The organism is Actinomadura sp. J1-007, from assembly GCF_009793335.1.
GTDB classification, from domain to species: Bacteria; Actinomycetota; Actinomycetes; order Streptosporangiales; family Streptosporangiaceae; genus Spirillospora; species Spirillospora yumaensis.
In genome coordinates this window covers 1251339-1362608 of the sequence record NZ_WING01000002.1, presented here as the reverse complement: position 1 = coordinate 1362608, position 111270 = coordinate 1251339, and the positions used below count along the sequence as shown (strand labels likewise).

General features: G+C 74.8%; 118 protein-coding genes and 3 pseudogenes (1 of these 121 cut by a window edge). 76 read left to right on the top strand and 45 right to left on the bottom strand.

Annotated features, from left to right (window positions below; all coding sequences use genetic code 11):
• The 3 genes in view from GEV43_RS40205 to GEV43_RS52400 are tightly spaced (each overlapping or abutting the next) and all read left to right on the top strand, a layout consistent with a single transcriptional unit that may run on beyond the window.
• Positions 1-618: the 3' portion of an ABC transporter substrate-binding protein gene (locus GEV43_RS40205; protein ID WP_206681598.1), read on the top strand. It extends 450 nt beyond the left edge of the window; only the last 618 of its 1068 coding nucleotides appear in the window; its start codon lies beyond the left edge, outside the window; its stop codon occupies positions 616-618.
• Complete coding sequence (locus GEV43_RS40200) at positions 615-1634, top strand: LLM class flavin-dependent oxidoreductase (RefSeq protein WP_160825839.1); 1020 nt, start codon at positions 615-617, stop codon at positions 1632-1634. The genes GEV43_RS40205 and GEV43_RS40200 overlap by 4 nt, the downstream gene beginning before the upstream one ends.
• The gene (locus tag GEV43_RS52400; RefSeq protein ID WP_241684217.1) at positions 1624-3732 is read left to right on the top strand and encodes an LLM class flavin-dependent oxidoreductase; all 2109 of its coding nucleotides are present in this window, start codon (positions 1624-1626) and stop codon (positions 3730-3732) included. Before GEV43_RS40200 ends, GEV43_RS52400 begins: the two co-directional genes overlap by 11 nt.
• A gap of 12 nt (positions 3733-3744) precedes the next feature.
• On the opposite strand, the gene GEV43_RS40185 is transcribed toward GEV43_RS52400, so the two are convergent.
• Together GEV43_RS40185 and paaZ are read right to left on the bottom strand one after the other, a co-directional pair.
• Positions 3745-5865, bottom strand: a complete 2121-nt coding sequence (locus GEV43_RS40185; protein WP_309240202.1) for a thiamine pyrophosphate-dependent enzyme — start codon at positions 5863-5865, stop codon at positions 3745-3747.
• A gap of 10 nt (positions 5866-5875) precedes the next feature.
• Positions 5876-7912 carry a phenylacetic acid degradation bifunctional protein PaaZ gene (paaZ, locus tag GEV43_RS40180; protein WP_160825838.1) on the bottom strand — a complete coding sequence of 679 codons (2037 nt, stop codon included), beginning with the start codon at positions 7910-7912 and terminating at the stop codon, positions 5876-5878.
• A 192-nt stretch (positions 7913-8104) separates the two neighbouring features.
• Between paaZ and GEV43_RS40175 the strand changes: the two genes are divergently transcribed.
• The 4 genes from GEV43_RS40175 to GEV43_RS40160 all read left to right on the top strand — a co-directional run bounded on the left by GEV43_RS40175 (position 8105) and on the right by GEV43_RS40160 (position 12306).
• On the top strand, positions 8105-9676 hold the full coding sequence (locus tag GEV43_RS40175) for an AMP-binding protein (protein WP_160825837.1): 1572 nt from the start codon (positions 8105-8107) through the stop codon (positions 9674-9676).
• A gap of 72 nt (positions 9677-9748) precedes the next feature.
• Positions 9749-10771 carry an L-glyceraldehyde 3-phosphate reductase gene (mgrA, locus tag GEV43_RS40170; RefSeq protein WP_160825836.1) on the top strand — a complete coding sequence of 341 codons (1023 nt, stop codon included), beginning with the start codon at positions 9749-9751 and terminating at the stop codon, positions 10769-10771.
• A gap of 86 nt (positions 10772-10857) precedes the next feature.
• Entirely contained in the window at positions 10858-11394 is a 537-nt protein-coding gene (locus GEV43_RS40165) for a DUF2243 domain-containing protein (protein WP_160825835.1), read from the top strand.
• A gap of 3 nt (positions 11395-11397) precedes the next feature.
• Positions 11398-12306, top strand: a complete 909-nt coding sequence (locus GEV43_RS40160; RefSeq protein ID WP_309240201.1) for a cytochrome c oxidase assembly protein — start codon at positions 11398-11400, stop codon at positions 12304-12306.
• On the opposite strand, the gene GEV43_RS40155 is transcribed toward GEV43_RS40160, so the two are convergent.
• Both GEV43_RS40155 and GEV43_RS40150 read right to left on the bottom strand, forming a co-directional pair.
• Positions 12300-13133 carry a glycosyltransferase family 2 protein gene (locus GEV43_RS40155; RefSeq protein WP_160825834.1) on the bottom strand — a complete coding sequence of 278 codons (834 nt, stop codon included), beginning with the start codon at positions 13131-13133 and terminating at the stop codon, positions 12300-12302. The genes GEV43_RS40160 and GEV43_RS40155 overlap by 7 nt on opposite strands.
• 13 nt (positions 13134-13146) lie before the next feature.
• Entirely contained in the window at positions 13147-14034 is an 888-nt protein-coding gene (locus GEV43_RS40150) for a glycosyltransferase family 2 protein (protein WP_241684216.1), read from the bottom strand.
• Between the two features lie 273 nt (positions 14035-14307).
• Here GEV43_RS40150 and GEV43_RS55565 point away from each other — a divergent pair.
• The 11 genes and pseudogenes from GEV43_RS55565 to GEV43_RS40105 all read left to right on the top strand — a co-directional run.
• Positions 14308-15927, top strand: a pseudogene (locus GEV43_RS55565) (carbamoyltransferase); the annotation flags it as partial.
• On the top strand, positions 15916-17529 hold the full coding sequence (locus GEV43_RS55560; RefSeq protein ID WP_309240250.1) for an HAD-IIIA family hydrolase: 1614 nt from the start codon (positions 15916-15918) through the stop codon (positions 17527-17529). The pseudogene GEV43_RS55565 and the gene GEV43_RS55560, both read left to right, overlap by 12 nt.
• Complete coding sequence (locus GEV43_RS40140; RefSeq protein ID WP_375539132.1) at positions 17526-18680, top strand: glycosyltransferase family 9 protein; 1155 nt, start codon at positions 17526-17528, stop codon at positions 18678-18680. The genes GEV43_RS55560 and GEV43_RS40140 overlap by 4 nt, the downstream gene beginning before the upstream one ends.
• On the top strand, positions 18677-19672 hold the full coding sequence (locus tag GEV43_RS40135; protein ID WP_309240199.1) for a glycosyltransferase: 996 nt from the start codon (positions 18677-18679) through the stop codon (positions 19670-19672). Before GEV43_RS40140 ends, GEV43_RS40135 begins: the two co-directional genes overlap by 4 nt.
• Positions 19669-20937: a glycosyltransferase gene (locus GEV43_RS40130; RefSeq protein WP_160825831.1), complete on the top strand. Its 1269-nt coding sequence runs from the start codon at positions 19669-19671 to the stop codon at positions 20935-20937. The genes GEV43_RS40135 and GEV43_RS40130 overlap by 4 nt, the downstream gene beginning before the upstream one ends.
• Before the next feature lie 51 nt (positions 20938-20988).
• A complete protein-coding gene (locus tag GEV43_RS40125; RefSeq protein ID WP_160825830.1) occupies positions 20989-21648 on the top strand; it encodes an SIS domain-containing protein in 660 nt (219 codons plus the stop codon).
• Entirely contained in the window at positions 21645-22319 is a 675-nt protein-coding gene (locus tag GEV43_RS55555; RefSeq protein ID WP_254715901.1) for a PfkB family carbohydrate kinase, read from the top strand. Before GEV43_RS40125 ends, GEV43_RS55555 begins: the two co-directional genes overlap by 4 nt.
• Entirely contained in the window at positions 22316-23044 is a 729-nt protein-coding gene (gene rfaE2, locus GEV43_RS55550) for a D-glycero-beta-D-manno-heptose 1-phosphate adenylyltransferase (RefSeq protein WP_309240198.1), read from the top strand. Before GEV43_RS55555 ends, rfaE2 begins: the two co-directional genes overlap by 4 nt.
• A 109-nt stretch (positions 23045-23153) precedes the next feature.
• Entirely contained in the window at positions 23154-23717 is a 564-nt protein-coding gene (locus GEV43_RS40115; protein WP_309240197.1) for an SDR family oxidoreductase, read from the top strand.
• 85 nt (positions 23718-23802) lie between these two features.
• Positions 23803-24936, top strand: a complete 1134-nt coding sequence (locus GEV43_RS40110; protein WP_309240196.1) for a glycosyltransferase family 9 protein — start codon at positions 23803-23805, stop codon at positions 24934-24936.
• Positions 24827-25717 (top strand): NAD-dependent epimerase/dehydratase family protein, encoded by an 891-nt coding sequence (locus GEV43_RS40105; RefSeq protein WP_241684414.1) that lies wholly within the window; start codon positions 24827-24829, stop codon positions 25715-25717. Before GEV43_RS40110 ends, GEV43_RS40105 begins: the two co-directional genes overlap by 110 nt.
• Before the next feature lie 94 nt (positions 25718-25811).
• Here the strand turns inward: GEV43_RS40105 and GEV43_RS40100 are convergent, their stop codons facing one another.
• Both GEV43_RS40100 and GEV43_RS40095 read right to left on the bottom strand, forming a co-directional pair.
• Positions 25812-26222, bottom strand: a complete 411-nt coding sequence (locus GEV43_RS40100; RefSeq protein ID WP_160825828.1) for a DUF2267 domain-containing protein — start codon at positions 26220-26222, stop codon at positions 25812-25814.
• Positions 26223-26286: 64 nt separating this feature from the next.
• Entirely contained in the window at positions 26287-27129 is an 843-nt protein-coding gene (locus tag GEV43_RS40095) for a polysaccharide pyruvyl transferase family protein (RefSeq protein ID WP_309240249.1), read from the bottom strand.
• A 124-nt stretch (positions 27130-27253) separates the two neighbouring features.
• Here GEV43_RS40095 and GEV43_RS40090 point away from each other — a divergent pair, with 124 nt between their 5' ends.
• Positions 27254-27538 (top strand): hypothetical protein, encoded by a 285-nt coding sequence (locus GEV43_RS40090; protein ID WP_160825827.1) that lies wholly within the window; start codon positions 27254-27256, stop codon positions 27536-27538.
• Between the two features lie 52 nt (positions 27539-27590).
• Here the strand turns inward: GEV43_RS40090 and GEV43_RS40085 are convergent, their stop codons facing one another.
• From GEV43_RS40085 to GEV43_RS40060, 7 genes and pseudogenes are all read right to left on the bottom strand, one after another.
• Complete coding sequence (locus GEV43_RS40085; protein ID WP_160825826.1) at positions 27591-28475, bottom strand: serine protease; 885 nt, start codon at positions 28473-28475, stop codon at positions 27591-27593.
• A gap of 172 nt (positions 28476-28647) precedes the next feature.
• Positions 28648-30164, bottom strand: a pseudogene (gene glpK, locus GEV43_RS40080) (glycerol kinase GlpK).
• 44 nt (positions 30165-30208) lie between these two features.
• Positions 30209-31033: an MIP/aquaporin family protein gene (locus tag GEV43_RS40075; protein ID WP_160825825.1), complete on the bottom strand. Its 825-nt coding sequence runs from the start codon at positions 31031-31033 to the stop codon at positions 30209-30211.
• 350 nt (positions 31034-31383) lie between these two features.
• Positions 31384-31947 (bottom strand): TetR/AcrR family transcriptional regulator, encoded by a 564-nt coding sequence (locus tag GEV43_RS40070; protein WP_160825824.1) that lies wholly within the window; start codon positions 31945-31947, stop codon positions 31384-31386.
• 53 nt (positions 31948-32000) lie between these two features.
• Positions 32001-32621 (bottom strand): amidase family protein, encoded by a 621-nt coding sequence (locus tag GEV43_RS53455; RefSeq protein ID WP_309240195.1) that lies wholly within the window; start codon positions 32619-32621, stop codon positions 32001-32003.
• Between the two features lie 125 nt (positions 32622-32746).
• Positions 32747-33382, bottom strand: a pseudogene (locus tag GEV43_RS53450) (amidase family protein); the annotation flags it as partial.
• Positions 33383-33388: 6 nt separating this feature from the next.
• Positions 33389-33604, bottom strand: coding sequence for a hypothetical protein (locus GEV43_RS40060; RefSeq protein WP_160825823.1), 216 nt, complete (start codon positions 33602-33604; stop codon positions 33389-33391).
• Between the two features lie 461 nt (positions 33605-34065).
• Between GEV43_RS40060 and GEV43_RS40055 the strand changes: the two genes are divergently transcribed.
• Positions 34066-34839: an MBL fold metallo-hydrolase gene (locus GEV43_RS40055; protein ID WP_309240194.1), complete on the top strand. Its 774-nt coding sequence runs from the start codon at positions 34066-34068 to the stop codon at positions 34837-34839.
• 87 nt (positions 34840-34926) lie between these two features.
• Here GEV43_RS40055 and GEV43_RS55545 read toward each other — a convergent pair whose 3' ends face one another.
• Both GEV43_RS55545 and GEV43_RS40045 read right to left on the bottom strand, forming a co-directional pair.
• Positions 34927-36690 carry a thiamine pyrophosphate-binding protein gene (locus tag GEV43_RS55545; RefSeq protein ID WP_309240193.1) on the bottom strand — a complete coding sequence of 588 codons (1764 nt, stop codon included), beginning with the start codon at positions 36688-36690 and terminating at the stop codon, positions 34927-34929.
• Positions 36687-37319, bottom strand: coding sequence for a cyclase family protein (locus tag GEV43_RS40045; RefSeq protein ID WP_309240192.1), 633 nt, complete (start codon positions 37317-37319; stop codon positions 36687-36689). Before GEV43_RS40045 ends, GEV43_RS55545 begins: the two co-directional genes overlap by 4 nt.
• Positions 37320-37559: 240 nt before the next feature.
• Between GEV43_RS40045 and GEV43_RS40040 the strand changes: the two genes are divergently transcribed.
• Positions 37560-38570 (top strand): tyrosine-type recombinase/integrase, encoded by a 1011-nt coding sequence (locus GEV43_RS40040; protein WP_160825822.1) that lies wholly within the window; start codon positions 37560-37562, stop codon positions 38568-38570.
• 86 nt (positions 38571-38656) lie between these two features.
• On the opposite strand, the gene GEV43_RS40035 is transcribed toward GEV43_RS40040, so the two are convergent.
• Both GEV43_RS40035 and GEV43_RS40030 read right to left on the bottom strand, forming a co-directional pair.
• Entirely contained in the window at positions 38657-39022 is a 366-nt protein-coding gene (locus GEV43_RS40035) for a hypothetical protein (RefSeq protein WP_160825821.1), read from the bottom strand.
• Between the two features lie 219 nt (positions 39023-39241).
• Entirely contained in the window at positions 39242-39769 is a 528-nt protein-coding gene (locus GEV43_RS40030; RefSeq protein WP_160825820.1) for a hypothetical protein, read from the bottom strand.
• 143 nt (positions 39770-39912) lie between these two features.
• On the opposite strand from GEV43_RS40030, the gene GEV43_RS40025 reads away from it, so the two are divergent.
• The 16 genes from GEV43_RS40025 (at position 39913) to GEV43_RS39945 (ending at position 49223) form a co-directional block, all read left to right on the top strand.
• Positions 39913-40158: a helix-turn-helix domain-containing protein gene (locus GEV43_RS40025; RefSeq protein ID WP_160825819.1), complete on the top strand. Its 246-nt coding sequence runs from the start codon at positions 39913-39915 to the stop codon at positions 40156-40158.
• The gene (locus tag GEV43_RS40020) at positions 40155-40433 is read left to right on the top strand and encodes a hypothetical protein (RefSeq protein ID WP_160825818.1); all 279 of its coding nucleotides are present in this window, start codon (positions 40155-40157) and stop codon (positions 40431-40433) included. The genes GEV43_RS40025 and GEV43_RS40020 overlap by 4 nt, the downstream gene beginning before the upstream one ends.
• Positions 40434-40506: 73 nt before the next feature.
• Positions 40507-41109 (top strand): hypothetical protein, encoded by a 603-nt coding sequence (locus GEV43_RS40015; RefSeq protein ID WP_160825817.1) that lies wholly within the window; start codon positions 40507-40509, stop codon positions 41107-41109.
• A gap of 77 nt (positions 41110-41186) precedes the next feature.
• Positions 41187-41819, top strand: coding sequence for a hypothetical protein (locus GEV43_RS40010; protein WP_160825816.1), 633 nt, complete (start codon positions 41187-41189; stop codon positions 41817-41819).
• 56 nt (positions 41820-41875) lie between these two features.
• Positions 41876-42217 (top strand): hypothetical protein, encoded by a 342-nt coding sequence (locus tag GEV43_RS40005; protein ID WP_160825815.1) that lies wholly within the window; start codon positions 41876-41878, stop codon positions 42215-42217.
• Positions 42208-42627, top strand: a complete 420-nt coding sequence (locus GEV43_RS40000; RefSeq protein ID WP_160825814.1) for a hypothetical protein — start codon at positions 42208-42210, stop codon at positions 42625-42627. The genes GEV43_RS40005 and GEV43_RS40000 overlap by 10 nt, the downstream gene beginning before the upstream one ends.
• A gap of 435 nt (positions 42628-43062) precedes the next feature.
• Positions 43063-43599, top strand: a complete 537-nt coding sequence (locus tag GEV43_RS39995) for a hypothetical protein (protein ID WP_160825813.1) — start codon at positions 43063-43065, stop codon at positions 43597-43599.
• Positions 43596-44039 carry a hypothetical protein gene (locus GEV43_RS39990; RefSeq protein ID WP_160825812.1) on the top strand — a complete coding sequence of 148 codons (444 nt, stop codon included), beginning with the start codon at positions 43596-43598 and terminating at the stop codon, positions 44037-44039. Before GEV43_RS39995 ends, GEV43_RS39990 begins: the two co-directional genes overlap by 4 nt.
• Positions 44040-44041: 2 nt before the next feature.
• Complete coding sequence (locus tag GEV43_RS39985; RefSeq protein WP_160825811.1) at positions 44042-44254, top strand: hypothetical protein; 213 nt, start codon at positions 44042-44044, stop codon at positions 44252-44254.
• Positions 44255-44567: 313 nt separating this feature from the next.
• A complete protein-coding gene (locus GEV43_RS39975) occupies positions 44568-45716 on the top strand; it encodes a hypothetical protein (RefSeq protein ID WP_160825809.1) in 1149 nt (382 codons plus the stop codon).
• Positions 45717-45741: 25 nt separating this feature from the next.
• Positions 45742-46269 (top strand): hypothetical protein, encoded by a 528-nt coding sequence (locus tag GEV43_RS39970; protein ID WP_160825808.1) that lies wholly within the window; start codon positions 45742-45744, stop codon positions 46267-46269.
• Positions 46266-46508, top strand: a complete 243-nt coding sequence (locus tag GEV43_RS39965) for a hypothetical protein (protein ID WP_160825807.1) — start codon at positions 46266-46268, stop codon at positions 46506-46508. The genes GEV43_RS39970 and GEV43_RS39965 overlap by 4 nt, the downstream gene beginning before the upstream one ends.
• A gap of 61 nt (positions 46509-46569) precedes the next feature.
• Entirely contained in the window at positions 46570-46926 is a 357-nt protein-coding gene (locus GEV43_RS54275; protein ID WP_160825806.1) for a hypothetical protein, read from the top strand.
• A gap of 43 nt (positions 46927-46969) precedes the next feature.
• A complete protein-coding gene (locus tag GEV43_RS39955) occupies positions 46970-47320 on the top strand; it encodes a hypothetical protein (RefSeq protein WP_160825805.1) in 351 nt (116 codons plus the stop codon).
• A gap of 65 nt (positions 47321-47385) precedes the next feature.
• Entirely contained in the window at positions 47386-48279 is an 894-nt protein-coding gene (locus GEV43_RS39950; RefSeq protein ID WP_160825804.1) for a hypothetical protein, read from the top strand.
• Positions 48280-48464: 185 nt separating this feature from the next.
• Entirely contained in the window at positions 48465-49223 is a 759-nt protein-coding gene (locus tag GEV43_RS39945) for a methyltransferase domain-containing protein (protein ID WP_164717271.1), read from the top strand.
• Between the two features lie 72 nt (positions 49224-49295).
• On the opposite strand, the gene GEV43_RS39940 is transcribed toward GEV43_RS39945, so the two are convergent.
• Entirely contained in the window at positions 49296-49826 is a 531-nt protein-coding gene (locus GEV43_RS39940) for a hypothetical protein (protein ID WP_160825803.1), read from the bottom strand.
• Between the two features lie 121 nt (positions 49827-49947).
• Between GEV43_RS39940 and GEV43_RS39935 the strand changes: the two genes are divergently transcribed.
• From GEV43_RS39935 to GEV43_RS39920, 4 genes are all read left to right on the top strand, one after another.
• The gene (locus tag GEV43_RS39935; protein ID WP_206681597.1) at positions 49948-50247 is read left to right on the top strand and encodes an HNH endonuclease; all 300 of its coding nucleotides are present in this window, start codon (positions 49948-49950) and stop codon (positions 50245-50247) included.
• 42 nt (positions 50248-50289) lie between these two features.
• Positions 50290-50826 (top strand): hypothetical protein, encoded by a 537-nt coding sequence (locus tag GEV43_RS39930; RefSeq protein WP_160825802.1) that lies wholly within the window; start codon positions 50290-50292, stop codon positions 50824-50826.
• Positions 50826-51074: a hypothetical protein gene (locus tag GEV43_RS39925; protein ID WP_160825801.1), complete on the top strand. Its 249-nt coding sequence runs from the start codon at positions 50826-50828 to the stop codon at positions 51072-51074. Before GEV43_RS39930 ends, GEV43_RS39925 begins: the two co-directional genes overlap by 1 nt.
• 405 nt (positions 51075-51479) lie before the next feature.
• Positions 51480-52103, top strand: a complete 624-nt coding sequence (locus tag GEV43_RS39920; RefSeq protein WP_175251005.1) for a bifunctional DNA primase/polymerase — start codon at positions 51480-51482, stop codon at positions 52101-52103.
• Here the strand turns inward: GEV43_RS39920 and GEV43_RS39915 are convergent.
• Positions 52068-52610, bottom strand: a complete 543-nt coding sequence (locus tag GEV43_RS39915; RefSeq protein WP_160825799.1) for a hypothetical protein — start codon at positions 52608-52610, stop codon at positions 52068-52070. The genes GEV43_RS39920 and GEV43_RS39915 overlap by 36 nt on opposite strands.
• 91 nt (positions 52611-52701) lie before the next feature.
• Here GEV43_RS39915 and GEV43_RS39910 point away from each other — a divergent pair, with 91 nt between their 5' ends.
• The 28 genes from GEV43_RS39910 to GEV43_RS39775 all read left to right on the top strand — a co-directional run bounded on the left by GEV43_RS39910 (position 52702) and on the right by GEV43_RS39775 (position 76843).
• Positions 52702-53307 (top strand): hypothetical protein, encoded by a 606-nt coding sequence (locus GEV43_RS39910; RefSeq protein WP_160825798.1) that lies wholly within the window; start codon positions 52702-52704, stop codon positions 53305-53307.
• A gap of 12 nt (positions 53308-53319) precedes the next feature.
• On the top strand, positions 53320-54975 hold the full coding sequence (locus GEV43_RS39905) for a terminase (RefSeq protein WP_160825797.1): 1656 nt from the start codon (positions 53320-53322) through the stop codon (positions 54973-54975).
• An 11-nt stretch (positions 54976-54986) separates the two neighbouring features.
• Positions 54987-56438 (top strand): phage portal protein, encoded by a 1452-nt coding sequence (locus GEV43_RS39900; RefSeq protein WP_160825796.1) that lies wholly within the window; start codon positions 54987-54989, stop codon positions 56436-56438.
• Entirely contained in the window at positions 56422-57252 is an 831-nt protein-coding gene (locus GEV43_RS39895) for a hypothetical protein (RefSeq protein ID WP_206681596.1), read from the top strand. The genes GEV43_RS39900 and GEV43_RS39895 overlap by 17 nt, the downstream gene beginning before the upstream one ends.
• Positions 57253-57332: 80 nt before the next feature.
• On the top strand, positions 57333-58508 hold the full coding sequence (locus tag GEV43_RS48625) for a head decoration protein (protein WP_206681595.1): 1176 nt from the start codon (positions 57333-57335) through the stop codon (positions 58506-58508).
• Between the two features lie 10 nt (positions 58509-58518).
• On the top strand, positions 58519-59541 hold the full coding sequence (locus GEV43_RS39885; RefSeq protein ID WP_160825795.1) for a major capsid protein: 1023 nt from the start codon (positions 58519-58521) through the stop codon (positions 59539-59541).
• A gap of 12 nt (positions 59542-59553) precedes the next feature.
• Positions 59554-59823 carry a hypothetical protein gene (locus GEV43_RS39880; protein ID WP_160825794.1) on the top strand — a complete coding sequence of 90 codons (270 nt, stop codon included), beginning with the start codon at positions 59554-59556 and terminating at the stop codon, positions 59821-59823.
• Positions 59820-59960, top strand: coding sequence for a hypothetical protein (locus GEV43_RS39875; RefSeq protein WP_160825793.1), 141 nt, complete (start codon positions 59820-59822; stop codon positions 59958-59960). Before GEV43_RS39880 ends, GEV43_RS39875 begins: the two co-directional genes overlap by 4 nt.
• A gap of 1 nt (position 59961) precedes the next feature.
• Positions 59962-60408 carry a hypothetical protein gene (locus GEV43_RS39870; RefSeq protein ID WP_160825792.1) on the top strand — a complete coding sequence of 149 codons (447 nt, stop codon included), beginning with the start codon at positions 59962-59964 and terminating at the stop codon, positions 60406-60408.
• A 3-nt stretch (positions 60409-60411) separates the two neighbouring features.
• Positions 60412-60744 carry a hypothetical protein gene (locus GEV43_RS39865; protein ID WP_160825791.1) on the top strand — a complete coding sequence of 111 codons (333 nt, stop codon included), beginning with the start codon at positions 60412-60414 and terminating at the stop codon, positions 60742-60744.
• Positions 60745-60746: 2 nt separating this feature from the next.
• On the top strand, positions 60747-61049 hold the full coding sequence (locus GEV43_RS39860) for an HK97 gp10 family phage protein (RefSeq protein WP_160825790.1): 303 nt from the start codon (positions 60747-60749) through the stop codon (positions 61047-61049).
• Between the two features lie 2 nt (positions 61050-61051).
• Positions 61052-61447: a hypothetical protein gene (locus GEV43_RS39855; protein WP_160825789.1), complete on the top strand. Its 396-nt coding sequence runs from the start codon at positions 61052-61054 to the stop codon at positions 61445-61447.
• A 117-nt stretch (positions 61448-61564) separates the two neighbouring features.
• The gene (locus tag GEV43_RS39850; RefSeq protein ID WP_160825788.1) at positions 61565-62215 is read left to right on the top strand and encodes a hypothetical protein; all 651 of its coding nucleotides are present in this window, start codon (positions 61565-61567) and stop codon (positions 62213-62215) included.
• 2 nt (positions 62216-62217) lie between these two features.
• Positions 62218-62547, top strand: a complete 330-nt coding sequence (locus GEV43_RS39845) for a hypothetical protein (RefSeq protein WP_160825787.1) — start codon at positions 62218-62220, stop codon at positions 62545-62547.
• Between the two features lie 92 nt (positions 62548-62639).
• Positions 62640-62963: a hypothetical protein gene (locus GEV43_RS39840; protein WP_160825786.1), complete on the top strand. Its 324-nt coding sequence runs from the start codon at positions 62640-62642 to the stop codon at positions 62961-62963.
• Positions 62964-62992: 29 nt separating this feature from the next.
• Positions 62993-63352 carry a hypothetical protein gene (locus GEV43_RS39835; protein WP_160825785.1) on the top strand — a complete coding sequence of 120 codons (360 nt, stop codon included), beginning with the start codon at positions 62993-62995 and terminating at the stop codon, positions 63350-63352.
• Positions 63262-63780: a hypothetical protein gene (locus GEV43_RS39830; protein WP_160825784.1), complete on the top strand. Its 519-nt coding sequence runs from the start codon at positions 63262-63264 to the stop codon at positions 63778-63780. The genes GEV43_RS39835 and GEV43_RS39830 overlap by 91 nt, the downstream gene beginning before the upstream one ends.
• A gap of 48 nt (positions 63781-63828) precedes the next feature.
• Complete coding sequence (locus GEV43_RS39825) at positions 63829-67722, top strand: hypothetical protein (protein ID WP_160825783.1); 3894 nt, start codon at positions 63829-63831, stop codon at positions 67720-67722.
• Positions 67722-68657 carry a phage tail protein gene (locus GEV43_RS39820; protein WP_160825782.1) on the top strand — a complete coding sequence of 312 codons (936 nt, stop codon included), beginning with the start codon at positions 67722-67724 and terminating at the stop codon, positions 68655-68657. Before GEV43_RS39825 ends, GEV43_RS39820 begins: the two co-directional genes overlap by 1 nt.
• A 19-nt stretch (positions 68658-68676) precedes the next feature.
• Positions 68677-69855: a siphovirus ReqiPepy6 Gp37-like family protein gene (locus tag GEV43_RS39815; RefSeq protein ID WP_160825781.1), complete on the top strand. Its 1179-nt coding sequence runs from the start codon at positions 68677-68679 to the stop codon at positions 69853-69855.
• A 14-nt stretch (positions 69856-69869) separates the two neighbouring features.
• Positions 69870-70799: a hypothetical protein gene (locus GEV43_RS39810; protein ID WP_160825780.1), complete on the top strand. Its 930-nt coding sequence runs from the start codon at positions 69870-69872 to the stop codon at positions 70797-70799.
• A 13-nt stretch (positions 70800-70812) separates the two neighbouring features.
• The gene (locus GEV43_RS39805) at positions 70813-71574 is read left to right on the top strand and encodes a hypothetical protein (RefSeq protein ID WP_206681594.1); all 762 of its coding nucleotides are present in this window, start codon (positions 70813-70815) and stop codon (positions 71572-71574) included.
• Positions 71575-71581: 7 nt separating this feature from the next.
• Positions 71582-74191, top strand: coding sequence for an alkaline phosphatase D family protein (locus tag GEV43_RS39800; RefSeq protein WP_160825779.1), 2610 nt, complete (start codon positions 71582-71584; stop codon positions 74189-74191).
• Between the two features lie 15 nt (positions 74192-74206).
• Positions 74207-74494, top strand: coding sequence for a hypothetical protein (locus GEV43_RS39795; protein WP_160825778.1), 288 nt, complete (start codon positions 74207-74209; stop codon positions 74492-74494).
• Entirely contained in the window at positions 74491-75117 is a 627-nt protein-coding gene (locus GEV43_RS39790) for a collagen-like protein (RefSeq protein WP_160825777.1), read from the top strand. The genes GEV43_RS39795 and GEV43_RS39790 overlap by 4 nt, the downstream gene beginning before the upstream one ends.
• A complete protein-coding gene (locus GEV43_RS39785; RefSeq protein ID WP_160825776.1) occupies positions 75114-75833 on the top strand; it encodes a peptidoglycan-binding domain-containing protein in 720 nt (239 codons plus the stop codon). The genes GEV43_RS39790 and GEV43_RS39785 overlap by 4 nt, the downstream gene beginning before the upstream one ends.
• A complete protein-coding gene (locus GEV43_RS39780; RefSeq protein WP_160825775.1) occupies positions 75833-76015 on the top strand; it encodes a hypothetical protein in 183 nt (60 codons plus the stop codon). Before GEV43_RS39785 ends, GEV43_RS39780 begins: the two co-directional genes overlap by 1 nt.
• Before the next feature lie 75 nt (positions 76016-76090).
• A complete protein-coding gene (locus tag GEV43_RS39775) occupies positions 76091-76843 on the top strand; it encodes a site-specific DNA-methyltransferase (protein WP_160825774.1) in 753 nt (250 codons plus the stop codon).
• Here the strand turns inward: GEV43_RS39775 and GEV43_RS39770 are convergent.
• Complete coding sequence (locus GEV43_RS39770; protein WP_160825773.1) at positions 76765-77202, bottom strand: hypothetical protein; 438 nt, start codon at positions 77200-77202, stop codon at positions 76765-76767. The genes GEV43_RS39775 and GEV43_RS39770 overlap by 79 nt on opposite strands.
• A 99-nt stretch (positions 77203-77301) precedes the next feature.
• Between GEV43_RS39770 and GEV43_RS48620 the strand changes: the two genes are divergently transcribed.
• Complete coding sequence (locus GEV43_RS48620; RefSeq protein WP_206681593.1) at positions 77302-77691, top strand: hypothetical protein; 390 nt, start codon at positions 77302-77304, stop codon at positions 77689-77691.
• 124 nt (positions 77692-77815) lie between these two features.
• On the opposite strand, the gene GEV43_RS39760 is transcribed toward GEV43_RS48620, so the two are convergent.
• The 3 genes from GEV43_RS39760 to GEV43_RS39750 form a co-directional block, all read right to left on the bottom strand.
• Positions 77816-78202, bottom strand: a complete 387-nt coding sequence (locus GEV43_RS39760) for a hypothetical protein (protein WP_160825772.1) — start codon at positions 78200-78202, stop codon at positions 77816-77818.
• 216 nt (positions 78203-78418) lie between these two features.
• A complete protein-coding gene (locus GEV43_RS39755; RefSeq protein ID WP_160825771.1) occupies positions 78419-78712 on the bottom strand; it encodes a hypothetical protein in 294 nt (97 codons plus the stop codon).
• A 412-nt stretch (positions 78713-79124) separates the two neighbouring features.
• Entirely contained in the window at positions 79125-79619 is a 495-nt protein-coding gene (locus GEV43_RS39750) for a hypothetical protein (RefSeq protein ID WP_160825770.1), read from the bottom strand.
• Between the two features lie 280 nt (positions 79620-79899).
• Between GEV43_RS39750 and GEV43_RS39745 the strand changes: the two genes are divergently transcribed.
• Complete coding sequence (locus GEV43_RS39745; RefSeq protein ID WP_160825769.1) at positions 79900-81033, top strand: hypothetical protein; 1134 nt, start codon at positions 79900-79902, stop codon at positions 81031-81033.
• Positions 81034-81052: 19 nt separating this feature from the next.
• Complete coding sequence (locus GEV43_RS39740) at positions 81053-81952, top strand: phosphotransferase family protein (protein WP_160825768.1); 900 nt, start codon at positions 81053-81055, stop codon at positions 81950-81952.
• 173 nt (positions 81953-82125) lie between these two features.
• On the opposite strand, the gene GEV43_RS39735 is transcribed toward GEV43_RS39740, so the two are convergent.
• The 11 genes from GEV43_RS39735 to GEV43_RS39690 all read right to left on the bottom strand — a co-directional run bounded on the left by GEV43_RS39735 (position 82126) and on the right by GEV43_RS39690 (position 89730).
• Complete coding sequence (locus GEV43_RS39735; RefSeq protein WP_160825767.1) at positions 82126-82350, bottom strand: hypothetical protein; 225 nt, start codon at positions 82348-82350, stop codon at positions 82126-82128.
• Positions 82351-82585: 235 nt separating this feature from the next.
• Positions 82586-83395: a ParA family protein gene (locus GEV43_RS39730; protein ID WP_160825766.1), complete on the bottom strand. Its 810-nt coding sequence runs from the start codon at positions 83393-83395 to the stop codon at positions 82586-82588.
• Positions 83396-83464: 69 nt separating this feature from the next.
• Entirely contained in the window at positions 83465-83731 is a 267-nt protein-coding gene (locus GEV43_RS39725; protein ID WP_160825765.1) for a hypothetical protein, read from the bottom strand.
• Positions 83731-85050 (bottom strand): hypothetical protein, encoded by a 1320-nt coding sequence (locus GEV43_RS39720; protein WP_160825764.1) that lies wholly within the window; start codon positions 85048-85050, stop codon positions 83731-83733. Before GEV43_RS39720 ends, GEV43_RS39725 begins: the two co-directional genes overlap by 1 nt.
• 5 nt (positions 85051-85055) lie before the next feature.
• A complete protein-coding gene (locus tag GEV43_RS47085; RefSeq protein WP_164717254.1) occupies positions 85056-85445 on the bottom strand; it encodes a hypothetical protein in 390 nt (129 codons plus the stop codon).
• A 157-nt stretch (positions 85446-85602) separates the two neighbouring features.
• Entirely contained in the window at positions 85603-85785 is a 183-nt protein-coding gene (locus GEV43_RS39715) for a hypothetical protein (RefSeq protein ID WP_160825763.1), read from the bottom strand.
• Entirely contained in the window at positions 85782-86378 is a 597-nt protein-coding gene (locus GEV43_RS39710) for a hypothetical protein (RefSeq protein ID WP_160825762.1), read from the bottom strand. Before GEV43_RS39710 ends, GEV43_RS39715 begins: the two co-directional genes overlap by 4 nt.
• Positions 86379-86503: 125 nt before the next feature.
• Positions 86504-86716 (bottom strand): hypothetical protein, encoded by a 213-nt coding sequence (locus GEV43_RS39705; protein WP_206681592.1) that lies wholly within the window; start codon positions 86714-86716, stop codon positions 86504-86506.
• Between the two features lie 89 nt (positions 86717-86805).
• The gene (locus tag GEV43_RS39700; RefSeq protein ID WP_309240190.1) at positions 86806-87351 is read right to left on the bottom strand and encodes a MarR family transcriptional regulator; all 546 of its coding nucleotides are present in this window, start codon (positions 87349-87351) and stop codon (positions 86806-86808) included.
• Positions 87352-87416: 65 nt separating this feature from the next.
• Positions 87417-89171 carry an FUSC family protein gene (locus GEV43_RS39695; RefSeq protein ID WP_309240189.1) on the bottom strand — a complete coding sequence of 585 codons (1755 nt, stop codon included), beginning with the start codon at positions 89169-89171 and terminating at the stop codon, positions 87417-87419.
• A gap of 82 nt (positions 89172-89253) precedes the next feature.
• Positions 89254-89730, bottom strand: coding sequence for a nuclear transport factor 2 family protein (locus GEV43_RS39690; RefSeq protein WP_160825761.1), 477 nt, complete (start codon positions 89728-89730; stop codon positions 89254-89256).
• A 53-nt stretch (positions 89731-89783) separates the two neighbouring features.
• On the opposite strand from GEV43_RS39690, the gene GEV43_RS39685 reads away from it, so the two are divergent.
• Together GEV43_RS39685 and GEV43_RS39680 are read left to right on the top strand one after the other, a co-directional pair.
• The gene (locus tag GEV43_RS39685) at positions 89784-90260 is read left to right on the top strand and encodes a MerR family transcriptional regulator (protein WP_160825760.1); all 477 of its coding nucleotides are present in this window, start codon (positions 89784-89786) and stop codon (positions 90258-90260) included.
• A gap of 48 nt (positions 90261-90308) precedes the next feature.
• Positions 90309-91154: a siderophore-interacting protein gene (locus GEV43_RS39680; RefSeq protein ID WP_160825759.1), complete on the top strand. Its 846-nt coding sequence runs from the start codon at positions 90309-90311 to the stop codon at positions 91152-91154.
• A gap of 65 nt (positions 91155-91219) precedes the next feature.
• Here GEV43_RS39680 and GEV43_RS39675 read toward each other — a convergent pair whose 3' ends face one another.
• Both GEV43_RS39675 and lysX read right to left on the bottom strand, forming a co-directional pair.
• Positions 91220-92407, bottom strand: a complete 1188-nt coding sequence (locus GEV43_RS39675) for an AarF/ABC1/UbiB kinase family protein (RefSeq protein WP_309240188.1) — start codon at positions 92405-92407, stop codon at positions 91220-91222.
• A gap of 268 nt (positions 92408-92675) precedes the next feature.
• Complete coding sequence (gene lysX / locus GEV43_RS39670; protein WP_309240187.1) at positions 92676-95945, bottom strand: bifunctional lysylphosphatidylglycerol synthetase/lysine--tRNA ligase LysX; 3270 nt, start codon at positions 95943-95945, stop codon at positions 92676-92678.
• A gap of 91 nt (positions 95946-96036) precedes the next feature.
• Between lysX and GEV43_RS39665 the strand changes: the two genes are divergently transcribed.
• Both GEV43_RS39665 and cphA read left to right on the top strand, forming a co-directional pair.
• Positions 96037-96879 carry a cyanophycinase gene (locus tag GEV43_RS39665; RefSeq protein ID WP_160825758.1) on the top strand — a complete coding sequence of 281 codons (843 nt, stop codon included), beginning with the start codon at positions 96037-96039 and terminating at the stop codon, positions 96877-96879.
• Positions 96880-96884: 5 nt separating this feature from the next.
• On the top strand, positions 96885-99482 hold the full coding sequence (gene cphA / locus GEV43_RS39660) for a cyanophycin synthetase (RefSeq protein ID WP_160825757.1): 2598 nt from the start codon (positions 96885-96887) through the stop codon (positions 99480-99482).
• Between the two features lie 89 nt (positions 99483-99571).
• On the opposite strand, the gene GEV43_RS39655 is transcribed toward cphA, so the two are convergent.
• The 9 genes from GEV43_RS39655 to corA all read right to left on the bottom strand — a co-directional run bounded on the left by GEV43_RS39655 (position 99572) and on the right by corA (position 111171).
• On the bottom strand, positions 99572-102679 hold the full coding sequence (locus GEV43_RS39655) for an MMPL family transporter (protein WP_160825756.1): 3108 nt from the start codon (positions 102677-102679) through the stop codon (positions 99572-99574).
• A gap of 244 nt (positions 102680-102923) precedes the next feature.
• Positions 102924-104081 carry a 4-hydroxybenzoate 3-monooxygenase gene (locus tag GEV43_RS39650; RefSeq protein ID WP_160825755.1) on the bottom strand — a complete coding sequence of 386 codons (1158 nt, stop codon included), beginning with the start codon at positions 104079-104081 and terminating at the stop codon, positions 102924-102926.
• 68 nt (positions 104082-104149) lie between these two features.
• Positions 104150-104941 carry an IclR family transcriptional regulator gene (locus GEV43_RS39645; protein WP_160825754.1) on the bottom strand — a complete coding sequence of 264 codons (792 nt, stop codon included), beginning with the start codon at positions 104939-104941 and terminating at the stop codon, positions 104150-104152.
• Between the two features lie 36 nt (positions 104942-104977).
• On the bottom strand, positions 104978-106162 hold the full coding sequence (gene pcaD, locus GEV43_RS39640) for a 3-oxoadipate enol-lactonase (RefSeq protein ID WP_160825753.1): 1185 nt from the start codon (positions 106160-106162) through the stop codon (positions 104978-104980).
• 13 nt (positions 106163-106175) lie between these two features.
• Positions 106176-107408 (bottom strand): 3-carboxy-cis,cis-muconate cycloisomerase, encoded by a 1233-nt coding sequence (pcaB, locus tag GEV43_RS39635; RefSeq protein WP_241684214.1) that lies wholly within the window; start codon positions 107406-107408, stop codon positions 106176-106178.
• Complete coding sequence (gene pcaG / locus GEV43_RS39630; protein WP_160826126.1) at positions 107395-107964, bottom strand: protocatechuate 3,4-dioxygenase subunit alpha; 570 nt, start codon at positions 107962-107964, stop codon at positions 107395-107397. The genes pcaB and pcaG overlap by 14 nt, the downstream gene beginning before the upstream one ends.
• Positions 107965-107966: 2 nt before the next feature.
• The gene (gene pcaH / locus GEV43_RS39625) at positions 107967-108731 is read right to left on the bottom strand and encodes a protocatechuate 3,4-dioxygenase subunit beta (protein WP_175251004.1); all 765 of its coding nucleotides are present in this window, start codon (positions 108729-108731) and stop codon (positions 107967-107969) included.
• 94 nt (positions 108732-108825) lie between these two features.
• Positions 108826-109866, bottom strand: a complete 1041-nt coding sequence (locus GEV43_RS39620) for a sigma-70 family RNA polymerase sigma factor (RefSeq protein ID WP_160825751.1) — start codon at positions 109864-109866, stop codon at positions 108826-108828.
• Between the two features lie 156 nt (positions 109867-110022).
• Positions 110023-111171 (bottom strand): magnesium/cobalt transporter CorA, encoded by a 1149-nt coding sequence (gene corA, locus GEV43_RS39615; protein ID WP_160825750.1) that lies wholly within the window; start codon positions 111169-111171, stop codon positions 110023-110025.
• Positions 111172-111270 lie beyond the last annotated feature (99 nt).

Sequence of the window (111270 nt, the reverse complement as noted above, 5' to 3'; positions counted from 1 at the left end):
GCGCTCGCGCAGGGCGGCCTGACGCTGGACGACGTGACGTTCGCCGAGGTGCCCGCCGACCCGTCCCCCTCGGTCGGACGGGACGCGCGCGGACGCGCGGTCGCCTGGCCCGGCCTGGACGCGCTCGCGCGCGGCGAGGTGGACGCGGCGTACGCCAAGGGCGCGCGGGCCGCCGAGCAGGCGCGGGAGCTGGGCCTGTCCGTGGCCGTCGACCTGGACGCCCACCCCGACCGCCGGACCCGCGTCAACAACGGCACGCCGCGGCCGATCACCGTGCACGCGCGGCTGCTGGAGGAGCGCCCCGACCTGGTCGTGACGTTCCTCGCGGAGACGCTGCGGGCCGCCGACTGGGCGGCGGGCCATCCGGAGCGGGTGCGGGAGATCCTCGCGGGCGAGACCCGGTCGGGCGCGGAGGGGGTCGCGACCGCCTACCGCGACGGCTTCCACCGCTCGCTCCACCCGGACCTGTCGGACGAACGGCTCGGCCTGCTGCGCGCGCAGAAGGACTTCCTGCTGGTCCACGGGTTCCTCGACGCCGACGTGGACGTGGACGCCTGGGCCGCGCCCGAGCCGCTGCGGCTCGCCCGCCTGCGCGTGGAGGAGGGGGTGGCGGCGTGAGCGCCGAGTTCATCGCGACCGTCCCCACCCGCGGGGACGGGCAGCGCGGCGACTGGGAGCCGTCCGGGCCCGCGCGCGTTCCCGCCCACACCGACCCGCGGCCGGGGGCGTACGGGCCGTTCGACCATCTGGAGCAGATCGGCCGGGCCGCCGAGGTCACCGGGTGGGACGGCGTCCTCGTGCCGTTCGACCCGGCGGGCGAGGAGTCACTCGTCGTGACGGCCGGGCTGCTGCGGCGCAACCGGTGGCTGCGCGGCGTCGCGGGATTCCACCCCGGGGTCGCGACGCCGGTGTACGCGGCGAAGGTGTCGGCCTCGCTCCAGCGGTTCTCGGGCGGACGGCTCGACTGGCTGCTCTCGGTCGATCTCGACCCGGCCACCGCGCGGGCGCAGGGCGACTTCACCGAGGGCCCCGAACGGTACGCCCGCGCCGAGGAGTTCCTCACGATCGCCAAGGGCGTGTGGCGCGAGGAGGACTACACCTACGAGGGCCGCCACTTCCAGGTCCTCGCGGGCGGCTTCCAGGCGCCGCTGGCCGAGCAGCCGTTCCCCCGCGTGTTCCTGTCGGGGACGTCGGCGGAGGCGCTCGACCTGTCGGCGCTGCACGCCGACGTGCACCTGTTCGACGCCTACGACGACCTGGACACGCTGATCCCCGCGCTCGGCGAGCGCGCGGCGTCCCGGGGCCGGACCGTGGCGTACGGGCTGCGGCTGCCGGTGCTGGCGCGCGAGGACGACGACGAGGCGCGCACGGCCCTCGGACACCGCGGGACCGTCCCGGCGTCCGCGCTCGTCGGGGCGTACGGGCACGTCGCGGAGGCGCTGCGCGCGCACGAGCGGCGGGGCGTGGCGACGTTCGTGCTGGAGGCGAGCCCGTACGTGGAGGAGGCGTACCGGCTCGGGGAGAACCTGATCCCGCTGTTGCGGCGGGACGGCCGGGAGGACGGCGGGGCGGACCCCTCCGGCCGCCCGGCCGAGAGCGAGAGGGAGAGGGAGGAGGCCGGGCATGCCGGTTGACATCTACTGGCGGATCGGCACGCACGGCGACCAGCGGTCGCTGCGCCGCCGCGCCGTCACGCGCGGGGACTGGTCGCCGGTCGTGCCGGGCAGCGTCGCGCCGGGCGTCCGCGCGGGCCGCCGCGACGGCTACACGCACCTGGACCACATGGCGGACGTGGCGCGGGCGTCGGAGCTGGCGGGGTTCGTCGGCGGGCTGCTGCCGTCGTTCCCGTTCACCGACGACCCGTGGGCCGCCGCCGCGAGCCTCGCCCGCGAGACCGCCACCTACCGGTTCATGATCGCTTACCAGCCGGGGTTCCTGCATCCGGTGCAGGCCGCGCGGATGTCGGCGAGCCTCCAGCGCGCGACCGGCGGCCGGGTCGTCTACAACGTGATCTCCGGCGGCGGCGGGCCCGCGCAGCTCTGGTGGGGCGACCGGGTGGACCACGACGACCGGTACGCCCGCACGTCGGAGTTCCTCGACGTGCTGAAGGGCGTGTGGGGCGGCGGGCCGTTCGACTACGACGGCCGGTTCTACCGGGTGGAGGGCGCGCGTCTGCCCGAGCCGCTCGCCCGGCAGCCGTTCCCGGAGATCTACTTCTCGGGGTCGTCGCCCGCCGCGATCCGGGCGGCCGGGCGGCACGCCGACCACTACCTGTCGTGGCTGGAGCCGTTCGACGCGCTGGCCGCGAAGTTCGAGCAGGTCCGCGAGCACAGCGGGGCGCTCGGCCGGGCGCCGAGGTTCGCGGTGCGGATCGACGTGCTCGCCCGGCCGACCGAGGACGAGGCGTGGGACGAGATCCGCCGCGGCTGGCGGCACGTGGACCCGGCGCTGCTGCGCGGCCCCGAGGCGAGCGGCGACTCGGTCGGCTGGCTGCGCGGGCAGTCGTTCGTGGACTGGCCCGTCACCGGGTTCCGCGAGCTGGAGGCGTCCCCGAACGTGTGGGGCGGCTTCCACCTGCTGCGCGGCGGCCCCGCGTTCGGGCTCGTCGGTTCCTACGCGCAGGTCGCCGAACGGCTCGACGAGCTGATCGGGCTCGGCGTGGACGCGTTCGTCCTCGCCGGGGTCCCGCATCTGGAGGAGGCGTACCGGGTCGGCGAGAACGTCCTGCCCCTCCTGCGCGGACACGGCCCGCGCGTCCCCTCCCCCGTGTCCCCCGCCTCCCCGTCTCCGCACTGGAAGGGTCCGCCTGAGATGACCACGCGCGTCGGTTACTTCCCGCACAACAACTCGCTGTGGGTGCTGCGGCACCGCGGCGTCCTCGAACGGTCCCTGCCCGACGTGGAGTGGGTGGACCTGCGCTCCCTGCCGCCCGGCGACCGGCCGTCCCCGCGCGCGGGGCTGCCGTCGGCGCACGGCGACCACCTCTTCGACGGCGGGTACGACTTCATCGGCACCGGCTCCACCCCGCCCGTCACCGCGCAGGCGAAGGGCCACGACATCGTGTACGTCGCGACGTCCGCGCCCCGGCACGAGAACGGGCGCCTGATCGTCCGCGCCGGGTCCGACATCGCCTCGCCCGCCGACCTCAAGGGCAGGCGGGTCGCGCTCGCGCACGGCTCGTGGCAGACCACGCTGCTGCTGTTCGCGCTGGACGGCGCGGGGCTCGGCTGGGCCGACATCGACCCGGTGGACGCCGGGACGGACGCCGGACGCCTGCTCCTGGACGGCGAGGTGGACGCCTGGGTCGCCTCGTACCCGTCGCTGACGCGCGTCGAGGCGGAGGCCGAGGTCCGCACGCTGGTCGAGACGGACGGGCTGTTCAGCCACCGGTCGCTGTGGTTCACGCGCCGCGGCTTCGCCGAGGAGCGCCGCGAGGAGCTGGCCGCGATCGTCGCCGCCCTCCAGGAGTCGGACGCGTGGGTGCGCGCGAACCCCCGCGAGGCGGCGCGGCTGTTCGCCGCCGACGACGAGGGCGACGTGGACGCGTGGGAGAACGCGCTGCGCCGCCGCCCGTTCGGGCTGCTGCCGGTCGGGGACGGGTTCGTCGCCGAGCAGCAGCGCGCCGCCGACCTGTTCCACGCCTCCGGCCTGATCGATCGGAAGATCACCGTGGCGGACGCCGTCGTGCCCGGCCTCGCCGACCTCGCCGCCTTCTCCGGCGCCGCCGGGTAGCGGGCGCTCGCCTCAGCGGAGCAGCCCGACCGCCGCCTCCTCGATCGCCCGTTCCGACAGCAGGACGTGATCGGCCGCGCCGCCCAGCGGGACGAAGCTGTCCTCGCTGGTCACCCGGGCGGCGCGGCCGGCGAATCCGCCGTCGGCGAGCGCGGTGAGGACGGCCTCGGACACGCCCCCGGTCCTCCTGGTCTCGTCCGCGACGAGGACGGCGCCGGTCGCGTCCGCCTCGCGCAGCAGGTCGCCCGCCGGGAGCGGCGCGAGCCAGCGCAGGTCGAGCACGCGGGCGTCCACGCCGCGGGCGTCCCTGAGCCTGCGGGCCGCGCGCAGGCTCATGCGCAGGCCGTTGGCGAACGACACGAGCGTCAGGTCGCCGCCCGTCCCGTACGTCCGCGCGCGGCCGAGCGGGACGGGCGCGCCGGGCCGCGCCCGCCACGCGCCGTCGCCCTCCTCGTGCAGGTCGCCGGTGTGGTAGAGCGCGATCGGCTCCAGGAACACGCACACGCGTCCGGACGCGGCGCAGGTGCGCAGCATCCCGGCGGCGTCGTCCGGACGGGCGGGCGACGCGATCACCAGGCCGGGGATGTCGCGGAGCGCGGCGACGGCGTTGTCGTTGTGGAAGTGCCCGCCGAAGCCCTTCTGGTAGGCGTAGGCCGCGATCCGCACGACCATCGGGTTGGCGTACCGCCCGTCCGAGAAGAACCGGAGGGTCGCGGCCTCCCCGCGCAACTGGTCGGCGGCGTTGTGGAGGTACGCCAGGTACTGGATCTCCGGGACGGGCAGCATCCCGGACAGGCCGAGGCCGAGCGCGAGGCCGAGGACCGACTGCTCGTCCAGGAGGGTGTCGAACACGCGCGCCGCCCCGGCCCGTTTGAGCAGCCCGCGCGTCACGCCGTACACGCCGCCCTTGCGGGCGACGTCCTCGCCGAACACCAGGACGTCGGGGCGCTCGTCCAGGAGGGCGGCGAGGGTGCGGTTGACCGCCTGCGCGAGCGTGAGCGGCTCTCCCCCGCCGGCCTCCGCATCCGGGTCCGGGTCCGGGGCTGGAGCCGGGTCCGGGGCGGGGGCGGGCGCGGCGATCGGGGCCATGACCTCGCGGGCGGAGCGGAGCCGGGGCGCGTCCGCGACCTCGGCGGCCAGGTCCATCACCTCCGCCCGCTTCGCCTCGTACAGGCCGGCGATCTCGGCGGGCGTCGCGATGCCGTGGTCCACCAGCAGGCGGGCCGTCCCGAGGAGCGGGTCGGCGGCCTCGCCCGCGGCGATCTCGGCGGGCGTGCGGTAGGCCGCCTCCACGTCCGACCCCGCGTGGCCCATCAGCCGTACGGTCCGCAGGTGCAGGAACAGGGGGCGGCGGGCGGCCCGCACCCGTCCGGCGGCGTCGCGCGCGGCCGCGTACGCGTCGGCGAGGTCGAGGCCGTCGGCGGCGAGGTAGGCGAGGCCGGGGCGGGAGCCGTAGGCGGCGCGGACCCAGCCGGGCGGGGTGCGGACGCTGATCCCGATGCCGTTGTCCTCGCAGACCAGCAGGAGCGGCATCGGGAGGCCCTGGTACGCGGTGTGCACGGCCGCGTTGATCGCGCCGGCCGCGGTGGAGTGGTTCGCGGACGCGTCGCCGAACGAGCAGACGGCCACGGCGTCGCGCGGCCAGGGCGAGGGCACGCCCAGCCGGGCCGCGCGTTCGATCGCGAACGCCACGCCGACCGCCCTCGGCAGGTGCGAGGCGATGGTGGAGGTCTGCGGGACGACGTTGAGGGCGCGGCTGCCGAAGACCTTGTGCCGCCCTCCCGAGATCGGGTCCTCGGCCGCCGCGACCAGGCCGAGCAGGACGTCGCGCAGCGCGTCGCGTCCTGGACCCTGCCGGGCCCGTTCCAGGAAGAACGCGCCGGAGCGGTAGTGCAGCAGCGCCGGGTCCGTGGGGCGCAGCGCCGCGGCCACCGCGGCGTTGCCCTCGTGCCCGGCCGAGCCGATCGTGTAGTACCCGTGGCCCCGCTCCCGGAGCCACCGGGCGGCGAGGTCCAGGTGCCGGCTGCCGAGCTGCGCGTCGAACAGCGAGAGCGCGCGCCCCGCGGTCATCGGGAGGGGGCGCGGCTCCCCCGACGGCCGCAGGGCCGCGATCAGGTCCAGGAGGTCGGGCACGGTACGGGCGTCAGGCGCCGGCGCGCTTGGCCACCAGCGTCAGCACGTCGTACTTGGCGACCGACGCGCCGTCCTGGTTGGTGACGTCGGTGTCCCAGCGGACCTCGCCGTACGCGGCGCCGTCGCGCGGCGTGATCTGCTTGGCGGTCAGCGTCACGGTCAGCTCGTCGCCCGGGTGCACGGGGGTGAGGAACCGCAGGTTCTCCAGCCCGTAGTTGGCGAGGACCGGGCCGGGCTCGGGCGAGACGAACAGCCCGGCCGCGAACGACACGACCAGGTAGCCGTGCGCGACGCGCCCGCCGAAGAACGGGTTGGCCTTGGCGGCGTCCTCGTCCATGTGCGCGTAGAACGTGTCGCCGGTGAACGCGGCGAAGTGCTCGATGTCGTCCAGCGTGACGACCCGCGGCCCGCCCACGGCGGTGTCGCCGACGCGCAGGTCCTCCAGGTGCTTGCGGAACGGGTGCTCGGCCGTGACGGTCCGGTCGGTGCCGGGCACCCAGCGGCCCGTCAGCGAGGTCAGCATCGCGGGCCCGGCCTGGAGGGCGGTGCGCTGCATGTGGTGGACGACGCCGCGGATCCCGCCGAGCTCCGCGCCGCCCCCGGCGCGTCCGGGCCCGCCGTGCAGGAGGGCGGGCAGCGGCGACCCGTGGCCGGTGGACTCCCCGGCGTCCTCGCCGTTCAGGACGAGCAGCCGCCCGTGCCAGGGCGCGAGGCCGAGCACGACCTCGCGGGCGAACGCGGCGTCGGCGGTCACGACCGAGGCGGCGAGGCTGCCCCGGCCCCGCGCGGCCAGCTCGACGGCGTGCGTGGCGTCCTCGTACGGCAGCAGCGTGGCGACCGGCCCGAACGCCTCGACCTCGTGCGGCTCGGCGCGGCCCGGGTCGTCGGCGCGCAGCAGCACCGGCGAGATGAACGCGCCGCGCTCGGGGTCGGCGCCGACCGGGTCGATCCGGTCCGGGTCGCCGAACACGACGCGCGCGGCGTCCGTCAGCGCCTTCAGGGAGCGCCGGACCTCCTCGCGCTGGCCGAGGCTCGCGAGCGCGCCCATCCGGACGCGCGGGTCGGACGGGTCGCCGACGGCGACCTCCGCGAGCCGCGCCGCGACCGCGTCGGCGACGTCGCCGGCCAGCGCGGCGGGCACCAGCGCGCGGCGGATGGCCGTGCACTTCTGGCCCGCCTTGACGGTCATCTCGGTGACGAGCTGCTGGACGTACAGGTCGAACTCGGTGGTGCCGGGCGCGGCGTCCGGGCCGAGGACCGAGCAGTTGAGCGAGTCGGCCTCGGCGTTGAACCGCACCGAGTCGCGGACGACGCCCGGGTGCGTGCGCAGCCGCGCCGCCGTGGACGCCGACCCGGTGAACGCCACCAGGTCCTGCTCGGTCAGGTGGTCGAGCAGGTCGCCCGCGTCGCCGCACAGCAGCTGCACCGACCCCTCGGGCAGCAGCCCCGACTCGACGATCAGCTCGACCAGCCGGGCGGTCAGGTAGGCGGTCTGGGACGCGGGCTTGACCAGGCTCGGCACCCCGGCGACGAACGCGGGCGCGAGCTTCTCCAGCGGCCCCCACACCGGGAAGTTGAACGCGTTGATCTGCACCGCCACCCCGCGCAGCGGCGTGCACACGTGCTGGCCGACGAACGTGCCGCCCTTCCCGAGCGGCTCCGCCGCGCCCTCCACGAGCACGGTGTCGTTCGGCAGCTCGCGGCGGCCCTTGCTCGCGTAGCCGAGCAGCACGCCGATGCCGCCGTCCACGTCGAACCGGGAGTCGTTCCGCGTGGCGCCGGTCCGGGCCGACAGCGCGTACAGCTCGTCGCGGTGCTCGCGCAGGTGCGAGGCGAGCGCCTTCAGCAGCGCGGCGCGCTGGTGGAACGTCAGCTCCCGCAGCGCGGGCCCGCCGACCTCCCGCCCGTACCGGAGCGCGGCGGCCCGGTCCACGCCGGCCGCGGAGATCCGCGCGACCTCCTCGCCCGTCACCGCGTCCAGCAGCGGCGCGCCCTCCTCCTCGGGTGAACGCCACGAACCGGACACATAACTGCGCAGCACGACCACAGGGACCTCCTCGTCCTTGTCTCGCCCTCTACTTGCCACCGAATCCGCGCGTTCACGCGTCGCAGACGTGACAGCCGCAGGCGTCTTCCTTTGTGTAAAGCGGTCACCGCCGGGGACGGCCCGCCGCCCGGACGAACGGGGATCAAAGGAACAGTCGTTGTGAACCTGTCCTCCCCTCTCTACGATTCCGGCATGGTCACCCTCACCCGGATCGCGGGCGAACTGAACGGGCTGCGCGCGGCGGTCCGCGCCGGGCTGATCGGCGCGATGCCGCCGAGGGCGCTCGCCGCGGCGGCGCGGGCGCTGCGGGCGTACGGGCCGCTCGGCGCGGCGACGACGCTGCCCGCGCTGCGCTTCCCCGACCGCACCGCCCTGGTGGACGAGCGCGGCGCGCTGACGTTCGCCGAGCTGGAACGGCGCTGCAACGCGCTCGCCAACGCCTGGCGGGCGCGGGGCGTCGGGCCCGGCGACACGGTCGGGATCCTGTGCCGCAACCACCGGGGCCTGCTGGAGGCGATGTCGGCGGCGGCCAAGACCGGCGCGTCGGTCCTGTTCCTCAACACCGACTTCGCCGCGCCGCAGCTCCGGGACGCCGCCGACCGCGAGGGCGTGACCGTGCTCGTCCACGACGAGGAGTTCGCGCCGGTCGCCGGGACGCTGGACCTGCCCCGGCACGTCGCGTGGTCGGATGCCGGGGACTCCGGCCTGGACGCGCTGATCGCCGGGGCCGACCCGGCGCCGCCGCCCGCGCCGTCCCGGCACGGCGCGATGGTGATCCTCACCAGCGGGACGTCCGGCAGGCCGAGGGGCGCGCCGCGCTCCCAGTCGCCGTCGATGGCGCTGCCCGGCGGGATCCTGTCGAAGGTGCCGCTGCGTTCCGGGGACGCGGTGTTCGTCGGGCCGCCGCTGTTCCACGGGCTCGGCCTCACCGCGGCGGTGCTGGCGCTCGGGCTCGGCGCGACCGTCGTGCTGCGCCGCCGCTTCGACGCCGCCGCCGTGCTGGACGCCCTGGCCGAGCACCGGTGCGCCGCGCTGATCGTCGTCCCCGTCATGCTGAACCGGCTGCTCGCCCTCGACCCGCCCGCGCTGCCGCGCCTGCGGATCGTGCTGACCGGCGGCGCGCGGCTGGAGGCCGACCTCAGCCGCCGCGCGATGAAGGCGCTCGGCCCGAAGCTCTACAACTTCTACGGCTCGACCGAGGCGTCCTGCATCACCATCGCCACCCCGGCCGACCTGCTGCGCGCCCCGGGCTGCGCCGGCCGCCCGCCGGCCGGGACGGTCGTGCGGATCCTGGACGACCGCGACCGCCCGGTCCCCGCGGGCGTGACCGGCCGCGTCTTCGTCGACTCGCCCGCCCGCTTCGGCGGCTACAGCGGGGGCGGCGGCAAGGCCGACGTCGGCGGGCTGATGGAGGTCGGCGACGTCGGCCGCCTCGACGCGGCCGGGCGGCTGCTGGTCGACGGCCGCGCCGACGACATGATCGTCTCCGGGGGCGAGAACGTGTACCCGGGCGAGGTCGAGGACCTGCTCGCCGCGCACCCCGCCATCACCGAGGCCGCGGTGGCCGCCGTCCCGGACGCCGAGTTCGGGCAGCGGCTCCGGGCGTTCGTCGTCGCGGACGGCGACCTCGCCGAGGACGCCGTGAAGGCGCACGTCGCGGCCAACCTCGCCCGCTACAAGGTGCCGCGCGACGTGGTGTTCCTCGACGCCCTCCCCCGCAACCCCACCGGCAAGGTCCTCAAGCACGAGCTCCCGGACGGCTGACCTCCGGCGCGGGGTCCGGTACGCCGGGAGCGGGCGCGCGAGGGTGATCGCCCGGCTGGCACAATCGCGTCCATGACCTATGTGGCCGCAGAGAATCGTTACGAAGGCGTCGAGTACCGGCGGTGCGGGCGCAGCGGGCTGAAGCTCCCGGCCGTGTCGCTGGGGCTGTGGCACAACTTCGGGGACGACCGCCCGCTGGAGGTCCAGCGGGCGATCGTGCGCCGGGCGTTCGACCTCGGCGTCACGCACTTCGACCTCGCCAACAACTACGGCCCGCCGTACGGCTCGGCGGAGACCAACTTCGGCCGGCTGATGCGCGAGGACCTCGCGCCGTACCGGGACGAGATCGTCCTGTCCACCAAGGCCGGCTGGGACATGTGGCCCGGCCCGTACGGGAACTGGGGGTCGCGCAAGTACCTGCTCGCGAGCCTCGACCAGTCGCTGGAGCGGATGGGCGTCGACTACGTCGACATCTTCTACAGCCACCGGCCCGACCCGGAGACGCCGCTGGAGGAGACGATGGGGGCGCTCGACCGGGCCGTACGGTCGGGCAAGGCGCTCTACGCGGGCATCTCGTCGTACCCGCCGGAGCGCACGGCGGAGGCGGCGGCGATCCTGCGGGAGATGGGCACGCCGCTGCTGATCCACCAGCCGTCGTACTCGATGCTCAACCGCTGGATCGAGAACGGGCTGCTCGACACGCTGGAGCGCGAAGGGGTCGGCTGCATCGCGTTCTCCCCGCTCGCGCAGGGGATGCTCACCGACAAGTACCTCAACGGCGTCCCGGCGGGATCGCGGGCCAGCAGGGACGCCTCGCTGTCGTCCGACATGCTGACCGAGGACAACCTGCGGCACGTCCGGGCGCTCAACGAGCTGGCCGCGGCGCGCGGCCAGTCGCTCGCGCAGCTCGCCCTGGCGTGGGCCCTGCGGGACCGGCGCGTCACCTCCGTGCTGATCGGCGCGAGCAGCGTCGCGCAGCTGGAGGACAACCTGGCGAGCCTCGACCGCCCGGACTTCACCGACGACGAGCTGGCCGCGATCGACCGGGACGCGGTGGAGGCGGGCATCAACATCTGGGCGTCGGCCGACGCGTGACCCGGCGCGCGGCCTGACGGGGGCCGGGGCCGCCCGCCCCGGCCCCCGCGCGGTTCAACGGCCGGGGCGGGGGCATGGCCCCGATCATGTCCACTCGAACAGCGGGTAGCCCGGCCGCGGCCGGGCGGAGCCGCGGCGGCATCGCCCTGCCCGGGACGGTCCTCGGCCTGGGGATGGGCGGTTTCGTCGACGGCATCATGCTGCACCAGGTGCTCCAGTGGCACCACATGCTGAGCAGCACCGGCTCCGACCGGCTCGGGCTCAAGCGGTACTCCACCAAGACCGTGTCGGGTCTGGAGATGAACACCGTCTGGGACGGGTTCTTCCACGTCTTCACCTGGCTGTGCGTCCTCGCCGGGCTCGCGATGCTCTACGCGCGGCTGAACGAGGTGCACGGGCCGGTCTGGAGGTCGCGGGGGCTGTGGGGCTGGCTGGCCGTCGGCTGGGGCGTGTTCAACCTGGTGGAGGGGATCATCGACCACGAGATCCTGGGCATCCACCACGTCCGTTCGGGACCGAACCACATCTGGTGGGACCTGGGCTTCCTCGCGGTCGGGGCGCTGCTCGTCGCGGGCGGCTGGCTGCTCCAGCGCGGCGGCGAGATCCCGCGCCGGGAGGCGTGACCCGTGGACGCCTCGCACCCCGGGCCGTTCGCGGACGCCTCGCACCCCGGCCCCGGGCCGTTCGCGCACGGTGGCCACGGGTCGCACGGCGAGTTCGGGGCCGAGGCCCTCGGCCCGCTCCTGGTGATCGCGCTCGTCCTGGCCGCGTACCTCGTCGCCGCCGCGCGCCTCGGCCGCGACGGCGGGCGGCCGTGGAGCCGGTGGCGCGCCGGTGCGTTCGCGGCGGGGGCCGTTGCGCTCGCGGCGGCGCTGTCGCCGCCGCTGTCCTCGTGGGCGCACGAGGACTTCCGCGGGCACATGGCCCAGCACCTGCTCATCGGCATGTACGCCCCGCTCGGGCTCGTGCTCGGCGCGCCGGTGACGCTGGTGCTGCGCGCGGCGGGCCCGGCCGCCGGGCGGCGGATCGGGCGGCTGCTCGGCTCCGCGCCCATGCACGCGCTCGCGCACCCGGTGACGGCGCTGCTCCTGAACGCCGGCGGCCTGTACGCCCTCTACGCCACCCCGCTGTACGAGGCGACCGCCGCGCGGCCCTTCGCGCACGAGCTCGTCCACGTGCACTTCCTGCTGTCGGGATGCCTGTTCGCCTGGGCGGTCGCGGGGCCCGATCCCGCGCCGCGCCGCCCGCCGGTCCCGGTCCGGCTGGTGGTCATGGGGGCGGCGATCGCGGCGCACGCGACGCTGGCCCAGCTCATGTACGCGGGGCTGCTGGACGTCCGGGCCCCGGCCGTCCAGGTGATGGGCGGGGCGGAGCTGATGTACTACGGCGGCGACATCGCCGAGATCCTGCTCGCCGTCGCGCTGATCGCGACGTGGCGTCCGCGCCGTGCGGGCGCACGCCGGTCCGCGGCGCCTCGACCCGTGAGAAGGCGGCCCGGCGCGCGGCCGCGGCCGAAGGCGCAGAGGGCTCAGTAGCCGTCCAGCCGGGCCCGCGCCAGCTCGACCGAGCGCGGCACGGGCCGCCGGGCCCGCGCCACCGAGGGCAGCGCCCGCACCGCGTCGCCCAGCCCGGCGCGCCCGTCGGGGGCGCGCGCGGACGCCACCGCCTCGCGGGCGAGGGCGGACAGCGGGCGGCGCAGCCACGCGGTGAGCAGGCGGTTGCGCACCTCGCGCCGCCGCCGCGCGCCCCGGTCGCGGCCGGTCGCGGCGGGATGGTGGTGGACGACCAGTTCCGGGACGTACGCCATGCCCCACCCGGCGGCGGCCAGGTCCAGCGCGAGCAGCTCCTCCTCGCCGCCGAAGTGCAGCACGTCCGAGAAGCCCCCCACGTCGAGGAACGCGTCGCGCCGGACGACGGCCGAGCAGGCGAGGAAGCCGAGGATCGCGCGGCCCGGCAGGCCGTCCGGCCAGCCGAGCGGCGAGCGGGACATCTCCGCCGAGACCGGTTCGAGGCGCTGCTCCTCGCCGACGAGGACGCGGGCGGCGAGCAGGGCGGTGCGCGGGTGGCCGTCCAGGACGGCGGCGGCGTGGTCGAGCGCGCCGGGCTCCCACCAGGAGTCGTCGTCGGCGAACGCGACGTACGGCGTGTCCGCCTCGGCCGCGCCGAGGTTGCGGCCCGCCGCGCCGAGGTTGCGCGGCGCGCGGATGAGGCGGGCCCCCGCCTCGCGGGCGACCTCGGGCGTCGCGTCGCCGGAGGCGTTGTCGACCACGATCACCGGCCCGGTGTGGCGGGCCAGGCTGCGGCGCAGGGCGGAGGCGCGGTCGCGGGTCGCGACCACGGTGGTCACGGCGGAACCGGTCACGGTGGAGTCCCCCTCAGCTCACGTAGCGGCGGGCGCGCGAGCGCCGTTGCGGCGCGTCCAGCGTGCGCAGCCGCGCCTCCACCCCGGGCGGGGCGGGGGCGCGCTCGCGCAGCAGCCAGGGCAGCCCGGCGGCGGCCTCGGCGAGCCCTCCGGCGCTGACCCGGTCGCGCGGCAGCGACCGCAGCAGCCCGGCGGTGCGGCGCAGCGCGGTCCCGGGCGGGCGGCGCAGCCAGGTCGTCCACAGCGTGTTGCGGATGCCGTGGCGGCGCCGCAGGTCCGGGTCGCGCAGCCGGGACGGGCGGTGGTGGACGACGACGTCCTCGGCGTAGCACAGGTGCCAGCCGAGGGTCATCAGGTCGATGCTCAGCAGCTCCTCCTCGCCGCCGAGCCAGAGGCGCGGGGAGAAGCCGCCCGCCTCGCGGAACGCCTCGGCGCGCAGCACCGACGCGCCCGCGAGGAACGAGCCGAGCGCGGGCCCGGGCAGCCAGGACGGGCCGGGCACGGGCGAGTCGCGCAGCTCGGGCACGATCGGGTCCTCCCGTCCGCCCGGCTCGACCAGGATCCGCCCGGTCACGACCGCGAGCCGCGGGCAGGCGTCCAGCAGGTCGCAGGCGCGTCGCAGCGCGCCGGGCTCCCACCAGGTGTCGTCGTCGCAGAACGCCGCGTACGGCGTGCGGACGTGGTCCATCGCGAGGTTGCGGCCGACCGCGCCGAGGTTGGTCCGGGCCCGGACCAGCCGGACCTCGGGATGCTCGCGCGCGACGGCGCGCGCGGTGCCGTCGGTGGAGGCGTTGTCCACCACGATGACCGGCGGGCGGCCCGGCAGGTCGCGCAGCCGGGCGAGCGTCGCCAGCAGGGACCGGCGGCGGTCCCGCGTGATCACGATGACGGTGACGCGCATGCGGGCGGCTCTACCCGCCCAGACCCCCGCCATGCCAGATGATCTGCGCAAATGTCACACAGCGCTAGGGAAGCCTCCTTTCCCCGCTTTAGTGACTTACGTCACAAGAACCTTTGCTCGCCCTTTTTGTTTGCGGCCCTCTCTCCGGGTACGCCCGAAATCACCAATAGGTGTTTTCGCGGGTCACGGGCCCGCACCGGCGATTCCGCCGCCTCGGTGCCTAGGACGCAGGCATCGCCAGACGTCACTCCCGCGCACGATCGGAGTCCCCGCATGCGCGTACTCGGAATAAACGCGATCTTCCACGATCCCGCCGCCGCGCTCGTGGTGGACGGCCGCGTCGTCGCGGCGGCCGAGGAGGAGCGGTTCAGCAGGCGCAAGCACGGCAAGCGCCCGGTGCCGTTCGCCGCCTGGGAGCCGCCGGCCCAGTCGGCGCGCTGGTGCCTGGACCACGCCGGGCTGGAGCCCGGCGACCTCGACGCCGTGGCCTACTCCTACGATCCGGCCCTGGCCGAGCGCGGGATGGACGGGCACGACGCGCACTGGGAGCAGCTGCGCACGCTGTACGCCCAGCGCGCGCCGCACTTCCTCGCGACGGCGCTGCCCGGCCTCGACCCGGGCATCGTCCGGTACGTCCCGCACCACGTCGCGCACGCCGCGTCCGCCGGGCTCGCCGCCCCGGACCCCGGCGAGGGCGACGTGCTCGTGCTGGACGGCCGCGGCGAGGCCCACTCCCACCTGGCCGGGACGTACTCCGGCGGCGCGCTGACCACGCTCGGCGCCCAGCGGCTCCCGCACTCGCTCGGGCTGATGTACGAGGAGCTGACCGAGCACCTCGGGTTCCTGCGGTCGAGCGACGAGTACAAGGTCATGGCGCTCGCCTCGTACGGCGAGCCGAGGTTCCTGCCGGACCTGCGCGAGGCGGTCGCCGCGACGGGCGACGGCGGCTTCGCGGTCGGCCGGCTCGACTGGGGCACGCTCGCCAAGGCCCGCGACCCCGGCGACGACTGGACGCAGGACCACGCCGACCTCGCCGCGAGCACGCAGGCGCGGCTGGAGGAGGTGCTGCTCGACCTGGCGGGCTGGCTGCACGGGCGCACGGGCTCGCGCCGGCTGATGCTGGCGGGCGGCGTCGCGCTCAACTGCGTCGCCAACTCCAGGCTCGCCGTGGACGGCCCGTACGACGAGGTCTGGGCGCAGCCCGCCTCCGGCGACGCGGGCACGGCGCTCGGCGCCGCGCTGCACCTCGCGCACGAGGCCGGCGACGCGATCGAGCCGATGCCCGGCGCGGCGCTCGGCCGCGGCTGGGACGAGGCCGCGCTCGCCGCCCGCCTCGACACCGCGCACGTGCCGTACGAGCGGCCCGACGACCTGGCGGACACCGTCGCCGAGGCCCTCGCCGGCAACCAGGTGGTCGCCTGGTTCCAGGGGCGCAGCGAGTTCGGGCCGAGGGCGCTCGGGCACCGGTCGCTGCTCGCCCACCCCGGCGACCCCGGCAACCTGGAGCGGCTCAACGCGGTGAAGGGCCGCGAGCAGTTCCGCCCGATCGCGCCGATGGTCGCGCTGGAACGGGCCGCGGAGATCTTCGAGGGGCCGCTGCCGAGCCCGTACATGCTGTTCACCCACCGGGTCAAGCCCGAGTGGCGCGACCGGATCCCCGCCGTCGTCCACGTGGACGGGACCGCGCGGGTCCAGACGGTCGCGGCCGACGACGAGCCGCTCGTCGCGGACCTGCTGGAGCGGTTCCGGCGGCGCACCGGCCTGCCGGTGGTCATCAACACCAGCCTGAACACCGCCGGGCGCCCGATGGTGGACGACCCGCGCGACGCGCTGGAGTGCTTCGGCTCCGCGCCGGTCGACCTGCTCGCGATCGGCCCGTACGTGGTGCGCCGCGCGGGGTGTTCGCGTGAGCCCGCGGGACGGCCGCGAGGGCCGCGGGGCGGAGTCTGCCGCCCCGGCCGCGACGGCTTCACGATCGTCGTGCCGACGATCGGCCGCCCGAGCCTGCGCGTCCTGCTGGACGCGCTCGCCGCCGGGACCGGCCCCGCGCCGGAGGAGGTCCTCGTCGTGGACGACCGGCCCGCGCCCGGCGCGCCGCTGCCGCTGCCGGAGTCGGCGGACGGAACGGTCCGCGTCCTGCGGTCGGACGGGCGCGGGCCCGCCGCCGCGCGCAACGCCGGATGGCGGGCGGCGTCCACCGCGTGGGTCGTGTTCCTGGACGACGACGTGGTCCCGGCCCCGGACTGGCGCGAGCGCCTCGCCGCCGACCTGGCCTCCGCGCCGCCCGACGCCGCGGGCTCGCAGGGCCGGCTGACCGTCCCGCTGCCGGACGGCCGCCGCCCGACCGACTGGGAGCGCGGCACGGCCGGGCTCGAACGCTCGTCCTGGATCACCGCCGACATGGCGTACCGCCGCGACGTGCTGTGCGCGACGGGCGGCTTCGACGAGCGGTTCCACCGCGCGTACCGGGAGGACGCCGAGCTGGCGCTGCGGATCATGGCCGAGGGGCACCGGATCCTCGACGGGACCCGCGCGGTGACGCACCCGGTGCGGCCCGCCGGGTTCTGGGCGTCGGTGAAGGCCCAGGCGGGCAACGCCGACGACGTGCTGATGTGGCGGCTGCACGGCCCCGGCTGGCGCGAGCGCGCGGGCGAGGGGCGCGGGCGGCTGCGCGGCCACCTGGTCACGACCGGGTCGGGCCTGGCGTTCCTCGCGGGCGCCGTCCCACTGGCCGCGGGCCGCGGGGCGGTGAAGGGCACGGCCGCGCGCGCCGCGGCCGTCGCCGCCGGAGCCGGGGGCGCCGCGTGGACGCTGCTGACCGCCGGGTTCGCGGCGGCGCGCATCCGGCCCGGCCCGCGCACGCCCGGCGAGGTGGCGCGGATGGCCGTCACCAGCGCCGCGATCCCGCCCGCCGCCGTCTGGCACCGGCTGCGCGGCCTCGCGCTGCACCGCGGCGTGCCGCCGTGGACGCCGCAGCGGGCCGTGCTGTTCGACCGCGACGACACGCTGATCCGCGACGTGCCGTACAACGGCGACCCGGAGCGGGTCGAGCCGATGCCGGGCGCGCGCCGCGCCCTGGACCGGCTGCGCGGGCGGGGCCTGCGCGTCGGGGTCGTCTCGAACCAGTCGGGCGTCGCCAAGGGCCGCATCACCGAGTCGGACGTGGAACGCGTCAACGCGCGCGTGGAGGAGCTGCTCGGGCCGTTCGACGTGTGGGAGATCTGCCCGCACGACAGCGGCGACGGCTGCGCCTGCCGCAAGCCGCGGCCCGGCCTGATCGAACGGGCCGCCGCGCGGCTCGGCGCCGAGCCCGCGGAGTGCGCGGTGATCGGCGACATCGGCGGCGACGTCGAGGCCGCGGCGGCGGCGGGCGCGCGGGGCATCCTCGTGCCGACCGCCCGGACCCGGCTGGAGGAGATCGGCCGCGCCCGGGAGGTCGCGCCCGACCTCGACACGGCCGTGGATCTGCTGCTCGGAGGGAGGAGGCCGTGGTGAGGGTGCTGGTCGTCCGGCTCGACAGCCTCGGCGACGTGCTGCTGTCCGGTCCCGCCGTCCGCGCGGTCGCGGAGGGCGCCGACGAGGTCGTGATGCTCTGCGGGCCGCGCGGGCGCGCGGCGGCGGAGCTGCTGCCCGGCGTGGACCGGATCATCGAGTGGTGCGCGCCGTGGATCGACCCCGAGCCCGAGCCCGTGGACCGCGCGGACGTGGACCTGCTGACGCACTCGCTGCGCGGGTTCGACCGGGCGCTGGTGTTCACCTCGTTCCACCAGTCGCCGCTGCCGACGGCGCTGCTGCTGCGCCTCGCCGGGACGCCGTGGATCGGCGGGATCAGCGAGGACTACCCCGGGTCGCTGCTGGACCTGCGGCACCGGCCCGACGCCGACGTCCCCGAGCCCGAGCGGATGCTCGCGCTCGCCGCCGACGCGGGCTTCCCGGCCCCGGCCGACACGCGCCTGCGCGTCCGCCGGCCGCTGCCGCAGCTCGGCCCGCTCACCGGCGGGCCCGGCCACGTCGTCGTCCATCCGGGCACGTCGGTGCCCGCGCGGGCGTGGCCGCCGGAACGGTTCGCCGAGGCCGTGCGGCTGCTCACCGAGGCCGGACAGCGCGTCGTCGTAACCGGCGGGCCCGACGAGACCGAGCTGACCGCGTACGTCGCGGCGGGCGCCGCGAAAGGCGCGGGAGGCTCGGCGCTCGACCTCGGCGGGCGCACCACCCTGCCGAGGCTCGCGGCCGTGCTCGCCGGCGCGCGCGCCGTCGTCGCCGGGAACACCGGGCCCGCCCACCTGGCGGCGGCGGTGGGCACCCCGGTGGTGTCGCTGTTCGCGCCGACCGTCCCGGCCGCCCGGTGGGCGCCCTACGGGGTGCCGACCGTCCTGCTCGGCGACCAGGAGGCGCCGTGCAAGGACTCGCGGGCGCGGGAGTGCCCGGTCCCGGGCCATCCGTGCCTTGCGTCGGTCGGCGCGTTGCGGGTCGTCGAGGCCGTGGAAGAGATCGCCGACGACGAGAAGATCGCCGAGCTGAAGCGCGCCGCCGACCGCAAGAAGGGCCTGGGCAAGGGCGAGGACCGCCGCGAGGACGCGGGCCGCGACAAGGGCAAGGGCCCGAAGCGCCGCGGCGGGACGCCCCGGGAGGTGGCGAACCTGTGAGGGTCCTGATGTGGCACGTGCACGGCTCCTGGGCGACGTCGTTCGTCCACGGCCCGCAGACCACGCTCGTCCCCGTCACCCCGGACCGCGGCCCGGACGGGCGGGGCCGCCCCGACACGTTCACCTGGCCGGACCGGGCCGTGGAGGTCGCGCCCGAACGGCTCCGCGACGAGCACGTCGACGTGGTCGTCCTCCAGCGCCCGCACGAGCTGGAGCTGGCCGAGAGCTGGCTCGGCCGCCGCCCCGGACGCGACGTCCCCGCCGTGTACGTCGAGCACGACACCCCCCGGCGGACGGCCGCCGACGTCGGCACGCCCGAGGAGGTCGTCCCCGACAGCCGGCACTTCCTGCACGACCGCTCCGACATCCCCGTCGTGCACGTCACGCACTTCAACGACCTGTTCTGGAACTGCGGACGAGCCCCCACCCTCGTGGTCGAGCACGGGATCGTCGACCCCGGCTACCGCTACCAGGGCGACATGCCGCGCGCGGGCGTCGTGATCAACGAGCCGCTGCGGCGCGGCCGGGTCACCGGCGCCGACCTGCTGCCGGGCCTCGCCGCCGCCGTCCCCCTCGACCTGTTCGGGATGGGCGTCGCGCGGGCCGCCGACGGCCTCGGCGTGCCGCACCAGTCGATGTGGGCCTACGACGACCTCCCGCAGGACGCCATGCACGCCGAGCTCGCCCGCCGCCGCGTCTACGTGCACCCCTACCGGTGGACCTCGCTCGGGCTCGCGCTGCTGGAGGCCATGATGCTCGGCCTCCCGGTCGTCGCGCTCGCCACCACCGAGGCGGTGGAGGCCGTGCCGCCCGAGGCCGGGGTGCTCTCGACCCGCGCCGGCACGCTCGCCGACGCGGCCCGGTCCCTGGTGGCCGACCCGCCGCGGGCCCGGCAGATGGGCAAGGAGGCGCGCGCGGCCGCCGCGGACCGCTACGCCCTTCCCCGGTTCCTGCGCGATTGGGACCGCGTTCTCACGGAGGTGACCCGATGAAGATCGCGATGATATCCGAGCACGCCAGCCCGCTCGCGGCGCGCGCGGGACTCGGCGGCGCCGACGGCGGCGGGCAGAACGTGTTCGTCGCCGACCTCGCGGCCGAGCTCGGCCGGCAGGGGCACGACGTCACCGTCCACACCCGCCGCGACGCGCCGGACCTGCCGGAACGGGCGGAGTTCGCGCCGGGCGCGGCCGTCGAGCATGTCCCGGCGGGGCCCGCGCGGGCGGTGCCGAAGGACGAGCTGCTGCCGTGGATCCCGGACTTCGGCGCGCACCTCGCGCGCCGCTGGGGGTCCGCGCCGCCGGACGTCGTCCACGCGCACTTCTGGATGAGCGGGCTCGCCGCGCTCCAGGCCGCGGAGATCGTCGCCAACGCGGGCGCCGGGCGGAACGGCCGCGGCCGGATCCCCGTGGTGCAGACCTACCACGCGCTCGGCACCGTGAAGCGGCGGTTCCAGGGCGACCAGGACACCAGCCCGCCGGGGCGGATCCGGCTGGAGCGGGCGATCGGCCGCGGCGCCGACGCGGTCATCGCGACGTGCACCGACGAGGTCGCCGAGCTGACCGCGATGGGCGTCCCGCCGGACCGCGTCGCGATCGTCCCCTGCGGGGTGGACGTCGAGCGGTTCCGCCCGGACGGCCCCGAGGGCCCGGACGGCGCGCGTCCCGCCGGGGGCCGGGACGGCGCGCCGCACCGGATCGTCGTTCTGTCGCGGATGGTCGAGCGCAAGGGCGTGGACACCGCGATCGAGGCGCTGGCCGGGGTGCCGGGCGCCGAGCTGGTGGCGGCGGGCGGGCCGCCCCGCGACGCGCTGGGCGCCGACCCGGAGATGGCGCGGCTGGCGGCCGTCGCCCGCGCCGCCGGGGTGGCGGACCGGGTCGCGTTCACCGGCCGCGTCGGCCGCGCGGACGCGCCGGGGCTGCTGCGCTCCGCCGACCTGGTCGTCACGCTGCCCTGGTACGAGCCGTTCGGCATGGTGCCGCTGGAGGCCATGGCCTGCGGCGCGCCCGTCGTCGCGACCGGCGTCGGCGGGCACCTCGACACCGTCGTGGACGGGATCACCGGCGCGCACGTCCGGCCCCGCGACCCGCGCGAGGCCGCCGACCGGATCAGGGCGCTGCTCGCCGACCCGGTGCTGCGCGCGGGGATGGGCTCGGCCGGAGCGGCCCGCGCCCGCTCCCGCTACTCGTGGGAGCGGGTCGCCCGCGACACGCTCGCCGTCTACGCGAGCGTCGCCGTCCCGCAGGGGGTGGCCGCGTGAGCGCGCGGAACGGCACGACCGAGCAAGGACGCGAGGACGGGGGGAGAGAGCATGACGGCCACCACGGCTAGAACCGGAACCGCGAGGCCCGGCACGGCCGGCGCCGCCGGCCGGACCGCGGCCGCGGCGGCGGCCGCGCGCGCCGACCGGCTGGAGGCGCTCGCCGACGCCGCGCTGCGCTTCCGCGCCTGGACGCCGACGATCGGCGGCTGGGGGCGGCGGCTCGCGGACGTCCTCGAATCGGGCGGCCGGCTGCTCGCCTGCGGCAACGGCGGCAGCGCCGCCGAGGCGCAGCACCTGACGGCCGAGCTGGTCGGCCGGTTCGAGGACGAGCGCCGCCCGTTCTCGGCGCTGCCGCTGCACGGCGACACCTCGGCGGTCACCGCGATCGGCAACGACTACGGCGCGGCGGACGTGTTCGCACGGCAGGTGCGGGCGCACGGCCGCCCCGGCGACGTGCTGGTGTGCCTGTCGACCAGCGGGCGCAGCGCGAACGTGATCGCGGCGGCCCGGCTGGCGCGGCGGGTCGGCGTCACCGCCTGGGCGATCACCGGGCCGGGCCCGAACCCGCTCAGCGAGGCGTGCGACGACGCGATCACCGTGGACGCCGAGGCGACCTCCACCGTCCAGGAGATCCACCTCGCCGCGGTGCACCTGCTGTGCGGGGCGATCGACGACAGCCTCGCCCCGGCGCCGGGGGTGGCCCGATGACGGCGCCGCTGGTGGTGGTCGGCGACTCGCTGCTGGACATCGACGTCGTCGGCAGCAGCAGCCGGCTCTGCCCGGACGCGCCCGTCCCGGTGGTCGAGCAGGCCGAGGAGCGGGCCCGTCCCGGCGGGGCGGCGCTCGCGGCGCTGCTCGCCGCCGCGGGGGGCCGCGAGGTCGTCCTGGTGACGGCGCTCGCCGACGACGAGCCCGCGCGCCGGCTGCGGGCCATGCTGGAGCCGCACCTGGAGGTCGCCGCGTTCCACCTGCACGGCGGGACGCCCTGCAAGCTGCGCGTGCAGGCGGAGGGGCAGCCGGTCGTCCGCATCGACATCGGGGAGGGCCGCGCCCTGGACGGCCCGCTCGGGCCGCGCGTCACCGAGGCGGTGGCGGCGGCGGCCGCGGTGCTGGTCTCCGACTACGGCCGCGGCGTGACCCGGCACGCGGCCGTCCGGCCGCTGCTCCAGGAGGCCGCGGGCGCCGCGCCGGTCGTGTGGGACCCGCACCCGCGCGGGGAGCTGCCCGTCCCGGGCACGCACCTGCTCACCCCGAACGAGAACGAGCTGACCCGCCTCGCCGACGAGAACGGCTCGGAGATCGCCGGCTGCGGGCTGTCGGCGGCGGGCCACCGGGGCGGTTCCTCGCCGAGGCGTGGGGCCTGGAGGCGGTCGCGGTGACGCTCGGGGAGCGCGGCGCGCTGCTGTGCCACGGGCCCGCCACGCCGTTCCTCGCGCCCGCCGAGCCCGCCTCGCCCGGCGACACCTGCGGCGCGGGCGACAGCTTCGCCGCCCGCGCCACCCAGGTCCTCGCCGAGGGCGGACCGCTGACGTCCGCGGTGGACGAGGGCGTGCGGGAGGCGTCGGACTTCGTCGGCGCGGGCGCCGCGACGGGGGTCGCCGCCCGGTTCGCCGAGTCCAAGCCGCCGAACCCCGGCCCGGCGCGCGGCGAGGACGCGTGGGCCGCCGTCGACCGGACCCGGCGCTCCGGCGGGACGGTCGTCGCGACCGGCGGCTGCTTCGACCTGCTGCACGCGGGCCACGTGAACCTGTTCCACCAGGCGCGGCGGCTGGGCGACTGCCTGGTCGTCTGCGTGAACTCCGACGCCTCGGTACGCCGCCGCAAGGGCCCCGAGCGGCCGGTCACCCCGGCCGCGGACCGGGTCCGGGTGCTGCGCGCCCTCGCCGACGTCGACGCCGCCGTCGTCTTCGACGACGACACCCCGGGCCCGCTGCTGGAACGGCTGCGGCCCGACGTGTGGGTGAAGGGCGCCGACTACGCCGGCACGCCCCTGCCCGAGGCCGAGGTCGTCCGCTCGTACGGCGGGGAGGTCGTGCTGCTGCCGTTCCTCGAAGGCCGCTCGACCACCCGCCTGCTGTCCACCACGAAGGGAATCGGATCATGAACGTGCTCGTCACCGGCGGAGCGTCCGGGCTGGGCGCGGCCATCGCGCGGCGGATCGCGGACGACGGCGGCTCCCCCTCGTCCTCGACCTGCATCCGCCCAAGGAGGACGTGCCGAGCGTCCAGGCCGACCTCGCCGACCGGCAGTGCACCGAACGCGCCGTGCACACCCTCGCGCGCGGCGCGGGCGGCCTCGACGCCGTCGTGACCGCCGCGGGGATCGACTCGTGCGGGCGGCTCGGCGACGTCCCCGCCGAGGACTGGGACCGGGTCGTGCAGGTCAACCTGCTCGGCACCGCCGCGGTCGTGCGCGCCGCGCTGCCGTTCCTGGAGCACGCGCCGAACGGCCGGATCGTCACGTGCGCGTCCACGCTCGGGCTCCGGGCGCTCAGCGACGCCACCGCGTACTGCGCGTCCAAGTTCGGGGTGGTCGGGTTCAGCCGCGCGCTCGCGATCGAGCTGGCCGGGCGGATCGGCGTGACGATGCTCGTGCCCGGCGGCATGGACACCGCGTTCTTCGACGGGCGCGACGAGCAGTACAAGCCCGGCTCGGACGCGCAGCTCAACAAGCCCGAGGACGTCGCGGCGGCCGTCGCGTTCGCGCTCGCGCAGCCTCCGGGCTGCGAGGTGCGCGAGATGGTCGTCTGCCCGTCCCGCGAGCCGTCGTGGCCGTGACCGGACCGGATCCGGAGCCGCGCGGGGGCCGCGAGCCGGAGCCGCGCGGGGACCCGGGCGCGGGCCGGACGCGCCGCGGGCGCTGGTGCTGCGGGCGCTCGGCCTCGGCGACCTGCTCACCGCCGTCCCGGCGCTGCGGGCGCTGCGGCGGGGCCTGCCCGGCCGGCGGATCACGCTGGCCGCGCCGCGCGCCCTCGCGCCGCTCGCGCTGCTGACCGGCGCGGTGGACGACGTGCTGCCCGCGTCCGGCCTGGACCCCCTGCCGCCGTGCGGCCCCCTCGAACTGGCCGTCAACCTGCACGGGCGCGGGCCGCGCAGCCACCGCGTGCTGCGCGCGCTCGGGCCCGGCCGCCTCCTCGCCTTCGCGCACCCGTCCGTCCTCGGCTCCGAAGGCCCGCCGTGGGAGCCGGACGAGCACGAGGTGCAACGCTGGTGCCGGCTCGTCGCCGCGTACGGGTTCGACGCCGACCCCCGCGAACTGGACCTGCCCGCGCCGCCGGTCCCGTCGCCCGCGCCCGGCGCGGTGGTCGTCCATCCGGGCGCCGGCTCGCCCGCCCGCCGCTGGCCCGCCGAACGGTACGCGGCGGTCGCCGCGGGCCTCCGCGAGCGCGGCGAGCACGTCGTGGTGACCGGCGGGCCGGACGAGACCGAGGTGGCGGGGGCCGTCACCGCCGCGGCGGGGCTCGACCCGTCCGACGACCTGTCGGGCCGTACCGGGCCGCTCGAACTCGCCGCGCTCGTCGCCGGCGCCCGCCTGGTGGTCTGCGGAGACACCGGCACGGGGCATCTCGCGACCGCGTACGGCACCCCCTCGGTGCTGCTGTTCGGCCCGGTCGCGCCGGGGCTGTGGGGCCCGCCGCCCGAGCGCCGCGAGCACCGGGTGCTGTGGGCGGGGCGGCACGGCGACCCGCACGGGGCCGCCCCCGACCCCGGGCTGCTGGAGATCTGCGTCGCCCGGGTCGCCGACACGGCGGCGCGGGCGCTGACGGGGGCGGGACGCGGTCCCGCGCCGGAGGACCCACCAGGACCGCAAGGAGGACGACATGAGACATCGGCGCGCCGTGGTGACCGGAGGCGCGGGCTTCCTCGGCTCCCACCTGTGCGAGGCCCTGCTGGAGCGGGGCATCTCGGTCATCTGCCTGGACAACCTGCTGACCGGGACGGCGCGCAACGTCGCGCACCTGACCCGGCGCAGGGACTTCAGGTTCCTGAGGCATGACCTGACCGAGCCGGTGCGGCTGCCGGTCCCGGTCGGCTACGTGTTCCACCTGGCGTCGGCCGCGTCCCCGGCCGACTACCTGCGCTACCCGATCCAGACGCTGGAGGTCGGCAGCCAGGGCACCCGGCACGCGCTGGACCTGGCCGAACGGCACGGCGCCCGGTTCCTGCTGGCCTCCACCTCGGAGGTGTACGGCGACCCGCTCGTCCACCCGCAGCCCGAGTCGTACTGGGGGAACGTCAACCCGGTCGGCCCGCGCAGCGTGTACGACGAGGCCAAGCGGTTCGGGGAGGCGCTGACGTCGGCGTTCCGGCACTCGCGCGGCCTGGACGCCGCCATCGTGCGGATCTTCAACACCTACGGGCCGCGGATGCGCCCCGACGACGGCCGCGCGATCCCGACGTTCCTGCGCCAGGCGCTGCGGGGCGAGCCGCTGACCGTCACCGGCGACGGCGAGCAGACCCGCTCGATCTGCTACGTGGACGACACCGTGCGCGGCATCCTGGACCTCGCGCTGTCGGACCATCCGGGGCCGATGAACATCGGCGGGCCGGACGAGATGACGATGGCCGACCTGGCGCGGCTGGTGATCCGGCTGACCGGGGCGCGGTCGGACCTGCGGTTCATCGACCGCCCGGCCGACGACCCGGCGGTGCGCCGCCCGGACACGTCCCTCGCCGGGGACGTGCTCGGCTGGAAGCCCGAGGTGCCCGCCGAGCAGGGCCTGCGCGCCACCGCGGAATGGTTCGAGCGCGAGCTCGGCCTGGCGCGGACCGCCTGACCCGCCGGGCACGCCGATGGGGGCCCCGGGCGAGGGGCCCCCATCGGCGGGTCCGGCGGCGGGCGCCGGGTACGGGCCGCCCGCCGTCAGGCGGTCAGTCGACGCCTCCCCTGCTGCCCGCCGTGGCGAGCTCGCGGATGTCCTCCGGCAGCGCCTCGCCGACCTTCTTGCCGATGCCGCCGCCGGTGGCCTCGTCGGTCACCTCCAGCACCACGCGCGCGATGAACGCCGCCTCGGCGTCGTCCACGCCCGCGCGGGCGCCGACGCGCTCGACGAAGTCGTGCCTGCCGAACCGCTCTCCGCTGCCCAGGCCCCCGTACACCTCGGTGCGGCGCAGATGCTCCCCGATCTCGTGCGGAAGTTGCGCCGCGAGGTTGTCGGCGAGGCCCTCGGGCACCCGTTCGCCGAGCGTCTCCAGCGTCGCGCGGGAGGCGCGCTCCGCGTCCCCCAGCCCCGAGAGGCGGGCGCGGTTCTGCACCTGGCCGATGAACTCCTCGTACCTCATGACGGCCGCTCCCTTCTCGCTCTGGTCCGTCCGAGTGGGGGACCCTGCCCGATCACCGGGGCCGCTAACGTGCCGCGAGCGATCCGTTACCGACGATCTCCCTCAGCCCCCTGACCAGCTCGGGCAGCGGGAACGCCCGCGCCGCCCACGCCGCGCCCTCCGGCGACAGGCACCACTCCCAGTGCCTGATCAGCTCGGCCGGGTCCAGGTAGGGCGGGGCGTCCGCGGCGCCGGTGGTGATGATCGCGGGCCAGTCCCAGGCGCGCGCCTGCGCGGTGACCTTCGCGCCGCCGCCGACCGGGTCGACGGCGAGCGCGGGCACCCCGTTGCGCAGCGCGAGGACCAGGCCGTGCAGGCGGGTCGTGACCACCAGGTCCAGCCGCCTGATCACCGCCTCCAGCTCCTCGGGGCCGGCGGGGTGCCGCCAGTCGCGCGGGTCGAGCCGGGTGTCGAGCGGCACCCGCGCGCAGCCGCGGGTGCGCAGCCAGGACGTGAGCTGGTCCTCGATCCGGGCGTGCCGGCCCCGCGCCCCGTACTCGCCCTGCCCCGGCGCGAGGACGACGCCGACGACGTCGGGCTCCGGGCCGGTCTGGGCGGGCGCCGCGGACAGGTCGCGGCGCGGCGGCGCGCCCGGCGCGTCGCGCGGCAGGACGGCGTGGAAGCCCGTCACCGCCGGATCGTCCGGGTCGATCACCGACACGCCCACCGCGACCCGCTGGCAGCGGGCGAACCGCCGGTGCAGCGAGACGACCTGGTCGCCGTGCAGCGGCCCGCACGCGAACACCAGATGGGTGTAGCGCTCGGGATCGGCCCGGTCCAGGCTGAGCCCGTCCGGGCGGAACACCGGGCTCCACGCCGTCTCGCAGGCGATCCCCTCCCCCGCGAGCGCCTCGCGGACCGCCTCCATCGCCAGCACGTCCCCGCGGTGGCCTCGCCGTGGACGAAACTCGGCCAGCCCGTCACCAGAACACGCATCGTGCGTACCCCCTCACGCGTTCGTCCCGCCGAACCTGCCCACGTGACGGCCGTCCATGCCGCGAATCCGGGACCGGCGGACCGGGGGTCCGACCGAACGGACCGTCCACCCGGCCGAGTCGCCGCAGGTCGGGCACGCCCTCACCGAGCCGGGCCGCCCCGGACAGCGCCTTGAGGAGGACCGTCCCGCCGCCCCGACGGGTGAACGGGCCGGCCAGGCGAGGCCCGGCGGGGCCTGGCGGGCGGGGGCCGAGCGGTGGGCCGGCGCGGGGTTCGCGCCGGCCCACCGCGACGCCCGGCCCGTTCCTTCGCGGCGGCGCTCGCGGACGCGCCCCGGCTAGCGGGCCCTCACGTACGCCGGAGGGCGCCGGGGGTGCCGTGCCGGGGCGGGGGTCACTTCGCGGCGGGGCGGGGCAGGCGGCAGTGCCGGTCGAGCCGCACGTCGTTGCCGCGGGTCAGGCAGCGGGCGAGCAGGTACGTCTGCTGGCCGTAGTGGATGCCGTGCCGGACGGTGATGTTGCCCTTCCGGTCGACCTCGCACGGGTTGTTGAGCGTGCAGCGCTCGCCGTCGTCGTTGCCGGTGTTGTTGATCCCGACCATGTGCCGGGACCGCACGTCGATGATCGGGGACCCGGACGTGCCGTGGATCGTCTGGCACTCGGGCGCGTACCGGATGGAGTCCTTCCAGGTCCACTCGCCCTCGCGCAGGCGGTAGATCTCGCCGTCGGTCTTGCAGCCGTAGATCGTCTTCCAGTAGCCGGACACGATCCGGATCTCGGTCCCGACCCGCGGCTTGGCCGCCGACAGCCGCAGCGCCGGGATGCCGTACGCCTTGCGGATCTGCCGGTAGGTGCTGTCGAGCTTGTAGACCGTGACGTCGGTGTCGGTCATCGTGGCGTACTCGACGTTGGTGGCCCGCAGCGTGCCGAGCTCCTTCTTGCCCGTCGGGTCGAGCAGCTTGAACGTGCGGGTGGACGGCTGGTCGACGATGACCTGCCCGGCCTTCGGCATGCCGGACTCCAGGCAGTGGCCGTTCGTCATGACGAGGGCGCGGTCGGTGTCGCGGGAGCGCGGGCCGCGCACGAGGGAGCCCGAGCAGTTGCTGAGCGCGACGATGCCGGTGAAGTCCACCTCTTTCGCCTGCTTGGCGGGCGCCGGGGCGGCGGGCGGGGCGGGTGCGGCGGGCGCGGCGGGCGCGGCCTGGGCGGTTCCGGCGGCGGCGAGCGCCGTGCCGCCGGTCACGGCGGCGAGGGCGAGTCCGGCGAGTCGTCGTGTCATGGAGGGTTCCTCTCGCGAGCGGGCCGCCGCGGGGGGTTTGCGGCGGCCTGGACGACGCTGTCCCGGCGGACTCTAGATCATCTCCGGCCATGGCGGAAGATACGGACCACGCCCCCGGAAACCGGCACGGACCGGGCCGTCCCGGCGTCCGGGGCGCGGGCCCTGTGAACGGTCAGTCGACGTCGACCCACCCGAGGGTGCGTTCGACGGCCTTCTTCCAGGCCGCGTAGCCCGTCTCGCGCTGGTCCTGCGACCACTCCGGCGACCAGCGCTTGTCCTCGTTCCAGTTCTGGCGTAGTTCGTCGGTGTCGTTCCAGAAGCCGACGGCGAGGCCGGCGGCGTAGGCGGCGCCGAGGGCGGTGGTCTCGGCGACGACGGGGCGGGAGACGGGGACGCCGAGGATGTCGGCTTGCATCTGCATGCACAGTTCGTTGGCGGTGACGCCGCCGTCGACCTTGAGCACGTCCAGCGAGACGCCCGAGTCCTCGCGCATGGCCTCCACCACATCGCGGCTCTGGTAGCAGATGGATTCCAGCGTCGCCCGCGCCAGATGCGCGTTGGTGTTGTAGCGCGAGAGACCGACGATGGCGCCGCGGGCGTCGGAGCGCCAGTACGGTGCGAACAGCCCGGAGAACGCGGGGACGAAGTAGACGCCGCCGTTGTCTTCTACTTGTGCGGCGAGGGATTCGCTTTGGGCGGCGCCGGAGATGATGCCGAGCTGGTCGCGCAGCCATTGCACGGCCGATCCGGTGACGGCGATCGAGCCTTCCAGGGCGTACACCGGAGCCTGGTCGCCGAAGCGGTAGCAGACGGTGGTCAGCATCCCCGCCTTGGAGCGGACGAGTTCTTCGCCGGTGTTGAGGAGCAGGAAGTTGCCGGTGCCGTAGGTGTTCTTGGCCTCGCCGGGCGCGAAGCACACCTGGCCCACCGTGGCGGCCTGCTGGTCGCCCAGGTCGCCGCTCAACGGCACCTCTCCCCGAGCGGCCCGTCCGCCCGCGTGACGCCGTACGGGTCCGGGGACGACGAGGGGCGGATCGTCGGGAGCATGGCGCGGGGGATGCCGAAGAACGACAGGAGCTGGTCGTCCCAGTCGAGGGTCTCCAGGTCCATCAGCATGGTGCGGGAGGCGTTGGTGGGGTCGGTGACGTGCACGCCCCCGTCGGGGCCGCCGGTGAGGTTCCACAGCACCCACGTGTCGATGTTGCCGAAGACGGCCTCGCCCGCCTCCGCGGCCTCGCGGACGCCGTCGACGTTCTCCAGGATCCACTGCACCTTCCCGCCGGAGAAGTACGTCGCGGGCGGGAGACCGGCCCGGTGCCGGATGGTGTCGCCGCGGCCGTCGCGGTCCAGGGCGGAGGCGATGCGGTCGGTGCGGGTGTCCTGCCACACGATCGCGTTGTAGTACGGGCGGCCGGTGCGGCGGTTCCACACCACGGTGGTCTCGCGCTGGTTGGTGATGCCCAGCGCGGCCAGGTCGGTGTGGGTGAGATTCGCTTTGGTGAGGGTGGACTGGATGACCGCGCGGGTGCGTTCCCAGATCTCGGTGGGATTGTGCTCGACCCATCCGGCCTGGGGCAGGATCTGCTGGTGTTCGAGCTGGTGGCGGGCGATCTCGTTCCCGCCGTGGTCGAACACCATGAAACGGGTGCTGGTCGTGCCCTGGTCGAGCGCTCCGACGAAGTCGGCCATGCCGCTCACTCCTTACGCTGGGGGGTCGGGGACACGTCCGGGAGTCAGGACACGTCGTACTCGGGCTTGCGTCCGGCCGCCTCGGCCTCGCGGTCCACCTCGGGGATGTTACGGCCGATGAGCCCGAGGTAGAGGCCCGCGCCGACCACGCCGCCGACGAGCGGGCCGATGATCGGCACCCAGAAGTACAGGTCGCCGTTCTGGTCGCGCCAGGCCCCTCCGTACCCGGTGATGAACTGCGCGAGGCGCGGGCCGAAGTCGCGCGCCGGGTTGATCGCGTACCCGGCGTCGGTGCCCCACGCCATCCCGATCGCGACGACGAGCAGGCCGATGACGACCGGGGTGAGGTTCGCCAGCGGCGGCGCGTTGCGCAGGTCGGTGAGGGCCAGCACGATGAACAGCAGGATCGCGGTGCCGATGACCTGGTCGCGCAGCGCGCCCCAGGTGCTCACCGGGAGCGTTCCGTTCCCGGGCAGCGTCGAGAACACGCCCTGGGTCTTGATGGTGTGGCCGGGATCGGCCTTCGCGAGCACCTCGGTGTAGTTCCACCGGACGATCAGCGCGGCGGCGAACGCGCCGGCGGTCTGCGCGAGCCAGAACGGCCCGACCTTGCGCCACGGGAAGCCCCTGAACACCGCGAGCGCGAACGTGACGGCGGGGTTGATGTGGCCGCCGCTGATCCGTGCCGAGACGTACACGCCGAGGGCGACGCCGATGCCCCAGGCCCAGGCGATGCTGTCGTGGTCGCCGATGCCGCCCGCCGCGACCTGGGCGACCACCCCCACCCCGAACAGGATGAGGATCATCGTGCCCGCGAACTCCGCGGCCATCTCCCTGACGAGTTCCGGGGGTCTCAGCCGTTCGGCCATCTCTCCTCCTCGGCGCTGTGGCGCGTGCCACATCTGCCGCGAACGTAAGGAGCGGTTACCGGCCGGTCAACCTCAGAACGCCGACAATCTCCGCCCGCGCCCGGCGAAGCGTCGGCACGGCGCGCGCGTCCGGACGGCGCGGGGCCGCGGGCGCCGTCGATGATCCCGGGCATGGATCCGGTGACGGGCGGGCGGCTCACCCCAGCGGCGGGCGGCCGCCGTGATGGCGACGGGCATCGCGTCGGTCGCGCTGCGGCCCGGCCGGGCGGTTCCTGCCGGCGTACGTGTTCGCCGCCCGGCTGCCGCGCCGCCGCACGCGGTGGGAGGAGCCGAGCAGTCCGGGACGGACGTCACCGGCCGTCGTCGAGGACCTCCGCGGTGAGGCGGCGCGCGTAGGCGGCGTCGAGCCCTGTGGGGCGGAAGAGGATGCGGTACATGATGGGCGAGACGACGCGGTCGATGACCATCTCAACCTCGGGCGTCTTCTCCCCGCGGTCGGCGGCGCGGGAGAGGACGGCGTCGATCTGCTCGGCGGCGTAGGCGGAGCACTGTCCGGCGTTGCTGCCGTCCGGGTCGCCGAGCAGGGCGTCGCGGATGTACGCGCGGCCCGCGGGCGAGGCCATCTCGTCGAGGAAGAGCTCGGCCCAGGACGTCAGGTCGTCGGCCAGGGAGCCCCGGTCCTCCGGAGGGGCCTCGGGGCGGAGCCGTTCGACGGCGACGTCCGACAGCAGTTCCTGGAGGTCGCCCCACCGCCGGTAGATCGTGGACGGGGTGACTCCGGCCCGTGCCGCGATGAGCGGGACGGTCAGGGCGTCCCGGCCCGACTCCGCGGTCAGGTCGCGTACCGCCTCGTGCACCGACCTCTGGACCCGGGCACTGCGCCCGCCCGGGCGCACCATCGGTCTACGGCTCATGCCGCCATCTTAAAGCAAAGGGATTGCCTTAGAAGCGGGGCCGGCCGCACGGCTCACGCCACCGGGGCGAGTCCGTGGGCCGGACGGATCAGCTCGTAGGCGTGCCCGACCCGCAGGAGCAGGTCCTCGGCGAGGGGGCGGCCGAGCAGTTGCATGCCGATCGGCATGCCCTCCGCGTCGTGGCCGACCGGGACGGACAGCGCCGGGACACCGGTGATGTTGGCGGGGGCGGACAGCCGGACGTAGGCGTCGGAGACGCTCTCCACCGTGCCGTCGGGCCAGGTGACCGTCTCCTGCCCGGCCGGCACCGCGGCCACCGGGACCGCCGGGGCGGCGATCGCGTCGACCTCGGCGAGCAGGCGCGACCAGGACTCCCGCATCAGGGTCCGGGCCCGCTGGGCGCGCAGGTAGTCCCCGGCGGACATCAGCTCACCGGCTTCGAGCAGCGCGCGGACGTCCGCCCCGTACAGGTCCGGCGCGGCCCGCAGGGTGCGCTCGTGGTACGCGGTGGCCTCGGGGACCATCAGGCCCCACTGGACGGCCTGGACGTAGCGGGCCATCGGGATCTCGACCTCGACGAGGCGCGCGCCGAGGTCCGCGAGCCGGTCGATGGCCGTGCGGACCGCGGCCTCCACGACCGGATCGACGTGTTCGAAGTAGTGGTTGCGGGGCACACCGACGCGCAGCCCGGACAGGTCGGCCGCCGCGCCCGGCCGAGGGCGGCCGGGCCGGGACGCCGGGTCCCGGGGTCGTGCCCGGCCAGGACGGGCAGGACGAGCGAGGCGTCCTCGACCGTGCGCGTGATCGTGCCGACGTGGTCCAGCGACCAGGACAGCGACGTGACGCCGTGGCGCGGGACGAGGCCGTAGGTGGGCTTGAGGCCGACCACCCCGTTGAGCGAGGCGGGCACGCGGACCGAGCCGCCGGTGTCGGTGCCGAGCGCGAACGTGGCGGCGCCCGCGGCGACGGCGACGGCGGAGCCGCCGCTGGAACCGCCGGCGACGCGCCCCCGGTCCCAGGCGTTGCGGGTCTGCGGCGTCGTCAGGCCGTAGGCGAACTCGTGCGTGTGGGTCTTGCCGATGAGGACCGCCCCGGCCGCCGCCAGCCGGGCGGCCACGGCGCTGTTCGAACCGGCGCGGTGGTCGGTGCGCACCTTGGAACTCGCGGTGGTGGCCGTACCGGCGACGTCGATGAGGTCCTTCAGGCCCACCGGGACGCCGTGCAGCGCGCCGCGGACCCGGCCGGCGGCGATCTCGCGTTCGGCGTCGCGGGCCGCCCGGCGCGCCCGGTCCGCCCAGACCGCCGTGTAGGCGCCGAGGCGGGGCTCCACCTGGTCGATGCGGTCGAGGACGGAGTCGACCAGCTCCACGGGGGAGACGCGGCGTTCCCGGATCGCGGCCGAGGCTTCGGCGAGAGTCAGGTCAGACGGACGCATCGGTGTTCACCTTCCGTGTGCTGTCTTCCCCGCGCCGTCCGCCGCGCGGAAGGCGAAGGCGGGCGGGGTGTCGCCGAAGTCCAGTTCCCGGAGGACGGACACGACGGAATGGATGTGGTCGGCGGTGGCCGCCACTCCCGCGTGGCGGACCTCGTCGAGCGGCAGGCCCGCGCGGGCGGCCAGGCGGGCGGCCTCCGGAGGCGTGAGTTCGGCAGCGGACATGGACGTCCCTTCGGGTGTCGGTTGGAGGGACCCGGCCGTGCCGCCGCCGGAGCGCGGCGTGCCGGGCCGGCGCACTTAACGCTAACCGTTTGCGTTTATGGACGGTACGACCTACGGTGAATTAACGCAAACGGATTGCGTTAAGCGAGAGGAGCTTCATGTCCCGCGCCGGGCCCCACGCCGGGTCCCACGCCGCGCGTTCGCACCGCGCCCGGATCGGCGTTCCGGCCGTCCGGGTCCCCTCTCACCGGCCGCGCCCGGGCCCACCGCGCGGCCGGCGCGCACGCATGAGCGGACCGGACACCACGCACACGATCAGCAAAGGAGCGGCACGACATGCGCACCGCCTCGAACACCACCGCCCCCTCCTGGACGGTGGGCGACGTCACCGTCCACCGCGTCGACGAGGTGCTCCTGCCCCCGGCGACCGGCTCCTGGCTGCTGCCCGGCGCCACCCGGACGTGGTGGGACGGGAGGAGTGGCTGCGCCCGGGCTTCGCCGACGCGGACGGCGTCCCGCTCCTGCACAGCCACAGCTTCGCGTTCGAGAAGGACGGCGTGCGGGTCCTCGTCGACACCGCGATCGGCAACGGCAAGACGCGCGCCAACCCGGCCTGGCACGACCTCAGCACCGGCTACCTGGACAACCTGGACGCGGCCGGTTTCCCGCCCGACTCCGTCGACCTCGTCCTCCTCACCCACCTGCACACCGACCACGTCGGGTGGAACACGCGGGAGGTGAACGGGGCATGGGCGCCCACCTTCCGCAACGCCCGCCACGTGACGTCCCGCACCGAGCGGGAGTTCTGGGCCGACTACGACATGGACGAGCCGCGCCGAGGCATGTTCGACGACTCCGTGGTCCCCGTCGAGCGGGCGGGCCTGCTCGACCTCATCGACGTCCCCGCCGAAGGCGCCGAGATCATGCCGGGACTGCGGCTGCTGCCCACGCCCGGCCACACGCCCGGCCACGTCGCCGTCGAGTTGACCAGCGGCGGCGAGACGGCGCTCATCACGGGCGACTGCGTCCACCACCCAGTCCAGCTCGCTCACCCCGCCATCGGCGCCTGCGTCGACATCGACCCCGAGCAGTCCGAGGCCACCCGGCGCCGGCTGTTCGCCTCGCTCGCGGGCACCGGCGCCCTCGTCCTGGGCACGCACTTCCCGCCGCCCACGGCCGGGCGAGTGGTACAGCACGGGAACGGCTACCGCCTGGCCCCCGTCCCTGCCGGCTGATCCTCGTCGAGGGCACCGCGCGCAGGCCGGGCGGGTGTCGGGCCCGGCCGAAGAACCGTCCCGCGCCGTCGCCCTCGGTGCCCGCCGTCAGTGGCCGCGGAACGCCTCCTCCAGCCACCAGGCGGGACGGTCGCGGGAGACCTTGGCGTGTACGACCAGCGGCCGGTCGCGGGGCCCGGCGAGCCACGCCCCGACGGCCGCGAGGTCGTCGGGGGACCGCACCGTGACGGCCTCGCAGCCGTACCCCCGGCCGATCGCGGCGAGGTCGGCGGCGGGGAACCGGACGGCGTCGAGCGGGTGCCCGTCCGGCCCGAAGTGGTGGACCTCCGCGCCGTACGCCTCGTCGTCGTACACCACGACGAGCAGGCCGAGGCCCAGGCGGACGGCGGTCTCCAGCTCGGCCGCGCCCATCAGCGCCCCGCCGTCGCCGAGCGCCGCGACCGTCAGCCGGTCCGGGCGGGCGACGGCGGCGCCGATCGCGGTGGCGAGGCCGAGCCCGACCGACTGGAACGCCTGGGTGAACACCAGCCCGTCCGCGTCGGGCACGTCGAGGAACATGGCGGGGTAGCCCATGAAGTTGCCCGAGTCGACGGCGACGGTCCGTTCGCGCGGGAGCAGGTCGTCGAGCGCGATCGTGAGGGTGCGCGGGTCGATCCGCGTGCCGTCCGCCGCGTCGGGGTGCTCGTCGTAGGGGTGGTCGCGCCAGCGCCGCCGGGCGGCGAGGCGGGCCGCGACCTCCGGCGTCCGCAGGCCCGTGGCCGCGTGGCCCCGGGACGCCAGCTCGGCCTCGACGGCGTGCGCGGTGGACGCCGCGTCGCCGATCAGGCTGAGGTCGACCGGATGGTGCGCGCCGAGCGCGCGGGCGTCCACGTCCACCTGGACGACCGTCGCGTCCTTCGCGACGAGGTTGCCGTGCCGCAGCGTCCACATGTTGAGCGAGCAGCCCCACCCGACGAGCAGGTCCGCGCCGGCGATCAGCTCGGCGGCGGTGGGCGTGGCGAACCCGCCGCTGACGTCCAGGTCGAACGGGTCGCCCGCGAACAGCCCGCGCGCCACGGCGGACGTCGCGAGCAGCGCGCCGCACCGTTCGGCGAGGGCGCGCAGGGGCTCGCGGGCCCCGGCGAGGCGCGCCCCGCGCCCGGCGACGAACACGGGCCGTCGCGCGGCGGCGAGCGCGTCGGCGAACCGGGCGACGGCCGTGGGCGACGGGTCGGGCAGCAGCGGCACCGACATCCGCGCGGGCGCGGGACCGGGCGGCGGAACGGGCGGGGGCCGCAGCGCGCGGTCGCGGGCGGGCACCGCCGCGCCCGCGTGCTCGGCGGCCTGCACGTCCAGCGGCAGGCCGAGCAGCACGGTGCGGCGCTCGGCGACGGCGGTGCGGCAGGCGCGCGCGACGTCGGCGAGGGCCGTCTCCGGGGAGTGGATCCGCTCGGGGACGGCGCCCACGGCGGCGGCGAGCGCGGCCTGGTCGACCCGGAAGTTGGACCGGACCGCGGCGGCGGCGACCTCCCCGGCGAGCACCAGCAGCGGGGTGCGGCTCTTGGCGGCCTCGGTGATCCCGGTGAGGGCGTTGGTGAGCCCCGGCCCCTGGTGCACCGACAGCACGCCGAGGCCGCCGCTCACCCGCGCGTACGCGTCGGCCATCGTCGCCGCGCCGCCCTCGTGCCGGGCCGCGACGAACCGGGCGCCCGCCGCGACGAGCGCGTTGGTGACGTGGAAGTTGCCGCTGCCGACCACCCCGAACACGGTGTCGGCGCCGAGCCGGGCCAGGGCCGTGCCGACGGCCTCCGCGACGTTCACCGCGCTCCCCCGGCCCGCGCCTTCCCCGCCTCCGGCGTCCACCGCGCTCACCGTTCGACCAGGGCGAGGACGCGGGCGGGACTGCCCGAGCCGCCGACGATCGGCAGCGGCGACGCGACGAGGACCGCGCCGCGCGCCGGGAGCCGCTCCAGGTTCTGGAGCTGGGTGAGGCCGTACTTGCCCGCGCCGAGGAAGTAGGAGTGGCACGGGAACGGCGGGTCGAACGAGTGCGCCGCGCCCGCGTCGGTGCCGACCGTCTCGACGCCGAGGCCGAGCAGCGGCGTCTCCTCGGCGAGCCAGCGGGCGCAGCTCGCGGAGATGCCCGGCGTGTGCGGGCCGTCCTCGTCGGCGTTGAGGAACTCCTCCTGACCGCCGGAACGGGCGTCCCAGCCGGTGCGGTAGAGGAGCCAGCCGCCGTCGGGCAGCGGGCCGTGCGCCTTCTCCCACTCCCGCACGTGGTCGATCTCCAGCAGGAAGTCGGGGTCGGCCGCCGCCCGCGCGGACGCGTCCAGCACGACGGCGGGCGCGACGAGGCGGCGCGGCGCGACCTGCGAGACGTCCTCCCCGTCGCGGCCGGTCGCCCAGTGCACCGGCGCGTCGAAGTGCGTGCCGACGTGCTCGCCCGTCGTGATGTCATTCCAGTATCCGCACCGACTCGCGGGCCCATTCACCTGAGCCACGCTCCCTTGACCTGGGGGATCCAGGGAGTCTCATGGAGCCACCCTGGCTACAGCGTTGGCGGTCACGATAACATCCGCCCCGTGACGCGGGAAGCCCTTCGCGGCAATCCCCCGAAACCCCACCGAATCAACGATCTTGAACCGGACTACCGGGCACCCCGCCCCCGCCCCAGTCCCCGGTATCCCGGCCACAACGCTCGGCGGTTCCCGGCCGCCCCGCGCCGTCCCCCGGAGTGACACATGGACGCGATTGACGAGATGGTCGAGACCCTGGAAGGACTGCGGCGCTCCTGGCTGCGGTCGCTGCGGGCGGCCAACGCCTCCTCCCAAACCCTGCGCGCCTACGGCCGTGCGATCACCATGCTGATCGAGTTCCTGAGCTATCCGCCCGAGGACGCCGTGGCCGGCGAGGAGAGCCCGGCCGCGCTGTTGGAGCGGCTGCCGGTCTGGGACGAGGCCGACATCCGCCGCGACCACCTTGAGGCGTTCATCGGGCATCTGCACCGGCACTACAAGCCGAACACCGTCAACGGCAGGTGGTCGGCGCTGCACGTGTTCTTCAACTGGCTGGTGGAGCAGCCCGACATCCCCGTCACCGTCAGCCCGATGACCGGGATGCGCCGGCCGTTCATTCCCGAGGAGCACCCGCCGATCCTGGACGTGGGAGAGATCCGGGCCCTGCTGCGCACCTGCAGCCCACGGGACTACCACGGAGTGCGGGACGAGGCGATCATCCGGCTGATGGCCGACACCGGGCTGCGGATCAACGAGGTGGTCACGCTGATGATCACGGACGTGATCGACGGGCAGCGGGTGCCGGTCATCGACATGGACCTGGAGACGGTGTACGTGATGGGCAAGGGCCGCCGGCCGCGGTCGGTGTCCTTCGGCGCCAAGACGGCCGCCGCGCTCGACCGGTACCTGCGGGCCCGCCGCAAGCACCCGCACCGCACGCGCCCGGAGTTCTTCCTGCGCGAGCCCCGCTACCCGACGCCCGGCGGACTGACCGAGGGCGGCATCACCCGGATGCTGCAGCGCCGCGCCGAGGCCGCCGGGATCAAGCACGTGCATCCGCACATGTTCCGGCACACCTGGGCCGCCGCGCAGAAGCGCAGCGGGCTGGACCGCGGCGCGATGAAGAACCAGGGCGGCTGGCGGTCGGACAAGATGCCCGACCGGTACGGAGCGATCGTGGAGACCGACAGGTCGCTGGAGGCCCACCGCCGCACATCCTTCGGCGACGAGATCTGAACTGGGATGGACAGGCCGGTCGCGTGGCGGGGACTGGGCCACGCGCCCGGCCTGGTCGGCAGAGCGGGATGCCGGGTGGAGCGTTCCTAGCTGTGCGTTCCGCGGGCGTCGCGCAGACGCCGCGCCTGCTGGATCTGGTCCGGGTTGGTGCTGAGCGCCTCGTAGGCGCCGGCGACCGCGCGCAGCTGGTTGCGGTACACGTTCATCACCTCGTCGCCCGCCTCCAGAAGTTCACCGACGTGCTTGGTCAGGTCCTGGAGCGCCTCCCGCTGCAGCTGCTGCTCGCGCATCACCCAGCGGCCGGTCTGCTCGATTCGTGTCTGGCGGGCCTGGATGTCCTGCAGCGTGGTGTCGACCTGCTGCAGCCGGGCCGCCGTCCGGGTGAGCGCGAGCCGTCGCCGGCGGCCGAGCTCGTACGCCGCCGCGATAGCCACCCCGCCCATGATCATCATTGTTCCTTGGTTCACCTGGCATCCCTTCCAGGCGCGGGTAGGCGGGAGCGGCGGATCGTGGTACATGGCGGGGATACGCCGCCTTACCCTCGCTTGATCGATGGTGCGTTCGAGGGGAACGTACCTCGGCGTATGACGAATTGTCACCGAATGGTTACAATATCCGCAAGAACGGGCGAAGGGTAAGAAATTTCCATCCGGGATGATTGTCGTGAACCTTCAAGCCGAACGTTTCGTCCCGTCGCTGCCGGATGGTGGCTCCTCCTCGCCGGAGAGGAGCTCCTGCGGGGGCTTCTGGCCCAGGATGAAGTAGGGCAGCATCTTGAAGAACCGCTCCGCAGTCTTGCGGCGAGTCTCCATCGGGACGGAATCGTCCTCGAAGTAGTCCGCCATCTCACGGACTTTGTCCTGGTCACGCTGTTCGCGCTCACGTTCCCGGGACGCTCGCTCGGCGAGGATCACCGCCAGGACCTCGGCCGCCTCCTCTTTGCCGAGTTCGCGAAGCTGGCCAGGCCTGACACCGACCACCGCCGCCATATGGGCAAGCGCCGCGTCGGAGCCGCTCGTGGCCTGCCGTTGCCCCTTCTTGAGGACGTAGCCCTGCTCGATCTGCACCCACCGGCGATAGCTGACCCGGCCGTCGGTGGCCGCCGCGGCGTCCGCCACGGTCAGGCCGGCCGCCATCCGATGTCGCCGGATGAGCAGCGCTTCTGGCGGTGCCGGCGCTTCGCCTGCATGTTCGTCCATGTGTCGTGTGCGTCCCTTCGACACTCGTAACACTAGGCAATTTCGAGCAATCACGCACGTCAGAACCGCTTTGCCGGTCTTGGTTGCACTTGACTTCCCGTGTTCTGTTGTAATTTCGAGCAATCACTGTCAATCTCGTCGTCATGGCACAGGCAACCCCGACGCGAAGCCACGCGCAAGACCCCCGGCGGCTACGTCGCCAGCGGGTCATCGCGGGGCTGAACCAGAAGCAGGCGGCCGCCCAGGCCGGTATCGCTGCCTCTCACCTCTGCCGCATGGAGCTCGGAAAGGTCGGCGCCTCGGAAGCGACCCTGCACACGCTCGCCCGTCTGTACGGGTGCGATGTCGAGCGGCTCATGCCCGACGAGCAGACGGCGGCCGCGTCGTGACCGAACGGCAGAGCGATCACGCGATCCGGGGCCGTATTGGAGCGATCGAGTCGTGGGCCGGGCTGACGCCGGCCGAGCGGGCTCGGCGGACCGAGGCCGGCCGCAACGGCCTGCTCGCCAAGTTCGCCGAGCAGGCCGACCCCGAGGGGCGGCTGTCGGAGGCGGACCGGATGAAGGCGGCCGAGGCCCTGCGGCGTGCGCACATGCTGCGGATCAGCCGCAAGTCGGTGGCGGCCCGAAAGTCCCGCGCCGAGAACACGACGTCCAGGAAGTGAACCGGCCAGTCCCGCGCGCCGCGCGGTGGACCGGCCGCCATACCCCCAGCTCCCGGATTGGACCGGTGAGGCAATGACCGTACACGAGATGGCCTTCGAGGCGTTCGCGCCGCGTGTGGCCTGGATGGACTCCGCGGCGTTGGTGTTCGACGCCTCCGGGATGAGCGGTGCGCAGCGGATGGGCGAGGCGTGCGCACTGTGCGCCAAGCGCTACCCGGCCCCGCGCGTGATCATCGGCGAGTTCGCCGCCGGGGAGCGGGCGAGGGCGTGCGAGGAGTGCGGCCCGGCGGTGCTGGCGTCGGCGGCCACCGAACTGGCCGTCGGTGTGCTGACCCGTGCCGCGGAGCTCTACGCCCTGACCCAGCCGGATGTGTTCGGGGCGGTGCTGGCGGCGGCGCCGCTGCCGCACGGCCGGCACCGCGAGCCGCTTGGCGACGGGTGCCGGTCGTGCTCGGTGATGACCGCCGCGGCGGTGGCGGTGGCCCGGCATCTGCAGGCGACCGAGCCGCCGGTCGGCGCGGCCAGCCTGCCGCCGGTGATCGAGGACCTGGACGGCGCGCACGCGTGGCTGGTGGCGTGGGCGGCCGAGGCGCCGCCGGTGCCGGTGGTCGCCGAGGTGCTGGCCGGGGCGCGCGCCGAACTGGCCGAGCTGCCGTTGCCGGAGTGGTTGCGGTGACCGGCAGGGCGTGGCCGGCGCTGCCGCCGCGGCGGCCCGATCCGCGGAACCGGGCTCGGGCGCGTGCACTGCAGGCGTTGAAGGTCGAGGAGCCGGACCGGTTCGCGCAGGTGCTGGCGGTCGTCCGGGCCGAGGAGCCGCGACCGCCGGTCTGGGATCGGCAGGTGCGCGCGGCGGGGTACGCGCGCGAGCAGTCGCGTGCCCGGCGGCGGCTGGCCGAGCTGTACCCGGTCCGGTACAGCGAGCTGCTGGCGGCCGAGCTCGCCAAGTTCGGGCTGGCGCCGGTGCCCCCACGCGGGTTGCAGCCGTGCGGCACGACCGCCGCCTACATTCGGCACCGCAAGCGCGGCGAGCAGCCGTGCCCGATGTGCAGGCAGGCGTGGCGGGACTACTGCCGCCAGCCCCATACGCGGGCCTACCAGACGGCGCGGCGCCATGCGCTGGCCGAGATGCCACATGCCTTCCCCGACCGGTTCGCCGAGCTGCTCGCCGAGCAGGTCGCGGCGCGCGGCGTCGAGGCGCTGACCGGCGGGGCGCGCGCCCGCGCCATGGCCGGGGCTAGGGCGACCGCGCGGTTGCTGCTGTCGCGCGAGCGCCCCCGCGACTTCAAGCGGCTGTACGCCCAGGCGTACCCGGCCGCGCTCGCCCGCGCCCAGGAAACGGAGCAGAACGCGAGCACCGGTGCGGGCGCCGCCCGGTCCGCGACGTGATCTGGATGACCGGCGCCGGGCCCGAGGGCTGGGTCCGGCCGGAGGAGGAACCCCCTATGACCGACAACCCGAACACCGACAACCAGCCCGGCCACGAGAGCGCATTCGACCGGGTGCAGTACCTGGCCCGGCAGATCGCCGAGATCCGCAAGGACCTCGCGAACGCCGAGGCGTACACGGCCCGGCGGCGCGCCGAGCTGGCGCACCTGGAGCAGTGGCGCGAGGACGTGATGCGGGCGCAGCTCGTCACCGACCCCGCCGGGCCCGACACCCCGGCCACCGCCGCGGCCGCCTCGGCGAACGGCGGCGGCGAGCAGATGGGCAGCGTGCTGTCGGGCGGCTACACCAGCCCCGTGCCCGACGCCGCCCGGGCCGAGGGCGGTGCGGCATGGCGCTGAACTACTACGACGCGGCGTACGACGACGCGGCCGCGCAGCCGGACGGCTTCCCGCCCGCCGGTCGGCACGTCAGTTCCGGCGCGGCGACCGCGCGTCCGGCGACGTCGCGCACGGGGCGGCACGCCCGGCCCGGCGCGCCGACCGCGCGGTCGGCGACGTCGGGGGCGTGGCGGCACCCCGCGCACGGGAGGCACGTGCGGCGGCTGGTGACGCTGGCCAGGCTGGCGACGGCGGGTCGGGTGCTGGCGGTGTGCGCGCTGATGTGCGCCGCGGTCGCCGCGGCCGCCACCGGGATGAGCAAGGCCGCCGAGCGCGAGTGGCTGAGCCTGGCCACCAGCGCGTGCACGCTGGCCGTGCTCACGGCGGCGGCCGCGGCGATGCTGCTGCGCACGATCCGCCCCGGGCGCTGACCATGATCGCGTTCCTGGCCATGGCTGCCCTAATGGTGTGCGGCGCGCTGGGCACGGTGTCCGCGATGCGGCACGCCGCAAGCCCGCACCGGGAGCCGGGCCGGGAGGAGCGGTGATCTCGACCCCCGCAGGGCACGCTGCCGTGTCGTCCTGCGGCGCCGCCCCCCGACAGGAGTGGGGCGGCACCAGGCCCGGGGCAGCGCCTCACTCCCCCCCGGGCGCTGCCCCGGACCTGGACACCACCACCGATCGTGCTGCCGGCCGGGCTCCGCGGGGTCGCCCGCCCGGCAGCTCCCCAGGGCGTCGTACATCCCAGACCCAGGGATGTGTGCGTGCGGCGCCCGGGTCCTGGGGCCCGCCCCTATCGCCTCCGTCCCGGGGGCGGGCACCAGGACCCCCACCACCCCGCGTTCGTCCTACCTCTGGAGGGCCCCGATGGCCGAGACCCCTCACCCGCCGCCCGCCGGGTTCCACGTACCGCAGTGCCGGATCTGCGGCTGCACCCAGAACATGCCGTGCACGCCCCGCTGCCGCTGGGTGCCCGACCCGGCCCTGCTCGGCGACCTGTGCGACGCGCACCCCGAGGTCCTCGCGCCGCGGCCCCCGCAGCTGCTGGCCCTGCTGGGCGACGTCGCCGCTGAGGCGATCCGCCGCGGCGTGGCCTGGCACCACACCTTCGGCGACCTGACCGCGCTGCCGGACGGCACCGCCTCGGCGGCCTCCTGCCAGGACGCCGCCGAGGCCATCTTGGCCATCGAGGACATGCGCGCCGAGGAGGAAACGGACTGGCACGCGCTGCTCAGCTTCGAGGCGACGCAGGCGATGGCCCAGGACCAGCCGCAGCGGCTGCGCCGCCGCCTGCTCGACCTGGCCGCGACCGCGGTGCTGTGGGCGCAGGCGATCGAGGCGCGCGCGATCGCCGACCTGCCCGCCGCCCCGCCCGGCCACACCCCGCCCGAGCACACGCCATGACCGCCCGCAAACCGCGGCCGCGCTCGGCCGCGCGTGCGCCGGGCGGGCCGCGCGTCGACCAACGGGGCCTGGTGATGTGCCCGTGGGGGTGCGGCGAGGTGGTGCGCCGCACCGTCAACGCCGGCGGCAAGGCGGTGTACGTCGACCTGGACGACCCGGCCCGGATCGGGATCATCGCGGCCTACCTGGACGCGCACGGGGTGTGGCGCTCGCGGCAGCTGCACCGCGGCGAGACCCTCGGCACCCACGAGACGCGGATGCTGATCCACCGCGCGACCTGCTGGCGCCTCGCGCGCGCCGACGGCCGTCCGGCGCGGCCGCCGCTGCGCGCGGTGCCGCCGCCCCGGCCGGCGCCCGGCCCGATCCCCAAGGCGGTCGCCGCGCAGGCGCGCGAGCAGCTGGCGGCGATCCGCCGCCGACGCCGCGGCGGCATCCAGTGAGCGTGCTGGTGCTGCTGTGCTGCGACGCCTCCGAGGCCGCCGGGACGTGCGGCGCCCAGATCATCACCGCGCACACCGACGCCACGGCCGCGCGCGCCTGGGCCCAGCGCGCCGAGGGCTGGACCCGTGACGGCGACGACGACCGCTGCCCACGGCACAGCCGCCCCCACGGCCGCCCCGCCGTACACCCGTTCGATACCGACCCGCACACATGAGCGAACCTGGGAGGCCCGTGATGCCGTGCCCGTCCTGCGGCAGCCCCTACCGCGCGAGCCGCCGGGGCGGCGACCCGCTGTGCCCCGGCTGCTGGGCCACCCTGCCGACCGCGACCCGCACCGCCCTGCGGCGCCGCGACGACCAGGCCCCGGCACGGCGCGAGCAGTTACGCGCCCGGCTGGACGTCGGCACGCCGCTGCGGGAGATCCGCATCGGCTGACCGTGCCGACCGACCACATCGTTCCGACCGACGAGACTGGAGCATCAGGGGTGGACACAAGGGAGACCGACGCTCCGCCGACACCGGCGGGGGTGCCGATCGACAACGCGCCCCGGCCCGCGTGGCTGGCCGAGCACCTGTCCGCGGCGCAGCTGACCCTGGAGGTCGGGCTGCAGTGGGCGACCGCGCTGGAGATGGCGCCCGGGCACAACCAGGCGATCACGGCCGTGGCCACGGCGATCTGGCGCCGCACGGTCGGCAAGAAGATCAAGAAGGCGTGGCCGACGGTGTCGCAGCTGCTGCAGTGGACCGGGATCGGGTCGCGCAACACGGTCATCTCCGCGCTGCGGCGGCTGGTGGGCGACGGGTGGCTGCTGCGCGAGGTGCGCGACAAGGCCAGCCGCCGCCTGGCTCCCGAGCGGCCCGGGCAGGCCGGGGTCGGGTACCGGCTCGCCTGGCCCGTGGCCGACTGCATCGGCGCCCCGCTGGACGGCGGCCCGCTGCGCTGCGGTGCCGCGACGGCCGCCGGGGGGCTGTGCACCAGCCGCGCGGGCAAAGGCACCGTCCACCGCGGCGAGGGGCACTGCTGGCGGCACGGCGGCATACGCGCCCACCAGCCCGCAGCCGAGCACGAGGGACACCAAGGCACGGCCGCGACCACCGGCAACGCCGCCCAGGACCCGGCGCCCCAGGACGACCCGGCCCGCCCGCCGCTGCGCCTGGTGAAGCGCACCGGACCGGCCAAGCCTGTAGATGAAGCTGTGGACAACCCCCCCGTTCAGCTTCCCCTGCTGCAGCCGGTCGGTCCGGGAATGGTTCAACCGTTGACAGCGAATGGTTCAACGGTTGACGCGGGAATGGTTCAACGGTTGACGCCGAATGGTTCACCGGTTGAACCCGAAGTAGTTAGTAAGGAGCTAGCTCAAGGAGATATTCAAGAAACACGGGGATCGGATGTGCTGGGGGCTGAACTGGAAGACGCCCCCCGCCGCACCGCCGACGGACGATTTGAATCTGATTCGGGTGGCGAGGCGGCCCCGAACCCGGCTCCGGTCGAGGCCCGCGCCGAGGGCTTGACGATCGAGCAGGCGCACGCCGTCCTGGACCAGCTGTCCGAGGCGATGCGCGGCTACCACCTGTCCCGCGCAGGCATGGACCTGCGCCGCGCCGGACAGCCCGCCCCGTCCCCCGACCAGATCGTCCTTGCCGCCGCAGCCGCCGCGCTGCGCCGGTCCGCCTGATCACCGCCCACCGTCAAGGAATGCCATGACCGACTCGGTGTGGATCTACTCCACCCGCGACCCCAGCAACCTCGGCCCCGCCTGCCGTCTGGTCTGGGGCTCCCACGAGGTCTACGCCTCCGTCGCCGCCGTCCGGCAAACCGCCGAGGACTTGTTCACCTCCGCCGCCTACGCCGAACTGATCGGCGAGCTGATCCGGATCGGACTGCCCGGCGGCCAGACCGCCCAGATGGTCACGAGCATGATCGGCGCACGAGACACGCCCTACCTCGGCCACAAGGAGACCCTCCAGGTCCTGCCCGCCGGCAGCACCCAGCGCCAGTGCGGCGTCGTGCTGATCTCCAAGGGGTCGATGCGCGGCCAACTCGACCCGGGCGAGGCCCGCGCCATGGGCCGCACCTGGCTCGCAGCCGCCGAAGCCAGCGAAGCCGACACCCTGTTCGACCGCGTGCTGCGCCGCGCCGGAGGGCTCGGCGACACCGAACTGAACGCCCTATTCGACCTGCTGCTCGACATGCGCACCGGCAACCCCGACATCGAGGACCCGATATGACCCACGACGCACCGGAGTTCATCGCCCAAGTCGAGGCCGGCGACCATGACGCAGCGCTCACCGGTTGGGAACGCGACCTGCGCACCGGCCGCCGTGCCCGCGCCGTCCTCGCGCTCGCCCTGGCCCTGGCCGTCGTCGCGGTCGCCGCCTACCTGTGCCGGGCCCCCGCCGCCCGCGACGACGAGGAGGACGGCCCGGTCGCCCGGTACCGGCCCGACCCCCGCCGCGACCCCTGGTAGACCCCGGGGCCTACCAGCCGCTGCCGGACCCGGCAGCACCCACCCACCCATCGGAGACACCATGATCGAGACCAAGACCGAGCCCACCGTCCCCGCCGAGCCCGCCCAGACGCTGGCCGAGCTGACCGACGTCGCGCTGTGCATCCAGACCGGCCCGCGCGCCCTGCACCGCCGCGACACCGCCCTCACCGCCGCCGGGGTGCAGCAGCTCGGCCAGGCCGTGGACGACGTCCGCGCCGTCCCCACCACCCCGCTGGCCGACGTCCGGACGCTGGTCACCATCACCCCCGGCCCGGCCACGCTGGTGACCACGCACACCGTCATCCGCGCCGACGCCTGGCCCGGCCTGCTGACGCTCGTGGCCGCCCTGGAACAGCAGGCGCGGCCGCCGCTGAGCGTCCCGGCCGAGACGGCGTAGGCCGCCGCCGTGAGGTCAGCGGCGCGGCGTACGGTGGACGATCATGACGGGCACCCCGCCACCCCCGCACGCCCCGGACCGTCCGGACGCCGCGCTGCTGACCGACCTGCTGACCGACCTGGACCGCCTGGCGACCAACCTCGCCTCCACCTCCTACGCGACCGCGAGCCAGGCGGCGCTCGGGCACCTGATCGCCCGCAACCCCACCGCGGCGCAGCGGGCGCTGGACGGCCTGCCCGACCGGCTGCTGCCCCAGCACCTGGACGCGGCCGCCGCCCTCACCAACCACCTCGCCCGGCAGGCGCGCCGCCGCGGCCTCACCCTCCCGCCGAGCACGCTGCGCTACCTTCGGGCCACCGGCGCCGACACGACCCACACCGCACGGCCCGCCTGACGCTCTTCGAGCGATTCGCCGCATACCCTGCACAGACAGGCGAAGACAGGACGGCGGGAGGCGCTATGAACGAACCCAGGTGCGCCTGCGGACAACCCGCCCGAGACGCTACTTTCTGTGCATCCTGCGCTTACCGGCTGGACGAGGCGATCGCGCAGATCAGTGTCCACCACGGCCTGGCCTGGGACTTGGAACTCGCCACCACCCGCCAGGCCCGCCTCGGCGACCGCGGCGGCCCCCGCTCGGCGCAGGTGCCGTTGCCCTACGACGAGCGCGCCGGCGACGCCGCCACCACCCTGCACCGCGCCCTCGCCCGCTGGGCCGCCGTCATCGCGCGCGAGACGACCGGCCCCCGCCGCCCCGGCCTGCCCGGCCCGGTCTGCGGCCGCCGCGCACGGTGCGCGCATCCCTCCTGCCGGATGATCCGCGCCAGCCGCCCGCCCGAGCCGCCGCCGGTCACGCTGACGGGCCTGGCGACGTGGCTGCGGCCGCGGGTCGGCTGGCTCCGCCACCACGCCGCCGGGCAGCAGGCGTACGACGAGATCCTCGCCGCCGTCGCCGCCGCGCGCCGCGTGGTCGACCGGCCCGCCGAACGCCTGTACGCCGGGCCCTGCGACGACTGCGGCGAGGACCTTTACGCCCGGCCCGGCGCGGCCGCCGTGCCCTGCCCCGGCTGCCACGCCGTCTACGAGGTGGAGGCGCGCCGCGCGTGGCTGCTGCGCGCCGCCGAGGACGTCCTGGCCTCGGCCACCGACATCTCCCGCGCCATCACCCGCCTCGGCCAGCCCGTCACCCCCGAAGCGATCCGCGGATACGCCCACCGCGGGCTACTGCTGCCCCGCACCCACCGCACCACCGGCGGCCGCACCGTCCCGCTGTACCGCCTCGGCGACGTGGTGGACGTCCTCACCCGCCAGGCCGCGCGGCGCAACACCCGAACTGAGCCCGAGGCCGGTTAACTCAGATGGTGACGAAACCCTGCCTTGATCAGGCCCCGAGGCGCGCGCGAGGCTCAGCGCATGGGGAAGCACGGCAAGCCCGCATCCTGTCCGGTGTGCGGCGGCAGCGGACAGGTACCCGAGCAGAACGACGGTAAGGAAGTCATGGTTCGATGCGGGGTGTGCGGCGGCAGCGGGAAGGCATGATGCGCCAGGTGAATCGGGTGGATCGGCGGCTGTTCATCCCGGACCGGATCTGGCATCAGGCCGAGCCCGGGGAACCGCAGGTGCCGCTCGACCGAGCCGACGATCCGGACCTGTGGGAGAAGATCGTCGCCTCCGACGACCCGGTCACCATCCAGGTCGAGGACGGGCAGCCCGGCAAGTGGGGCCACCCCTGGCCGACGTCGTCCTCCACGGCGCCGTGGCTGATGGACCGGATGCTGGGCGTGCTCGACCTGGAGCCCGGGATGCGGGTGCTGGAGATCGGTGCCGGCACCGGCTGGAACGCCGCCGTCCTCGCCGACGCGGGCGCCGAAGTGGTGTCGGTGGAGATCGACGCGGGGATCGCCGAGCTGGCCCGCGCGAACCTGGCCCGCGCCGGGTTCGCCGACCGGGTGACGGTCGTGACCGGCGACGGCGAGCGCGGAGCACCCGGACACGGCCCGTTCCACCGGATCATCGCCACCGCCGCGGCGCACACGATCCCCTACGCCTGGGTCGAGCAGGCCGCGCAGGGCGCGCTGATCGTCGCGCCCTATACCGGAGAGCACGGCGGCGGCGCCCTGCTCGTGCTGACCGTCGCCGACGGGACCGCGGCCGGTGAGTCGGTGGACCACGAGGCGTGGTTCATGCCGATGCGCGGCCAGCGGCTGCAGCAGGACGAGCTGCGGAAGATCCCCCGAGACGGTCGACGGCTGCGGGTGCGGGTGACGCGCGAGGGCCAGGAGGTCACCACCGCCTGACCCCCGCCTGTGCGTGACAGTGACCAGCCCGAACGCTACTGTGTGCTCAGCTGGAGATCTGCACCCAGCCTCCTAGGACGCGTTGCCCACGACCGTCACGTCCGGCTGGTCGCCACCGTCCGCCCCGAACGTCAGGGTGACGTTCTGCGGCGACTCCACCACGACCCCCGCCGTCAGCTTGCGGGTCCGTCCGGCCAGCAGCGGAGCATCGCCTAGGAACGACGCTCCGCTCACCGAGCCCGGTCCGTCATAGGACGCCAGCGTGCCCTCGGCATCGTTCGGGCCCGCGGTGACCGTGACGGGCCGGTCCAGCTTCACCGTGGCCGACGACCCGTTCGTCGCAGTGACGTCGACCAGGACCCCTTTCCAACTCGCCGGCTTGTCGTACGCCGTCGGGTCGAGCTGGGCCCGCTTGGCCACCCGCAGCCGTGTGACCGTGATCTGCAGTCCGTCGGCGTACCGATGCGGTTGCCCGACCCGCAACGCCGCCGGCGCCGAAGCCGCGGCAGGCGGCGCCGATGTCTCGCCCGCGCCAGCCTCCGGACCGTCGCGGTCGTCGCTGCCTCCACCCCCGCAGCCCGCGGCCAACACCACCAGGGCCACCGAGCCCCAGACCAACCTCAAACGCACATGAACCTCCCAGTTCGGGAGACCATCTGACACCTCCCGGCCCCAGTCCCACCTTGAAACGCCCACCCCGGCCGGACCCGGCCACCCCGAGGCGGTGACGTTCATCGCCTGGGAAGGCTCCACCCGCCGTGACCGGCTGCCCGCCAACTGGTCCACCGAGATCGTGCCGCGCATCCTGGCCCGCGACGGCCGCCGCTGCCTCATCGGCCTGCCGGGCTGCACCGTCCACGCCACCGAGGTCGACCACATCCGCCGCGGCGACGACCACCGCGACACCAACCTGCAAGCCGCCTGCACCTGGTGCCACGGCAAGAAGAGCTCGGCCGAGGGCAACGACGCCCGCACCCGCTACTCCCGGCGCCGCCCACCCGAACGCCACCCCGGCCTCCTGTGACCGGCCGCGACACCGCCCACCCCATCGGAAGGACGCCACACCATGCCCGACCAGCCCACCCTCGCGCTGACCGACCTGGACGTCTCGATCCCGCTGTTCACTCCGATCGGCAACGTCATGACCCACATCGGCACCGTGAACGGCACCCACACCGTCGACAGCATCCAGGTCGGAGACGCCGAGCCCGCCGACGCGTTCGGCAAGGCCGCCGCCGTCCACCGTGAGCGCGCCGCCGAACAGGCCGAGCGCAAGCGCCAGACGCAGCAGCGCCTGATCGACCAGCTGCGCTCGGCGACCCAGGAGCCGGACGAGGAGCACGAGGCCACCGACGAGGCCGCCGCACCACCCGACACGATGGACGACGCCACCGCCGAAATGGTGACCGGCGGCGCGGCCAAGCTGCAGGTGCTGTACCTGCCCGAGCGCGAGGACGCGCAAGGAACGCACTACCCGTTCGCGCTGGTGCTGTCCGGCGTCCCCGCTGCCGAGGTCCAGCACGCCGAGCAGCTGGCCCGGTTCGCCGGCCAGTGCGGCGCGGTCGCGGTGCTGATCACCCCGCTGCGGGTCGAGGTCGACTAATGCGGCCCCGCCGGTTCATCCTGCAGCGCGACCACGACGTCACCGGGATCTCCGGCCTCGGGCACGTGGCCGACGGCGTGCTGTGGCCCGACGGCACCGCCTCGCTGCGGTGGCGCGGCGAGCATCCCTCGCTAGTGTTCTGGGACCGCGGCATGGTCTCGGCCGAGCACGTGCACACCCACTATGGCGCGAGCCGGATCGTGTGGATCGATGAGGACCCGAGCAGTGAGCACGCACGTGATGCCTGAGGGCGAGCGCCTGCAGCACCAGACGGCGATGGCCTGTCCGTGCCGACCGGTCGAGCAGGCCACGATCGGCGACAGCGGAACCAGGTGGGTCATCGTTCACCACGAGCTCACCGGGCCACGTGATCGGTCCGAGCCCGATCCTCGTGAGTGATCGTCCCCGGGTGGGGGGTACCCCCTCCCGGGGGTGATCTCCACCGGGAGAATGCTGGCGCTGACGTCGCGTACGGGTCTGGGAGGCTGGGGCCTGGACGGCGCTGAGCGCGACGCTGCCGGACGGCCACACTCGGGTGAGGGTGGCGGCGCCCCCCGGACGGCACAGGCCGTCTCACCGCCTGACCTCACCCGGCCACGCACGTCTATGCAGGTCAACGGCCCGTAGCCGTAACAGGGCGGTAGACTGTGGGCATGACGGATCGGACCTGCGAGCACTGCGGCGAAGGCCTCGCGCTGCTCGCCCGGGCGGACGCGCGGTACTGCTCGACGCGCTGCCGGATGGCCGCGCACCGCGCGCGCCGGCACCAGGTCCCCGCCGAGCTGCGCACCGCCCGGCGCTGGGTCCGGCGCTCGGCCAGCAAGGTCCCGCTGACCTGCGCGGGCGAGGCGGCGTCGTCCACCGACCCGGGCACCTGGGACAGCTACGACGCCGTCCGCCGATCCACCGCCGGGGCCGGGATCGGCTGCGTGCTGCGCCCCGACGACGACGTGGTGTGCATCGATCTGGACCACGCCCTGGACGCCGACGGCGCACCGCTGCCGTGGGCGGCCGCCATCCTGGCGCGCATACCGCGCACCTGGGTAGAGGTCAGCCCGTCCGGCGACGGGCTGCACATCTGGGGCCGCGCCGACGTCGCGGGCGGCCGCAAGCTGCCACGGCCCGGCGGCGGCGTCGAGGTGTACGGCTCGGGCCGGTACATCACCGTGACCGGCCGCCCGTACGGCCGCGCCGTCGCTCAGTTCGGCGACCTGACCGAGGTGATCGGTTTCCTTCTGCCGTCACCGTCCAGTCGCCTTCCGCTCCAGGGCGTTTAGACGAGCAAGTGCATCATCCGCTGCTCCGAGCGCCGTCGGGGCGTTGCGCTTCTGCCGTCGCATGGCCTCAAGCTCTGGCCCTTCGATCGGCTCTGTGATGCCCGTGCCGCCATACGTGACCATCGGGAGCTGGGACGGAACGGCCGCCAGCGCCGACCAGGCGGCCGCGAGGAACATAAGGTGCCTTCGAAGTTCTCCGTCCGAGACCCGCTGGAAGCAGTCGTCGAGTCGCATCGGCAGGTCCCTCTGCTCAGGTTCGCGGAACCAATCCTGGCGTCGTCCCTGGATGATGATGTCGGTGATCAGACGCTTCGCGGTGTACAGGACCTCGCGAATGTCTTCGTTGGGCCCCATCGCGAGCAGCCGGTGTCTGTGCCTCCACTTGCGCACGCCAGCAAACGTCGTAGCGCCGAACGCCAACCAGCCGGGCACGAACTTCGCGGCGTCCAGCCAGAGAGCAGGATTCTTCGCCATGTCCTGAGTTTTCACACTGATCCCCTTGATCACAGCGGATCGGCGAAACGCGCATCAAGGCGAGTACCACGACCGTGCTGCAGGCCGGACATGCCGACGGGCTTACGGAGCAAGGAGGGTCGCCATGGCGGGGATGGGGCCGGCGCCCAAGCCGGCGGATCAGCGGGCACGACGCAACGCCTCGGTGGCGATGACCCGGCTGCCGGCGGACGGCCGCAGCGGGCGTACGCCGTCGTGGCCGCTGCTGCCGGACGTGGCGACCCGGGTGCGGGCCGAGCTCGCCGCGGCGAAGGCCACCGAGCTGCGCGCCGAACTGGAGGCGCGGCTGGCCGAGGACAAGCCGGTCGGGTCGCTGCGGCGGCGGCTGGAGCAGGCGGTCGAGCAGCGGGAGATCTGCGCGGCGCGGCTGGCCGAGCAGCGCCGGATCGAGGCGGCGGTGTGGCGGCAGCTGTGGAAGACGCCGCAGGCGGTGGCGTGGGAGCGGCTGGGCTGGACGCGGGACGTGGCGCAGTACGTACGGCACAAGGTGCTCGCCGAGCTCGGCGAACTGGACGCCGCCAAGGAGGCCCGGCAGTGGTCGGACCGTCTCGGGTTGAACCCGCTGGCGATGCTGCGGCTGCGGTGGGAGGTCACCGACCCGGCGGCCGAGCAGGCGCCGCGGCGGCGCGGGCGCGGCGCGTCCCGGCACGCCGACCTGCGGGTGGTCGGCGACCCGGCCGCCACGCCGTAGCCGGCGGCCGCGGTGCCGTGGCGCGGTCCGCAGTACCCCGGCGAGCTGCCCACGCTCGGCTGGTACGTGCTGGATTGGATGGAGGAGTACCTGGTCGTCCCGGACGGGCCAGCCGAGGGCGAGCCGCTGGTCCTGACGCGTGAGCAGGCGCAGTTCGTGCTGCAGCTGTACGTGGTCGACCCGCGCTTCACCGGCCCGGCCATCCAGGGCCGGGCGCTGGTCAACGCGCGGCGGGTGCGGCGCGCGATCCTGTCCCGCCCGAAGGGGTGGGGGAAGTCCCCGCTGCTGGCGGCGCTGTGCCTGGTGGAGATGCTCGGCGACGTCGTCCTGGACGGTTGGGATTCCGACGGGGAGCCGGTGGGCCGCCCGTGGTCGTCGCTGGGGTTCAAGGCCAAGACGCAGGTGGTGGCGACCAGCGAGGCCCAGACCAAGTACACCTGGGAGCCGCTGCTGGAGATGGCCGGCGGCGAGGACCTGGTGAACGAGTACGACGTCGTCCCGATGGAGACGTTCGTGGCCGTGCCGCGCGGCCGCGCCGAATACGTCACCTCGTCGGCCACGACGCAGGAGGGGTTCCGTCCCGTCTTCTCAGTCCTGGACCAGACCGAGTCGTGGACGCCGACCGTGCGCGGCCCGACGCTGGCGGCCGCGATCCGCCGGAACCTGGGGAAGGTGAACGGCTGCTCGGTCGAGGCGCCCAACTCCTTCACCCCCGGCGCGAAGTCTGTGGCCGAGTCGTCGTTCAAGGCGGCCAAGGCGCGGACCAGGTCGCGCGACAGCGGGATTCTGCTGGACCACCGGGAGGCGCCGCCCGACACCGATCCGGCCGATCCGGAGTCGCTGCTGGCCGGGCTCGCGTTCGCCTACGGCGACAGCGCGGACCGCGCCGGCGGCTGGGTGAACCTGCGTCGGCTGGTCGCCGAGTACTGGGACCCCGACACCGACCCCCAGGACGCCCGGCAGTACTACCTCAACCAGGTCACCCACAGCGCGGACGCGTGGCTGAGCCAGCCGGAGGTCGCGGCGATCGCCGCGCCCGGCACGGTCGTCGCCGACGGGGAGCGGATCACGCTCGGGTTCGACGGCTCCCGCAAGCGGGACCGCAGCGTCACCGACGCGACGGCGCTGGTCGGGTGCCGCCTGTCGGACGGGCACCTGTTCGAGATCGCGATCTGGGAGCAGCCGCTCGGCCCGGAGGGCGCCACGTGGCAGGTGCCGGTCGTGGAGGTCCTGGCCGCCGTCGACTCCGCATTCGAGCGCTGGGACGTGGTGGGGTTCTTCGCCGACCCGGCCAAGTGGGAGGGGCACGTCACCGACTGGGAGGCCAAGTACGGGCCGCGGCTGCAGGTCAAGTCGATGCGTGATCACCCGATCGAGTGGTGGATGACCGGCGGCCGCTCGGTCAAGATCGTGCGGGCCACGCTGCGGCTGCACACCGCGATCGTGGACCGGGAGATCACGTTCTGCGGGTCGCACCTGCTGACCAAGCACCTGATCCAAGCGCGCCGGCGCGAGTCGGCGCAGGGCATCCAGATCGCCAAGGCGCACCCGACCAGCCCGGACAAGATCGACGGCGTGATCGCGGCGATCCTGGCGACCGAGGCCCGCGCCGAGGCGGTGGCCCGCGGACTGCTGGAAGACGAGTCGCTGGGCGGCTACACCTTCTGAGAGGGGGCAGCGTGGCGCTTGAGGAGCACGAGAGTGTCGGGACCCCCGACTGGTGGCTGCTGCGATTGGGACGGCGGCTGACCGACCGGCAGCCGAACCTGCGGGTGTGGTGGGACTACTACCGCGGCGAGCCGCCCCTGCCGCAGGGCCCCAAGAAGGAGAGCGAGGCGTACCGCGACTTCCAGCGCAAGGCCCGCTCGAACTTCTGCCTGGAGGTCGCCGACAGCAGCGTGAACCGGCTGCGGGTCATCGGGATCGCCGACGGAGAGGGAAGGCCCGACACCGAGGCGTGGCGGTGGTGGCAGGCCAACCGGTTGGACGCGCGCCAGGCGGTGCTGTGGCGTACGGCGCTGGCGCTGTCGGAGGCGTACCTGATGGTGGGCCCGCACCCGCGCGATGAGCGGCGGCCGCTGATCACGCTGGAGCATCCGCGAGAGACGATCGTGGAGCACGACCCGGCGACCGGCGAACGCCTCGCCGCGCTCAAGGCGTGGTACGACGACGTCGCCGGGGTGGCGCGCGCGACGGTGTACCTGCCCGACCAGCTCGTGCGGTACGAGACGAGCTCGCGCGGCCGCGGACCGATGCGCTGGGGACCGAAGATCTGGACGCGGCTGCAGGGACCGGACGGCGGCGGGCCGCACCAACTGGGCTCGGTGCCCGTGGTCCCCTTCGCCTGCAGGCCGTTCCTGGGCGAGGACCCCGTCGCCGAGTTCGACAACGTCATCGACATCCAGGACCGCATCAACCTGGGCGTCTTGAACCGCATGACCATCGAACGCTATTCGGCGTTCCGGCAGCGGTGGATCAGGGGTCACAAGTTCCGCAAGGTCACCGACCCCGAGACCGGGCTGCAGACGGTCGAGCAGCCGTTCAAGCCAGGGCCGGGCGCGGTGTGGGCGTCGGAGTTCGAGAACGCACAGTTCGGAGACTTCCAGCAGTCGCAGATCGATGATCTCCTGCGTGCGCACGAGACCGACATCCGCGACCTGCTGATCATCTCCCGGACCCCCGCCTACACCTACGCGGGGAACCTGGTGAACATCTCGCCCGACACGATCGAGGCGCTGGACGTCAGCCACGTCGCCAAGGTCGAGGAGCACCAGGCCAACTTCGGCGAGGGCCTGGAGGAGACGCTGGGCATGGCCGCGCGCATCGCCGGCGTCGAACGCGACTTCACCGCGGCCGAGGTCCGCTGGCGCAACCCGCGGCTGATCAACCCGGCGGTCGCCGCCGACGCCGCGACCAAGAAGAAGGCGATCGGGTACCCGCTGGCGGTCATCGCCGAGGACATGGGCGAGTCGCCGCAGCGGGTGCAGCGGATCGTGTCCGAGGCCGCCGCCGACCAGCTGGCCGGCGCGCAAGCGCTGCAGATGGCCGCCGACGCCACCGCCCAGGCGCAGACCCCGGCGCGACCGCCGGTCGGCGCGACCGGCGACGGGGGCGATGATGGGGGCGCGTGAGCAGCGCGCCATCATCGGCGCCTACGCCCAGACCACCGGGCAGATGCGCGCCAGCCTGCTGGCGGTGCTGCTGACCTTGTGGCGCGGGCTGGGCTCGTGGCGCGACGGCGACCAGGCCGGGTTCCTGCGGGCCGCGGTGCCCCAAGCGCTCGGGGCGCAGCGGCAGATGGCCAGCCTGACCGACGCCTACCTGGCGGCGCTGCTGGCCGACATGCGCGGCGGGCCGCCCCGCCCGACGGGGGCACCCGCCCCGACCGGGGCGCAGCTGCGCGGCGTGGACCCCGAGGTGCTGTACGCGCGCCCGTTCCGCACGCTGTACGCCGGGCTCGGCGACGACAAGCCGTTCGAGCAGGCGATGGCCGACGCCGAGCGGCGGCTGCTGCACGTCGCGGCGACCGACCTGCAGCTGGCCAAGACCCACACCGCCCGGCAGGTCCTGGACGCCGACCCGCGCGTGACCGGGTACCGGCGGGTGCTGGTGGGCTCGGTGTCGTGCGGGCTGTGCGTGGTGGCCTCCACCCAGCGGTACCGCAAGGAGAACCTGCTGCCGATCCATCCGGGCTGTGACTGCGCGGTCGCCCCGATCGTCGGGGACACCGACCCCGGCCAGGTGATCAACGAGCCGCTGCTGGAAGACGTGCACGACGCGATCGCCACCACGTTCGGCAAGGCCGACCGCGGCGGCCGCGCCCCGGACTACCGGCAGTTCCTCGTCACGCACGAGCACGGCGAGATCGGGCCCGTGCTCGCCCGCACCCGCGACCGCTTCACCGGCCCCGGCGACCTGACCGGCGGCGGCGCAGGCGGCGACTAGACCACCCGCGCCCCTGCGGGTACGCGCCACGGCCGGCGCTCAACGGCCGGACATGCCGACGGGCTACGGAGACACACGAGATGACCATGCAGCTGCCCACCCCTGTCCCCCACACGTCCCTGGTCGAGGGCCTGCCGGTGCACCCGTTCACCGGGCTGCGCGCGCTGGCCGTGCTGCCGTCCGGGCGGCCGGTCTGGCCGGTGCTCGGCGGCGGCGAGGACGACGGCCCCGACAACGGCGGGACCGGCGGCGGCGCCGGTGAGGGAGGCGCGGGCACGGGTTCGGGGACGGGCCCGGACGGCGGCACGGGCAAGGACGGCGGCGACGCCGGCGACAAGACGTTCACCCAGTCCGACGTCGATCGGATCATCCGCGAGCGCCTGGACCGTGAACGGGGCAAGTACGGCGACTACGAGGAGCTCAAGGGCAAGGCCGCCGAGCTCGACACGCTCAAGGAGGCCAACGCCACCGAGCAGGAGAAGGCCGTCAACCAGGCCCGCAAGGACACCGAGGCCGCGGTCCGCGGCCAGCTCGAACCGCGCATCAACCGCATCGAGGCCGCCCTCAAGCACGGGCTGCCCGCCGAACTGGGCGCCAAGGTCCTCTCGGCGGCCAAGCGGCTGGTCGGCGACACCATCGAGCAGCTAGAGGACGACGCCAAGGAGTTCTTCGCCGCCTCGCCCATCACCACCGGCGCCACCGGCACCGGCGGCAACGGGGGCGGGGGCGGGGGCGGGGCAAGAGCCTGGACCAGGGCGTGCGCGGCCGCTCATCGGACAAGCCGACGGTCGCCTCGGGCGCGGACCTGTACGCGGCGCGGCGCGGCAAGAAGACCTGAAGGAAGGCACCACATGGACCTCAGCCTCACCACCACGACCTACGGCCAGGCCGACCACACCTGGCTCGGATCCCAGCACGGGACCGACACCGCCCGGTCCGTCACACTCGACAAGAGCGTGTTCACCGCGGGGACGCACTACCCGAACGGGTTCTTCCCCTCCGGGCTGCCGATCGCGCGGATCACCTCCACCGCGGGCGGCGGCGAGGTCGGCAAGTACGGCCCCTACGACGACGCGGCGACCGACGGCCGCCAGACCCTGGCCGGGTTCCTGCTGGACGCCGTCCGGGCCCCCACCGCCAACACCGACCCGCAGGGCGCGCTGCTGCTGCACGCGATCGTGGTCGAGTCCAAGCTGCCGGTCGCGGTCGACGCCAACGGCAAGGCCGACGTCGCCGGCCGGATCATCTTCGTCTGAGGAGCAGAGCGTGTACCTCAACACCGACTTCATCGCCCCGGCGGAGCTGACCGGGTACGTCCGCCAGGCGCTGGCGGACCTGGAGGCCAACCAGTTCACCCTGTCGCGGTTCCTGCCCAGCGAGGCGATCGACGACCTGGACTACCGGTTCACCCGCGGCGGGGAGGGCCTGACCGAGGCCGCGTCCTTCCGCGCCTACGACGCCGAGTCGCCGATCGGGTCCCGGCCCGGGCTGACGCGCGTGTCCGGCGAGCTGCCGCCGATCTCCCGCAAGGTGCGGCTCGGGGAGTACGACCGGCTCCGGCAGCGCCGCGCCGACCAGCAGGTCCGCGACGCGATCCTGGACGACTCCGAGCGGATGACCCGCTCGGTCGCCGCGCGGGTCGAACTGGCCCGCGGCGAGGCCCTGTACTCGGGCAAGCTGGTCATCAACGAGAACGGCGTCATCGCCACGGTGGACTTCGGGCGCGCCCCGGGCCACACCGTCGCGCCGGCGATCCTGTGGACCGCGGCCAACGCCGTCCCGCTGACCGACCTGATGGCCTGGCGCGACACCTACGTGGCGACCAACGGGTCCGAGCCGGGCGTGATGCTGACCTCCCGGCGGGTCATGGCGCTGCTGATGCGCAACGCCGAGATGCGCAACCTGGTGTTCCCCGGCGGGTCGCAGCAGCCCGACATCGTCACCCAGACCTCGCTCGCCGCGGTGCTGGACGCGTTCGGGCTGCCGCCGATCGAGGTGTACGACGCGCAGGTGCGGGTCGGGGCGACCGCGACGCGGGTGATCCCCGACGACCGGGTGCTGCTGCTGCCCGACCCCGGCAGCGTCGACGGCGACCAGCTCGGCCGGACCCTGTGGGGCACCACCGCCGAATCCCTCGAACCGGACTTCGCGGTGTCCGGAGACGAGCCGGGCATCGTCGCCGGGTCGTACTCCACCAAGGACCCGGTCGCGGTGTGGACCAAGGCCGCCGGGATCGCGCTGCCGGTGCTGGCCAACCCCGACCTGACGTTCTGCGCCGACGTCGCCTGAAAGGAGCCGGACATGCGCAAGCTCATCACGCACGTGCACGTCGCCGACGACGTCGGCCAGGTGCACGTGTTCGGGCCCGGCGACACCGTCCCGACCTGGGCGACCAAGAAGATCACCAACCCGGACGTCTGGGACACCCCGCCCGACACCGAGCGCGCCGACGGCCCCGGCGCGAGCCCGGCCGGCGGCACGCTCGAGGACCCGCGCGGCGGCCAGGGCCCGGACGACAGCGGGGACCCGGGGACAGCGGGGGCCCGGGCGGGGTGGCGGTGCCGCCGATGACCGGGGCCGGGTCGAGCCGCGAGGCGTGGGCGGCGTACGCCGCGGCGCACGGCGTCGCGGTGCCCGACGACGCCAGGCGCGACGCGATCGTGGCCGCGCTGCGCGACGCCGGCGTTCCGGTCACCCCGGAGGCGTGAGGTGGCCGAGCCGTCCCCCCAGCCGTACGCCACCGCGAGCGACTACGCGGTGCGCAACCAGGTGGACCTGTCCGGCGCCGCCGCCGACCAGGTCACCGTGCTGCTGGAGGACGCCTCGGCCCTGATCCGCAGCAAGCTGCCGGCCGGGTACTCCCCCGACCCGGCGATCGCGCGCAGCCTCGCCGTCACGATGGTGCAGCGCAGGCTCACCAACCCGGGCGGCCGCCGGTCGGTGCAGATGGGCGGGTACGGTGCGAGCTTCGACCAGGACGGCGGGCTGTACGTCACCGACGCCGAGGTCGAGGACCTGCTCGCCGGATACACCGGCGACGGCGCCGGCGACGCCTACACCGTCGAGCTGACCGACGACGCCTACCCCGCCTGCCCGACCCCCTACAGCCGGGCCGGCCGGGACTACCGCGCCGACCGGTACGGGCGGTGGTGCTGAGCGATGTTCGGCACCGACACCCTGACCGTGATCCGCCAGCCCGTCGACTACCGCGGCGACCCCGCCGGGCCGCCCACCGAAACCCCGGTCGGCGGCTGCTACGTCCAGCCGCGCGGCGGCGGCAGCGCGCCGCCCAGCACCGAGGACGACGACCACCGGCTCACCGTCACCAGCGGGTTCCTGGTGTTCGCGCCGCCCGGCGCCGACATCCGCGCCAGCGACCGCGTCCGGTGGCGCGGCCAGGAGTACCAGGTGCAGGGCGACCCGGCCAGCTGGGAGCCGCCCGGCGGGCCACCGCATCATCGCGAGGTGATCCTGCAGCGCGTGAAGGGATGAGCATGGCCACTGCCCGGATCAGGTACGTGCCCGACTTCGCCGGCGTGCGCCGGATCATGACCGGCCCGCAGATGGCCGAGCTCATGCGGCGGCGCGCCGAGACCGGCGCGTCGGCGGCCCAGGCCCGCGCGCCGCGCGACTCGGGCGACTACGCCGCCGCGTTCCGCGTCGAGGTGACGCGCCGCGGCGGGCCCAGCCGCGACCGCGCCGAGGCCCGCCTGATCAACACCGCCGCCTACGCCCGCGACGTGGAGCGCCGGCACCACGTGCTGGGCCAGGTCGTGGACGACATCGAGCGGGGCTGAAGGTGCCGACCCCGGTCGAGCGGCCGCCCTACCCCGACGCCGAGGACGTCGCCGCCGCGCTGCTGGACGACCTGACCACCGAACAGGTGGTCATCGTGACGCCCGAGGATCTGCAGGACCGGCTGCCGCTGCAGCGCGTGCTGCGGATCGGCGGCAGCGACGACCAGCTGACCGACACCGCGCGGATCGTGGTGGACACCTACGCCGCCACCTCGGCCGAGGCGCGCACGCTGGCCGAGCAGACGCGGCAGCGGTTCGGCCGCCGCCGCGCCCGCACCAGCGCCGGGATCATGGACCGCGCCACCACGGAGGTGGCCCCGCACGCCGTCCCGCACCCCAACCCGCAGGTGCGGATGCGCACCGCGATCTACCGGCTGCGGCTACGCCGCCGCACCTGACCCCCAGTCCGCATCACCCGCGCCCCTGCCCGGGCCCGGGCGTTGCGGCGTGCCCACCCGCCACCGCCCCGCCCGCGGGGTTTCCATCACGCGAGTCCCGCCCAGGAAGGGGACCTCATGGGAAGCAACTTCCTCACGCTGTCCAAGAAGCAAGAGGACCTGATCCGCAAGACCGTCGACATGAGCGTTTTCGTCGCGCCGATCACCGCGGACGCGATCACCACCCTCACCGACGCCGACAAGCTGCTCAAGGCCCTGCCCGCCGGGTACGAGGACGTCGGCCTGATCAACTCCGACGGGGCGCAGTTCTCCCGCGAGATCGAGAAGTCCGACATCACCTCGGCGGGCCGCGTCACCCCGACCCGCTCGGACATCACCAGCGACACCACCCAGCTGGAGATCGGCTGCCAGGAGACCAAGCTCGTCACCATCGGGCTGCACACCGGCGCCGACGTCGCCGGGATCGTCCCGGACCCGACCACCGGCGAGGTGCAGATCGCCAAGCCCGAACGGCCCAAGCCGAAAAAGTACCGGTGCCTGGCGATCGGGGTGGACGAGAACGAGGCCGGCGAGATCTACGTCGCCCGATTCCTGCCGCGCGCCGAGGTCGAGGAGGTCGGCGACCAGGCGTACCAGAGCGAGGAGGACGAGGCGCTGCTGTGGCCGGTCACCCTCACCGGCCGCTACGACCGCACCGCCGGCTACTCCGAGCTGTGGCTGTTCGGCGGGCCGGGCTGGTTCTCCATGCTGACGGCGATGGGGTTCTGATCATGGCGCGCATTCCCCTGGCGGCGACCCGGCCCGCCCGCGGCGGGGTGACCGCGGTCGCCGAGGTCGACGGCAACACCGTCGACGGGCACGTGGTCACCAACACGGGCCGAACGGTGATCACGGTCCGCAACGCCGACGCCTCCAACCCGCACTCGGTGACGTTCGTGCTGCCGCAGACGATCGACGGGCAGGCCGTCGCCGACCGCGTCGTGTCCATCCCCGCCTCGGCCACCCGCACGTTCGGCGGCTTTGTGACCGAGTGGTACTCCCAGCGGCTGTCGATCGACGTCGACAGCACCCAGCTCAAGCTCCAGGCCCTGGAGCCGTAGCCGGGCCCCTGATCGTCGCGTCGGCCGGCGCTGGGTGGGCGGCCGGCCGACGCGACTCACCCGACGCCCGCCCGCCGCCCTGTGGAGGTGTGATGCCCGTGTCCGCCGTACCGCCCGACCCCGACTCCGGCCCCGGCCCGGCGCCCGCTCCGGAACCCGTCGCGGTCCCGCCGCCGGCGCCCGGCGCCGTGTCCGGCGCGCCGTCCGCGGCCGAGGAGGACCGGGCCCGGTACCCGCTCGCGATGACCAATGGCCGCGCCGAGCGCGACGCCTACAACCGCGCGGACGAGCTGCGGCTGCAGTTCAACGGGTACCGGCCCGCCGCCGCGCCCGAGGTCGAGCGCGGCGCCTTCCTGCCGCCCACCACCACCGCCGCAGCGACCGCGCCGGCCGCGGCCCGCAAGCGCAAGTCCTGACCACCCCGACCACGAGAGGGAGCCCACCCATGGCCGCACCCCGTACCAGCCGCACCGCCGCCCACCGCGACAAGCCGCGCATCACCGGCATGGACATTCTCGCGCTGACGCGCGAGGACGACGCGCCCGAGGAGCCGTACACCTTCCCGTTCAAGGGCCGGGTCCTGACCATCCAGGACCCGATGACCAAGGAATGGCAGAAGTCGGTGCGGATCGACCCGTCCAACGTCGTCGCGCAGCTGCGCAGCCTGATGTCGTCCGACGACTGGGCGCACTTCAAGTCGGTGCCGATGGAGGGTTGGCGGCTGGTCGCGCTGATGCGCCACGTCCAGGAGTACTACCGAGTCACCGAGCAGGACGAGGGAAACGGCGGCGCCTCGCCTACCTGATCGAACGGTACGGCGAGGCGATCGAGGCCGACCTGGCGCTGGGCACGGCCACCACCACCGGAGGGTGGGACCTGGCCGGCCTGGTCCGCCGGCGGCGCTACCGGTTCGTCCTCAACCTGATCGACTCCCTGCCGTCGCACTCGCGGACCATGGCGGCGATCGCCGATGACGACGAGGTCGCCGCCCAGATGGACCTGGACGCGCCGCCGCGGCCGCCGTCGCTGACCGAGTTCGACCCGACCACCCGCGCGGTCGCCGACCTGTACGACCGGGTCGGGGTGCTGATCGCCGCGGTGGTCGCCTCCACCGGCAAGAAGCCGCCGCGGGTGCCGCCGTACCGGCGGCCGCGGCTGGCGATCGACCGGCTGCGTGAACGCACCCGGTGGACCAAGCACAAGGCGCTCACCGCGCGGCTGCTGCGCCGCTGACCCTGCGCTGTCCCGTCCTGCTGATCGACCACGCCCGGGGGGTGAGGCATGGCAGGTGGAGGCGACCAGGCCGGGTCGGCGTACATCCCGGTCCGCCCGGACATGCGCGGGTTCCACACCCAGGTCGCGGCCGAGCTGCGGCGCCTGCTGGGCGATGTGACGCGGTTCGGGCAGCAGGCCGGGCAGCAGTTCGGGCAGGGGTTCGGCCGCGGCACCCGCCGCGGCGACCCGTTCCAGCCGTTCCAGCAGCAGCAGCAACGCCAGCAGCGGCAGCAACGCCAGCAGGGACAGGAGTCCGGCGGCGCGTTCGCACAGTCGTTCGAGCGGACGCTGCGGCAGGCGGCCGCGCAGCTGCCCAACATCCGGGTCGGCGCCAACACCTCCGACGCCGACCGGGCGCTGCAGGAGCTGCGGTCGCGGATGGAGATCCTCTCGCGCGCGCGAGTGGGGATCGACATCTCCGCCGAGGACGCCACCCGCGAGCTGGCCCAGATCCGCGCCGAGCTCGACCGCACCTCCCAGGGCGCCGAAGTCCATGTCCGCGCCGACATCGCCGCGGCGCTGGCCGGCATCGACCGGTTCCAGCAGCAGATCGACCGCCTGGACCACGACGACGTCCACGTCGATGTCGACGTGGACGTCGACCGCGCCAACCGCGGACTGGGGGCGCTGACCGCGGTCAGCGGCCTGGCCCGCAAGGGCCTGGGCGCACTGTCGGGCGCGGTCGGGCTGCTGAAGTTCGCGCCGGTCGCGCTGGGCGCGGTGCAGCTGGTCAACGCGCTGGGCCCGCTGCTGGGGCTCGCGGCCGCGCTGCCGGCGGTGCTGGCCGCCAAGACCGCCGCGCTGGGCACGCTCAAGCTCGCGCTGTACGGGGTGTCGGATGCGTTCTCGGCGGCGCTGACCGGCGACGCCGCCGAGTTCTCCGAGTCGCTGGAGAAGCTGAGCCCGGCGGCGCGGTCGGTCGCGACCGAGCTGCGGACGCTCAAACCGACCCTGCTCGGTGTGCAGCAGGCGGCGCAGCAGGCTCTTTTCGCGCCGCTGCGCGGCGAGCTGACCCGGCTGACCGCCTCCCTGGCCGGGCCGGTCCGCGCCGGGGTGAAGGGCGTAGCGGCCGAGCTCGGTCTGGCCGGCCTGTCGGTGGCGCGGTTCGCCCGCTCGGGTGCCGGGGTGTCGGCGGTCCGGTCGGTCTTCAGCGGCACCGAGACGGCGATCCGCCGGCTGCGCCCGGCGATGCAGCCGGTGCTGGCCGGGCTGGCGGCGTTCGCGGCGCAGGGCGCCGGGTCGCTGGGGTCGATCGCCGGCCTGGTCGCCAAGGTCGCGGCCGGTTTCGGGTCGTGGCTGCAGCGGATGGCCGCCGCCGGGAAGGTCCAGGAATGGATCAGCGGGGCGCTGGCCGTCGCCCAGCAGCTGGGCGGCGTCCTCGCCGACGTCGGCGGCATCGTCGCCAAGGTCTTCCAGGCGATGTCGGCCGCCGGTGGCGGTGCGCTCGGCGTGATCGGCGTCGTGCTGGACGAGGTCAACAAGTTCCTGTCCTCGGCCGAGGGGTCGCAGGCGCTGACCGGGTTCTTCTCCGGGCTCGGCGGGATCACCCAAGCTTTGGCGCCGCTGCTGCCGCTGCTGGGGTCGGTGGTCGCCGAACTGGTCAAGGGACTGCTGCCGATCGCCCGGGCACTGAGCCCGGTCATCAGCGTGCTGGTCGGCGCGATCGGCACCATCGTGCGGGCGCTGGTCCCGATCCTGGTGCCGCTCGGCCAGGTCATCGCCTCGCTGGTGTCGGGGCTGCTGCCCATCCTGCAGCCGATCATCACCCTGATCGCGCAGACCGCGGCGCAGATCGGCCAGGCGCTCGTCGGCGCGCTGACCGCCAGCCTGCCGTCCCTGCAGCAGATCGTCCTGGCCGTCGCGAGCCTGCTGCCCGCACTGATGCCGCTGGTGCCGCTGTGGTCGCAGTGGCTGACCGCGATCCTGCCTCTGCTGCCCGCCCTGGTGCAGCTGGCCGCGCTGCTGATCGGCTACCTCGTCCCGCCGCTGCGGTTCCTGATCACCCTGGCGGTCGGGATCGTCTCGACCTGGATGGGGCTGCTGATCCCGGTCTTCCGGCTGCTGGTCACCGTGATCACCTGGCTGGCCGGGCTGGTCGGCCCGATGCTGTCGGGCCTCGCCGCCGCGTTCCGGTGGCTCGGCCAGGCCGGAGTCTGGCTGTGGCAGAACGCGCTCGCGCCGGCGTTCCGCGGTATCGCGACGGTGGCGCAGTGGCTGTTCACGTTCGTGTCGGTCGTGCTGATCGCGCCGCTGGTCATCGCGTTCCGGCTGATCGCCGCGGTCGCCCGATGGCTGTGGACCGCGGTGATCGGGCCGGTGTTCCGCGCGATCGGTTCGGTCATCTCCAGCGTCTACAACGCCGTGGTCCGCCCGGTGCTGAACGCGTTCGCCGCGATCTTCCGCAACGTGGTCGCACCCACCGTCCGGTGGATCTACAACAACGTGATCCGGCCGGTGTGGACGTCGGTGGGGTCGGTGATCCGCAGCGTCTACGACAACGTCGTCCGGCCGACGTTCGACCGGCTGCGGTCCGCGGTGTCGTCGCTGGCCGGGTACTTCCGCAGCGCGGTCGGCGCGATCGGCAAAGCCTGGGACGGGCTGAAGTCCGCTGCCAAAAAGCCGGTCGCGTTCGTCATCAACTCGGTGTGGAACGGCGGCATCGTCCGCATGTGGAACGCCGTGGCCAAGCTCGTCCCGGGCACCAAGCAGCTCGGTGAGATCAAGGGGTTCGCGCGCGGTGGCGTGGTCGGCCCGGGCCAGTACGGGGTGCTGCCCGGGTACGCGCCCGGCCGCGACACGATGCTCGCCGCCGTCTCCCCCGGCGAGGGCTGGATCCGGCCGGACGCGACCCGCGCCCTGGGCGGCGGGTTCATCCACGGCATCAACGCCGCGGCCGCGCGGGGCGGAACCAGCGCCGCCGCCCGCTACCTGACCTCCGCGGGCGGTCCGCGGTTCGGGCTCGGCGGGATCGTGGGGGACTTCCTCAACAGCGCCAAGGACCTGTTCACCGGCGGGCTGGTGAAGACCGCGACCAAGGCGTTCAACCCGATGCTCGGCCTGGCGCAGCGCACGGTCGGCGGGACGCCGTTCGGGCAGCTGGCGGTCGGCGCGGCCCGCGGCCTGGTCGGCAAGATCCTCGCCTTCTTCAAGCCGCTGGAGGCCAAGATCGGCGGCGACGGCGGCAAGGTCGTCAAGGTCGCCGAGAAGTACGTCGGGCTGTCGGGGAACCCCAACCGGTTCACGCAGCGGATGGGCATGAACGGGCTGCCGTGGTGCGGGATGTTCGTGGACGGGGTGTTCTCCGAGGCGGGCGCCAAGAAGGCGCTGCGCGGTGTCGGCGGGACGGCGCTGGTCGCCAACTACCGGTCCCTGCCCCGGGTGTCGCAGGGCGCCAAGAAGGCCGGCGACCTGGGCCTGTACCGGGGTGATGCCGGGCACATCAACATCTTCACCGGCCGGGGCGCGATCACGATCGGCGGCAACGAGTCCAACTCGGTCCGCAAGCAGTCCGGTTACATCAACTCGGCGTCCAGCATCCGGCGGCCGCGGTTCGGGCTCGGCGGGATCGTGCCCGACATCCTGGCCCAAGACCGCGCCGAGAACCGGGCCGGGACGACGCCGGGCGCGACGCGACTGCTGCGCGGCATCGCCGGGCAGCCCACCCACGACGAGGGCGGGTGGCTGCCGCCCGGGCTGAACCTGGTCGCCAACTACACCCGCCGGCCCGAGGCCGTGCTGCCCCAGCGCGATCTGAACGCGATGGCCGGCGCGGCCCGCATCGGCACCGCCGGCGGCACCACCTACGTCGTGTACCCGCGTGAGCACACCCTGACCGAGGCGGGCCTGGAGCGGATGACCCGGCGCCAGGACGCCCTGGCCCGGATCGGGAGGCCCGTCTAATGCCCATCCTCGCCGCCCCACCCGCCGCCCAGCCCGGCCTGGTCATCGAGGACGTCGGGTATGTCGTGGCGACCTGGTACGCGCCCGACGGGTCGGTGTGGCCGCTGATGAACGAGGACCTCGGCTGGCACACCCTCGCCGACGGGGTGGCCGGGCTGGACGCCGCGGCGATCACCATCACCACCGACAAGCGGATGCGCGGCGGCGTCCGGGTCCGGCACATCCGCCCCGAGCAGCGCGCGATCACCTGGCCGCTGGACGTCTACAGCGCCGAGTCCCACACCCAGTTCGTGGCGCGGTGGCGGGAGCTGATGCTCGCATTCACCCAGACGTCCCGGCTGGGGCCGGGCTGGCTGGAGATCGCGCGGCCGGACGGCACCGCCCGCCAGGCGGCGGCGTACTACCAGGCCGGGTTCGAGGGGCGCCACGGCATGGGCGTGCTGTCGGACCAGGCCGCGATCACGCTGCTGTGCGAGGACCCGTACTGGAGTGACCGCGACCCGGTGGTGATCGACCGCGCCTACGCCACCGGGGTCCCGTTCCTGGTCCCGTTCCCGACGGTGTCCAGCGCGCACGTGCTCGGCGACACCACCATCGTCAACCCCGGTGACGTGGAGGCGTGGCCGACGTGGACGATCACCGGGCCCGCGTCCGGGTTGACCGCGACGCTGCACACCACCGGTGAGGCGTTCACGCTCGATCCGGCGCTGACCGCGCACGGGCCACTGGCGGCGGGCGAGACCGCGACGATCCGCACCAACCCGGCGCAGGTCCGCGGCCCGGCCGACGCGGTGTGGACCGGGGCGCTGGACTGGCCGGGCGCGGTGCTGTGGAGCCTGCCGCCCGGCGAGCATCCGGTGACGTTCGCGGTCGCCGGCGCCGGGCCCGGGTCCGCCGTACGGCTGGAGTTCTTCCCCCGCTACGAGTCGGCCTGACCGGGGCGGTGAGCATCCCATGAGCATCACGTTGCTGGTGACCGACAAGGACCTGAACGTGGTCGGCGACCCGATCGCCGACTGGGACTCGCTCAAGGTCACCCGGACCGACAACGCGCCGGCGTCAGGGCAGCTGTCCCTCGCCGCCCGCCCGGAGGTGATGGCGCAGCTGCAGCCCGGCCACCGCCTGGTCGTGATCCGCGACGGTCAGGTCTGGACGGCCGGCCCCATGGAGATCCCGCAGGAATGGCAGGAGGGCCTCGGCGGCGCCGACGGCGGCCAGGACGAGCCCCCGCCCGGCGGCGTGGAGGTGAACTTCTCCAGCGACCTGGCGGTGATCGCCGGGCACCTGACCTACCCGAACCCGGCGCTGCCGGCGAGCTCGGCGTCCCAGCCCGCCAACTACGTCCGCACCGGCGTGGGCGGCGAGGCGCTGCTGCGGGACCTGGTCAACCTCAACGCCGGACCCGGCGCGCTGGCCGCCCGCCGCGTCCCGCGGCTGGTGCTGGGCGCGCCCGCCGGCGTCGGGACCGCCACCGCGGTGACGACCCGGTTCGAGCCGCTCGGCGACGTGCTGCGCAAGGTCGCGCTCGCCGGCGGCAACCTCGCGTTCGACACCCGCCAGACCAGCGGCCCGGACGGTGACCAGATCCTGTTCGAGGTGCGGGCCCGCCGGGACCTCACCGACACCGCCCGATTCAGTTTCGATCTGAACAATCTGCGCTACGTCCGGTACAAGCTGTCGGCCCCGACCGTGACCAGCGCGATCGTCGCCGGGTCCGGCGAGACCAGCCCGCCGGTCGTGGAGGTCACCGACACCGGCGCCGAGACCACCTGGTGGCGGGTGGAGAAGTACGTCAGCGGCCCGGCCGAGACCGACGCCGACGGCGAGCTGACCGCCGCCGGGCAGCAGGAACTGGCCGGCGGCGCGAGCCCGGTCGAGCTGACCACCCTGACCGTGGACACCGATGATCTGCGCGCGGGCTACGACTTCGGCATCGGCGACCTGGTCACCGTCGCCCTGCCCACGGGGCTGGAGGTCGCCGACTACGTCCGCACCGACACCCTGACCGCCACCCCCGACGACGGCGAATCGGTCGTCAGCGTGGTCGGCACGCCGGACGCGACCACCGACCGCCGCCTGGTGCTGCTGATCCGCGAGCTGTCCGCGCGGCTCGGCCGCCTGGAAACACGATGATGAGGAGGTAGCGCATGGCCGAGCTGTCCTGGCCCGCCGCGGCCTACAACTCCGGCGCCGTCACCGACGCCGAATACCAGCGGCTCCCCTGGGACGCCGACGGCCTGGTCGGCTCCCCCTCCGAGGCCAGCGACGCCGTCTACGCCAACTCCAGCGGCCGCGAGGTCCACGTCCGGGCCGACCGCCACGGCCGGGTCCTCGGCCGCGCCTGGACCTCCGGCGGCACCGAGCTCACCCTGCCGATCGCCGCCAACACCTCCGGCCTGACCCGCGTCGACCTGGTCGTGCTGCGGCTGGACCGCGCCACCTGGCTGGTGCGCGCCGCGGTCCGCCAAGGCACCCCCGGCTCCGGCGCGCCGGCGCTGGTCCGCCAGAGCGGCGACACCGGCGTCTACGAGGTGCCGGTGGCGGAGGTGACCGTGCCCACCGGCGCCGCCGTCATCGCCCCCGGCCAGGTGCGGATGCGGCCGCTGTACCAGGGCGGCGCGATCCGCCCCGTCCGCCAGCTCGGCGACGCCTCCGGGCTGCTCGCCGCCGGCGACATCCTCTACCAGGGCGGCACCTGGTACGGGTGGAACGGGACCGCGGCGACGCCGTTCGTGGACGACACCGGCGACGTGGCGATCTCTCTGAACGCCAAGTGGCGCGAGGACGGGTCCTGCCTGGTGCGCCGGGTCGGCGGCACCGTCGACATCGAGGTCAACGCCATCTTCGGCAACATCCTCAACGAGGTGATCTTCAAGGGCGACATCAGCGGGCTGGTGATCGCCACGATTCCCGTCGGGTTCCGGCCGCCGCGCAACAAGTACTTCGCCGCGATCTTGTCCGGGGCCCGGTACTTCCGGCTGAGCGTGCAGCCCGACGGCAAGATCACCGCCTACTGGGCCAGCCACGACCTGACCTACAACACCTCGCTGCGCGCGAGCCTGACCTACGTCCAGTGAGGAGACCACGGCCATGACGCGGTACTGGTTCGGGGGCACCCCGGCGGACTACACCGTCACCCCCGGGAGCGGCAACGTGGTGCTGTTCGCGCCCGGCGCCACCCTGACATGCTGGAACGCCCAGGTCGGCGGCACGCAGTACACCGACCTGCGCAACGCGGTCGGCGGCGCCGTCACCTCGGTCACCTCCGGCGACGGCGTCACCGGACCCGCCGGCGCGACGCCGCGGTTCCAGGCGCCCGACGAGGTGCTGACACTGTGGATCGACGGCGGCACCGGCACCCGGTACCTCATGGTCACCACCGACCTGCCCGCGCTGCTCGCCGGGAAGATCTCCCGGGCGGGCGACTCCATGGACGGCGACCTGCTGCTGGCCGACGACTCCCCCGCCGCCAGCCGCGACTACGTCGACGCGCGCGCCGGCGGCGCCCCCTCCATCCTGGTGTTCGGGTACGGCGGGATCGTCTCCCCCCGCGCCGGGGTCGAGCGGATCTACAACGACGTCGGGCGGCCGCTGACGATCGGCACGGTGCGCGCGTCGGCCGGGACGGGGCCGGCCGGGCAGGCACTGATCGTGGACGTCCACAAGAACGGCACCACGGTCTACACCAACCAGGCCGCCCGGCCGACCATCGCGGCCGGGCAGCAGACCGGCACCGGCGGAACGCCCGACGCGCCGGTGTGGTCGCCGGGCGAGTACCTGACCGTCGACGTCGACCAGGTCGGCACCACCACCCCCGGCTCCGACCTGACCGTCACGATCGTCGCGAGCTGAGGACGACATGGCTGCTCCCGTCGCGCACACCGCCGCCGGCGACGTCACCACCGGCACCGTCCCCAACCTCGGCACGGTCACGGTCGCCAAACCCGCCAACACCAGCAGCGGCGATGTGCTGGTCGCCGTGCTCAACAGCTCGGTGTCCGGCGGGACGTGGGATGTCGTCCCGGCCGGATGGACCCAGCAGGCCATGTTCGCCGTCCAGCGCAACACGGCGGTGTTCACCAAGCCGATCCCCTCGGCGGCCGCCGAAACCGCGACCGACTACACCTGGCACACCACCGGCGGAGCCGGCCGCACCGGCGCGATCGTGTTCCGCTGCACCGGCGTCGACGGGGCGCAGCCGGTCGACGCGGTCGGCGCCGGCGTCGGCTCGGGCACCACCTCCATCGTGGACCCGGCCGTCACCGCCGTCTCCGGCGAGGCGCTGCTGCTCGCGGTGTTCTCCTCCTACCTCAACACCGGCACCGCCAACACCATCACCCCGCCGCCCGGGATGAGCAGCGTCGGCGGCTACACCATCAACTCCGGCACCGCGACGACCGTGCACCTGGTGTGCGCGCAGGCGCTGTCGGCCGCGGGCTCGACCGGGACCCGGACCGCGTCCGTGGCCCCGGCGGGCACCGGCGCCGCCGGCATCATGCTCACCCTCAACCCCGGGTCGGTGCCCGGCCCGCCCGAACCGCCCGTCGCGCACACCACCGCCGACGACACCGCGGCGGCGTCGGTGACGTCGTCGGCCGTGCTGCGCGTCCCGCGTCCGGCCGCGACCGCGAACGGCGACCTGCTCGTGGCGGTCCTGGCGCACCGCAACTCCGGGCCCGCGTTCACCACCATCCCGCCCGGCTGGGCGCCCGCCCCGGTCGCCTACACCGCCAACGGGGTGCTGGCCGCGTACTGGCGGCATGTCACCGACGCCGCGGGCGAACCGCCGGTCTACACCTGGCGGTCGCCGAACGGCGCGGCCCGCGCCGCCGCCACGGTGTTCCGGGTGACCGGCGCCGCTCCGCCCACCGCGGACGGCGGTCCGATCGACGCGGCCGGAGCCGCGACCGGCGCCGGGACCACCGCCATCGTGGACCCGGCCGCCACCCTCACCGCGCCCGCGACCCTGCTGCTGGCCTGCCACATGACCACCGCCACCAGCACCGCGACCCCGGTCGTGTCCCCACCCGCCGCCATGACTCAGATCGCGGCCGTGCCCGTGGTGACCGGGTCGGCGTCGCTGCACCTGCAGGTGTCCGGGCAGGGCGTGACCGCGTCCGGGTCGAGCGGCACCCGCACCGCCGCGGTGTCGCCCGCGGCCGGGTCGGTGGCCGGGTTCCTGCTGGCGATCGCGCCGCCCGGGTACGGCACCGCGCAGCCGCCGCAGCTGCGCGCGCGCCTGGCCGGCGGCGTCACCACCGACCAAGCCCGCGTCACCGCCGCCACCCAGTTCACCTCCGCGGTACGGTTCGCGCGCTCGACCAGCCCGGCGATGACCTCACCGACCTACACCGCCGCGACCGCGCCCGACCGCGACGGCCTGGCCGCCGCCGTCTTCACCGGCCTCACCCCCGGCACCCGGTACTGGTGGGCGGTCGAGCTGGACGGCACCCTGGAGACCGGCCACCTCGGCACGTTCCGCACCCTCCCGGCCCCGGGCGAGCCGACGTCGTTCAGCTTCGCGGCCGCCAGCTGCGCCGACACCAACTCGAACGCCGACAGCTTCGCCGACGCCGCCGCGCGCACCGGGCCGACCGGCGAGCCCGCGCTGTTCACCGTGCACCTGGGCGACATGCACTACCAGGACATCGGCACCGACGACCCGGCGTGGGCGCTGGCCGCCTGGCTCAACGCGCTCGGCCAACCCAACCAGGCCGCCTTGTACGCGGCCGCGCCGCTGGCCTACACCTGGTCCGATCACGACTTCGGCGGATCCAACGTCGCCGCCGACTCCCCCGCCGCGGCCGCCGTACAGGCCGTCTACCGGCGGCTGGTCCCCTCGCATCCGCTGCCGGGCGATGGCGCGGGGATCTACCAGTCGTGGCAGGTCGGCCGGGTCCTGTTCGTCATGACCGACGGCCGGTCCTACGCCTCGCCGATCACCGCGCCCGACACCGCCACCAAGACCAAGCTCGGCGCCGCGCAGAAGGCATGGCTCAAGGACCAGTTCGCCGCGCCCGGCGTGGGCCTGGTGATCTGGTGCCACGAGGACGCCTGGCACAACGCGAGCACGTTCACCGGCGACGACACCTGGTCGGCCTACGCCACCGAGCGCGCCGAGCTCGCCGCCTACATCCAGGCCAACGACGTCCCGCTGCTGTACGTGCACGGCGACGTCCACGCCCTGTCCCACGACGACGGCAGCCACGTGCCCGGACGGTTCCCGCTCATCAGCGTCAGCCCGTGGGACCAGACCACCTTCATCGGCAACGGCGCCCTGACGAGCGGGTTCTACCCCGACCCCGTCTCCACCACCGTCAAGAGCCAGCAGTACGGATGGTTCGACGTCCTGGACAACGGAACGCAGATCGTCGTCCGGGCTCTCGGCATCGCCGACGGCCAGGTCGTGCTGCGCACCGAGATGTCCTGGGGCATCACCCGGCACCTGGGCTGGGGCATCCCCCTGTGACCGAGCGGAGGTCCGGTGCCCAATGACCCCACCCTCGGCGAGCTCGCGCGCGTTCTGGCTGACTTCCGCGCCGACGTCCGCGACGACTTCACCGCGATCAACACCCGCCTGGACACGTTCGTCCTGCGGGACGTGTACGCCGCCGACCGGGCCGCCCTCGAATTCCGGCTGGCGCGGATGGAACGCGAGGCCGAGGCCGCGCGCGCAGCCGCGCGCACCGCGATCTACGGCTGCATCGGCGCCGTGCTCGCCTCGGTCTTGGCCGGGATCGTGCTCGCCGTGCTGTTGAAGGGGGGACGATGAAACCCGGCCCCCTTCCCGGCCCCCTTCCCGGGCGCCCTTCCGTCCCCGCCGCGGGCCTGCGCACCGGCCGGCGTCGGCTCGGCGGCCGCGACGCGCTGGTGCTCCTGGCCGTCGTGGTCGTTGTGGTCGGCGCGTCCTACGTCACCGCGCTGGTGGCGCAGCTGCGCACCGACCGCGCCGCCCTCGAACGCGACCGCGCCACGCTGGAACGGCAGGTGCAGACGCTCGCCGGTCAGGTCCGCGGCTTGGGCGGGACCCCGGCAGTCTCTCCCGCGCCGCCCCGCAGCAGCACCCCCGGCGCGCCCGGAGCTCCCGGGGCGCCGGGTGCCAGCGGCCGCCCCGGCGCCGGCGGGCCGTCCGGCTCCCGCGGCCCCACCGGCAAGCCCGGCACGGCCGGGTCCCCCGGGCACGCCGGGCCGTCCGGCGCTCCCGGCGCCAGCGGCCAACCCGGAGCGCAAGGGCCGCCCGGCGCCACCGGGCCGCGCGGCGAACAGGGCGAACGCGGCGAGCCGGGGCCGCGCGGCGAACCCGGCCCCGCCCCGCCGACCGTGTACTGCACCCCGCCCACCCCACCGGCCACGGCCTGGACCTGCACCACCAACCCACCGGAGGACCATCCGTGAAGATCATCAGCCGCGCAGGCTGGGGCGCACGCGCGCCCCGCGCGCACTCGTCCACCACCTGGTCGGCACGCAGAGAGTTCGTCGTGCACCACTCCGAAGGCCCGATCAGCCAGACGCCGCGCAGCATCCAGGACTTCCACATGGACTCCCGGGGCTGGTCCGACATCGGCTACAACTTCCTGGTCAACCACCGCGGCGAGATCTACGAGGGCCGCGGGTGGCTGGTCATCGGCGCGCACGCCACCGGCCACAACAGCAGCGGGATCGGCGTGTGCGTGATCGGCCGGGACGGGAGCGACATCACCCCGGCCGCCAAGGCCGCGGTGCGGTGGCTCTACGACACCGCCTGCCACAAGGCCGGCCGGGCCCTGCTCAAGCGCGGCCACGGCCAGCTGTCCGGCAACTCGACCGACTGCCCGGGCGCGACGCTGCGCGCGTGGGTCAAGGCAGGGATGCCCGCCGCCGGCAGCGGCGGGACCGACTGGATGGAGGTCCTGGTGAACACACTCCCGACCCTCGGCAAGGGCGACCGCGGCGAGCACGTCGAAACCGTGCAGGGGCTGCTGCTCGCGCGCAGCCACCCGGAGGTGAAGATGACCGGCGTGTACGACGCCGGCACCGAGGCCGCCGTCAAGGCCGTGCAGAAGTGGGGCGGCGTTGACGCCGACGGGATCGTCGGGCCGAAGACCTGGCCCGTGCTGCTGCGGGTGCACTGATGGCCGACGTGGACGAACTCGCGCGCGAGGCGTACGCCGCCTACGGTGCCGCGACCGGCGGCCAGGACCACCGCGGCGAACCGCTGCCCACCTGGGATGACCTGCCCGCCGAGACCCGCTCGGCCTGCCGCGCCACCATCGCCTACATCACCGAGAGGATCCGCCCCTACGACTGCCCCTGACCCGGCGCCCTGCCGCCCGCGTGTCCTCACGACTCGCTCGTCCCGACCGGCGTACGCGACCCGAGGAAGAACACTGTGACCTGGACGATCCACCACGGCGACGCGCTCGCCGTGCTGCCCACCCTGCCGACCGCGTCGGTCGGCTGCATCATCACCGACCCTCCCTACAACTCCGGCGGCCGCACCGCCACCGAACGCCGCAGCGATTCGATCCGCGGCAAGTACGTCAACGGGAACGCCAAGCACGCCCTGGCCGACTTCGCCGGCGACAACCGCGACCAGCGCAGCTTCGGGTACTGGCTCACGCTCGTGCTGTCCGAATGCCTGCGCGTCGCCGAGCCCGGCGCGTCCGCGCTGGTGTTCACCGACTGGCGGCAACTGCCCGCCACCTCCGACGCGCTGCAGGCCGCCGGGTGGACCTGGCGCGGGGTGATCCCCTGGCGCAAACCGATCAGCAGGCCGTGCCGCGACGGGTTCCGCCGCGAGTGCGAGTACGTGCTGTGGGCCTCCTCCGGTCCCCCGGCCCGCCACCCTGAACCGGTGTATCTGCCCGGGCTGGTCGAGGGCTCACAGCCGCGCGGGAAGGAACGCCGGCACATCACCCAGAAACCCGTCGCCGTGCTGCGGCAACTGGTGCGGGTGTCCCCGCCCGGTGCCGTGGTGCTGGACCCGTTCGCCGGCGCCGGGTCCACCGGCGTGGCCGCGCTCGCCGAGGACCGTGCCTTCATCGGCTGTGAGATCACCGAGCACTACGCCACGATCGCCCGCGAACGCCTCACCGCCGCGGCCGCCGACGGGGCCGGGGCGGTCGGCGAACCGGTCGGCTGACCCGCACCACCCGGCGGCCGCGGCCGCACCGTCCGCGGCCGCGCCGCGATCAGCCCGGCCGCGTACAGCGCCTCCACCACCGCGGCCGCGCGGTCGGCGTCGGTGGTGTGCGGCGTCCACGTCACACCGGTCAGCGCGCGCTGGGCGATCAGCTCGGCGCGGCGCACGGCCGCCAGGTCCCCGCGGGCGGGGACCAGCTGCGGGCGGCGCGCCTCGCCAGCGTGGCGCAGCTGCGCGCCGGTCCCGGTGACCGGACGGCCGCAGACGCCGCACACCGGGGCGGTGGCGTCGGGGCTGGTGTCGAGACGGGCGGCGTGCCGGGCGGTGTGGGCGACGGTGCGGGCCGGCGTGGGGTCCATCGCTGTGCACTCCCTGGAAGGTGCGCCTACAACCATCAGCGTATCCCGGCGCTGTGACGTGCGCCGATGCATTTGTCTGTCACCCAACTGGAGGACCCGGTGTCCGATCTGATCACCAGCATCATCCGCGACTGGACCGGCAAGCTCGTCGGCGCCGTGGTGGGCCTGGCGCTCGCCGCCGGCGTCACCATCCCCGCCGACCTGTCCGCCCAGGCGACCGCCGCGATCAGCGGCGTCATGCTCGTGGCGGTGCAACTGGTCTACTACGTGGCGGTGCGGGCAGCCGAGCAGCGCTGGCCCGCCGCCGGGCGACTGCTCGGCGCCGCCTCCGCCCCCGGCTACGGCCTGAACGTCCCCATCCACACCCGCCTGGTGATCGACCACGAGAAGACCGGCGCCGAGGTGGCCGCCTTCTACCAGCAGCTGCAGAACCAGCTGCTCACCGTCCAGCGGCAAGCCCAGCAGCAGGCGAGGGGCGGATCACGATGATCTGCTGACACGACATATCCGGCGGCGGTACCGTCCGCTACGCCGGGGCACCCGCGCCCAGCAGGGAGGGCCCGGGAACGGTCGACGCCCGGCCCTCCCCGAACGGGGAGGGCCGGGCGTTTCGTCATGTGGCCGTACGCTGGACGCTCCGCCAAGCAGACCGGTCACACCTCGCGGACCCGCGCCCGCAGCACCCACGCGACCTCCCGCACCGCGACCGCCGGACCGACACCGGGCCGAGCCGCTCCCCGCGGTGCGGGCCGTCCACCCACACGTACCCCTCGCCGGCCGCGGCAGCGGTCTTGCTGGCGACGCCGATCTTCCACGGGCCGCGGTGGCGGTAGATCACGCGGACGTACTGCTCGGGATCACCCGCCTGGTACCACTCGTGACCGGCGGGGGTCTTGATGTGCACCGCGGCCACGTCCGGGACCAGGCGGCGCAGCTCGGCGAGCAGATCGAACAGCGGCCCGTACGGATCGGGCAGCCACGCCATGGTGGTCATGGTCATGGGTTTCCTGGTCCTCCTGGCTAGGTGTGGGTCGGGGGTGGTTGGAGCGGGTGCGCGCGGCTATCCCCGCCAAGGTCCGCGCTGCGCGCACCCGCCCGTGTGGAGGCGCGGCGGCGTCTGCCCGGTGCTCCCCTCAGGGTGGGAAGGGAGGACGGGTGGACGCCGCCGCGCGCCGCGGCCCGGCTGCTACCCCGACCGGTGCAGCCCGCCGCGGGTCTATAGGGAGCGCCGCTCCAGCGTCCGCGTGACCAGCCGGACGGCGTCGCTGATCATGTGCGCCGGGGCGATCGGGATCAGGGCGCCGGACGGCGGCCGCCAGTGCAGCCACTCCCAGCCGCCGGGCCGCAGCGGCTGCCACACCAACGTCGGCAGCGCGGCCGGCGCGCGGCCCGGGCGGGGCGCGTCCATCCGCGTCAGCGTCAGCGACCCGTCGTCGCGCAGCCGGGCGGCCCAGCCGTTGCGCTCCAACGCGATTTGCATCATCACCGCCCGCGTCGGTTGGGCGCCCATGCCGCCTCCCCCCACCCAGGCGGCATCGACTCGGCGGGGAACCCGCGGCCGTACGCGGGCGAGGCGGTAGGCGGGTGCTGGGTCCCGCCGCCGGCGCGCACGGGGTCGTGCGCGCCGGCGGCGGGACCATCCCCCCTCGCGGGTGCCGAGCCGGACCGGCCCGGCGCCCAGGCATCTGCGGAACGGGAGGCCGCACGACGGTCCACGGCCGCATGACGGTCCGCGATCACCATTGCGGCCAGCGCCTCGGGGTCGCCGGCCTCCACCAGACGCTGCCACTCCGGGGGCTGGCTGGTGTCGATCGCCCACCAGCGGCCGGTCGCCAGGCCGTACCAGACCTTCGCCCCAGGCAGCCGCGGAGTCACGCTCATGGCGGCCGCGCTCGGCGCACCGTCACCGCCGCGGGGCGCGGTCACCACGCACCCGCCTGCGCAACGGCCCGCACCACGGCCACGACCCGCTCGGCCGCCGCCGGGATCTCCCCGATCGGCCCGATCACCGGATCCACCGGGCCCGCCTCGCCGCTCGGCACCTCCCGCCACCGGAACTCACCGGATTCGACTTCCACGTAGTGGTCGACCGGCACGTAGCCCTCGGCCGGCGAGTCGAGCCAGCGCACCAGCGCCACCATCCCGGTCTTACGGGCGTAGGCACCGCGCTCGCGGATCTCGGCGACGAGTTCCCGCACCGCCTGGCGGCCGTCCAGGTCCTCCACCTCGTCCAGCAGCAACTCCAGCTCGGCGGCGCTGGCCGCCTCCACGGTCGTCACCAACGCGCGCTGCCGTCGCAAGCCACGGCGCTGTGCGTGCCAGTAGTTCGGCGACGGACCACCGTGAGAGAACCACCACCCGGGGCGGCGCTGCCGCAGAACCTGCAGCACTTCAAGGTCATCAGCCTCGATCGTCACGACGTCACCTCACGCGCTGGCTTCGCGGTCGGTCGTTGCTGAGTTCGGGTCATGTGGTGCATGGGGCCTCGCCATGGTCGGTAGCGATGTTGGCCCCTTCAGTGGACCGCTCGAATGATCTGCGGCTCTAGCCGACAACCTTCGACAGAATGCGACATGCTTGATGTCACGGTTCTGTCGCCAGGTAGCGAGGTGCACGCTCATGGCTTATGCGACGACCCCTGAGATACGCGCGCGACTACGGCGTGAGCGCAGAGATCGCGGGTGGGACATACCCGGCATGGCAGTGGAAATCAGAAATGCCGCTGAATACCCACACAAGATGCCGACCACTCGCAGCTTGGCTAGAAACATTGAGCGCTGGGAAGATGGAACCGTCGTACGGATCTCCGAGCGCTACCGCATCCTGTACTGCCACGTGTTCGGCATGAGCATGGACGATCTCTTCGGGGACGGCCCGGATCGGGCCGCGCCACCTCCGCCAAGCGAAGGCGACGCCGAGGCCATCGGGATGATGCTCGCCGCGCTGATGACGAGCGACCGGCGGTTCGGCGGCGCACGTATCCGCCGGCAGGCCACCGACTACCTGTCCGATGTCATCGAGCCAAGGCTGCACGGTCCTGCTCCCGATGAGGTGCGTCGACGCCTGTTCAGCGTCGCCACCGAGTTCGTGATGCGAGTGGCCGCGATGCACCTGGACGCCGATCAGGCGAGCATGGCCGTCAGCCTGTTGGGGCGTGCCTCCAGCATGGCGGCCGAGAGCCAGGACATCACGCTGACGGCCTGGACTCTGTCACGCCGCGGCGAACACGAGATGCACCATGCCGCCTTGGCCGTACGCCCTGCGCAAAAGCACGCCTTCATACAGCAGGCGCTCGCCTACACCGAGGGTGCCGCAGGCGTGGCACGGGCGGCTCCGCCGATCGGCCGCGCGTTCCTGACCACGAAGCACGCGCTGGCCTGGTCGATGGCCGGGGACCGAGCACAAACTCAGCGCGTACTCGGACGGGTCTGGGACGCCTACGAGGCGGCGGGCACGGCCGAGGAACCGCACTGGATGGGGCCGTACGGTCTGGGCCACCTGCGGCATGAAGAGGGTCGCTGCTACGTGAACCTGGGCATGGGCCGGGACGCCGTCCGGGCTGCCGAGGCCAGCCTTGCCGAGCGCACCGAGGTGCGGCCACGCGCCTTCTCACTCGGCATCCTCGCGATCGGACACGCCCAGTCCCTCGACGTAGAGCAGGCGTGCGCCACCGCGCACGAGTTTCTCCAGCTCGCCAGTCAGGTATCGTCCCGGCGCATCTGCATCCGGACGCGCGAAGTGCTCGATGCCTTGGCCCCGTACCAGAACGAGCCGATGGTGGAGGACGTGCAGGAAGCGGCACGCCCGGTGCTGGAGGTGTGCGGCCGCTAGCAACGGGGACGGATGCCTCATGCCGAGTCTGCCCGACAACATCGCTGCCGTCCTCACAGCAGTGCATGAGCGCGACCAGGTCCCCGTGGATGATGCTCGCGTGATGCACCGGCACAGCAACACCGCCGTCGCGCTCCCAGCCGCCGGACGTCTCGTCCGCATCGCAGGAAACCCCGACGCGCACGACCGTGTCGCCATCTCGGTAAGGGCGACCCGATGGCTTGCCGGGCGAGGGTATCCGTGCGTTGTTCCGTGCGGCGCCCCCTTCCTCGTGGATGGGCAGGTGGTCTCCATGTGGCGCCTGCTTGACGTGTCTGACGGGCCGCCCGCCACCGGGGCGGAACTCGGAGAGCTACTGCGCGCCCTGCACCATCAGCCCGCTCCGCCCGCCGACCTCCATCTCCCCACCCTGTCGGACCCGTTCGACAGCGTGGCGAGCGCGATCCGGCACCATCCGGGGGGCATGGCCGATGAGGATCGGCAATGGCTCCAGTCCCGGATCACCGTGTTGCGAGAGGCATGGGCGGACCTGCCGACCGTGCTGGCACGCGGCCTGATCCACGGCGACAGCCACTCGAACAACGTCATCCGGACAAAGGACGGCGTGGTGCTGGCCGACTGGGATCACGTCTCTCTGGGCCCACGCGAGTGGGACGTGATCCAGCCGTTCTATATGGCAAGGCGCTTCGGTCGCCACAGCGACGCCGACCTGCTCCAGTTCACCTCGGCATACGGGTGGGATGCCCGCCACTGGCCTGGGTTCGAGACCTTGATCCAGGTCCGGGAGATCACTGGCCTGAGCCCGTACGTACGGAAGGCCCCCACACAATCGTGGGCTCGGGCTGAGGTGGCACACCGTCTCGAAACCCTCAGGACGCGGAAAGTGACCGCGCGCTGGAATAGCCCTCGCCGCAGCTAGCGACAACCTAGGCTGATAACGCGTGTTTGCACCACACGCCGACGCCCCGCCGATCCTTGCGACCGGCGGGGCGTTGGCAACTGATCCTCACGTCCGTGTCTGCCCAGACACTTCGCCCACCTAACCACTTAGCTGATCACCTAAGTACTTAGACGATCATCCGGTGAGCGAGGTCATGCCTGCTGTGCGCGCAGCCACTGGTCCAGGGCGACGGCCACGACGTCTTGCACGTCGGTCCCGTGGTCCAGGGCGTAGATCGTGAGGCGGCGCTTGAGGCGCAGGGCCTCGGGGACGTGTGCGCTGATCTGCTCCCGGGTGATCTTCTGGCGCGGGCCGCACAGGTCGGTGGCGTGCGGGATGTCGGTCGGCGGCGGGTCGGCGGGGCGGACCCAGCCCATGCCGACCGGCCCGAACGGCGTACCGTCCTGCTCGCCCTCGGGGTTACGGGCGCGTCTGGCGAGGCCGGGCTGCCCGGAGCGTCCGGGCCGGGCACCGCCATCAGCTGTCCGCTGGGGCCTGCGGGCTGCACCGGCGGCGACGGCTGCGCGGGCTGGGGCTGGGCCTGGGTCGCGGTGGGGCCGACGCCGCGTTCGATCGGTGCGTCGCCTTCCACGGGCGGGAGGGGGCGGCGGCTCATGCCGCGCTGGCCTGGCGGTCGGCGAGGTAGCGGTCGGCGATCGCGGCGCCGGCCGCGCGGATCATCACGCCGGCCTCGCCGGGGGTGCGCTGCGGCGGCTCGGCGCGTTCCTCGCAGGACGCGACGGGCTGGCGCAGGGTGATGGGGTGGCCCCACAGCAGGTCGCCCCACCGGGCGGTGGCCTGGTCGATGCGCTCGGCGTGGTCGGCGACGCCGGAGCGCTTGCCGTTGAGGATCACGCCCCAGATCCAGGCGTGCAGGCCCAGCGCGGTGCGCCGCTCGGGGTCGTTGACGGTGTCGATGATCCGCTGCGTGCCGCGCATCCCGTCGTAGGTGGGCGAGGTGGGCAGCAGCAGGCCGTCCGCCGCGCAGCACGCCAGGTCGAACAGGTGTCCCATCGTCGGCGGCAGGTCGATCAGGACGTCATCGAACGCGCCGCGGGCGAGTTCCAGCGCCAGGTGCAGCCGCCGCCAGGACCCCGGGATGCCGGCCTCGGGCACCCTGTTCTCCAGCTCCAGCCGCGACGGCAGCAGGCGGATGTTCTGCGCCCAGTCCTCCTCCCACTGGCACGGCAGGTGCCGATCCATCAGCAGCTGCGGGTCGGCGGTCTTGATGACCTCGGCCACGGTGACCCGGTTCTCCAGCTGGCTCTCCTGGTAGCCCATCCGGCGGGACAGGTTCGCCTGCGGGTCCAGGTCCACGGCCAGGACCTGGCGGCCGCGGCGGGCGAGTTCGCCCGCCAGCAGCTGCAGCAGCATGGTGTTGCCCACACCGCCCTTGTGGTGCACGAATGCGGTAACCGTCATCTTCTCTCCTGGGGGTTGGGATCCTCGGGGCGGCGCGCGCCGCCCCCGAGGACGTCGTACGGGCAGAGGTCAGGGCCGGTCCAGGCGGCGCCGTTCGGGGTCGCCGACGGCGGCCGCGGAACCGTCCTCGGGCTCGCCGGGTTCGGCGGTGACCCGGACCGCGGGCCCGGCCGCGGTGACGTCGACGACGATCCGCAGACCGCCGTCACGGCGGTTGGGGATCTCGGTCTCGTCGCCGACCATCAGCACGCCCGAGGCGCGCAGCAGCGGCAGCACCAGCTCGGCCACCGCGCGGACCTTGTCGGGGTCGGAGTGCATCAGCCTCATCTGCACCATCAGCTGCTCCTGGTCGTCTCGTCCGCATCGCGAGTCGGGGTGCTGGGCTCGGTGGTGTGGAGAACCTGGTGGCCGGTGTCGGCGTGGTGCTGGTCGGCCCAGTCCTTGGCGGCGCGGCTGGTGCCGGCGCGGGGCGCCAGGCCGCAGCCGGGGTCCAGGCAGGTGGCCCGCCACCAGTACGGCCCCGTGATGGAGGCCATCTCGCACACGACGTGCTGAACGTGGCCGAGGAGCTCGGGCGGGTCCCACGACGGCGGGTGCTGCTGGTGCAGCCACCACTGGAGCCGGAACGGGTGCGTCAGCTGCACGCCGGGGCCGCGCGCGGCGATCCACTCGTCCCAGTGCCGCCCGGCCTGGTCGCCCTCGGCGAGGGCCAGGGCGAGGTCGCCGGCGTCGGGCACCTCCCGGCGGACGGCCTCCAGCAGCCGCTCCAGGTTCCGCGGCTCATCTCGCCACACGATCAGCCGGCGGCCCTGCAGCGCACGCAGCTGCTCGATGACGTCGGCCGGGCGTGCGTACCGCTCGGAGGGGTAGTCCGGGCTGGTGCCCACCTTGGCCGAGATCAGCGGCTGCCCGTCCCAGGTCGTCGCCGTGATCGGCACGTACGCCAGGGTCGCGTACCCGATGGCGGCCAGCGCCACCTGGCTCGGGTCGGCGGCCGCGGCGTCCAGGACGCCGCGCGCCCACGCCCCCGCAGCCGCCCGTCCGGCGTCGCGCTCGGCGTGCCACCACCGTTCCGCGGCCGGTTCCTGGCAGTCGCCGCAGTAGCGGGCGCCGTCGCGCCCGGCCGCGTACGGGCCGTCAAAGTCACGGCGCCGGGTGCCGCATCGCGCGCAGGTGCGGGCGCGGTCCCACGCCGCCGCCCGGGCGGGCGACAGCGCGGGCAGCGGCACCGTGTCCGCGACCGCGTACAGCGGCGCGTAGTCCTTCTTCCCCGTGATCAGGTACGAGGCGATCGGCTCTTGCCCCTCGGCCGGGCGGCGGCGGGCGCGCCGGAGCATGGACGAGGTGGCCAGCTGCGGGGCCAGCTCGTCATTCCACCGGTACACCGGGCGGCCCTGCGGGCACAGCGTGCGCGCCCTCGACCGGCGCTGCTCGACGGTGGGAGTCTCAGGCGCCACCATCCACCCGGAGCGCGGCAGCCGCAGCAGCCGGTCGGTGTCGGTGTGCAGCCGCGCCGGCCCGCTCGGCTTGGCCGGCGGCAGCAGCACCCCGGTCTTGCGCACCGTCCGGGTGGTGTCGCGCTTGGTCGCCACCACCCGGCTCCCGTACGGCGGCCACCCCGTCTCCGCCTCCGTGTTCATCGTGGGCTCGGTCATGGTCATTAGCCCACCCCGAGCATCGCGTCGCAGGCGGCGATCGTGTACTCGCCGCTCGACTTGGCGCGCTTGATGACCTTGCCGTCCACCGTGATGGTGCAGGAGATCGTGCCCGATCCCTCGTTCTGCGCCGAGATCGACAGGAACTCGCCCGCCTTGGCCCGGAACCGCTTCGCCCACGGCACCGGCTTGGTGACCTGCTCCTGCCCGGACGGGGTGGAGTAGGTCATCATCCCCCGCTCGGCGGACCCGGTGATCCGGTAGGTGATCTCGTGCAGCCCGTCCTTGCGGGCCGGCTCGCCGCCCGGGCCGCCGCTCTTGCCCGACTTCGCGCCCGCGCTGCCGCTCGGGCGGTCGACAGGTTCGGGTCGGCGGCGGTCTCCAGGTCCTCGCACCCGGACAGCGCGACCGCGGCCGCGGCGAGACCCGCGGCGATGATGATGATCTTCATGGTGTCTCCATGGATCGGGGGGTTGCAGGGGGTCGGTGGTGCGGGGGAAGACCGGGCCCGCCCCCACCCCCTAGGGAGGGCGGGCCCGGGGTCATAGGGGGTCAGCCGCGCAGCAGGACCACGAGCACCCCCAGCGCCACGCCGAGCGCGAGCGCGGTCCACACCGCCACCGCGATCCGCACCGTGCGCACCAGCCGCGCCGCCTCGGCCAGCAGCTGGTCGCGGCGCGGCTGGATCTCGTACACGTGCAGCGGCCCGAACAGGTCCCGCTGCTGGTCGGTCACGGCGCGCCCTGCGCCGCCGCGGCCTTGCCGGCGGCGAGCTCAGCGGCGTGCTGCTCGGCGATCCAGCGCGCGGCCGCGGTCTTGCTGGAGAAGTGGTTGGGGTTGGGCACCCGGGCGGCGTTGCCGTACTCGGTGAGGCGGTACCCGGCCGACCAGCGCGTCGCGCGGCGCTCGGTCTTGTACCAGGACACCGTCCCGATCACGTCCTCGCGCGCGGTCGGCGCCGTCGCGCTGCCGGTCGCGTAGAAGGTCTCGGGGCCGAGCTCGTCCAGCTCGCGGTATCCGAACAGCGGACCGGGGTGCAGCCAGAGGCCAGCGCAGCGGGACGGCTTGCCGCCGTAGCCGATCTGGGCCACGTTGGTCAGCTCGTGGATCAGCCCCTCGCCCCGCTCCAGGCGGACGACGCCGCACTCGCGGCACAGCATCCGCAACGTGGTCTCGGTGTAGTCGCCGCCGGACTCCTGGCTGCGCAGCCGCGACCGGCCGAGGCGGGCGACCTCCCACAGCGCGGTCCCCGCACGGCTGCACGTCGGGCGGTGGTCGTCCAGCGGGGCGAAGTCAAAGTACAGCTCGCCGATGGAGTAGCTCGGCATGTCTCGGTCCTCCAGGGGGTAGGGTTCCCCAGGTCAGAGGCTTTCCGAGATGCCGGGCATCGGTGCAGATAAGTTCGGCTATGACGCTCGGAAGTCACCTGCGAAAACGCAGGTCACTACAGCGTTCAGTAGTCGATACCGTTCCAGTACCAAGCGGGGCCGCGGTCGTCGTAGCGGCTGATCTCCCGCAGCGAGAACGGCACGGTGTTGGCGAACGGCTCGGGCAGCCGCAGGATCGGCGTCGACTCCGACAGCGGCGCGGTCAGGTCGACGATCTCGACCGTCCCGTCGGCGACGGCTGCGAGCAGCGACGCGAGCACGGTCCCTGTGTGGTCCACGACGTTCCTCCGGGGCGCCTCGGCGGGACGGGGAGTGCCCGCGCGGTGACCCGAACGTACCGGCATCCCGCCGCCAGAGGAAGCGCGGTTCACCTGCCGGGAAAGGCCCCGCGGAGCCTGCCCTCCAGGACGACCAGCAGCTCGGCGAGCGTCCCGGCGAGCTGCTCGCGCCGTTCGGCCGGGAGCCCCGACAGCAGCGACGCCTCGTAGGTGATCTGCTCGGGCATCAGCCGGCCGATCAGCGCCAGGCCGTCCGCGCTGAGCGAGACGTGCTGGACGCGGCGGTCCCGCGCGTCGGGGCGGCGCTCGATCAGGCCGCGCTCCTCCAGCAGCCGCAGCCGCTTGGTGACCGCCGCGCCGGAGGAGAACGTCTCGCGGGCGAGCCGCGTCGGGGTCACGCCGGGGCCGAGCCGGCGCAGCGTGACCAGCACGTCGAACTCGGGCCGGACGAGGCCCTCGCGCGTCAGCGGCGCGTCGGCGGCCTGCTGGAGGAGCGCCGAGCAGCGGTTGATCCGGCCGATCACCGCCATCGGCGTGACGTCCAGGGCGGGGTCCAGGGCGCGCCACTGGCGCATCACCTCGGTGACCGCGTCCTCGACGGCGCCCGCGTCCCGTACGCCCTCCGCGTCCCCCACGCCCGTCTCCCTCCGCGCCACCGCGTCCGCAGTGGCAGATGTTACGCCCGCGCGGGCGCCTCGGCTCACGGCCCCGCGGCGGGCGTCCCGGCGGTGCGGGCCGGGTCCAGGGCGAGGCTGGCGAGGACGCGGTGGCCCTCGCGTTCGGCCCGCTCGACGCGTTCCTCGGGGAGGGCGCCCTGCCACCACTCGCCGGACGCGACGTCCACGGCCTCGCGCAGTTCGACCAGCGCGGTCGCGACCCGGTCGCGGGCCCATCCGGCCTCCAGCGGGTCGGGGGCGGCGGCGCGGCCGAGCGCGCGGGCGGCGTCGGTGGCGTCCGCGAGCCGGTCCAGCGCGGCGCCGATCCGGCCGGTGGCGCGGCGGTTGGTCACCACCGCGCAGCTCAGCAGGCCGAACGCGGCGCCGACGCAGGTGTCGAGCCAGCGGTCGGCGACCAGCGTCCGGGCGGGCCCGGCCCCGGCGAACTCGATCATCAGCAGCGCCATCGGCGTGACGAACACGCTGCCGAGCCAGTAGTTGCGGGCCATCGTCGCCTCGGCCGCGAACTGGAACGCCATGACGGCGAGGACGAGCGCGAGCTGCCCGGTACGGGTGATCGGGAGCAGCGCCGTGAACAGGGCGAGCCCCGCGAGGTTGCCGACGGCGCGCTGGAGCGCCCGCCTCCACGTCAGGGAGATGTTGGCCTGGAAGACGGCGGCGGCGGTGACGACCGCCCAGTACGGGCGGCCGACTCCGAGCGCCAGCGAGGCCCATCCGGCGAGCGCCCCGCCGACCGCGACGCGCGCCCCGATCGGCAGCAGCGGCGAGCCGGGGCGCAGCGCCGCGGCGACGGCGCGCACGCCGCGCGCTGCGGCGGGCGAGGGCCGCCGCAGCCGGGCCGCCGTCGGGGCGGGGCGGGCCAGGGACGCGGCGCGGTCGGCGGCGACCCCCGCCAGCTCGTCGGGGTCCGCGCCGCCGGGCGCGGCGGCGGGCGGGACGGGCAGCGGGCGGCCCTTGCGCAGGCCGCGGGCCCAGGCGGCGAGCCGTACGGGATCGGCGGGGGCGCCCGCCACGGCGGTCTCGGCGTGCACGACGAGCCGTTCCAGGGCGAGCCTGGACGCGGCCCGCGCGGGGGTGCGCGCGCCGACGCGGAACAGCGTGCCCCACGCGGCGTTGATCGCGGCGGCGGCGTCGTGCCGGGCGCGGGCCCCGGCGGGCGTGCCGGGCTGGGCGCGCGCCAGCCGGGCGACGGCCTCCAGGGCGCGGGCGGTCGCGATCCGCTGCGGCCCCTCGGGGCGGACGAGGCAGGGCGCCATGCCGACCAGCCACGCGACCGCGCCGCCCGCCAGGCACAGCGCCAGGTGGCCCGGGATCGCGCCGAGGGTCACGGGCAGGAACGCGCAGCTCGCCGCGGTGAACGTGAAGATCACGTTGGCGGGCGGGCCGATCCGCGTCGCGTCGCAGACCGTCTTGTGGACGGCGGCCAGCAGCGCCGCGACCGCGATCCGTACCGCGCCGTCGCCGGTCAGCGCGGCGGTGAGCAGCGCGGCCCCCATGCTCGCGGCCATGCCGAGGACGACCCAGGCGAGCGTGCGGGCCCGCGCGGCGTACGGCTGCGCGTGGCCGTACAGGATGCACAGCGCGCCCGCCGAGGTGGACAGCGCGAGGTCGAGGCGTCCGGCGGCGAGCAGGACGAGGGCGGGGACGGCGAACGCGACGGGAGCGCTGAGCGCGCCCTTGTGCCAGATGTCGGCGGCGCGCCCGAGCCGCAGCACGCCCTTGAGCGGCAGCGGGCGTACGCGGGCGGCGGTCGCGGAGGCGCGGTTCTGTTCGGGCACCCCAGAAGCTTACCAAGTAATTTACTCGTGAAATATTTAGGGCCCGGTGGCGCCGGTCCGCGCCCCCGCCCGGCCAGCCTCCTCAGTCCCCGTCCCGCGCGCCCGCCAGCCAGGGGTAGCGGCCGGTGTCGGCGCCCGCGTAGTCGGGGTCGAGGTAGATGAACACCCGCTGGATCAGGAAGTCGCGGATCTCGAACACGTCGCACCAGCGCCCCGCCGCCCACTCGGGTACGCCCGCCCGCCACGCGCCGTCGCGGTGCTCCCCGTGGCTCGTCCCCTCCGCGACGATCGTGTCGCCGCCGGAGAAGACCCAGTTGAACGACGCGTAGTGGTGCCGGATCGAGGTGATCGTGCCGCCCACGTCCGCGAACAGCCGCCCGATCTCCTCCCTGCCGTTCGCGAGGCCCCATTTCGGGAACCAGACCTGCGCGTCGTCCGCGAACAGGTCCAGCAGCGGCGACCCGTCGGAGGTGACGCCGCCGTTGTCGAAGCCCTTGAGGTACTCCAGCGCCACCGACTTGCGCTGCTCGTCCGTCATGCCCTGCCTGCTGACCGCCATGGGCCGAACGTACCGGCTTGCCGCCTCAAGCCGGGTCGAGGTCGGATGGGCCCATGGACGGCACGGAGAAGGCGGAGGACCTGGTCCCGATCGGGGACGTGGCGGCGCGGTTCGGGATGGCGGTCTCGGCGCTGCGCTACTGGGACGAGTGCGGGCTGGTGGCGCCCGCCGAACGGCGCGGCGGGCGCCGCTGGTACGGCCCGGACGAGCTGCACCGCATCGCGCTCGTCCGGATCTGGCAGGGCACCGGGCTGATGAGCCTGGAGGAGATCGCGGCCGTCCTCGCGGGCGGCGGCGAGGGCCGCGACTGGCGCGCGACCGTGCAGGGCCGGGTCCGGGCCGTCGAGGCCCAGATCGACCGGCTGAACGAGGCGAAGGCGTACCTGGAGCACCTGCTCACGTGCCCGAGCGACCATCCCGCCGACCGCTGCCCCCGCCTGCGCGCGGCGACCCGCCGCTGGACCGGCGAGCACGCCTCCCCGGGCCGCGTCCGGCGCGGCGCGGAACAAGGCGGGGCGAACGCGAGTTAGGGTTACCTAATTAATACCGATCGGAACATCCTCTCATCGGAGGCACGCATGGCGACGGAACCGGCGCGCAGAAGGCCGAAGCTGAACCGCGGCACGGTGCTGCGCACCGAGCGGGTCACCCCGCACATGATCCGGGTCGTGGTCGGCGGTGAGGGACTCGCCGGGTTCGGGGCGGGCGAGTACACCGACCACTACGTCAAGCTGCTGTTCAAGCAGCCCGGCGTGGAGTACCCGGAGCCGCTCGACATGGAGCGGGTCCGCGCGGAGTACCCGCGCGAGCAGTGGCCGACCACGCGCACCTACACGGTGCGGTCGTGGGACCCGGAGAAGGTCGAGCTGGCCATCGACTTCGTCCACCACGGCGACAAGGGGCTCGCGGGCCCGTGGGCCGCGCGCGTCCAGCCCGGCGAGGAGGTGCTGTTCATGGGGCCCGGCGGGGCGTACGCGCCGAGCGAGCGGGCCGACTGGCACCTGCTGGTCGGCGACGAGAGCGCGCTCCCCGCGATCGGCGCCGCCCTCGAACGGGTCCCGACCGGCGCGCCCGCGCGGGTGTTCGTCGAGGTCGCGGGCCCTGAGGAGGAGCAGGAGCTGCCGACGCCGGGCGACGCGGAGATCGTGTGGCTGCACCGCGACGGCGGCGAGGTCGGCGAGGCGCTCGTCGGCGCGGTCCGCGACCTGGCGTTCCCCGAGGGCGAGGTGCACGCGTTCGTGCACGGCGAGGCCGGGTTCGTCAAGGAGCTGCGCCGCCACCTGCGCGTCGACCGCGGCCTCCCGCTCGACCGGCTGTCCATCTCCGGCTACTGGCGCCGGGGCCGCGACGAGGACGGCTGGCAGTCGTCCAAGCGCGAGTGGAACAAGCAGGTCGAGGAGGAGGAGGCCAAGGCGCTCGCCTGACGGCGGTCACGCACCCCTGGAACGTTCTCCCCGGCCGGACCGGGGCCCGCCGGCACGGACGCGCGTCAGGCGGTGGCCTCGGTCTCGTCCGTCCCCGGGTCCTCCCCGCCCGCGAAGCCGGGGAGCCAGCGGACGGCCTCGGCGCGGTAGGGACCCTCGGCCTCAAGCTGGCAGAGCACTCCGCCGCACCCGGCGAGGGCGCGGCTGACGGCGAGGTACTGCGGGGGCAGCCGGAGCTGGCGGGCGATGCCGCCGGGCCGCATGTCGGCGGCGACGCCGAGGCCGCGGGCGGTCTCGCGGCGCATCCACTCGCGGGTGTAGCGGAAGCGCTCCTCGGCGAACGGCGTCGCGTGCGGGACGACGAGCGCGGCCATCTCCTCGGCGTCGACCTCGCCGTCGGGCGCGAGGAAGCCCTCCTCCCGCAGGGCGTCCACGATGGCGTCCGGGGCGCCCATGGTGCCGATGCGCAGCAGCCGCCCGATCGACCACTGGAGCTCGGCCGGGACGCGGGCGGCGCCGCCGAAGTCCATGACGCCGAGGCGGCCGTCGTCCAGCAGGCGGAAGTTGCCCGGGTGCGGGTCGATGTGGATCATCTGGCAGCGGGCCGGCCCGGACAGGATGAACCGGAACAGCAGCAGGCCCGCCCGGTCGCGCTCCTCCCGCGTCCCCTCCGAGATCACCTTGGACAGCGGCGTGCCGTCCAGCCACTCGGTGACGAGCACGTTGCCGGACTGGGCGACGACGGCGGGCACGAGGAAGTCGGGGTCGCCGGCGTACGCGTCGTGGAACGCGGTCTGCGCGCGGGCCTCGTCGTCGTAGTCCAGCTCCTTCTCCAGGCGCCGCTTCAGGTCGGCGACGACCGGCTTGACCTCGATCCCCGGGAACAGCGGGGTGATCAGCCTGCTCAGCCGCGAGATCTGGTTGAAGTCGCTCATCAGCGCCTTGCCCGCGCCGGGGTACTGCACCTTGACGGCGACCTCGCGGCCGTCGTGCCACACCGCCTTGTGGACCTGCCCGATCGACGCGGCGGCGGCGGGCCGGTCGTCGAACGAGGCGAAGCTGTCGCGCCAGTCCGGGCCGAGGCCCTCGGCCATGACGCGGTGCGCGGTGGCGGCGGGCAGCGGCGGCGCGGCCTCCTGGAGCCGGGTGAGGCTCGCGCGGAACGGGCCGGCGAGCTCCTCCGGGAGCCCCGCCTCGAAGATCGACAGGAGCTGCCCGACCTTCATCGCGCCGCCCTTCAGCTCCCCGAGCACGGAGAAGAGCTGGTCGGCGGTGCGGCGCTGGACCTCCAGCGCGACGGCCTCGGCGGGCCGCCCGATGGTGCGCTTGCCGAGGCCGAGGGCGGTGCGGCCCGCGAACCCGAGGGCAGGCTGGCCAGTTTCGCGGTCCTGGTGACCGCGCGGCGGGGTATGTCACTCACGAAATGACCGTCCCTAGTGTCGTCGTCCGCAGCTTCTCACATACTCCGCGAAGACGGTCATACCGGTTTGGTCTTCCGCTTGACGCCGGCCCCGCGCGGGCTCACCCTCCCGGCCGGACGAGGGGGAACGCGATCGTCTCGCGGATGCCGCGGCCGGTGAGCGCGATGAGCAGCCGGTCCATCCCCATGCCGAGGCCGCCGGCCGGGGGCATCCCGTACTCCAGGGCCCGCAGGAAGTCCTCGTCCAGCTCCATCGCCTCCGGGTCGCCGCCCGCCGCCAGCAGCGACTGCCCGGTCAGCCGCTCGCGCTGGAGCACCGGATCGACCAGCTCGGAGTACGCGGTGCCGAGCTCCATCCCGAACACGACGAGGTCCCACTTCTCGGCGAGGCGCGCGTCGTCGCGGTGCGGGCGGGTCAGCGGCGAGGTCTCGGCGGGGAAGTCGCGGACGAACGTCGGCGCCGCCAGGCGGTGCTCGACGAGCGCCTCGTAGATCGCCTGGACGACGCGCCCCTGCCCCCAGTCCGGGTCCGGGTCCAGCCCGATCCGCCCGGCGTGCGCGCGGACGGCGCGCTCCGGGGTGTCCGGCGTGACCTCCTCGCCGAGCGCCCCGGACACCGAGCCGTACACCGTGACGCGGTCCCACGGCCCGGCGAGGTCGTGCTCGGCGCCGCCGCGGACGACGACGGTCGTGCCGAGCGCGGCGCGCGCGGCGGACACGACCAGGTCCCGGGCCAGCGCGGCCATCGTGTCGTAGTCGCCGTACGGCTCGTACGCCTCCAGCATCGTGAACTCGGGGTTGTGCGTGGCGTCCGCGCCCTCGTTGCGGAAGTCGCGGCCGAGCTCGAAGACCTTGCCGAGCCCGCCGACCAGCAGCCGCTTGAGGTACAGCTCGGGCGCGATCCGCAGGTAGAGCCGCAGGTCGTAGGCGTTGATCCGGGTGGTGAACGGCCGGGCCGCCGCGCCGCCGTGCACGGGCTGGAGGACCGGCGTCTCGACCTCCAGGTAGCCGCGCCCGCGCAGCACGTCCCGTACCGCGTGGAACGCGTCGCCGCGCATCCGCAGCATCCGCCGCGACTCGTCGTTGACGATGAGGTCGACGGCCCGGCGGCGCACCCGCGTCTCGGGGTCGGCCAGCCCGGACCGCTTGTCGGGCAGCGGGTGCAGGCACTTGGCCGTCAGCGTCCAGGACGAGGCGAGGACCGACAGCTCCCCGCGCCTGCTGGTGACGACCTCGCCGGCGACGCCGACCTGGTCGCCGAGGTCGACCATGCGCTTCCAGTCCCGCAGGGCCGCGTCCCCGACCGCGTCGGCGGCCAGCATGACCTGGAGGTCGCCGGTCTCGTCGCGCAGCGTCACGAAGATCAGCCGGCCGTGCTCGCGGGTCCGCATGACGCGGCCCGCCACCGCGGCGGCGCCGCCGGTGCGGGTGCCCGCCGGCGGCGTCCCGTACCGGGCGCGGACGCCCGCGACCAGGTCGGTGCGCGCGAAGCCGAGGGGGTACGGCTCGACGCCCGCCGCCCGGATGCGGTCCAGCTTGGCGTGCCGGACGCGCTCCTGCTCCGACAGCCGCCGCCGGGGCGCCCGCGCCCGGTCGGCGGCCGCGTCGATCTCGCGGATCCCGGCGACCAGCTCGGGCGAGGGCGCGGCGTTCGCGGCCCGGTCCAGCCTGCGGCGGCTCAGGCTGGGCAGGAACCCCTCGGCCCGCGCGTACGCCAGGCCGAGGCTCATCAGCCCGCCGCCGGCGTGCGCGAAGCACACGTACCGGGGCACCCACTCGGGGTGGTACTTGGCGTTGGACAGGTACAGCGACTCCAGCTGCCAGAACCGCGACATGAACGACAGCACCCCGTACGCCAGCCGCACCGCGGGCCCCGCCCCGATCTGGGAGCCGCGCTCGAACACCGAGCGCAGCATCGCGAAGTTGAGCGAGACCCGGCGGACCCCCACGGTCGCGGCCCCCTCGACCAGCTTGGCGACCATGAACTCGTTCAGGCCGTTCTCCGCGCCGCGGTCGCGGCGCATCAGGTCGAGCGACAGCCCGCTCCGCCCCCACGGGACGAAGCTGAGCAGCCCGCGCAGGCGGCCGTCCCCGTCGAACGCCTCGACCATCACGCAGCGGCCGTCGGTCGGGTCGCCGAGCCGTCCGAGCGCCATCGAGAACCCGCGCTCGGTCTCGCCCTCGCGCCACTGGTCGGCGCGCTCCCCGATCGCGGCCATCTCCGCCGCGGGGATCTGCGCGTGCCGCCGGATCCGGACGGTGTACCCGGCCCGCTCGACCCGCCGCACCGCCTGCCTGACCTGCCGCATCTCCCGGCCGCCGAGGTTGAAGCCGGCGACGTCGACGATGGCCTCGTCGCCGAGCTCCAGCACGTTCAGGCCGTGCCGCCGGTACTCGACCGCCGCCCGCTCCCCCACGCTGACCGCGCCGGGCGTCCAGGAGTGCGCGCGGCAGTCCTCCAGCCACGCCTCGATCGCCGCGCCCCACGCCTCGGGGTCGCCGAGCGGGTCGCCGCTCGCGAGCGACACCGAGCCCTGCACGCGGTACGCGAGCGCGGCGCGGCCGTTCGGCGCGACCAGCAGGTCCTTGTCGCGGCGCAGCGCGAAGTAGCCGAGCGAGTCGTCCTCGCCGTACGAGGCGAGGAGCCGCCGGGCCGTCAGCTCCTCGCCCGGCGTGAGCACCGCGGCGCGGCGGCCGGGCCGGAACAGCGCCCACACCGTGACCAGGAGCAGGCCGCTGCCGAGCACCCCGAGGATCAGGTCCACCCAGCCGGGGACGGCCACGTCCACGGTGCCGCCGGTGGCGCCCGCGCCGAGGATCGTCTGGAGCACCACGTACACCGGCTGCGTCCAGGCCCCGCCGCCCGGGTCGCGGTCGGTGAGGCGCACCAGCGTGGTGCCGAGCAGGCCGCTGACGACCAGCAGCGCCGCGAACACGCCGAGCGCGAGGCGCAGGTTGGCGCGCCCGCCGAGCGCGCCGAACTCGCCGCGCGCCGCGACGAGCAGCACGAGCGCGAGCCCGTAGCCTCCGGCGGCGGCCCAGTCGCCGAGGCCGAGCCCGGTCTCCGCGCCGGCCGCCCCGGCGATCAGCACCAGCACCGACAGGCCGAAGAACAGCGCCAGCAGGACGAGCGTGATCCGCCAGGCAGCGCGCTTGCGGCGCCGCACGCCGGACGACAGCAGGACCAGCAGCACGCCCCACGGCATGCTGGGCAGCCAGCCGAAGTAGCCGATCCAGCGCAGCACCCAGATGTCGAGCAGCCGCTCGATCCAGTCGGCCGACAGCCACGCGAGGATCGACACCACGCCGGACAGCCGCAGGTACCACGACAGCGCACCCGGCACGGCCCCGACCACGATTCTCGCGCGCACCCTGTCCCCCGACCGATGCCGTTCCCCCGGGCCGGACGGCCCCACGCGATCGCACGACTACGTTCAGTGATCACAGGGTAACCAACCCGGTGTGGAGGACAGCGAAGGGGATGCCGGGGAGGGCGCCGGCCACCGCGGCCGGCTGCTCATCATCGGCGGCGCGGAGAACCGCACCTGCGGCTCCGGCCCGCTGGAGACGTTCGTGACGCTGTCCGGCGGCCGGGACGCCCGGATCGTGGTGGTCACGACCGCCACCGACGTCCCCGGCGAGGTCGCCGAGGAGTACACCGCCGTCTTCGGCCGCCTCGGCGTCACCCGGGTCCGCGACCTGCGGCTGCTCGGCCGCGCCGCGGCCGACGACCCGGCGACGCTCGCGGCGCTGGACGCGGCCACCGGCGTGCTGTTCAGCGGCGGCGACCAGTCCCGCATCCGCACGCTCGTCGGCTCGCGGACCAACGAGCTGCTGCGGCGGCGGCTGGACGGCGAGGGCCTGGTCATCGCCGGCACCAGCGCGGGCGCCACCGCGATGGGGCACTGGATGATCCTCGGCGGGCACGGGCACGAGGTCGCCGCGTCCAGCGTCCGGATCGGCCCCGGGCTCGGCCTGTGGGACAACGTGCTCATCGACATGCACTTCAACGAGCGCGGGCGGCTGCCGAGGCTGCTCAGCGGCATCGCCCTCGACATCAGGCTGCTCGGCGTCGGGGTGGACGAGGACACCGCGATCGTCCTCGCCGACGACCGGTTCGAGGTCGTCGGCACCGGCGTGGTGACCGTCGTGGACGCCGACCAGTCGGTCGTCGCGTTCGCCGCGGAGGACGACGAGCCGATGGCGATGTTCAACGTGGACCTGCACCTGCTGCCGGCCGGCTGCTCGTTCGAGATGGCCCGACGCCGCCCCGCCATCGGGCGGATGCGCGGCGAGGAGGAATAGCCCACATGCGGCTCGACCGTCTGCGCCGCCTCGGCGGCCCCAACGTCTACCTGTCGCGCCCGGTCGCGATCGCCCGCCTGGAACTGGAGGGCCTCACCGGGCACGAGACCACCGACCATCCCGGCTTCGCCGAACGGCTCGTCCGGGCGCTGCCCGGCCTCGCGGACCACCACTGCTCGGCGGGCCGTCCCGGCGGGCTGCTCGACGCGATGGCCCGCGGCACCTACTTCGGGCACGTCACCGAGCACGTCACGCTGGAGCTGTCGGGCCTGATCGGCCGCGACGTCCACTTCGGCCGCACCGTCCGCGCGGGCGGCCCGGGCAGCTACGACGTGGTGCTGGAGTGCCCGCGCGACGAGCCGCCCGACAGCCCGGTCGTCGCCGGGCTGCTCGCGCTCGCGGTGCGGCTGGTGGGCGGCGTGCTCGCCGGGCGCGCCCCCGACCTCGCCGAGGGCCTCGCCCGGGTCGCCGCCGAGCACGAGCGCGGACGGCTCGGGGTGAGCACCGCGGCGCTCGCGCGGGCGGCGCGGCGGCGGGGCGTCCCGGTGCGCCGCGTCGGCGACCTGAACCTGCTCCAGCTCGGCTACGGGCGGCACCGCCGCACCGTGTGGGCCGCGATGACGGACGCGACGTCCGCGATCGGCATGGAGATCGCCGCCGACAAGCGGCTCGCGCACCGGCTGCTCGCGCAGGCGGGCCTGCCCGTCCCGGACGGCGAGACCGTCGCCACCTCCGCCGCCGCGGTCGAGGCGCTGCGTTCCGTCGGGCCGCCCGTCGTCGTCAAGCCGCTCGCGGGGCACCAGGGCGAGGGCGTGCACATCGAGCTGACCACCGTCCCGGAGGTCGTGGCCGCGTTCGCCGCCGCGTCCGCGGGCGGCGGGGAGGTGCTCGTCGAGTCGTACGTCCCGGGCAGGGACTACCGGGTGCTGGTCGTCGGCGGGCGGGTCTCGGCCGCCGCCGAGGTGACCGCCGCGCACGTGACCGGCGACGGCGCGGCCACGGTCGCCGAGCTGGTCGAGCGGGTCAACGCCGACCCGGCGCGCGGCGAGGGCCACGACCGGCCGCTCACCCGGATCGCGCTCGGCGCGGCCGAGCTGGCGAACCTGGCGCGGCGGGGCCACGGTCCGGGCACGGTCCCGGCGGCGGGCGAGACGGTGTGGCTGCGCCGCAACGCCAACCTGTCCACCGGCGGGACGAGCCGGGACGTGACCGCCGAGGTCCATCCCGAGGCGGCCGACCTGTGCGTGCGGGCCGCCGCGACGGTCGGCATGGACGTGTGCGGGATCGACCTGCGGCTGCCCGACATCGCGTCGCCGCCGCCGTCCGATCCCGGGGCCGCCGGGATCCTGGAGGTCAACGCCGCGCCCGGCCTGCGCATGCACCTCGCGCCGTACGAGGGCGAGGGCCGCGACGTCGCCGGGGACGTCCTGGACCTGATGTACCCGCCGGGCACGCCGTCGCGGGTCCCGGTCGTGTCGGTGACCGGCACCAACGGCAAGACCACCACGGTCCGGATGATCGCGCGGATGCTGGAGGCGTGCGGCCTGCGCACGGGCCTGACCAGCACCGACGGCGTCCACATCGGCGGGCGGCTCGTGCACAGGTCCGACGCGTCCGGGCCCCGTTCGGCGGAGATGGTGCTCGGCGACCGGTCGGTGGACGCGGCGGTGCTGGAGACCGCGCGCGGCGGCATCGTCCGGCGCGGCCTCGGCTACGACCGCGCCGACGTCGCGGTCGTCACCAACATCACCGCCGACCACCTCGGCGTGGACGGCACTGAGACGCTGGACGACCTCGCCGGCATCAAGGCGCTGGTCGCCGAGGAGATCGTGCGCGGCGGCGGGCTCGTCCTGAACGCCGAGGACCCCGCGTCCGCCGCGCTGGCCGGGCGGGACGCGGTCCGCGACCGGGAGCCGGTGATCCGCTACTTCGCGACGCGCCCGGACGCGCCGGCCGTCGTCCGGCACCTCGCCGAGGGCGGCACCGCCTACGTCGCCGAGGACGGCTGGCTGACCGAGGCGTCCGCCGGGCTCCGCGTCCGGGTGCTATCGGTGGCGGAGGTCGCGGGCGCGTTCGGCGGGCACGCCCGGCACGTGGTCGCGAACGCGCTCGCCGCGCTCGCCGCCGCCCGCGCGCTCGGCGTGCCGGTGGACGCGGCGGCGGGGGCGCTGCGCGCGTTCGAGCCGCACACCCGCAACCCGGGCCGCGGCTGCGCGTACCTGGTCGGCGCCAACCCGGTGCTGGTCGACTACGCGCACAACCCGGCCGCCGTCACCGCGATGGGCGCGTTCGTCGAACGGCGCTGGGGCCGCGGGGGCGTCGCCGCCGTCACGCTGCCCGGCGACCGCTGCGACAGCCTGGTCGGCGAGACCGCGCGGGCCGTCGCCCGGTCGTTCGGCCGCGTCGTCGTCTACGAGGACGAGGACCTGCGCGGGCGCCGTCCCGGGGAGATGACCCGGCTCATCTCCGAGGGCCTGCGGGAGGCCCGGCCGGGCGTGCGGCACCGCCCGGCGGGCGACCTCAAGGCCGCGGTGACCTCGGCGCTGGACCTCGCCGCCCGGGCGAGCCGGTCCTGCTGCTGTACGAGCGGCTCCAGCCGGTGACCGAGCTGCTGGAGACGCTCGGCGCCGTCCCGCACCCGGACGCCGTGTCGCCCGCGCCGTGAGCGCGGCCGCCCGCGCTCGAAGCGCGGTCACTCGCGGCGCGCCGTCCTCATCGGGCCCGCCGCGACCGCGACGCGCCGCGACCCGAGCGCGAGCGCCGCGCGGGCCGGGGGGCGGACGACCGCGAGGACCGTCGCGAGCAGGACCGCGACGACCGCACCGTCCAGCCAGTAGTGGTTGGCGGTGCCCACCACCACGGCCGTGGTGAGGGCCGGGTGCGCCAGCCACAGCCAGCGCCACCGCGTGCGGGTCGCGACGACGAGGCCGACGGCGACGACGGCGGCCCAGCCGATGTGCAGGGACGGCATCGCGGCGTACTGGTTGGAGACCGTGTCGGTCTGCGGCGCGCCGTACACCGCCGGGCCGTACTTCGCGCCGGTGTCGACCAGGCCGGTGACCGCGAGCATCCGCGGCGGCGCCAGCGGGACGAGCAGGTGCAGCACGAGCCCGCCGGCCGTCAGCGCCACCACGACCCGCCGGACCCACCGGTAGTGCGCGGGCCGGCGCAGGTAGATCCAGATCAGGAACGCGGCGGTCGCCGGGAAGTGCACGTAGGCGTAGTAGGAGTCGGCGGCGTGGACCAGCACGCGGCTGTGCAGCAGGGCGTGCTGGACGACCGCCTCGTTCGGCAGCCGCAGGCGCCGCTCCAGGTCCCAGACGCCGCGGGCGTTGGAGAACGCCTCGCCGACCCGGCCCGATGCGGCGAGGCGGCCGAGCTTGTAGACGCCGAACAGCACGGCGATCAGCACCAGCTCCCGGACCGGGCGCGGCCGCCCGCCCGGCGGGCCGCCGCCCGGGCGGGCGGGTCGCCTGAGCCGTTCCGGCGGCTGGGGGAGCTTCATGCGCGGTCCTTCGGGTGGTCGGCCCCCGGCGGTCGGGAGCCGTGCGGGCCGCCCCGCGCCCGTGCGGGGCGGCCCGGTGCGTCGTTCAGGTGCGGGTGGCCTCCAGCTTCCTCCCGTCCCGCCCGCGCCGCCGGCCGGAGGGCGCCGCAGCCCCTCGCCCTCGACGTCCACGTTCGGCACGATCCTCGCCAGCCATCGTGGCAGCCACCAGGCGGCCCGCCCGAACAGGGCCATCACGGCGGGCACGATCGTCATCCTGACCACGAACGCGTCGAACGCCACGCCGGCGGCCAGCGCGAACCCCATCATCTTGATCATCGACTCGTCCGAGGCGACGAACCCGGCGAACACCGCGATCATGATGACGGCGGCCGCGGAGACCACCCGGGCGCCGTGCCGGAACCCGACGGCCACCGCCTCCTTCGGCCCGGCGCCGTGCACGTGCTCCTCGCGCATCCGGGTGACCAGGAACACCTGGTAGTCCATCGCGAGGCCGAACACCACCCCGATCATGAAGATCGGCATCATGCTCATGATCGGCCCGGTCTCCCGCACGCCGAGCGGGCCGGCGAGCCAGCCCCACTGGAACACCGCGACGACCGCGCCGAACGTCGCGGCGACCGTGAGCAGGAACCCGAGGGTCGCCTTCAGCGGCACCAGCAGCGACCGGAACACCAGCGTCAGCAGGACGAACGCCAGCCCGACGACGACCGCGAGGTAGGGCGGCAGCGCCTGCCCGAGCTTGGCCGACACGTCGATGTTCATCGCGGTCGGCCCGGTGACCATGGCGCGCGCCCCGGTGGCCGTCGCCAGCGCGTCGCCCCGGTCGCGGATGGCCGACACGAGGTCCTCGGTCGCCTCGCTGCTCGGCCCGCTCTTCGGCACGACGCTCAGCATCGCGGTGTCGCCCCGGCCGTTCACGACGGGCGGGGTGACGGCGGCGACGTCCCCGAGGCCCTCGACCTCGCCGGCGAACCGCCCCGCGGCGTCCCGCGCCCGGCCGCCCTCCCCGGCGTCCACGACGACCGTGAGGGGCCCGTTGAAGCCGGGGCCGAAGCCCTTGTCGAGCAGGTCGTACGCCTTGCGCTGGGTGGTGTCGGGGGAGGCGATCTCGTCGCCGGGCAGGCCGAGCCGCAGGTCGAGGGCGGGCGCGGCGACCACGCCCATGCCGGCGACGGCGACCAGCAGCACCGGCAGCGGACGCCGGACGACGAACCGGGCCCACCGCTCCCCCGCCCGCGGGCCGCCGCCCGGCTTCGCGCGCCCGCCGCGCAGGCCGGGGATCCAGCCGCCGAGCACCCTGCGCCCGGCGAAGCCGAGCAGCGCGGGGAGCAGGCTGAGCGCGATGAGGACGGCGACGACGACGGCGCCCGCGGCGGCGAGGCCCATCTCGGTGAGCAGCGGGATGCCGACGACCGCGAGGCCCGCGAGGGCGATGACGACGGTGAGCCCGGCGAACACCACGGCGGACCCGGCGGTGCCGACCGCCCGGCCCGCCGCCTCCTCGCCCTCGCGGCCCTCCTCCAGCTCGTGCCGGTAGCGGGAGACGATGAACAGCGCGTAGTCGATCGCGACGGCGAGCCCGAGCATCAGCGCCAGCGTGGAGGTGGTCGAGCTCATCTCGAACAGCCCGGTCGCGGCCGTGATCGCCGCCATCGCGATGCCCACCCCGAGCAGGGCGTTCAGCAGCGGCAGCCCGGCCGCGACGAGCGAGCCGAACGTGACGACCAGCACCACCGCGGCGACCGCCACGCCGATGACCTCGGTCGCGCTCTGCTCCGGCATCGTCTGCGTCGCGCTGCCGCCCATCTCGACCGCGAGCCCGGCGGCGCGGCCGGGCTCCGCCGCGGCGGCGAGGGCGTCGCGGGACGCGCCGGTCACGTCGATCGGCGACACCTTGTAGGTGACCTGGGTGTAGGCGATCCGGCCGTCCGGCGAGACGGATTTCGCGCCGTACGGGTCGACGGCGCTCGCGACCTGCGGCGCTGACTTGAGCGCGCCGACGACCCGTTCGACCGCGGCCTTGGCGGACGGCTCGGTGAGGGTGCGGCCCGCGGGCGCGGCGAACACGACGCGGGCGGTCGCCCCGTCGGCGGACGCCTGCGGCATCCGGTCCTTCAGCAGGTCGATCGCCTTCTGGGACTCGGTGCCGGGGATCGAGAAGTCGTTGGAGGTCGGCCCCTTGAGGGTGGCGGCGCCGACGGCGAACAGCACGAGCAGCCCCACCCAGAGCAGGGCGACGAGCCCGCGCCTCCGGAAGGAGAACCGGCCGAGCCGGTAGAGGAACGTGGCCAAGAGTGGATTCCCATCGACGCCGGCGTGTGCCCTCCACCGTAGAACGAACTTGCACACCACGCAAAATTACAGGGGCTGCCAATTTACGTGATGTGCATCTCACCCGCGGAACGAGGTCGTACCGCGCGTTGATTTTGGACGCGCGCTCGGCGGGCATGGTGGCGTCAGCGCGGCGGCCCGCCGTGCCCCCTTCCCGGCGGACCGTCGTGCCCTCCTCGGGCGCGGCGCCCCTGGGCGCGGACGGCTACGGGAGGGGCAGGCCGACGTAGTTCTCGGCGAGCGACGTCGCGGCGGCCCGGGAGGACGCCACGTAGTCGAGATGCGAGCGCTGGAGCCTGCGCGCGAAGTCGTCGGCGTGCGGGTCGGCGTGCAGGAGCGTCGTCATCCAGTACGAGAAGTGCTCGGCCCTCCACACGCGCCGCAGGCACGTCTCCGAGTAGCCGTCGAGCAGGGTCTCGGAGCCCGACGCGTAGCGTTCGGCGAAGGCGCGGGCGAGGACGGTCACGTCGGAGACGGCCAGGTTGAGGCCCTTCGCGCCGGTCGGCGGGACGATGTGCGCGGCGTCCCCGGCCAGGAACAGCCGGTCGTGCCGCAGCGGCTCGGCCACGAAGCTGCGCATCGGCGTGATCGACCGGTCGGTGATCGGGCCCTGGCGCAGCTCCCAGCCGCCGCCGGTCGCGAACCGGGCGGCCAGCTCGTCCCAGATGCGCGCGTCGGGCCAGGCGGCGAGGTCCTCGTCCGGCGCGACCTGGAGGTAGAGCCGGCTGACCTTCGGCGAGCGCAGGCTGTGCAGGGCGAAGCCCCGGTCGTGGTGGGCGTAGATCAGCTCGTCGGTGGACGGCGGGACGTCGGCGAGGACCCCGAGCCACGCGAACGGGTACTCGCGCGAGAACGTCCGCACGCCCGGCACGGCGGGGCGGCTGACGCCGTGGAACCCGTCGGTTCCGGCGACGTAGTCGGCTTCGAGCGTGCGCGTCCGCCCGCCCTGCCGGTACGTCACCGTCGCGGCGGCCGGGTCGATCTCCACGGCCCGGGCCTCGAACCGCACGTCGCCGCCGTCCTCCAGCCGCCGGGCGACGAGGTCCTTGACGATCTCGGTCTGCGCGTACACGGTGACGGTGCGGCCGGTCAGCTCGGTCAGCGGGATCCGGTGCCCCGCGCCGCCGAACCGCAGCTCCAGACCGTGGTGGACGAGGCCCTCCCGGTCGAGCCGCTCCCCCGCCCCGCTCTCGCGCAGCACGTCGGTCGTGCCCTGCTCCAGCATCCCCGCGCGCTGGCGCCGCTCGACGTACGCCCGGTCGCGGCTCTCCAGGACCACCGAGGCGATGCCCCGGCGGTGCAGCAGGTGGGAGAGCAGCAGCCCGGCCGGCCCTCCGCCGATGATCGCGACCTGGGTACGCATCACGCCTCCTACCTCTCGTCGCCGGGGGACGTCCCGGCCGGGGAATCATTCCGGGCGTCGCCGCAGGCTCAGGCCCCGGCGTTCCGCTGGGCGGAAGGCCCGCCCCGCCAGTGTGCCGCGACGTCCCGGGAGAGCGCGCGGGCGGCGGTGGTGAGCGGCGGCAGCAGCCGCCGCACGTCGGCGCTCCGGGAGCGCGCGACCAGCGACAGCGCGGCGGCCACCGCCCCGTCGGCGTCGTGCACCGGGACGGCGACGGACGCCGCGCCGAGCGTCATCTCGTCGCGGGTGACCGCGTGGCCGGTGCGGCGCACCCGCTCCAGCGAGCGGCGCAGCTCGTCCGGGTCGGTGATCGTCCGGGCGGAGTGCCGGGCGAGCCCCTCCTCGATGATCCGCTCGCGGACGGGCTCGGGCGCGAACGCGAGCAGCACCTTGCCCGCCCCGGTCGCGTGCAGCGGCAGCGCCGCGCCGACCTGGGTGAGGACCGGCACCGAGCGCGTCCCGCGCAGCCGCTCGACGAACAGCGCCCGGCCGTCGCGCAGGACGGCGAGCTGCACGTTGTCGTGGGTCGCCTCGTACAGGTCCTCCATGTGCGGCAGCGCCAGCTCCCGCAGCCCGGTGACGGCCGGGGCCTGGCTGCCGATGCGCCACAGCCGGGTCCCGATGCGGTACGTGCCGTCCGGGACCCGTTCGAGGAACCCGCCGGCGACCAGCTCGCCGACGAGGCGGTGGCCGGTCGCGAGCGGCAGCCCGGCGCGGCGGCAGATCTCGCTGAGGTTGGGGCGCCCGGCCCCGGTGGCGAACGCGTCGAGGATCGCCATCACCTTGCCCGCCACGCTCGGCGGCCGAGCCCTGTCAGCCATCGTCTCCCCGGTCCCGGCCCCGCGCGGGGTCCCCCGCTATCCCTCTTCCGCCAGTACCCGCTGGGCGACGGCGAACGCCGAGTTGGCGGCGGGGACCCCGCAGTACACCGCGGTCTGGAGCAGGACCTCCTTGATCTCGTCCCTGGTCAGGCCGTTGCGCAGCGCGGCGCGGACGTGCATGGCCAGCTCGTCCAGGTGGCCGCCGGCGACCATGGCGGTCAGCGTGACGCAGCTGCGCGTCCGGCGGTCGAGGCCGGGGCGGGTCCAGATCTCGCCCCACGCGTACCGGGTGATGAGGTCCTGGAAGTCGGCGGTGAACCCGGTGGTGCGGGCCACCGCGCCGTCCACGTGCGCGTCGCCCAGCACCTCGCGGCGGACGGCCATGCCGGCCGCGTGCCGCCGCTCGTCGTCGGTGAGGGGCGGGTCGGCGGGGGCGGCGCCCGCGGGGGCCGGGTCCATCGGGCGGAGTCCCTTCCAGGTGCGGTCCAGATGCGCGGTGAGGGCGCCGGTCACGGGGCCGGGGCGTTCGACGTTGGCGAGATGGCCGGCGTTCTGGACGACGAGCAGCCCCGCGCCGGGGATCGTCCCGGCGAGGACGTCGGCGTGGCCGCGCGGCGGGGTCGGGCCGTCCTCGGCCCCGGCGACGACCAGCGTCGGTGCCTCGATCTCCGCGAGGCGTTCGGTGGCGTCGAACCGGGCGAGGGCCTCGCAGCAGGCCGCGTAGCCCTCGGGGTCGGCCGCGCGGAGCATGGCGACGTAGGGCGCGGCGCCGCCGAACGCCGGCGTGAACCAGCGCTGCGCCGCGGAGTCGGCCACCGGCCCGGTGCCCTCGCGGCGGACGAGCGCGGCGCGTTCGAGCCAGGGCTCGGGCGGTCCGAAGCGCGGCGAGGTGCAGCACAGCACGAGGCTCGCGACGCGCGCCGGATGGGCGAGGGCGAGCGCCGTGCCGACGGCGCCGCCGAGGGAGACCCCGGCGTAGGCGGCCCGTGCGATGCCGTACCGGTCCAGGAGCGCGGCGACCGCGTCCGCGAGGTCCTCGACGGTGAACGGCGCGCCGGGCGCGGGCGACCCGCCGTGGCCGGGCAGGTCGTAGCGGAGCGTGCGCCATCCGCCGAGCGCGGGGAGCTGCGGCGCCCACAGGTCGAGCGTGGTGCCGAGGGACGGCCCGAGGACGAGGACGGGCGCGCCGTCCGGGCCGTCGAGGCGGTGGTGCAGGTTCATGCGCGGGCCCCCTTCATGCGCGGGCCCTCGCGTACGCGGCGAGCGCCCGGTCGACGAGCTCGGGCGCGGCCCCGACGCCGACGCCCTCGGGGAGGACGCCGAGCAGGTCGTCCAGGTGCGCCCGCATCCGGGCGGGGCGGACCTCCAGCCCGTCCAGCAGCTCGGCGGCGGTCTCGGCGGCGCCGCCGGTGAGGCGCAGGCACTCGCGGAGCGGCTGCCACTCGGCGTGCCACTCCCCCGCGGGCCGTTCGTACGGGGCGGCCTGCGCGGCGAGCAGGACCTGCGCGTACGCGGGGACCTGGAGCGCCGCCGACCGGATCATGGCGGCGAGCGCGGGGTTGCGCTTGTGCGGCATGGCCGACGAGCCGCCCCGGCCGGGCGCGGCGGGCTCGGCGACCTCGTCGACCTCGCTCTGCGCGAGCACGACGACGTCGGAGGCGATCCGGCCGAGGGCCCCGGCGACGAGCGCGAGCGCCGAGCCGAGCGCGGCGACGGGCGTGCGGCGGGTGTGCCAGGGCAGCGCGGGCTGGGCGAGGCCGGTCTCCGCGGCGTACGCGGCGACCAGGTCGAGCGCCCGGTCGCCGTACGCGTCGAGGGTGCCGGCGGCCCCGCCGAGCTGGACCGGGAGCGCGACGGCGGCGAGGGCGGCGCGGGCGTCGAGCAGGCCGACGAGCCAGCCCGCGGCCTTGGCCCCGAACGTGGTCGGCATCGCCTGGCGGCCGAGGGTGCGGCCCGCCATCGGCGTGTCGCGGTGCTCCGCCGCGAGCCCGGCCAGCGCGTCCAGTGCCCGGTCGAGCGGGGCGAGGGCGGCGCGCCTGGTCCGGGCCGCGACGAGCATGGCGCCGGTGTCGACGATGTCCTGGCTGGTCGCGCCCCGGTGGACGTGCTCGCCCGCCGCGCCGGCGAGGCCGCGCAGGTCGGCGACCAGCGGCACCACGGGGTTGCCGGCGCCGCGGGCGCGGCGCGCCAGCCCGGCCAGGTCGAACCGGTCGGCGCGGGCGGCCCCGGTGATCGCGCGCGCGGCGTCGTCCGGGACGATCCCGAGGCGCGCCTGCGCGCGGGCCAGCGCGGCCTCGGCGTCCAGCATGGCCTGGAGCCAGGCGGCGTCGCCGGTGGCGGCCGCGGCGGCCGTCCCCGCGCGGACGGGCGACAGAAGCCCGACGTCGGCGGCGTCCGCCGGGGCCGGGCCGTCCGCCGGGTCCGCGGCGTCTCGCGGGCCGTCCGGGGAACGGTCAGTAGTACCCAAAGAACACCGTCTCCCGTTCGCCTTGGAGGTGGACATCGAAACGGTACGCCCCGTCGCCCTCACGCTCCGCGATCAGGGTGTCCCTGCGGGAGGCCGGGACGTCCGCGAGCACCGGGTCGCTCTCGTGGGCGGCGGCGTCCTCGGGGAAGTACAGCCGGGTGAAGACCGGCTTGAGCAGGCCGCGCGCGAAGACCAGGACGGCGATGTACGGGGCGGAGCCGCCGGTCGCGCCGGGCTTGACGGTGTCGAACCAGTAGCGTCCGGCCGGGTCGGTGCCGCACCGGCCGAAGCCCGAGAAGCCGCGCCCGCCGCGGCGCAGGCCGCCCTCGCGGCGCGGGATCGCGCCGTGCTCGTCGGCCTGCCAGATCTCCACGAGCGCGTCCGGGACGGTCACGCCCGCCCCGTCGAGCACCTGGCCGTGGACGCGGACCGCTCCGGGGCGCCACGAGGGGACCACCTCGGGCCCGCCCTCGTAGGGCAGCGCGTAGCCGAAGAACGGGCCGACCGTCTGGGACGGGGTCGGCGCGGGGGCCGGGGCCGGGTTGGGGGACGTCATCGTCACGCCTCCATCGGGGTGTCGCCGAGCACGATGTCCCACTGGTAGCCGAGCGCCCACTCGGGCTCGGTGGTGTCGAGGTCGAAGCGGGAGACGAGCAGGTCGCGGTCCTTCTGCTCGGGGATCGACCGCATGATCGGGTCGTGCGCGAACAGCGGGTCGCCCGGGAAGTACATCTGGGTGACGAGGCGCTGGGTGAACGCCGTGCCGAACACCGAGAAGTGGATGTGCGCCGGGCGCCAGGCGTTGTGGTGGTTGCGCCACGGGTACGCGCCGGGCTTGATGGTGACGAACCGGTAGCGGCCCTCGTCGTCGGTCAGGCAGCGGCCCGCGCCGGTGAAGTTGGGGTCGAGCGGCGCGGGGTGCTGGTCGCCGCCGTGCGCGTACCGGCCCGCCGCGTTCGCCTGCCACACCTCGACCAGCGCGCCGCGGACGGGGCGGCCCGAGCCGTCCAGCAGCCGCCCGGTCACGATGATCCGCTCGCCGAGCGGCTCGCCCGCGTGCCGCCGGGTCAGGTCGGCGTCGAGGGGGCCGAGCTCGGCGTGCCCGAAGACCGGGGAGGCCAGCTCGACGCTGTCGGGGCCGAGCTTCGGCATGACCGGCTCCCGGGCGGGCGCCCGCAGCACCGTGCTGGCGTAGCCGGGATACAGGTACGGGGGTGGGTCATGCCAGGTTCCCTTCTCGCTGGCCGCGCTCGCCGCGCCCCGTCCGGGACGGGAGCGGCGGTGCCGGGCCCCGGGGTCGGCGGCGCGGCCGGGGCGCTCCATGCGCTGTCCTGCCGCTGCCCCCACCCTGGCAGCGGTCGCGGCCGGTGGAAGCCCCGGGCTTCCACTCAGCGGAAAGAAGGGGGAGCGAGCGCGGTCAGGCGCCGGCGGGCACCTCCCCGGGCACGTCCCCGGGCGCCTCGGCCGGGAGCTCCTCGGGCAGCCCGAAGTGGCCGAACAGGCGCGTGTCGAAGAACGCCGAGACCTGCGCGATGCCCTCCGAGGTGACCGCCACGACCTGGAGCTGGAACGCCCGGTGCACGCCGTCGTCGCCCCGCCGGTACATCGCGAAGGCGGGCTGCCCGTTGGCGGCGGTCGGGACCATGCGCAGCTCGCCGGGGGTCGGGCCGCACTGGGCGCCGATGAGCCGCACGATGGTCTCGGCGCCGACGAACCACTCGGGGAACGGCGGCATCTCCCAGACCGCGTCCTTCTTGAACAGCTCGACCAGCGCCTCGATGTCGGCGCGCTCGAACGCCCGCGCGTACCGGTCGAGCAGCTCGCGCTGGCCGGGGTCGGTCGGCTCGACGAGGGCGTCGCGCTCGGGGGCGGCCTGCTGGAGCTGCGCCCGTGCCCGCTGGAGCGCGCTGTTGACCGACGCCGTGCTGGTCTCCATCAGCTCGGCGACCTCGGCCGCCTTCCACTTCAGGACGTCGCGCAGGATCAGCACGACGCGCTGGTTGGGCGGCAGGTGCTGGAGGGCGGCGACGAACGCCAGCCGGGTGGACTCCCGGGACGCCACGATGGTGGCCGGGTCGGCGGCGTCGGCGCCGATCACCGTGTCGGGGACGGGCTCCAGCCAGGGCACCTCGGGTGAGGCGACCACGGGCCGCTCGGGCTCGTCGCTCGGCGCGCCGAGCCCGGAGGGCATGGGCCGGTTGCCGCGCTGGTCGATCGCGGTCAGGCACACGTTGGTCGCGATGCGGTAGAGCCAGGTGCGCAGCGAGGAGCGCCCCTCGAAGCCGCCGTACGACCGCCAGGCGCGCAGGTAGGTCTCCTGCACCAGGTCCTCGGCGTCGTGGATGGAGCCGAGCATCCGGTAGCAGTGGGCCAGCAGCTCGCGCCGGTAGGGGTCGGCGAGGCTCTGGAAGTCGTGGTCCTGGAAGTCGTGGTCCTGGTCGATGGTGCTGTTGGCCATTGGTCGTCACCTTCGCTGGGCGGCAGGGCGGAGCGGCGCGGAGCCGGTCCGTCGGTGCCGACCGTAGGCGACCCCACCGACAGAACGGGCCGGAAGCCACATCCTAGGCGCTGACCTGCATGATCACGGCGGCTCCGGCCATCCCGTCCGGGAGGCTCAGAGCCAGTCGCGGCGCTTGAAGACGGTGTGGAGGACCAGGCAGACCAGCGCCATGAGCACGAGGGCGAACGGGTAGCCGAGGAGCCAGTGCAGCTCGGGCATGTGGTCGAAGTTCATCCCGTAGATCGTCCCGATCAGGGTCGGGGCGAACAGGATCGCGGCCCACGCGGAGATCTTCTTGACCTCCTCGTTCTGGGCGTAGCTGGCCTCGGTGAGGTTCTTCATCTCCTCGTTCTGCGCCTGCCCGACGAGGGTCGCGTTGACGGTCAGGATGTCCTGGAGGTTCTGCCGGAACCCGTCCACCCGCTCGACGGCGGTGGTGGCGTGGTCGGCGACGTCGCGCAGGAAGCGCCGCATCTCCTCGTCCACGCCGTACTTGTCGAAGCCCGCCGACAGCGCGCCGAGGATCGAGCCGAGCGGACGGGTCGCCCGCTGGAACTCGATGACCTCCCGCGACAGCTCGTAGATCCGCCGCGACACGTCGGGGTCGCCCCGGAACACCTCGGTCTCGATCTCGTCGATGTCGTTCTGGAGGCCCGCGACCACGGGCGCGTACCGGTCGACCACGGCGTCGAGGATCGCGTACAGCACCGCCTCCGGGCCGCGCGCCAGCAGCTCGGGGGTGCTTTCCAGCCTGCGCCGGACGTGCGACAGGTCGGGCGACTCGCTGTGCCGCACGGTGAGCACGAAGTCCTCGCCGAGGAACACGTGCAGCTCGCCGAAGTCGACCTCCTCGTCCTCGTCCAGGTACCGGGCCGCGCGCAGGACGACGAAGAGCGTGTCGCCGTAGCGTTCGAGCTTCGGGCGCTGGTGGGCGACGATCGCGTCCTCGACGGCCAGCTCGTGCAGCCCGAACTCGTCGGCGAGCGACATGAGCTGCGCCTCGTCCGGCCGGTACAGCCCGATCCACGCCATGCCGCGCTCGGTGTCGCGCAGGCAGCGGTACGTCTCGGCGAGGCTCTCCGGGGAGTGCTTGCGCACGCCGTCCACGTAGACGGCGGCGTCCACGACCCCTCCGCCCGCCGGGGGGCGGGGCTCGTCCTCGGCGCGCGGGTCCATCGAGCGCTCCGGCGCGTACTCCACGGTCCTGCCGCGTCCCGCCATGCGCTTCAGCGGGCGCAGGGCCCGTGCCCTCCGTTCAGCCATCGGCGACCTCCCCCAGGGGGCCTTCCCACGAAAACGGCAAAGATCCCGGCTCGGGGGACGCCTCCCCGGGCGCTCGCGCACGCGCTCCAGCCCCGTTCG

Excerpts from the sequence above, each read along its gene's own strand:
- GEV43_RS39850 (WP_160825788.1), top strand. The coding sequence starts at position 61,565 with ATGGGAAGCAACTTCCTCACGCTGTCCAAGAAGCAAGAGGACCTGATC.
- corA (WP_160825750.1), bottom strand. The coding sequence starts at position 111,171 with ATGGCTGAACGGAGGGCACGGGCCCTGCGCCCGCTGAAGCGCATGGCG.
- GEV43_RS39895 (WP_206681596.1), top strand. The coding sequence starts at position 56,422 with ATGATGGGGGCGCGTGAGCAGCGCGCCATCATCGGCGCCTACGCCCAG.
- GEV43_RS39620 (WP_160825751.1), bottom strand. The coding sequence starts at position 109,866 with ATGGCCAACAGCACCATCGACCAGGACCACGACTTCCAGGACCACGAC.
- GEV43_RS40175 (WP_160825837.1), top strand. The coding sequence starts at position 8,105 with ATGGTCACCCTCACCCGGATCGCGGGCGAACTGAACGGGCTGCGCGCG.
- GEV43_RS39770 (WP_160825773.1), bottom strand. The coding sequence starts at position 77,202 with ATGGACCCCACGCCGGCCCGCACCGTCGCCCACACCGCCCGGCACGCC.
- GEV43_RS55555 (WP_254715901.1), top strand. The coding sequence starts at position 21,645 with ATGACGGCGCCGCTGGTGGTGGTCGGCGACTCGCTGCTGGACATCGAC.
- GEV43_RS52400 (WP_241684217.1), top strand. The coding sequence starts at position 1,624 with ATGCCGGTTGACATCTACTGGCGGATCGGCACGCACGGCGACCAGCGG.
- pcaG (WP_160826126.1), bottom strand. The coding sequence starts at position 107,964 with ATGACGTCCCCCAACCCGGCCCCGGCCCCCGCGCCGACCCCGTCCCAG.
- GEV43_RS40075 (WP_160825825.1), bottom strand. The coding sequence starts at position 31,033 with ATGGCCGAACGGCTGAGACCCCCGGAACTCGTCAGGGAGATGGCCGCG.
- GEV43_RS39970 (WP_160825808.1), top strand. The coding sequence starts at position 45,742 with ATGACCGACTCGGTGTGGATCTACTCCACCCGCGACCCCAGCAACCTC.
- GEV43_RS39730 (WP_160825766.1), bottom strand. The coding sequence starts at position 83,395 with ATGACGGTTACCGCATTCGTGCACCACAAGGGCGGTGTGGGCAACACC.
- GEV43_RS39840 (WP_160825786.1), top strand. The coding sequence starts at position 62,640 with ATGCCCGTGTCCGCCGTACCGCCCGACCCCGACTCCGGCCCCGGCCCG.
- GEV43_RS39760 (WP_160825772.1), bottom strand. The coding sequence starts at position 78,202 with ATGACCATGACCACCATGGCGTGGCTGCCCGATCCGTACGGGCCGCTG.
- GEV43_RS39720 (WP_160825764.1), bottom strand. The coding sequence starts at position 85,050 with ATGACCGAGCCCACGATGAACACGGAGGCGGAGACGGGGTGGCCGCCG.
- GEV43_RS39755 (WP_160825771.1), bottom strand. The coding sequence starts at position 78,712 with ATGGGCGCCCAACCGACGCGGGCGGTGATGATGCAAATCGCGTTGGAG.
- GEV43_RS39865 (WP_160825791.1), top strand. The coding sequence starts at position 60,412 with ATGTTCGGCACCGACACCCTGACCGTGATCCGCCAGCCCGTCGACTAC.
- GEV43_RS40150 (WP_241684216.1), bottom strand. The coding sequence starts at position 14,034 with ATGCGCGTCACCGTCATCGTGATCACGCGGGACCGCCGCCGGTCCCTG.
- GEV43_RS39740 (WP_160825768.1), top strand. The coding sequence starts at position 81,053 with ATGCCGAGTCTGCCCGACAACATCGCTGCCGTCCTCACAGCAGTGCAT.
- GEV43_RS39685 (WP_160825760.1), top strand. The coding sequence starts at position 89,784 with ATGGACGGCACGGAGAAGGCGGAGGACCTGGTCCCGATCGGGGACGTG.
- GEV43_RS40015 (WP_160825817.1), top strand. The coding sequence starts at position 40,507 with ATGACCGTACACGAGATGGCCTTCGAGGCGTTCGCGCCGCGTGTGGCC.
- GEV43_RS39955 (WP_160825805.1), top strand. The coding sequence starts at position 46,970 with ATGACGGGCACCCCGCCACCCCCGCACGCCCCGGACCGTCCGGACGCC.
- pcaH (WP_175251004.1), bottom strand. The coding sequence starts at position 108,731 with ATGGAGCGCCCCGGCCGCGCCGCCGACCCCGGGGCCCGGCACCGCCGC.
- GEV43_RS39910 (WP_160825798.1), top strand. The coding sequence starts at position 52,702 with ATGGCGGGGATGGGGCCGGCGCCCAAGCCGGCGGATCAGCGGGCACGA.
- GEV43_RS39950 (WP_160825804.1), top strand. The coding sequence starts at position 47,386 with ATGAACGAACCCAGGTGCGCCTGCGGACAACCCGCCCGAGACGCTACT.
- GEV43_RS39825 (WP_160825783.1), top strand. The coding sequence starts at position 63,829 with ATGGCAGGTGGAGGCGACCAGGCCGGGTCGGCGTACATCCCGGTCCGC.
- GEV43_RS39930 (WP_160825802.1), top strand. The coding sequence starts at position 50,290 with ATGCCCGACCAGCCCACCCTCGCGCTGACCGACCTGGACGTCTCGATC.
- GEV43_RS54275 (WP_160825806.1), top strand. The coding sequence starts at position 46,570 with ATGATCGAGACCAAGACCGAGCCCACCGTCCCCGCCGAGCCCGCCCAG.
- GEV43_RS39875 (WP_160825793.1), top strand. The coding sequence starts at position 59,820 with ATGACCGGGGCCGGGTCGAGCCGCGAGGCGTGGGCGGCGTACGCCGCG.
- GEV43_RS39800 (WP_160825779.1), top strand. The coding sequence starts at position 71,582 with ATGGCTGCTCCCGTCGCGCACACCGCCGCCGGCGACGTCACCACCGGC.
- GEV43_RS39880 (WP_160825794.1), top strand. The coding sequence starts at position 59,554 with ATGCGCAAGCTCATCACGCACGTGCACGTCGCCGACGACGTCGGCCAG.
- GEV43_RS39690 (WP_160825761.1), bottom strand. The coding sequence starts at position 89,730 with ATGGCGGTCAGCAGGCAGGGCATGACGGACGAGCAGCGCAAGTCGGTG.
- GEV43_RS39815 (WP_160825781.1), top strand. The coding sequence starts at position 68,677 with ATGAGCATCACGTTGCTGGTGACCGACAAGGACCTGAACGTGGTCGGC.
- GEV43_RS39925 (WP_160825801.1), top strand. The coding sequence starts at position 50,826 with ATGCGGCCCCGCCGGTTCATCCTGCAGCGCGACCACGACGTCACCGGG.
- GEV43_RS39860 (WP_160825790.1), top strand. The coding sequence starts at position 60,747 with ATGGCCACTGCCCGGATCAGGTACGTGCCCGACTTCGCCGGCGTGCGC.
- GEV43_RS40090 (WP_160825827.1), top strand. The coding sequence starts at position 27,254 with ATGCCGCGAATCCGGGACCGGCGGACCGGGGGTCCGACCGAACGGACC.
- GEV43_RS40005 (WP_160825815.1), top strand. The coding sequence starts at position 41,876 with ATGACCGACAACCCGAACACCGACAACCAGCCCGGCCACGAGAGCGCA.
- GEV43_RS40165 (WP_160825835.1), top strand. The coding sequence starts at position 10,858 with ATGTCCACTCGAACAGCGGGTAGCCCGGCCGCGGCCGGGCGGAGCCGC.
- GEV43_RS39835 (WP_160825785.1), top strand. The coding sequence starts at position 62,993 with ATGGCCGCACCCCGTACCAGCCGCACCGCCGCCCACCGCGACAAGCCG.
- GEV43_RS39780 (WP_160825775.1), top strand. The coding sequence starts at position 75,833 with ATGGCCGACGTGGACGAACTCGCGCGCGAGGCGTACGCCGCCTACGGT.
- GEV43_RS40125 (WP_160825830.1), top strand. The coding sequence starts at position 20,989 with ATGACGGCCACCACGGCTAGAACCGGAACCGCGAGGCCCGGCACGGCC.
- GEV43_RS39790 (WP_160825777.1), top strand. The coding sequence starts at position 74,491 with ATGAAACCCGGCCCCCTTCCCGGCCCCCTTCCCGGGCGCCCTTCCGTC.
- GEV43_RS39725 (WP_160825765.1), bottom strand. The coding sequence starts at position 83,731 with ATGGTGCAGATGAGGCTGATGCACTCCGACCCCGACAAGGTCCGCGCG.
- GEV43_RS39710 (WP_160825762.1), bottom strand. The coding sequence starts at position 86,378 with ATGCCGAGCTACTCCATCGGCGAGCTGTACTTTGACTTCGCCCCGCTG.
- pcaD (WP_160825753.1), bottom strand. The coding sequence starts at position 106,162 with ATGAACCTGCACCACCGCCTCGACGGCCCGGACGGCGCGCCCGTCCTC.
- GEV43_RS39920 (WP_175251005.1), top strand. The coding sequence starts at position 51,480 with ATGACGGATCGGACCTGCGAGCACTGCGGCGAAGGCCTCGCGCTGCTC.
- GEV43_RS39965 (WP_160825807.1), top strand. The coding sequence starts at position 46,266 with ATGACCCACGACGCACCGGAGTTCATCGCCCAAGTCGAGGCCGGCGAC.
- GEV43_RS40060 (WP_160825823.1), bottom strand. The coding sequence starts at position 33,604 with ATGTCCGCTGCCGAACTCACGCCTCCGGAGGCCGCCCGCCTGGCCGCC.
- GEV43_RS39645 (WP_160825754.1), bottom strand. The coding sequence starts at position 104,941 with ATGGCTGACAGGGCTCGGCCGCCGAGCGTGGCGGGCAAGGTGATGGCG.
- GEV43_RS40130 (WP_160825831.1), top strand. The coding sequence starts at position 19,669 with ATGAAGATCGCGATGATATCCGAGCACGCCAGCCCGCTCGCGGCGCGC.
- GEV43_RS40030 (WP_160825820.1), bottom strand. The coding sequence starts at position 39,769 with ATGGACGAACATGCAGGCGAAGCGCCGGCACCGCCAGAAGCGCTGCTC.
- GEV43_RS39735 (WP_160825767.1), bottom strand. The coding sequence starts at position 82,350 with ATGGGCTGGGTCCGCCCCGCCGACCCGCCGCCGACCGACATCCCGCAC.
- GEV43_RS40025 (WP_160825819.1), top strand. The coding sequence starts at position 39,913 with ATGGCACAGGCAACCCCGACGCGAAGCCACGCGCAAGACCCCCGGCGG.
- GEV43_RS40095 (WP_309240249.1), bottom strand. The coding sequence starts at position 27,129 with ATGGAGGCGGTCCGCGAGGCGCTCGCGGGGGAGGGGATCGCCTGCGAG.
- GEV43_RS40100 (WP_160825828.1), bottom strand. The coding sequence starts at position 26,222 with ATGAGGTACGAGGAGTTCATCGGCCAGGTGCAGAACCGCGCCCGCCTC.
- GEV43_RS48625 (WP_206681595.1), top strand. The coding sequence starts at position 57,333 with ATGACCATGCAGCTGCCCACCCCTGTCCCCCACACGTCCCTGGTCGAG.
- mgrA (WP_160825836.1), top strand. The coding sequence starts at position 9,749 with ATGACCTATGTGGCCGCAGAGAATCGTTACGAAGGCGTCGAGTACCGG.
- GEV43_RS39650 (WP_160825755.1), bottom strand. The coding sequence starts at position 104,081 with ATGCGTACCCAGGTCGCGATCATCGGCGGAGGGCCGGCCGGGCTGCTG.
- GEV43_RS39680 (WP_160825759.1), top strand. The coding sequence starts at position 90,309 with ATGGCGACGGAACCGGCGCGCAGAAGGCCGAAGCTGAACCGCGGCACG.
- GEV43_RS39845 (WP_160825787.1), top strand. The coding sequence starts at position 62,218 with ATGGCGCGCATTCCCCTGGCGGCGACCCGGCCCGCCCGCGGCGGGGTG.
- GEV43_RS40035 (WP_160825821.1), bottom strand. The coding sequence starts at position 39,022 with ATGATGATCATGGGCGGGGTGGCTATCGCGGCGGCGTACGAGCTCGGC.
- GEV43_RS40070 (WP_160825824.1), bottom strand. The coding sequence starts at position 31,947 with ATGAGCCGTAGACCGATGGTGCGCCCGGGCGGGCGCAGTGCCCGGGTC.
- GEV43_RS40085 (WP_160825826.1), bottom strand. The coding sequence starts at position 28,475 with ATGACACGACGACTCGCCGGACTCGCCCTCGCCGCCGTGACCGGCGGC.
- GEV43_RS39805 (WP_206681594.1), top strand. The coding sequence starts at position 70,813 with ATGACGCGGTACTGGTTCGGGGGCACCCCGGCGGACTACACCGTCACC.
- GEV43_RS39945 (WP_164717271.1), top strand. The coding sequence starts at position 48,465 with ATGCGCCAGGTGAATCGGGTGGATCGGCGGCTGTTCATCCCGGACCGG.
- GEV43_RS39990 (WP_160825812.1), top strand. The coding sequence starts at position 43,596 with ATGACCGCCCGCAAACCGCGGCCGCGCTCGGCCGCGCGTGCGCCGGGC.
- GEV43_RS39995 (WP_160825813.1), top strand. The coding sequence starts at position 43,063 with ATGGCCGAGACCCCTCACCCGCCGCCCGCCGGGTTCCACGTACCGCAG.
- GEV43_RS40000 (WP_160825814.1), top strand. The coding sequence starts at position 42,208 with ATGGCGCTGAACTACTACGACGCGGCGTACGACGACGCGGCCGCGCAG.
- GEV43_RS40040 (WP_160825822.1), top strand. The coding sequence starts at position 37,560 with ATGGACGCGATTGACGAGATGGTCGAGACCCTGGAAGGACTGCGGCGC.
- GEV43_RS39745 (WP_160825769.1), top strand. The coding sequence starts at position 79,900 with ATGGCAGTGGAAATCAGAAATGCCGCTGAATACCCACACAAGATGCCG.
- GEV43_RS39810 (WP_160825780.1), top strand. The coding sequence starts at position 69,870 with ATGGCCGAGCTGTCCTGGCCCGCCGCGGCCTACAACTCCGGCGCCGTC.
- GEV43_RS39820 (WP_160825782.1), top strand. The coding sequence starts at position 67,722 with ATGCCCATCCTCGCCGCCCCACCCGCCGCCCAGCCCGGCCTGGTCATC.
- cphA (WP_160825757.1), top strand. The coding sequence starts at position 96,885 with ATGCGGCTCGACCGTCTGCGCCGCCTCGGCGGCCCCAACGTCTACCTG.